The 115343-nt window shown below is 33.4% G+C and carries 99 protein-coding genes, 10 tRNA genes, 2 pseudogenes and 1 riboswitch (2 of these 112 cut by a window edge); of the genes and pseudogenes, 87 read left to right on the top strand and 24 right to left on the bottom strand.

Features of this window, described 5'->3' with window-relative positions:
* Positions 1–650 carry the start of a vWA domain-containing protein gene (locus A9CBEGH2_RS06775; RefSeq protein ID WP_118276936.1) on the bottom strand. Its footprint begins 715 nt before the window's first position, so the window shows 650 of its 1365 coding nt (coding positions 1–650); its start codon is at positions 648–650; its stop codon lies off the left edge, out of view.
* 157 nt (positions 651–807) lie between these two features.
* Here A9CBEGH2_RS06775 and A9CBEGH2_RS06770 point away from each other — a divergent pair, with 157 nt between their 5' ends.
* On the top strand, positions 808–1710 hold the full coding sequence (locus tag A9CBEGH2_RS06770) for a nucleotidyltransferase family protein (RefSeq protein WP_115715473.1): 903 nt from the start codon (positions 808–810) through the stop codon (positions 1708–1710).
* Between the two features lie 38 nt (positions 1711–1748).
* Here A9CBEGH2_RS06770 and A9CBEGH2_RS06765 read toward each other — a convergent pair whose 3' ends face one another.
* Entirely contained in the window at positions 1749–2195 is a 447-nt protein-coding gene (locus A9CBEGH2_RS06765) for a hypothetical protein (RefSeq protein ID WP_115715472.1), read from the bottom strand.
* 69 nt (positions 2196–2264) lie between these two features.
* Positions 2265–4124 (bottom strand): DUF5696 domain-containing protein, encoded by a 1860-nt coding sequence (locus tag A9CBEGH2_RS06760; protein ID WP_163104461.1) that lies wholly within the window; start codon positions 4122–4124, stop codon positions 2265–2267.
* Between the two features lie 123 nt (positions 4125–4247).
* Between A9CBEGH2_RS06760 and A9CBEGH2_RS06755 the strand changes: the two genes are divergently transcribed.
* The gene (locus tag A9CBEGH2_RS06755; protein ID WP_118276935.1) at positions 4248–5117 is read left to right on the top strand and encodes an HAD family hydrolase; all 870 of its coding nucleotides are present in this window, start codon (positions 4248–4250) and stop codon (positions 5115–5117) included.
* Positions 5118–5192: 75 nt separating this feature from the next.
* Positions 5193–6482, top strand: coding sequence for an HlyC/CorC family transporter (locus tag A9CBEGH2_RS06750; protein WP_115715469.1), 1290 nt, complete (start codon positions 5193–5195; stop codon positions 6480–6482).
* A gap of 33 nt (positions 6483–6515) precedes the next feature.
* Here A9CBEGH2_RS06750 and A9CBEGH2_RS06745 read toward each other — a convergent pair whose 3' ends face one another.
* Complete coding sequence (locus tag A9CBEGH2_RS06745; protein WP_118276934.1) at positions 6516–7490, bottom strand: Gfo/Idh/MocA family protein; 975 nt, start codon at positions 7488–7490, stop codon at positions 6516–6518.
* A gap of 139 nt (positions 7491–7629) precedes the next feature.
* A riboswitch (ZMP/ZTP riboswitch) is annotated at positions 7630–7710 on the top strand.
* A gap of 118 nt (positions 7711–7828) precedes the next feature.
* Between A9CBEGH2_RS06745 and pflB the strand changes: the two genes are divergently transcribed.
* From pflB to A9CBEGH2_RS06700, 9 genes are all read left to right on the top strand, one after another.
* Positions 7829–10084: a formate C-acetyltransferase gene (gene pflB, locus A9CBEGH2_RS06740; protein ID WP_118362018.1), complete on the top strand. Its 2256-nt coding sequence runs from the start codon at positions 7829–7831 to the stop codon at positions 10082–10084.
* A 56-nt stretch (positions 10085–10140) separates the two neighbouring features.
* Positions 10141–10893 carry a pyruvate formate-lyase-activating protein gene (gene pflA / locus A9CBEGH2_RS06735; RefSeq protein WP_115716089.1) on the top strand — a complete coding sequence of 251 codons (753 nt, stop codon included), beginning with the start codon at positions 10141–10143 and terminating at the stop codon, positions 10891–10893.
* Between the two features lie 255 nt (positions 10894–11148).
* Positions 11149–11793, top strand: a complete 645-nt coding sequence (locus tag A9CBEGH2_RS06730) for a GyrI-like domain-containing protein (protein ID WP_163104459.1) — start codon at positions 11149–11151, stop codon at positions 11791–11793.
* 117 nt (positions 11794–11910) lie between these two features.
* Entirely contained in the window at positions 11911–12366 is a 456-nt protein-coding gene (locus A9CBEGH2_RS06725; RefSeq protein WP_118276930.1) for a GNAT family N-acetyltransferase, read from the top strand.
* Positions 12367–12750: 384 nt separating this feature from the next.
* On the top strand, positions 12751–13122 hold the full coding sequence (locus tag A9CBEGH2_RS06720) for a GntR family transcriptional regulator (RefSeq protein WP_115715464.1): 372 nt from the start codon (positions 12751–12753) through the stop codon (positions 13120–13122).
* A gap of 3 nt (positions 13123–13125) precedes the next feature.
* A complete protein-coding gene (locus tag A9CBEGH2_RS06715) occupies positions 13126–13977 on the top strand; it encodes an ABC transporter ATP-binding protein (protein ID WP_163104457.1) in 852 nt (283 codons plus the stop codon).
* A complete protein-coding gene (locus A9CBEGH2_RS06710) occupies positions 13974–14627 on the top strand; it encodes an ABC-2 transporter permease (protein ID WP_163104455.1) in 654 nt (217 codons plus the stop codon). Before A9CBEGH2_RS06715 ends, A9CBEGH2_RS06710 begins: the two co-directional genes overlap by 4 nt.
* Positions 14628–14972: 345 nt before the next feature.
* Complete coding sequence (locus A9CBEGH2_RS06705) at positions 14973–15887, top strand: ABC transporter ATP-binding protein (protein WP_118362011.1); 915 nt, start codon at positions 14973–14975, stop codon at positions 15885–15887.
* The gene (locus A9CBEGH2_RS06700; RefSeq protein WP_163104453.1) at positions 15884–17092 is read left to right on the top strand and encodes an ABC transporter permease; all 1209 of its coding nucleotides are present in this window, start codon (positions 15884–15886) and stop codon (positions 17090–17092) included. Before A9CBEGH2_RS06705 ends, A9CBEGH2_RS06700 begins: the two co-directional genes overlap by 4 nt.
* Positions 17093–17138: 46 nt before the next feature.
* Here the strand turns inward: A9CBEGH2_RS06700 and A9CBEGH2_RS06695 are convergent, their stop codons facing one another.
* Positions 17139–17648: a flavin reductase gene (locus A9CBEGH2_RS06695; protein WP_163104451.1), complete on the bottom strand. Its 510-nt coding sequence runs from the start codon at positions 17646–17648 to the stop codon at positions 17139–17141.
* A 171-nt stretch (positions 17649–17819) separates the two neighbouring features.
* Between A9CBEGH2_RS06695 and A9CBEGH2_RS06690 the strand changes: the two genes are divergently transcribed.
* Both A9CBEGH2_RS06690 and malQ read left to right on the top strand, forming a co-directional pair.
* Entirely contained in the window at positions 17820–18311 is a 492-nt protein-coding gene (locus A9CBEGH2_RS06690) for a PocR ligand-binding domain-containing protein (RefSeq protein WP_115715458.1), read from the top strand.
* Positions 18312–18451: 140 nt separating this feature from the next.
* Positions 18452–19921 (top strand): 4-alpha-glucanotransferase, encoded by a 1470-nt coding sequence (gene malQ, locus A9CBEGH2_RS06685; protein WP_163104449.1) that lies wholly within the window; start codon positions 18452–18454, stop codon positions 19919–19921.
* A 122-nt stretch (positions 19922–20043) separates the two neighbouring features.
* On the opposite strand, the gene A9CBEGH2_RS06680 is transcribed toward malQ, so the two are convergent.
* Complete coding sequence (locus A9CBEGH2_RS06680) at positions 20044–21261, bottom strand: S1C family serine protease (protein WP_115715456.1); 1218 nt, start codon at positions 21259–21261, stop codon at positions 20044–20046.
* 278 nt (positions 21262–21539) lie between these two features.
* Positions 21540–23282: an IS1634 family transposase gene (locus tag A9CBEGH2_RS06675; protein ID WP_118277053.1), complete on the bottom strand. Its 1743-nt coding sequence runs from the start codon at positions 23280–23282 to the stop codon at positions 21540–21542.
* Between the two features lie 282 nt (positions 23283–23564).
* Between A9CBEGH2_RS06675 and A9CBEGH2_RS06670 the strand changes: the two genes are divergently transcribed.
* A complete protein-coding gene (locus tag A9CBEGH2_RS06670; RefSeq protein WP_115715455.1) occupies positions 23565–24683 on the top strand; it encodes a neurofilament protein in 1119 nt (372 codons plus the stop codon).
* A gap of 160 nt (positions 24684–24843) precedes the next feature.
* Positions 24844–24919 (top strand) — tRNA-Glu (locus A9CBEGH2_RS06665).
* Positions 24920–25163: 244 nt separating this feature from the next.
* Here A9CBEGH2_RS06665 and A9CBEGH2_RS06660 read toward each other — a convergent pair.
* From A9CBEGH2_RS06660 to A9CBEGH2_RS06650, 3 genes are all read right to left on the bottom strand, one after another.
* The gene (locus A9CBEGH2_RS06660) at positions 25164–26762 is read right to left on the bottom strand and encodes a DUF1653 domain-containing protein (protein ID WP_163104447.1); all 1599 of its coding nucleotides are present in this window, start codon (positions 26760–26762) and stop codon (positions 25164–25166) included.
* Positions 26763–26864: 102 nt separating this feature from the next.
* Complete coding sequence (locus A9CBEGH2_RS06655; RefSeq protein WP_232057329.1) at positions 26865–27278, bottom strand: transposase; 414 nt, start codon at positions 27276–27278, stop codon at positions 26865–26867.
* 78 nt (positions 27279–27356) lie between these two features.
* Positions 27357–27860: an IS1/IS1595 family N-terminal zinc-binding domain-containing protein gene (locus tag A9CBEGH2_RS06650; RefSeq protein ID WP_163104445.1), complete on the bottom strand. Its 504-nt coding sequence runs from the start codon at positions 27858–27860 to the stop codon at positions 27357–27359.
* A gap of 183 nt (positions 27861–28043) precedes the next feature.
* Between A9CBEGH2_RS06650 and A9CBEGH2_RS06645 the strand changes: the two genes are divergently transcribed.
* The 3 genes from A9CBEGH2_RS06645 (at position 28044) to A9CBEGH2_RS06635 (ending at position 30129) form a co-directional block, all read left to right on the top strand.
* Positions 28044–28127, top strand: a tRNA-Leu gene (locus tag A9CBEGH2_RS06645).
* 246 nt (positions 28128–28373) lie between these two features.
* Entirely contained in the window at positions 28374–28967 is a 594-nt protein-coding gene (locus A9CBEGH2_RS06640) for a LexA family protein (RefSeq protein WP_115715441.1), read from the top strand.
* Between the two features lie 262 nt (positions 28968–29229).
* Positions 29230–30129 (top strand): ROK family protein, encoded by a 900-nt coding sequence (locus A9CBEGH2_RS06635; protein WP_118362187.1) that lies wholly within the window; start codon positions 29230–29232, stop codon positions 30127–30129.
* Positions 30130–30196: 67 nt separating this feature from the next.
* On the opposite strand, the gene A9CBEGH2_RS06630 is transcribed toward A9CBEGH2_RS06635, so the two are convergent.
* Complete coding sequence (locus A9CBEGH2_RS06630; protein WP_163104443.1) at positions 30197–31819, bottom strand: polysaccharide biosynthesis protein; 1623 nt, start codon at positions 31817–31819, stop codon at positions 30197–30199.
* A gap of 272 nt (positions 31820–32091) precedes the next feature.
* Positions 32092–32167, bottom strand: a tRNA-Gln gene (locus tag A9CBEGH2_RS06625).
* A gap of 159 nt (positions 32168–32326) precedes the next feature.
* On the opposite strand from A9CBEGH2_RS06625, the gene gltX reads away from it, so the two are divergent.
* From gltX to A9CBEGH2_RS06560, 13 genes are all read left to right on the top strand, one after another.
* The gene (gene gltX / locus A9CBEGH2_RS06620) at positions 32327–33790 is read left to right on the top strand and encodes a glutamate--tRNA ligase (RefSeq protein WP_115715438.1); all 1464 of its coding nucleotides are present in this window, start codon (positions 32327–32329) and stop codon (positions 33788–33790) included.
* Positions 33791–33851: 61 nt separating this feature from the next.
* Complete coding sequence (locus A9CBEGH2_RS06615) at positions 33852–34301, top strand: PaaI family thioesterase (protein ID WP_163104441.1); 450 nt, start codon at positions 33852–33854, stop codon at positions 34299–34301.
* Between the two features lie 60 nt (positions 34302–34361).
* On the top strand, positions 34362–36152 hold the full coding sequence (locus tag A9CBEGH2_RS06610; protein ID WP_163104439.1) for an aminopeptidase P family protein: 1791 nt from the start codon (positions 34362–34364) through the stop codon (positions 36150–36152).
* A 46-nt stretch (positions 36153–36198) separates the two neighbouring features.
* Positions 36199–36819, top strand: a complete 621-nt coding sequence (locus A9CBEGH2_RS06605; RefSeq protein WP_118362079.1) for a CpXC domain-containing protein — start codon at positions 36199–36201, stop codon at positions 36817–36819.
* Between the two features lie 69 nt (positions 36820–36888).
* Positions 36889–37431 (top strand): hypothetical protein, encoded by a 543-nt coding sequence (locus A9CBEGH2_RS06600; RefSeq protein ID WP_118362078.1) that lies wholly within the window; start codon positions 36889–36891, stop codon positions 37429–37431.
* Between the two features lie 451 nt (positions 37432–37882).
* The gene (locus A9CBEGH2_RS06595) at positions 37883–38317 is read left to right on the top strand and encodes a PTS sugar transporter subunit IIA (RefSeq protein WP_115715433.1); all 435 of its coding nucleotides are present in this window, start codon (positions 37883–37885) and stop codon (positions 38315–38317) included.
* A 48-nt stretch (positions 38318–38365) separates the two neighbouring features.
* Entirely contained in the window at positions 38366–38857 is a 492-nt protein-coding gene (locus tag A9CBEGH2_RS06590) for a PTS sugar transporter subunit IIB (RefSeq protein ID WP_115715432.1), read from the top strand.
* A 66-nt stretch (positions 38858–38923) separates the two neighbouring features.
* A complete protein-coding gene (locus tag A9CBEGH2_RS06585; RefSeq protein WP_115715431.1) occupies positions 38924–39757 on the top strand; it encodes a PTS sugar transporter subunit IIC in 834 nt (277 codons plus the stop codon).
* 1 nt (position 39758) lies between these two features.
* The gene (locus A9CBEGH2_RS06580) at positions 39759–40595 is read left to right on the top strand and encodes a PTS system mannose/fructose/sorbose family transporter subunit IID (protein WP_115715430.1); all 837 of its coding nucleotides are present in this window, start codon (positions 39759–39761) and stop codon (positions 40593–40595) included.
* A gap of 123 nt (positions 40596–40718) precedes the next feature.
* Positions 40719–41030: a hypothetical protein gene (locus A9CBEGH2_RS06575; RefSeq protein WP_115715429.1), complete on the top strand. Its 312-nt coding sequence runs from the start codon at positions 40719–40721 to the stop codon at positions 41028–41030.
* A gap of 102 nt (positions 41031–41132) precedes the next feature.
* Positions 41133–41744: a prepilin peptidase gene (locus A9CBEGH2_RS06570; RefSeq protein WP_115715428.1), complete on the top strand. Its 612-nt coding sequence runs from the start codon at positions 41133–41135 to the stop codon at positions 41742–41744.
* A 209-nt stretch (positions 41745–41953) separates the two neighbouring features.
* A complete protein-coding gene (locus A9CBEGH2_RS06565) occupies positions 41954–42280 on the top strand; it encodes a hypothetical protein (RefSeq protein ID WP_115715427.1) in 327 nt (108 codons plus the stop codon).
* 107 nt (positions 42281–42387) lie between these two features.
* Entirely contained in the window at positions 42388–43329 is a 942-nt protein-coding gene (locus A9CBEGH2_RS06560; RefSeq protein ID WP_163104437.1) for a type I phosphomannose isomerase catalytic subunit, read from the top strand.
* Between the two features lie 144 nt (positions 43330–43473).
* On the opposite strand, the gene A9CBEGH2_RS06555 is transcribed toward A9CBEGH2_RS06560, so the two are convergent.
* From A9CBEGH2_RS06555 to deoC, 4 genes are all read right to left on the bottom strand, one after another.
* Complete coding sequence (locus A9CBEGH2_RS06555; RefSeq protein WP_115715425.1) at positions 43474–44352, bottom strand: beta-1,6-N-acetylglucosaminyltransferase; 879 nt, start codon at positions 44350–44352, stop codon at positions 43474–43476.
* Positions 44353–44432: 80 nt separating this feature from the next.
* Positions 44433–45077, bottom strand: a complete 645-nt coding sequence (locus tag A9CBEGH2_RS06550; protein WP_115715424.1) for an SGNH/GDSL hydrolase family protein — start codon at positions 45075–45077, stop codon at positions 44433–44435.
* A gap of 3 nt (positions 45078–45080) precedes the next feature.
* Positions 45081–45950, bottom strand: coding sequence for an SDR family oxidoreductase (locus A9CBEGH2_RS06545; protein ID WP_163104435.1), 870 nt, complete (start codon positions 45948–45950; stop codon positions 45081–45083).
* A 1-nt stretch (position 45951) separates the two neighbouring features.
* Positions 45952–46641 carry a deoxyribose-phosphate aldolase gene (gene deoC, locus A9CBEGH2_RS06540; protein ID WP_115715422.1) on the bottom strand — a complete coding sequence of 230 codons (690 nt, stop codon included), beginning with the start codon at positions 46639–46641 and terminating at the stop codon, positions 45952–45954.
* 105 nt (positions 46642–46746) lie between these two features.
* Between deoC and A9CBEGH2_RS06535 the strand changes: the two genes are divergently transcribed.
* Positions 46747–47499, top strand: a complete 753-nt coding sequence (locus tag A9CBEGH2_RS06535; RefSeq protein WP_118277709.1) for a GntR family transcriptional regulator — start codon at positions 46747–46749, stop codon at positions 47497–47499.
* A 130-nt stretch (positions 47500–47629) separates the two neighbouring features.
* Complete coding sequence (locus A9CBEGH2_RS06530; RefSeq protein WP_115715175.1) at positions 47630–48844, top strand: IS256 family transposase; 1215 nt, start codon at positions 47630–47632, stop codon at positions 48842–48844.
* Positions 48845–49194: 350 nt separating this feature from the next.
* Here the strand turns inward: A9CBEGH2_RS06530 and A9CBEGH2_RS06525 are convergent, their stop codons facing one another.
* Positions 49195–49548, bottom strand: coding sequence for a hypothetical protein (locus tag A9CBEGH2_RS06525; protein WP_118277708.1), 354 nt, complete (start codon positions 49546–49548; stop codon positions 49195–49197).
* Between the two features lie 95 nt (positions 49549–49643).
* A complete protein-coding gene (locus A9CBEGH2_RS06520) occupies positions 49644–50657 on the bottom strand; it encodes an Rpn family recombination-promoting nuclease/putative transposase (RefSeq protein WP_163104433.1) in 1014 nt (337 codons plus the stop codon).
* A gap of 307 nt (positions 50658–50964) precedes the next feature.
* Between A9CBEGH2_RS06520 and A9CBEGH2_RS06515 the strand changes: the two genes are divergently transcribed.
* The 12 genes from A9CBEGH2_RS06515 to A9CBEGH2_RS06460 all read left to right on the top strand — a co-directional run bounded on the left by A9CBEGH2_RS06515 (position 50965) and on the right by A9CBEGH2_RS06460 (position 60969).
* On the top strand, positions 50965–51519 hold the full coding sequence (locus A9CBEGH2_RS06515) for a glucose-6-phosphate isomerase family protein (protein WP_163104431.1): 555 nt from the start codon (positions 50965–50967) through the stop codon (positions 51517–51519).
* Positions 51520–51534: 15 nt separating this feature from the next.
* Complete coding sequence (locus tag A9CBEGH2_RS06510; RefSeq protein ID WP_163104429.1) at positions 51535–53274, top strand: class I mannose-6-phosphate isomerase; 1740 nt, start codon at positions 51535–51537, stop codon at positions 53272–53274.
* Entirely contained in the window at positions 53264–54151 is an 888-nt protein-coding gene (locus tag A9CBEGH2_RS06505; RefSeq protein WP_115715417.1) for a sugar phosphate isomerase/epimerase family protein, read from the top strand. Before A9CBEGH2_RS06510 ends, A9CBEGH2_RS06505 begins: the two co-directional genes overlap by 11 nt.
* Positions 54152–54172: 21 nt before the next feature.
* Entirely contained in the window at positions 54173–54907 is a 735-nt protein-coding gene (locus A9CBEGH2_RS06500; protein ID WP_163104427.1) for a GntR family transcriptional regulator, read from the top strand.
* A 2-nt stretch (positions 54908–54909) separates the two neighbouring features.
* Entirely contained in the window at positions 54910–55512 is a 603-nt protein-coding gene (locus A9CBEGH2_RS06495; protein WP_232057257.1) for a GNAT family N-acetyltransferase, read from the top strand.
* A 43-nt stretch (positions 55513–55555) separates the two neighbouring features.
* Positions 55556–56026: a superoxide dismutase family protein gene (locus A9CBEGH2_RS06490; protein ID WP_118277884.1), complete on the top strand. Its 471-nt coding sequence runs from the start codon at positions 55556–55558 to the stop codon at positions 56024–56026.
* 141 nt (positions 56027–56167) lie between these two features.
* Positions 56168–56968: a Cof-type HAD-IIB family hydrolase gene (locus tag A9CBEGH2_RS06485; RefSeq protein ID WP_118277883.1), complete on the top strand. Its 801-nt coding sequence runs from the start codon at positions 56168–56170 to the stop codon at positions 56966–56968.
* Between the two features lies 1 nt (position 56969).
* Positions 56970–57932 carry a type I phosphomannose isomerase catalytic subunit gene (locus A9CBEGH2_RS06480; RefSeq protein ID WP_118277882.1) on the top strand — a complete coding sequence of 321 codons (963 nt, stop codon included), beginning with the start codon at positions 56970–56972 and terminating at the stop codon, positions 57930–57932.
* Positions 57933–58011: 79 nt separating this feature from the next.
* On the top strand, positions 58012–58833 hold the full coding sequence (locus tag A9CBEGH2_RS06475; RefSeq protein WP_118277881.1) for a Cof-type HAD-IIB family hydrolase: 822 nt from the start codon (positions 58012–58014) through the stop codon (positions 58831–58833).
* A 46-nt stretch (positions 58834–58879) separates the two neighbouring features.
* Positions 58880–59797 carry a 1-phosphofructokinase gene (gene pfkB, locus A9CBEGH2_RS06470; RefSeq protein WP_118277880.1) on the top strand — a complete coding sequence of 306 codons (918 nt, stop codon included), beginning with the start codon at positions 58880–58882 and terminating at the stop codon, positions 59795–59797.
* 41 nt (positions 59798–59838) lie between these two features.
* Positions 59839–60351 (top strand): flavodoxin family protein BilS, encoded by a 513-nt coding sequence (gene bilS / locus A9CBEGH2_RS06465; protein ID WP_118277879.1) that lies wholly within the window; start codon positions 59839–59841, stop codon positions 60349–60351.
* Between the two features lie 105 nt (positions 60352–60456).
* Entirely contained in the window at positions 60457–60969 is a 513-nt protein-coding gene (locus A9CBEGH2_RS06460) for a PepSY domain-containing protein (protein ID WP_118277878.1), read from the top strand.
* 907 nt (positions 60970–61876) lie between these two features.
* Here the strand turns inward: A9CBEGH2_RS06460 and A9CBEGH2_RS06455 are convergent.
* The gene (locus A9CBEGH2_RS06455) at positions 61877–63136 is read right to left on the bottom strand and encodes a UPF0236 family transposase-like protein (protein ID WP_158572261.1); all 1260 of its coding nucleotides are present in this window, start codon (positions 63134–63136) and stop codon (positions 61877–61879) included.
* A gap of 527 nt (positions 63137–63663) precedes the next feature.
* On the opposite strand from A9CBEGH2_RS06455, the gene A9CBEGH2_RS06450 reads away from it, so the two are divergent.
* The 6 genes and pseudogenes from A9CBEGH2_RS06450 to A9CBEGH2_RS06425 all read left to right on the top strand — a co-directional run.
* Positions 63664–68406 (top strand): discoidin domain-containing protein, encoded by a 4743-nt coding sequence (locus A9CBEGH2_RS06450; RefSeq protein WP_163104425.1) that lies wholly within the window; start codon positions 63664–63666, stop codon positions 68404–68406.
* Between the two features lie 412 nt (positions 68407–68818).
* Positions 68819–69154 (top strand): IS66 family insertion sequence element accessory protein TnpA, encoded by a 336-nt coding sequence (tnpA, locus tag A9CBEGH2_RS06445; RefSeq protein WP_163051708.1) that lies wholly within the window; start codon positions 68819–68821, stop codon positions 69152–69154.
* Entirely contained in the window at positions 69148–69384 is a 237-nt protein-coding gene (tnpB, locus tag A9CBEGH2_RS06440; RefSeq protein ID WP_118318176.1) for an IS66 family insertion sequence element accessory protein TnpB, read from the top strand. The genes tnpA and tnpB overlap by 7 nt, the downstream gene beginning before the upstream one ends.
* Positions 69385–69684: 300 nt before the next feature.
* A pseudogene (locus A9CBEGH2_RS12770) lies at positions 69685–69814 on the top strand (IS66 family transposase); the annotation flags it as partial.
* Between the two features lie 271 nt (positions 69815–70085).
* Positions 70086–70385: a transposase gene (locus A9CBEGH2_RS06430; protein ID WP_118277973.1), complete on the top strand. Its 300-nt coding sequence runs from the start codon at positions 70086–70088 to the stop codon at positions 70383–70385.
* Between the two features lie 26 nt (positions 70386–70411).
* Positions 70412–71272 (top strand): annotated as a pseudogene (locus A9CBEGH2_RS06425) (IS3 family transposase); the annotation flags it as partial.
* 174 nt (positions 71273–71446) lie between these two features.
* Here A9CBEGH2_RS06425 and A9CBEGH2_RS06420 read toward each other — a convergent pair.
* Positions 71447–71521, bottom strand: a tRNA-Thr gene (locus tag A9CBEGH2_RS06420).
* Positions 71522–71596: 75 nt separating this feature from the next.
* Positions 71597–72487, bottom strand: coding sequence for a PHP domain-containing protein (locus tag A9CBEGH2_RS06415; RefSeq protein ID WP_118277974.1), 891 nt, complete (start codon positions 72485–72487; stop codon positions 71597–71599).
* Between the two features lie 133 nt (positions 72488–72620).
* On the opposite strand from A9CBEGH2_RS06415, the gene A9CBEGH2_RS06410 reads away from it, so the two are divergent.
* Both A9CBEGH2_RS06410 and pepT read left to right on the top strand, forming a co-directional pair.
* Positions 72621–73073 carry a DUF2383 domain-containing protein gene (locus A9CBEGH2_RS06410; protein WP_158572260.1) on the top strand — a complete coding sequence of 151 codons (453 nt, stop codon included), beginning with the start codon at positions 72621–72623 and terminating at the stop codon, positions 73071–73073.
* Positions 73074–73122: 49 nt separating this feature from the next.
* Entirely contained in the window at positions 73123–74340 is a 1218-nt protein-coding gene (gene pepT / locus A9CBEGH2_RS06405; protein ID WP_163051706.1) for a peptidase T, read from the top strand.
* Here the strand turns inward: pepT and A9CBEGH2_RS06400 are convergent.
* Both A9CBEGH2_RS06400 and A9CBEGH2_RS06395 read right to left on the bottom strand, forming a co-directional pair.
* Positions 74335–74658 carry a hypothetical protein gene (locus A9CBEGH2_RS06400; RefSeq protein ID WP_118277977.1) on the bottom strand — a complete coding sequence of 108 codons (324 nt, stop codon included), beginning with the start codon at positions 74656–74658 and terminating at the stop codon, positions 74335–74337. The genes pepT and A9CBEGH2_RS06400 overlap by 6 nt on opposite strands.
* A 79-nt stretch (positions 74659–74737) precedes the next feature.
* Positions 74738–75385: a pentapeptide repeat-containing protein gene (locus A9CBEGH2_RS06395; RefSeq protein ID WP_232057256.1), complete on the bottom strand. Its 648-nt coding sequence runs from the start codon at positions 75383–75385 to the stop codon at positions 74738–74740.
* Positions 75386–75496: 111 nt separating this feature from the next.
* On the opposite strand from A9CBEGH2_RS06395, the gene A9CBEGH2_RS06390 reads away from it, so the two are divergent.
* The 14 genes from A9CBEGH2_RS06390 (at position 75497) to A9CBEGH2_RS06325 (ending at position 91714) form a co-directional block, all read left to right on the top strand.
* Positions 75497–77632: a Tex family protein gene (locus A9CBEGH2_RS06390; RefSeq protein WP_199594519.1), complete on the top strand. Its 2136-nt coding sequence runs from the start codon at positions 75497–75499 to the stop codon at positions 77630–77632.
* A 144-nt stretch (positions 77633–77776) separates the two neighbouring features.
* Positions 77777–78604 (top strand): transketolase, encoded by an 828-nt coding sequence (locus A9CBEGH2_RS06385; protein ID WP_163104422.1) that lies wholly within the window; start codon positions 77777–77779, stop codon positions 78602–78604.
* Positions 78604–79530, top strand: a complete 927-nt coding sequence (locus A9CBEGH2_RS06380) for a transketolase family protein (protein ID WP_115715399.1) — start codon at positions 78604–78606, stop codon at positions 79528–79530. Before A9CBEGH2_RS06385 ends, A9CBEGH2_RS06380 begins: the two co-directional genes overlap by 1 nt.
* 442 nt (positions 79531–79972) lie before the next feature.
* Positions 79973–80815 (top strand): BglG family transcription antiterminator LicT, encoded by an 843-nt coding sequence (licT, locus tag A9CBEGH2_RS06375; RefSeq protein ID WP_115715398.1) that lies wholly within the window; start codon positions 79973–79975, stop codon positions 80813–80815.
* 34 nt (positions 80816–80849) lie between these two features.
* Positions 80850–82727 carry a beta-glucoside-specific PTS transporter subunit IIABC gene (locus A9CBEGH2_RS06370; protein ID WP_163104420.1) on the top strand — a complete coding sequence of 626 codons (1878 nt, stop codon included), beginning with the start codon at positions 80850–80852 and terminating at the stop codon, positions 82725–82727.
* Between the two features lie 16 nt (positions 82728–82743).
* Positions 82744–84177: a 6-phospho-beta-glucosidase gene (locus tag A9CBEGH2_RS06365; protein ID WP_115715396.1), complete on the top strand. Its 1434-nt coding sequence runs from the start codon at positions 82744–82746 to the stop codon at positions 84175–84177.
* Between the two features lie 592 nt (positions 84178–84769).
* Positions 84770–85459: a VanR-ABDEGLN family response regulator transcription factor gene (gene vanR / locus A9CBEGH2_RS06360; RefSeq protein WP_115715395.1), complete on the top strand. Its 690-nt coding sequence runs from the start codon at positions 84770–84772 to the stop codon at positions 85457–85459.
* Positions 85449–86549: a sensor histidine kinase gene (locus A9CBEGH2_RS06355; RefSeq protein WP_115715394.1), complete on the top strand. Its 1101-nt coding sequence runs from the start codon at positions 85449–85451 to the stop codon at positions 86547–86549. Before vanR ends, A9CBEGH2_RS06355 begins: the two co-directional genes overlap by 11 nt.
* Positions 86546–87661, top strand: a complete 1116-nt coding sequence (locus A9CBEGH2_RS06350) for a sensor histidine kinase (protein ID WP_118277831.1) — start codon at positions 86546–86548, stop codon at positions 87659–87661. The genes A9CBEGH2_RS06355 and A9CBEGH2_RS06350 overlap by 4 nt, the downstream gene beginning before the upstream one ends.
* 36 nt (positions 87662–87697) lie before the next feature.
* Entirely contained in the window at positions 87698–88207 is a 510-nt protein-coding gene (locus tag A9CBEGH2_RS06345) for a hypothetical protein (protein WP_118277830.1), read from the top strand.
* A gap of 103 nt (positions 88208–88310) precedes the next feature.
* Complete coding sequence (locus tag A9CBEGH2_RS06340) at positions 88311–88580, top strand: ACT domain-containing protein (protein WP_115715391.1); 270 nt, start codon at positions 88311–88313, stop codon at positions 88578–88580.
* 12 nt (positions 88581–88592) lie between these two features.
* Positions 88593–89951 (top strand): PFL family protein, encoded by a 1359-nt coding sequence (locus A9CBEGH2_RS06335; protein ID WP_115715390.1) that lies wholly within the window; start codon positions 88593–88595, stop codon positions 89949–89951.
* 129 nt (positions 89952–90080) lie between these two features.
* Positions 90081–90785, top strand: coding sequence for an ABC transporter ATP-binding protein (locus tag A9CBEGH2_RS06330; RefSeq protein WP_115715389.1), 705 nt, complete (start codon positions 90081–90083; stop codon positions 90783–90785).
* An 8-nt stretch (positions 90786–90793) separates the two neighbouring features.
* Entirely contained in the window at positions 90794–91714 is a 921-nt protein-coding gene (locus A9CBEGH2_RS06325; RefSeq protein WP_115715388.1) for a SufB/SufD family protein, read from the top strand.
* A gap of 209 nt (positions 91715–91923) precedes the next feature.
* On the opposite strand, the gene A9CBEGH2_RS06320 is transcribed toward A9CBEGH2_RS06325, so the two are convergent.
* Complete coding sequence (locus tag A9CBEGH2_RS06320) at positions 91924–93039, bottom strand: 4-hydroxybutyrate dehydrogenase (protein WP_115715387.1); 1116 nt, start codon at positions 93037–93039, stop codon at positions 91924–91926.
* A gap of 241 nt (positions 93040–93280) precedes the next feature.
* Here A9CBEGH2_RS06320 and A9CBEGH2_RS06315 point away from each other — a divergent pair.
* From A9CBEGH2_RS06315 to A9CBEGH2_RS06225, 19 genes are all read left to right on the top strand, one after another.
* A tRNA-Gln gene (locus A9CBEGH2_RS06315) sits at positions 93281–93356 on the top strand.
* A gap of 5 nt (positions 93357–93361) precedes the next feature.
* Positions 93362–93437: transfer RNA gene (locus A9CBEGH2_RS06310), tRNA-Lys, on the top strand.
* 10 nt (positions 93438–93447) lie between these two features.
* A tRNA-Gly gene (locus A9CBEGH2_RS06305) sits at positions 93448–93521 on the top strand.
* A gap of 17 nt (positions 93522–93538) precedes the next feature.
* Positions 93539–93614 (top strand) — tRNA-Val (locus A9CBEGH2_RS06300).
* A 6-nt stretch (positions 93615–93620) separates the two neighbouring features.
* Positions 93621–93696, top strand: a tRNA-Thr gene (locus tag A9CBEGH2_RS06295).
* Between the two features lie 7 nt (positions 93697–93703).
* Positions 93704–93787, top strand: a tRNA-Tyr gene (locus A9CBEGH2_RS06290).
* A 529-nt stretch (positions 93788–94316) separates the two neighbouring features.
* Complete coding sequence (locus A9CBEGH2_RS06285) at positions 94317–96065, top strand: ABC transporter ATP-binding protein/permease (protein ID WP_163104418.1); 1749 nt, start codon at positions 94317–94319, stop codon at positions 96063–96065.
* Positions 96049–97701 carry an amino acid ABC transporter ATP-binding/permease protein gene (locus A9CBEGH2_RS06280; protein ID WP_118277683.1) on the top strand — a complete coding sequence of 551 codons (1653 nt, stop codon included), beginning with the start codon at positions 96049–96051 and terminating at the stop codon, positions 97699–97701. The genes A9CBEGH2_RS06285 and A9CBEGH2_RS06280 overlap by 17 nt, the downstream gene beginning before the upstream one ends.
* A complete protein-coding gene (locus A9CBEGH2_RS06275) occupies positions 97701–98027 on the top strand; it encodes a nitrous oxide-stimulated promoter family protein (protein WP_115715384.1) in 327 nt (108 codons plus the stop codon). Before A9CBEGH2_RS06280 ends, A9CBEGH2_RS06275 begins: the two co-directional genes overlap by 1 nt.
* Positions 98024–98443, top strand: a complete 420-nt coding sequence (locus tag A9CBEGH2_RS06270) for a YbaN family protein (protein WP_118277684.1) — start codon at positions 98024–98026, stop codon at positions 98441–98443. Before A9CBEGH2_RS06275 ends, A9CBEGH2_RS06270 begins: the two co-directional genes overlap by 4 nt.
* Before the next feature lie 298 nt (positions 98444–98741).
* A complete protein-coding gene (locus A9CBEGH2_RS06265) occupies positions 98742–99680 on the top strand; it encodes a flagellar biosynthesis protein FlgM (protein WP_163104416.1) in 939 nt (312 codons plus the stop codon).
* A gap of 215 nt (positions 99681–99895) precedes the next feature.
* Positions 99896–104044 carry a SpaA isopeptide-forming pilin-related protein gene (locus A9CBEGH2_RS06260; RefSeq protein ID WP_163104414.1) on the top strand — a complete coding sequence of 1383 codons (4149 nt, stop codon included), beginning with the start codon at positions 99896–99898 and terminating at the stop codon, positions 104042–104044.
* A gap of 155 nt (positions 104045–104199) precedes the next feature.
* The gene (locus A9CBEGH2_RS06255) at positions 104200–108531 is read left to right on the top strand and encodes a PolC-type DNA polymerase III (protein ID WP_118277686.1); all 4332 of its coding nucleotides are present in this window, start codon (positions 104200–104202) and stop codon (positions 108529–108531) included.
* A gap of 272 nt (positions 108532–108803) precedes the next feature.
* Positions 108804–109841, top strand: coding sequence for an Rpn family recombination-promoting nuclease/putative transposase (locus A9CBEGH2_RS06250; RefSeq protein WP_157964951.1), 1038 nt, complete (start codon positions 108804–108806; stop codon positions 109839–109841).
* A 103-nt stretch (positions 109842–109944) separates the two neighbouring features.
* Positions 109945–111516 carry a chloride channel protein gene (locus A9CBEGH2_RS06245; protein WP_118277679.1) on the top strand — a complete coding sequence of 524 codons (1572 nt, stop codon included), beginning with the start codon at positions 109945–109947 and terminating at the stop codon, positions 111514–111516.
* Positions 111517–111641: 125 nt separating this feature from the next.
* Positions 111642–112073: a division/cell wall cluster transcriptional repressor MraZ gene (mraZ, locus tag A9CBEGH2_RS06240; RefSeq protein ID WP_115715376.1), complete on the top strand. Its 432-nt coding sequence runs from the start codon at positions 111642–111644 to the stop codon at positions 112071–112073.
* Positions 112070–113005: a 16S rRNA (cytosine(1402)-N(4))-methyltransferase RsmH gene (rsmH, locus tag A9CBEGH2_RS06235; RefSeq protein ID WP_118277678.1), complete on the top strand. Its 936-nt coding sequence runs from the start codon at positions 112070–112072 to the stop codon at positions 113003–113005. Before mraZ ends, rsmH begins: the two co-directional genes overlap by 4 nt.
* The gene (locus A9CBEGH2_RS06230) at positions 113005–113325 is read left to right on the top strand and encodes a cell division protein FtsL (RefSeq protein ID WP_164503363.1); all 321 of its coding nucleotides are present in this window, start codon (positions 113005–113007) and stop codon (positions 113323–113325) included. Before rsmH ends, A9CBEGH2_RS06230 begins: the two co-directional genes overlap by 1 nt.
* A gap of 13 nt (positions 113326–113338) precedes the next feature.
* A protein-coding gene (locus A9CBEGH2_RS06225) for a penicillin-binding protein (protein ID WP_115715374.1) crosses the window boundary here: on the top strand, positions 113339–115343 show its 5' portion. The gene runs 182 nt beyond the window's last position; only the first 2005 of its 2187 coding nucleotides appear in the window; the start codon lies at positions 113339–113341; its stop codon lies off the right edge, out of view.

Genomic DNA, 115343 nt, shown 5'->3' with positions numbered 1-115343 from the left:
GCGAGATCTTCAAATAGTTTTTTCAAATCTTCTTCATTTGGGGTAAGTGCGACATGAGTAGCGTCAGGGTCACTTGCCCATTCATTCAAAGCATCTGCATCGACACCATCACTTCCTAAAAGTCCAATACAATAAATCTCAATACCCTGTGCTTTGGCATTTTGTGCAATAGGCGCAGGATCTAGTCCAATCGTTGTTTTTCCATCAGTAAACATGATCATGACTTTTTCATTGCTGGAAGCTGCATTGAATAAGTCAATTGCTTTTGTAAAAGCATCCGCATGATTTGTTCTTCCATTCGCATGAAGGCTGTCAATTGCTTGTTTTAAATCTGCAGTCGAGGTAATAAGCTGTGTTTCTTGTGTTGCTGTATCGGAAAAGCTGACAATACCGATATGACTTCCAGAACCAATTTGTCCACTTTCTCCCTGGGTAGATTCCTGAATAATATCAATGAATGCATCGGCTGCTATTTTCAGGTTTTCCAAAGCACTGACTTCCATACTTTTTGACTCATCCAATATAAGTACAATATCCACTGGATGGGTAATGATGTTAGGCGCTGCATTTAAAGACAGGGTAACTTTTAAAGTTTCATCACAGCTGATTTCCTGTTTGTCAATCGTTTTGTTTACACTTGTTATTCCCATAAAATCTCCTCCTTTTTATATTTCTGCATTATGATATGTAAAAAAAGAAACTATTGCCTCTTTTAGATGCCTAGAAAGCTTATTTTCTTATTGAAATCCTTTTCATCAATTTGTAATTATGATAAAATGACAAAGGAAATTAACGAGGTGAAGAAATATGAAAACAACATTAGTTGTACTTGCGGCTGGTATGGGAAGTCGCTATGGCGGATTAAAACAGATGGATCCATTAGGGCCAAATGGAGAAGCAATTTTAGAATTTTCTGCATATGATGCAATTCGTGCAGGATTTGATAAAATCGTTTTCATCATTAAAAAAGAAATGGAAAAAGATTTTATTGAATTAATCGGAAGCAAAATAGCAGAAAAAATTGAAGTGGAATATGTATTCCAGGGAATGGATTCTATGCTTCCTGAAGGATTTGAAATTCCAGAAGGTAGAACAAAACCTTGGGGTACTGCACATGCACTTTTATGCTGTAAAGATGTAGTGAAAGAACCATTTGCAATTATTAATGCGGATGATTTCTATGGAAAAGGTTCTTATCAGACATTGCATGATTATCTTGCGGATGAAACTCACAAACAGTATGCATTGGTTGGATATATTTTAGAAAATACGTTAACAGACAATGGAAGTGTGACTCGTGGAATCTGCCAGTCAAAAGATGGATTGTTAAGTGAAGTAAAAGAATGTGCGAAAATTGAGAAACATGATTGTGGTGTACAGTATTTTGAAAATGATGAATGGGTAGATGTTGATGCGAAATCTTTAGTATCTATGAATATGTGGGGATTCTATCCAGATTTCATTGAAAAAATCGAAGAGAAGTTCCATGTTTTCCTAGAAGAAAAAGTGAAAGAAAATCCAATGAAAGCAGAATTTTTAATTCCAGTTGTTGTCGATGAACTTATTAAAGAAGGAAATGTCGATGTTAAATTGTTAAGCAGTGATGAAAAATGGTTTGGGGTAACTTATCAGGAAGATAAGCCAAATGTAAAAGCAGGAATTAAAAATCTAGTTGATAAAAACGAATATCCAAATGGACTTTGGAAATAAAGAAAAAGCCGATATGTTTTTCTGACATATCGGCTTTTTTACTTATCAGCTGTTACAGGTTCTGCAATCTTGCTGCATTCATAAGAAATCTTTTTAAACATATTGTCATAGTATTCTTCCATATTTGTAAGGGCATCAAATAGATATGTGATTTGACGAAAGATATTTCCTTTTTTTAAATCTAAGAGAATTTCTAAAGTACAAGTTCCATCTGTATTAGGATGAAATGTAAAGGAAGTGGTATATACTTTTTTAGAACTGGAACCTACAGGGTAGTTTTTCAGTACAATTTTTTTGGATGTGTTTTTGATAATTGTGAACTGTTCAATAGCGCCATCACCATAATCTTCAATCCAGTTTTGTTCATCTAATTTACGATATTCTTTATATTTACGGATATTATGCTGTTTGGGATTCATGATGACATAGCGAATATCTTCTTCTTTAAAAGGAAGAGTTCTGACATTTTCTTTTTTTGGTTTCATATTGACCTCCCCTTGATAACATTTTAATCCTAGCATGAAAACGGTTAAAATGCTATTGATAAATGTACTTTATTGTATTTTAAAAGTTTGTTTATATAAATCGATAGTAATGGTTGTTCCATCTTCAAAAACAGTTTTTTGAAGATGAGGATCGTGATGAATAAATTCATGATGCACCATTTTCTGATAAGCTACTTTTTCCTGCAGCTGGGCTACGATCTGGCAGCGTTTTATACATTCTTCTTCTGACAGTTTTTCATATTCATTTTCAAACATGCCATCTGTATTAGGATATGCTGCATCTTTTCTTAAATAAGCTCCTCCACCATTCAATAATGCATATAACATAAAGTCATCTCCACCTTTTTGTTTTTCCATTGGCCAGGGAATAAGTACGCAGTCATGGTAGACTAAATTAAATAATGGAACTGGAATTCCTTTTCTTGGTTCACTGGAAGCATGCATTTGAAAATCATAAGGTGCATAATGACAATATACAAGTTGAGAAAGAGCCCATTCATTAACTTCCTCGCTGCTAGGCAAGATACCCTGGCTTTGCATATAAGAGAAGCATTCCAGTCGATTATCCAGACATTGTCTGCGGGAAACAGGGTGGTATGGATGAATGCATTCATCTGGTTCATTGCATGTAAATACATCAAGATAACTGCCTTCTAAATGAATATTGTGAGCTAAGATTTCTGTATAATTTCGTTTTACATACAATGGGGCAAAAGCAGAACATAAATAATCCTGATGACCTCCTGCCCAAGATGCGTGAGATGGCCGTTTAGCATTTGCTGTATGCACACTGTAAGCTGGATCATAAGAAGCAGCCCGATGATAATAATCACGATATTGATCGTGAAGTCCCAGCATATAATTGCAGTTTTTTATCGTGTCGCTTAAGGCTTTCAAACCTTCCCATCCTCCGGCTTCTTCGCATGCAGGAAGAATATCTGGATGGTTGTTGTCATATCCATATTGTGCCCATCCATCTAAGTGAAGGTAAAGCTTTTTTATTCCTTGTTTTTTATAATGTAAAATTTCTTCTGCACGCTTTGAAAAAGAAGTTATGGAATTGTTTTTTTCAGGATCTTTTTGATCATAAAATGAAGAATCTTTTTGTACAAAGGTTTTAATTCCCATATGAACAAAGCCACTTCCAATAAGTTTATCTACAAGAGGATTTTTTGCACATTTTTCTTTTAATGTGGTTACTTTTCCTTTTTCTTCTGCATATAGACGATATTCTTTGCAAAGTGTATTGTAATCGCAGTTTTGATAAAAGTGCATCTGCATTTTTCTAGGATAGCACATATGTCCCATACTAGGCAGCCAGCGAAGAAATAAATTTGTATAAGGTCCATTGGCAGGGTGCTCTACACTATAAGCACAGTCCCAGTACGTTTCACAGATACACATATATCCATTGCGGTTTTTAATTTGTCCAAACCATGGCATATAAGCACTGGAAGAAGCAAACTGTCCATCAAAGGGAAGCTTTGTTAATTCTTCTTTCCATGTATTTGGTAAAAGCAGTCCCTGCTGTAAATTTAAAAGTGAATACCAATGAGAATCGTATGCTTCAAATTCCATAGGGGAAGGCCACACAACTTCTTTAATGTTTTTATCTTCTTTTATTGGAATCCATTCAAAATGTAAAGTTCCATTACGATATTCACTCCATATTATTGTATCAAATGCAAGACCATCATCTAAATAATGTGTTAAAATGCCTTCTCCTATACCATTTTTGTAGGGGATATGAGAAATGCTTTTTATATCATGAAAATAAAGTTTTCTTTCATCAGTGAGAAGATAGGCACGATACTTTTGTGTGATCCAGTTTGTATCTGGTGTATGAATTTTTATCTGCAGTGTATCTTCTTTAAAGTTAAATGTTAAGTTTTTCCAGTTCCATTCCATAAATCATACCTCTTGTTCTTTTGTAATATCATACTATGCATATGAATAGATTACAAATATTTATGAAAATGAAAGTATATTTTATGTTATACTTTTTCATAGCAGCAGGAAAGAAGGAATGTTATGAAAACATTATATTTGAGTGATTTAGATGGGACATTATTAAATGATGACAGCAAACTAAGTGAAAAAACAATACGGATTATAAATTCACTGGTAGAGCAGGGAGAACATATTTCTTTTGCGACAGCACGTTCCATGCTTTCTGCACAATCTGTTATTCAGGGTTTAAAGTTAAGAGATGGGGTTATTGTATATAATGGTGTATATATATTAGAACCTTCCAGTAAAAAGGTCTTACATGAACGTTTATTTTCAAAAGAAGAAGCACAGAAGCTTTTGGAATTGTTTACACAATATGGGCTTCATCCCTTTGTTTATACATATATTGATGGAGTTGAAAAAGTGTTATATGAGAAACATGAATTTCATGAAGGTGCGGCCCATTATCGATACAGTAGAAAAAATGATCCTCGTTTTATAGAACTAGATAATCGAAAGGATTTGCTTCAGGGAGATATTTTTTATTTTACGATCATTGATGATAAAGAAAATTTAGATGATGTATATGAGGTTTTAGAAAATACATGTTCTTTTATGATCGTTTATCAACAAGAAAGAAATCGTGAGGAATACTGGCTGGAAGTAATGCCTAAAAAGGCTAGCAAAGCGGATGCGATGCTTCGTTTAAAAGAAAAAGAAGGGTTTGATGAAGTTATTTGCTTTGGTGATGCTGCCAACGATATAGAAATGTTTAAAGCAAGTGATGCCTGTTATGCAGTAAGCAATGCAATTGATGAAATAAAAGCATTGGCAGATGGAGTTATTGGTTCCAATAATGAGGATGCTGTTGCATTGTGGATACAGGAAGATGTAAATAGAAGAAAAAAGAGGGAAGCTGCTTCTTCTTGTATGAAAAAGGAAAAAATTTGATTATTATGAGAAGAAATGCTAATATAATGGTGTTTCACATTAAATTACATGAAAAAATGAGGAGAGATTGCTTATATGGACTCGGAACTGGGTGTTCAAATTCTAATTTTAATTATACTTTTGTTTTTATCTGGATTCTTTTCTTCTGCAGAAACTTCACTGATTTCAGTCAGTAAAATGAAAATGCGTGCTTTGGCAGAAGAAGGAAATCATCGAGCACAGAAGGTACTTGATATTACAGAAGATTCTTCCAAAATGTTAAGTGCTATTTTAATTGGAAATAACTTGGTAAATACATTTGCAGCCTCTATTACTGCAACAATAGCATATTCTTTTGGGGGCTATGCAGTTAGTATTGCCACGTTTATCATCACATTGCTTATTTTGATTTTTGGAGAGATTACACCAAAAACGATTGCAACACAGCATAATGAAGGGATGGCCTTGTTTTATGCAGGCATTATTTCCTTTTTAATGACAGTTTTAACACCAATTATTGTTGTTATTAACTTTGTTTCAAAAATAATATTGAAGCTGTTTCGTATTGATATGAATAAAAGTACACAGAGAATGACAGAAAATGAATTGCGTACGATTGTGGATGTGAGTCATGAAGAAGGTGTCATTGAAACAGATGAAAAAGAAATGATTAACAATGTGTTTGATTTAGGAGATGCCAAAGCGAAGGAAGTTATGGTTCCTAGAATTCATGTTGTCTTTGCTGAAATTGGAACGAGTTATGAAGAATTAATAGCGATTTTTAGAAAAGAAAAATTTACACGCCTTCCTATATATCAGGGAACTACTGATAACGTTGTTGGAACGATCAACATGAAAGATCTTCTGTTATATAAAGATAACATGAAAGATTTTAAAATCAGCAAGATTTTGCGTAAGCCTTATTTTACATATGAAAATCAAAAAGTTTCTGATCTTTTAGTAGAAATGCGTAAGACTTCTATTAATATCGCAATTGTATTGGATGAATATGGAGAAACTTCCGGTCTGATTACACTTGAAGATATTCTAGAAGAAATTGTAGGGGAAATTCATGACGAATATGACGAACATGAAGAGGAGTATATTCGTAAAGTTAAAGATCGTGAATATATCATTAAAGGTTTTGTTAGCTTGAATGATTTAAATGATGAATTGGATTTAGATTTAGAATCAGAAGATTTTGATTCGATTGGTGGTTTGATTATTGATAAGTTGAATCGTCTTCCACAATTGCATGATCGAATTGTATTAGAGGATGGCACAATTTTAGAAGTTCATCAGCTTTTGAAAAATCGTATTGAAGAAGTACATTTAATTTTACCGCAGCCTAAGGCTGAAGATGAAGAGAATAAGGAAGATAAATGATAACAAAAACAGCAGATTTCCTGCTGTTTTTTGCTATTCAAAGGGATATTTCATATTCCATTGTTTTCGTATGGTATCCATAAGTTTCATGATATGAAGAGTTACGTGGTGTGGCATTTGTGGACATTCAAGCTTGTTTTCTTTCAGTGCATCATAACATGCTAGTACTTCATATTCATAACCTGTAATCTGAGAGGGAATGGTATATGTTTCTATAAGTTGATGGTCTTTATTAAAGCGTTCAATTTTTTCTGGATTGTTGATATTGGTTATGGTGAGATAGCCATCTTCTCCATAAATATATCCCATGCGATCAGTTGGCGTAAGCATGCTGGCATGTAAAACAGCAATTTTCTTATCTTTCCAATATAACGTGATACTGTCTAATAAATCGACTCCCTGAGTAGACATCACAGCATGTGCTTTGACATCACTTACATCCTCACCAAATGCCATCATGGCAAAGTTTAAGGTATAGATACCAACATCTAATAAAGCACCTCCTGCCAACTCTGGATTGCTCATACGTGGTACATCTTTTATTGGATATCCCAGATTGGCTTGAATAGAATGAACCTCTCCAAGAACTTTAGATTCTACAATTGATTTAATAATTGTTCTTGAAGGCATATATCTGGTCCAGATAGCTTCACTAATAAAAACTTTTTGTTTCTTTGCAAGACTTAATAGTTCTTCTGCCTGTTTGGCATTGGCAGTGAATGATTTTTCACACAATACAGGTTTATGATGAAGAATACATAGTTTGGCATGCTCATAATGATGAGAATGTGGGGTAGCAATATAAATCAAATCAATCTGTTCATCTTTAACAAGTTCTTCATAACTTCCATATGCAGCAGGTATATGGTATTTAGAGGCAAAAGCTTCTGCTTTTTCTAAATTTCTTGATGCAACAGCATATAAAGAAATGTCTGGATGTTTCATTTTCTTTATGGTATCCGCCATGATATGTGCAATATTTCCTGTACCTAGGATTGCAAAATTCATTAGTTTTCCTCCTTGTCAATTTTACAGTATGATTATAACAGAGATCGGTCTTACATTCGATAAAATTATGTCCTCTTTCTTTGGGTAAAAATTTCTTGGATAAAAGGATTGAAGCTTTATAGGGGATATGTTAAAATGAAAACAGTTATACAACTGACGGAAGTAGAATTGACTACATGGAGTATAATTATAACAAGAGCCGACCGTCTGGGCATTTCATATTTGAAGAGCACAGAGAAAATCGGCTCTTTTTGTACAATTGCAGATAAATGATGGCGATGATTGTCATATATTTATCGAAACTACATGTTTATAGTGTTATAACAGGAGGAAAAGACATGAGTGTAGAAAAGAAAGCATGGGAAGGATTTAGTGGACGTATCTGGAAAGAAGAAGTCAATGTTCGTGATTTTATTCAGAATAACTATAAGCCTTATGATGGTGATGAGTCCTTTATGGCTGAACCGACAAAGGCAACGATGACTTTGTGGGATGAGTTACAAAAACTGCAAAAAGAAGAACGTGCAAAAGGCGGCGTTCTTGATATGGAGACAGAAATTGTTTCTTCTTTAACTGCGTATGGTCCAGGTTATATTAAAGAAGAATTGAAAGATTTGGAAAAAGTTGTAGGTCTTCAAACAGATAAACCGTTAAAACGTGCCTTTATGCCTTATGGTGGTATTAAAATGGCAGAAGAAGCATGTACAACTTATGGTTATACACCAAGTGAAAAACTGCATGAAATCTTTACAAAATATCATAAAACACATAACCAGGCAGTGTTTGATGCTTATACACCTGAAATGCGTCTTGCACGTCGTAATAAAATCGTAACTGGATTGCCAGATACTTATGGACGCGGTCGTATTGTTGGGGATTACCGTCGTGTTGCATTATATGGTGTTGATTATCTGATTGAACAGAAAGAAAAAGATTTGGCAAATTGTGGCTGTGGTACGATGAGTGATGATATCATTCGTCAGCGTGAAGAATTAGCGGAACAAATTAAAGCATTACGTGGAATGAAAGAGATGGCAGCAATTTATGGCTTTGATATCAGTAAACCGGCAACAAATGCAAAAGAAGCATTCCAGTGGTTATACTTTGGATATTTAGCTGCAATTAAAACACAGAATGGAGCAGCAATGTCTGTTGGACGTGTATCTACTTTCTTAGATATTTATATTGAACGAGATTTAGAAAAAGGAATTTTAAATGAAAGTGAAGCACAGGAATTAGTAGATCATATGACAATGAAATTCCGTATGGTTAAATTTGCACGTATTCCTTCTTACAATCAGTTATTCTCTGGAGATCCTGTTTGGGCAACTTTAGATGTAGCTGGTTTAGGTATGGATGGAAGACATATGGTTACAAAAACATGTTATCGTTTCCTTCACACATTAGAAAACATGGGGCCTTCTCCAGAACCAAACTTAACTGTTTTATACTCCAGCAATCTTCCAGAAGCATTTAAGAAATATGCTGCAAAAGTATCCATTGCGACAAGTTCTGTACAGTATGAAAATGATGATGTCATGCGTCCTGTATGGGGTGATGATTATGCGGTATGCTGCTGTGTATCCGCAACACAGACAGGAAAAGAAATGCAGTTTTTTGGAGCACGTGCCAACCTTGCGAAATGTTTATTATACGCAATTAATGGCGGTGTAGATGAAAAAACAAAAGTACAGGTTGGACCGGAATACAAAGCTATCACAAGTGAATATTTGGATTATGATGAAGTTATGCATCGTTATGATGTCATGATGGAATGGCTGGCAGATTTATATGTAAATATTTTAAATCTGATTCAGTACATGCATGATAAATATTATTATGAAGCAACACAGATGGCTTTGATCGATACCAATGTAAGACGTACATTCGCAACAGGTATTGCAGGATTCTCTCATGTAGTGGATTCTTTAAGTGCTATTAAATATGCGAAAGTAAAAACAATTCGTGATGAAAATGGACTGGTTGTGGATTATGAAGTAGAAGGAGATTTTCCTCGTTATGGAAACGATGATGATCGTGCAGATGATATTGCGGTATGGTTATTAAAAACATTTATGGAAAAAATTGAAAAACGCCACACATATCGTAATTCAGAACCTACAACTTCTATTTTGACAATTACTTCTAATGTTGTGTATGGAAAAGCAACTGGTGCAATGCCAGATGGAAGAAAAGCAGGAGAACCATTATCACCAGGTGCAAACCCTTCTTATGGTGCAGAGCAGAATGGTTTACTGGCTTCTTTAAACTCTGTCGCAAAACTTCCTTATGAATATGCGTTAGATGGAATTAGTAATACGCAGACAATCAATCCAGGTGCATTAGGACATGATGAAACAGAACGTGTAGAAAATCTTGTACGTGCAATGGATGGATATTTTGATCAGGGTGCACACCACTTAAATGTTAACGTCTTTGGTGTGGAAAAATTAAAAGATGCTATGGAACACCCAGAAAAAGAAGAATATGCAAACTTTACGATTCGAGTTTCTGGATATGCAGTTAAATTTATTGATTTAACACGTGAACAGCAGTTAGATGTAATTTCTAGAACTTGTCATTCACATCTGTAAAATAAGCAAAAGGTCTGTAAACAATGCAGACCTTTTTACAAAAAGGAGAAGATGCTATGGAAAATATAAAAGGGGCAGTTCATTCAATTGAAACGTTTGGCTCTGTAGATGGACCAGGGATAAGATATGTGATTTTTATGCAGGGTTGTAAAATGCGTTGTCAGTTTTGTCATAATGCGGATACATGGAAAATAGAAGAACCGAAGGAAACCGCTGAGGAAGTGTTAAAAAAAGCTTTACGCTATCGTCCTTACTGGAAAGATAAAGGGGGAATTACGGTAAGTGGAGGAGAGCCTTTATTACAAATTGATTTTTTACTTTCTTTATTTCAACAGGCGAAAAAACAAGGAATCCATACGGTAATCGACACATGTGGAAATCCTTTCACAAAACAAGAACCATTCTTTTCTAAATTTCAAGAACTTCTAAAACTAACGGATTTATTTTTGCTGGATATTAAACATATTGATGATGACAAGCATAAAGAATTAACTGGCTGGGGAAATGAAAATATTTTAGAAATGGCACAGTATTTATCTGCTGTGAAAAAACCGGTATGGATTCGTCATGTGCTTGTACCACAAAGAAATGATGAAGATGAACAATTAAAAAGATTAGATGAATTTATTAAAACATTAGATAATGTGGATAGAGTAGAAGTTCTTCCTTATCATACATTAGGAGTATATAAGTGGAAAGAATTAGGTATGGAATATCCATTAGAAGGGATAGAGCCACCTACAAAAGAACAGGTCGAATACGCCAGAAAACTTTTGCACTGCGATGATTATAATGAATATAAAAAATAAAACTATGGGCTATTGTAATATATTATGTAATAGCTTTTTTTAACTGCTTCTATATATTTTTTAAACATGTTTAAGGTATAATGATATTAACGATGGTAATCTTTTTGAAATGGAGAAGAAATCATGTGGAATTTATAGCTTTTGAAAAAGTGATTGTATATTTTTCAAGAATAGATTGTTTAATATAATGATGAAAAATATTTACTTGTTCAGCTATAATTTTAGAAACAGAATTTTATTAAAGAGGTGATATGTATGGCTTTTGATTTTAAAAAAGAATATAAAGAAATGTATATGCCAAAGAAAACTCCAAATATAATTGAGATACCTAAAATGAATTATTTGGCGGTAAGAGGAAATGGTGATCCAAATCAGGAAGATGGAGACTATCAAAAATCAATTGAATTGTTATACGCAGTTGCTTATACCATTCGAATGAGTTATAAAGGAACATATAAAATTAAGGGGTTTTTTGAATATGTTGTTCCGCCTTTGGAAGGCTTTTGGTGGCAGGAAAATGTAAAGGGAATGGATTATCATCAAAAGAATGATTTATGTTTTATATCTATCATAAGACTTCCAGATTTTGTCAAAAAAGAGGATTTTGAATGGGCTATTGAAGAAGCAACAAGGAAGAAAAAGAAAGACTTTTCAAAAGTAGAATTTTTGACCTATGAAGAAGGAACTTGTGTTCAATGCATGCATATAGGTTCTTATGATGATGAGCCTGCAACGGTTAAGCTTATGCATGAATATGCCTATGCACAGGGATATGAATTAGATATAAACGATGAAAGATTTCATCATGAAATATACATAAGTGATCCAAGAAAAGGTGATAAAAGTAAATTAAAGACAGTTATAAGACACCCTGTAAAGAAAATAGAAGAAGATTCTTAGTATACTGTTGGAAGTGGAAATATATTTGATTATTTGAGAAAAGTCATCATTGAGGTATTATCTTTGTTTTAATAAGTTTAACAGGAAAGGAAATTAAAATAGTTTTGAGGTAGGTATATGAATATTAGAATTGCGACTGCATCTGATTTATCAAGAATAGCTGAAATATATGTTTTTAATAATCGTATAAACTATTTACCAATTTTTAAAGATGTGGAATATTCCTTTAAAAAATTGCAGGTGATTTCTATTTCTAATGATTATTTTGGAAGGGAAGATGTACGAAAGAATATTTATGTTTATGATGATGGAATAATAAAAGGATTTGTTCAAGTGGATAAAACAGAAATCATCAAATTATATGTAGATACTTTTTTTCAGAAGGAAGGTATTGGGAGTAAACTTATTCAATATGTAATAGATAAACATCATGTGGATAATCTTTGGGTTCTAGAAAAAAATAGGAAAGCAATTACTTTCTATAACAGGCATGGATTTTTCTTTGAAGGTGAAATGAAATTTGAAGAGGGCACATCAGAAAAGTTATTGCGGTTTATAAGAAAACATTCTTAAGATATAAGTGGGAAATGTTATATACATAACAATGAAAGAAAGTTCATATACTGATGATATTTTGCAAGAGTTATAGTTTTATGGAGGAGATAAATAATGGAAGAATTTGTTGGATTTTTTGTAAAGTTGGCTACTGTTTTTTTGATTATAGTACGTTTAATCGTACCAGTTTGCATCGTTGTTAGTACGGTGTATCTTGTAAAGATTTATAAATACTTGACTAATAAATAAAAACATATAGTGAAATCGAAAAGTCTTATAAGATGTAAAGCATGCATATCGTTAAGGGGACAATGTTCCTCTTTTTTTATATATAACAGTATATAACACTTGACAACAGTTATTTGCTGTTCTATACTGTTTATAGAAAGAAGGATGTTAGATATGAGGATTATTATAAATAATTCATTAATGATACCTATATATGAGCAGATTGTAGACCAAATTAAGACACAAATTCGAAATGGAGAGTTAAAGGAAAATGATAACTTGCCATCTGTACGTGGACTTTCAAAGGAACTTAAAATAAGTGCTTTAACTGTGAAGAAAGCTTATGATACTTTAGAAACAGAGGGATTTGTAATAACAGTTCATGGAAAGGGAACTTATGTAGCCGCAACCAATAAGGAGCGTTTACTGGAGGAACAGCGAAAAGAGGTCGAAATGGATTTAGAAAGGGCAATCCAAAAAGGTAGACGCTGTGGAATAAGTGATGAAGATATAAGAAGCATATTTGAAATCATATTGGAGGGATAAGAAATGTTACAAATTGAAAACGTAAGAAAAAACTATGATAATTTTTCTTTGAATTGTAGTTTGGAAGTAAAAAAAGGACAGATTACAGGTCTTATTGGACAAAATGGGGCAGGGAAAAGTACAACCTTTAAGGCGATATTAGGGTTGATTTCGATTGATGATGGTACAATTCGCCTGTTAGGAAAGGATATAAAAGATTTTACTGCTGCAGATAGAGAAGATTTAGGTGTTGTTCTTTCAGATTCTGGGTTTAGTGGCTATTTAACCATTAACGATATTCTACCTGTTTTAAAAAACTTATATAAAGACTTTAATGTGTCATTTTTTATGAAACAAGTGCAAAAATTTCAACTTCCTCTTACAAAAAAAATCAAAGAATTTTCCACTGGAATGAAAGCTAAGCTAAAGGTTTTGGTTGCGATTTCTCATAATGCGAAAGTATTGATTTTGGATGAGCCTACTTCTGGATTAGATGTGATTGCCAGAGATGACATTCTTGAGATGTTAAGAGAGTTTATGGAAAAGGATGAGGAACGTGCTATCTTAATTAGTTCTCATATTTCTTCTGACTTGGAAACTTTGTGTGATGATTTATATATGATACATGAAGGAAGTGTAATTTTACATGAAGATACAGATGTTTTGTTAAGTGATTATGCATTACTAAAAGTTAATGATGAACAATTTTATAAATTGGATAAACAATATCTTTTAAGAATAAAGAAAGAAACTTATGGATATAGCTGTTTAACAAATCAAAAACAATACTATATGGAAAACTATCCAGATATAGCAGTTGATAAAGGAACGATTGATGAAGCTATTATGATGATGATTCGAGGTGAAAAGTTATGAAGGGGTTACTAATAAAAGATTTTAAGTTAATAAAGATGCATAGAAACTATTTTGCTATGATTATTGCTATTGCTTTTGTTATTTCTTTGCTTACAGAAGATACTACGTTTATGCTTGGATTTATTTCTTTTATAACATCGATGTTTACAATTAGTACGATCAGTTATGATGAATTTGATAATGGGAATGCTTTTTTATTCACACTTCCTATTGATCGTAAAAAATATGCAGCAGAAAAGTATGTGTTTGGGATGTTACTTGGAGGATGTTCTTTGTTTCTAGCCATCATACTGGCTATAATTCTTAATTTAATTGAAAAGAGTGACACAATCAGTAATATATTGATTAGTGGGGGTATGCTTTTACCATTTATACTTCTTTTATTGTCAATTTTGATACCCTTTCAACTAAAATTTGGTAGTGAAAAAGGAAGAATTGTGATTTCAGCAGTATTTAGTATTGTATTTCTTATTAGTTTTGTATTAGGAAAATCAATAGGTATGCTGGGAATTAATATAGCGGAAGTTATAAATCGTATATCGCTTTTAGGTGCTGGAGGTCTATTCATATTGATTTTTGTAATTTCCATGATAGTTGTATTATTTTCGATGAAAGTGAGTATCTCTGTTATGAACAAAAAAGAATTTTAAGGAATACCGTTATGGATTTTACAATATTGGCTGTAGTAATACTGCTTTGTGGAGGTATTCCGTTGAGAAATAAGATATATAAAGCCCGAAAAGAGGAAAAGAAAGATTCTAGGAAAAATTAGAAAAACGTTTATACGAGGAGAATGTATGGTGAAAAAGAATTTGTATAAAATACTTTAAAGATAAAATAAATAAAGAAAGACAGTTTTAAGATTTCTAAAATTGTCTTTTTTTAAAAATAGGTAGAGTTTTCTTAAAGTGCAGTTTTTTGAATATCTAGTTAATGTTATATTGCATTTTGAATGTGAATCCTATATGCTTTATAAAAAGAAGAGGAGGGATTTTATGTTTTTAGAAGTGAAAGGTTTACATAAAAGCTTTGATGGAAATGAAGTTTTACATGGGGTATCCTTTTCGGTTGAAAGTGGAAAAGCACTTGGTTTATTAGGGAGAAATGGTGCAGGGAAGTCAACAACCATACGTATTTTAATGGACGTTTTTAAGGCGGATAAGGGAGAAATAACTGTTGATGGAAAACCTTTTTATGCGAAAGATTTTAATATTGGCTATCTACCAGAAGAAAGAGGATTATATCCTAAAAAGAAAGTTAGTGAACAATTAATTTATTTGGCTTCGCTTCGAGGTTTATCTCATAAGGAAGCGAAACAAAATGTAAAAGCATGGTTAAAAAGATTGGGAATAGAGGAATATGAAAATCGAATACTGGATACTTTAAGTAAAGGAAATCAACAAAAGGTACAGCTTGTTCAAACATTAATCTGTAATCCTGATCTTATTATTTTGGATGAGCCATTTTCTGGTTTGGACCCAGTAAATTCTCAAATTTTAAAAGAAGTTGTACAGGAGCAGATTCAGAAAGGAAAACTTGTTATTTTTTCTTCACATCAAATGAATTATGTTGAAGAATTTTGTGAAGATATCATAATTCTTCATCATGGAGATGTTGTGCTGCAGGGAAACGTAAAACAAATAAAAAAAGAGTATGGGAAAAATCGAATAGTACTTCGAGCAGGCATACCAGAGCATGAGTTTTCGTCTTTTCTAAAACAAGAATGTTCTCAAATTTTGCATGTCTATAAACAAAATGGAAATGAGTTTATCGTTGAGCTTGAAAATCATGTAGAAAGAAAAGATGTATTAAAAAAGATGATGGAACACGATATAGAGTTAGAAGCCTTCTATTTGTATGAGGCATCTTTGACAGATATTTTTGTTGATAAGGCAGGTGATGACAAGTGAGAGAATTTTTAATCGTACTAAGATTTGAATTAAAGACGATGCTGTCTAAAAAATCTTTTTTAATTTCTACCATTATTGTAATGCTTGGGGCAATTGTGCTTTTCTCACTGCCACGCTTTATTTCAAATGATGGGCAAGATAATAATGGTGCAGTTACAAAAGAGAAAAAGATGCTTGTCTATGATCAAATGGATGTTTTAAAAAATCAAGAACTGATGCAACAAAGCTTTCCTGAATATGAAATACAGTTTGTAGATTCTTTATCTGAAGTAAAAGATCAAGTTAAAGATGGCAAAGTGGATGCTGGATTTGAAATTAGAAATTCTTCAGAATTTGTATATTATGTAGAAAATTCATCTTTAAATGATATGACTTCTTCACGATTTGAAAGTATGATGAAACAAAATTTTCAAACAAGTGAATTAAAAAAATTAGGGTATGATGTTAATAAGGTACAAAAGGTTTATCAATCAGCAATTGCTTCTGAAACACAGGTATTAGGTAAAGATGGAAAAAGTAATTATTTTTATACTTATGTTTTGATTTTACTTTTATATATGATGATTTTAATTTATGGAAATCAGATTGGAGTTGGAGTAGCAACTGAAAAAAGCAATCGTGCAATTGAAATTTTAACAACGAGCTGTTCTTCTAATGCGTTGATTTTTGGGAAAGTAATGGCAGGTGCTATTACAGGGATCATACAGACCTCCTTGATGGTTGGCTCTTTCCTGCTTTCTTATAGCTGGAATGCACAAAGCTGGAACTATTCTTTAGATAGATTTTTAAATATTCCATCTTCTGTATTGTTGACATTTGCTATGTTTGGTATATTGGGGTATTTGTTGTTCAGTTTCTTATTTGGAGCAATTGGTGCGTTGTGTTCGAAAGTAGAAGAGGTAAATGGAGCAACATTGCCATTGCAATTGTTTATTGTAGCAGTTTTTCTAATCAGTATGGTTACGTTGCAGATACCCGATACTTTATTCGCTAAAATTGTATGTTATATACCATTTACTTCATGGATGTGTATGTTTGTCAATGTAGCATTAGGAAGTGTTTCGTTTATTGAAGTTATAATTTCTTTGCTTTTATTAGCGATCACAACACTATGTGTAGGATTTATCGGTGCAAAATTATATCGAAGAGGAACATTATCTTATGGCAATCATTTAAAATTAAAAAAAGTGCTATTTAAAAAATAAAAGAAAAGACAGTTTCTTACTGGTGTTGATAAGAAACTGTCTCTTTTTATTGTTGATGAGTAAATACTTCTTCGATTTCAATGACATACATTGTATGCAAGTCCATATTTGGATAATTTTTAGCTAAGATTTCTTTATCAAGAAAGTTTTCTTCCTTCATTTCCTGCATATATAGCTTTCTTCCTAGTATTACAGTATTTGCTTCTTCAAAATATGGAATATTGTTTTTGTAGGCTACATGAAGCTCTGCATTTTTTATTTTATCTTCATCTCTACCAGAAACTCTTCCTAAATAAGATAATTGCTTACGATAGCTTTCATCAAAGAAAGTAAGTGAAAGGTGGGATGTAGCATCTACAAATTCTTTTGTATATCGCTGTGGACGTATGAAAATAAAGGCAACTTTCTTATTCCATAAGATACCCATACCACCCCAGGAAGCGGTCATTGTATTCACTTTTCCATCTTTTTCAGCTGTAATCAACATCCATTCTTTGCCTATCATGGTAAAACAATCCGCATGTAGTTTTTCTGGTTCTATGTTTATAAGTTTCATTTTATATCTCTCCTTTGTTAACTAAGAACATTATAATATATGAAGATAGTGTAGGCAATAATGAATAAAAATATAAAATAATGTAAAAAGAAAGCGGTTTTTTATGAAATATGGAAATATTTACTTAAATATGCTATATTTTATATAAAGAATAGGCGAGGAGGCTTTGATATGGAAATGAAAGAAATTGTACAGCACGCTATGGATGATTATCGCCGCATTACTGGTTTGCGTTCTTATGTTTTATATGATAATACGGTTATTCAGAGTGCTTCTGAAAGGAATTATTTTTGTAAGTGCTTAAAGGTATCTGCAAAGGCTTTGGCAGAATGTGAGCGCTGTACACATGAAAACTATAATAATGCAAGAGAAATTGATTCAGAAAGTATTTATTCCTGTCATGCAGGTTTGATAAAGTGGGCTGTTCCTGTAGATGTCGACGATTTTCATTGTGTTGTTATTTCGGAAGGAATTTTATCTGTTCAGCAGGTAGAAGAAGATGCAGAACGCTGGACAAAATATTTAAGTGAAGAATATAATCTGGATCAGGAAATGCTTTTAGATAGTTTTCGGGTTATTAAGACGATGGATGAAAAACAGATGTATGCATCTATTGAATTATTGAAAAATCTGCTTTCTTATCATATTAGCATGCGTGGATAAGCTTCACGTTTCAGGTCTTTCTAGAAAAGACCTTTTTTTATAAAAATGTACTTTTTATCAGAAATGTGTTAATATTGTTATAAACATAAAACGCTTTCATTTTCTTTGTAAAGTTATTTTTATATAAATAGGAGGTATCTATGAAAAGAGAAGCTGGAATTTTAATGCCAATATCTTCATTACCTTCAAATCAGGGAATAGGGGACTTTGGTAAACATCCGTATCGTTTTATTGATGCGATTTCGAAGCAAAATATCCATATATGGCAAATTTTACCATTGAATCCTGCAGGTTATGGGAATTCACCGTATCAGCCATATTCATCTTTTGCAGGTGATGAAATTTACATTAGTTTAGACACGCTGGCAGATTATGGATTAATAAAACAAAGTTCTGTACGAAATTTTAATAAATTCAGTGATGCGGTGGATTTTGAAGGGGTTCGAGCTTTTAAAGAGCCTTATTTTAGAAAAGCATATAAGATTTTTTTGAAGAATTTTCATCAGTTTGAGAAAGAATACCAGCTGTTTTGTTCTACAGCAGAATGGTTATATCCTTATGCTGTGTTTATCGTACTAAAAAGAAAAAATGAAAATAAGCCATGGCAGGAATGGAAAAAGGAAGAAAGAGATTGGATTGATAGTCGACAACTTTCTTTAGAGGATATAGAAGATGAAATTAAGTATCATCAATTCCTGCAGTTTATCTTTTATAAGCAGTGGAATGATATTAAGAAGTATGCAGAAAAGCATCATGTAAAGATTTTAGGTGATATACCATTTTATGTGGGTTTGGATAGTGCAGATGTGTGGCAGTATAAGAATCAATTTTTATTAGATGAAAATGGATATCCGTCTTTTGTTGCAGGTGTACCTCCTGATTATTTCAGTGAAACAGGGCAGAGATGGGGAAATCCAATTTATGACTGGAACATTATGAAAAAAAATCGTTATGATTTTTGGATGAAACGTTTGGCATGGAATGCACAGCAGTTTGATATTATCCGATTGGATCATTTCAGGGCTTTTGATACATATTGGAAAATTCCCTCATCTTGTCCAACAGCGGTAGAAGGAGAATGGATTTTAGGGCCTGCCTATGATTTTTTTGATGAAGTGTATAAATGTTTTCCAGATATTCATCTAGTTGCGGAAGATCTTGGAGATTTAAGGCCACAGGTATTAAAACTTAGAGACTTTTATCATTTGAAAGGAATGCATGTGATTCAATTTGAAATGCAGCCTAAATTATTAAAAAAATCACGTAAAGAAGAGGTGATTTTATATACAGGAACACATGATAATGATACTTTGGAAGGATTTTATTTGGATTTGACACAAAATCAAAAGATTGCATTACGAAGATTCTTCCACAATTGTGGATATGATGATCGAAATTTTCATAATTTAGTTATTCGTTATTGTCTGGACAGCAATGCTTCTACAGTAATCATTCCTTTGCAGGATGTTTTAGGTTTAAAAAAGGAAGGAAGATTAAATACACCGGGAACAATTGGTTCGCCAAACTGGGAATGGAAGGTAAAAAATCTAAAGGAATTTTATTCTCTTCTTCCTGCCCTTGGGAAATGGATCAAAGATAGCAAACGTTAAAACTTATCAGTGAAATGATAAGTTTTTTGTTATGTATACAGGTAAATAAAAAGATGATTCAGTATTAAATCGTGAATCATCTAGGTTTTATATTTATATATTGTGAAATTTTATTTTATGGTTTATTGATTTCCAAATGGGATGGTATTGTTCTGGTAGGATTGCGTTTCTGTTTGTGTTGTATCAGCTTCTCCAAGTTTCACTTTAATTTCTTTTGTTTCGTTTTCACGTAAGATTGTAAAACTCATATTATCTCCTGCCTTATGAGAATCAATTGCTTCTTTTACATCAGAAATAGAAGTAACATTTTTTCCATCTGCTTTTAAAATCTGATCGCCTGTTTTCAATCCGGCTTTATCAGCAGCTTTTCCTTTTTCTACTTCAGCAATATATACATTTTCTTTGTCGCTGTTAATCGTACTTGCTGCCTGTAAAACAACACCTAAAGAAGGTCTTCCTTTAACATATCCATTTTCAATTAGATTTTCAATAACAGTTTTTGCATGGTCAATAGGAATAGCAAATCCTAATCCTTCAATATTTTCTCCTCCAGATTTCGCATTTACGATACCAACTAATTCTCCATGATCATTAAACAATCCACCGCCAGAATTTCCAGGGTTAATAGCTGCACTTGTCTGCAGCAAATGCATGCTTTGATTGTCTACATTAATTTCTCTATCCAAGGCAGAAATAATACCGCTGGTTACTGTACCGCCAAGTTCCCCTAGTGGATTACCGATGGCAATAGCCACATCTCCAACTTCCAAATCTGCTGATTTTCCAAGCACAGCAGGTGTTAAATTTTCTGCTTTAATTTTAATAACTGCTAAGTCTGTTGTTTTATCTGTACCAACAAAGTCAGCATTATAGCTTTTACCATCTTTTGTTTTTACTGTAACTTTACTTGCTCCTTCAATAACATGGTTATTTGTGACGATATAGCCATCTTTTGATAAAATTACACCACTACCTGCTCCTGATGTAACAGCTTGTGGGAAAAATGGATTTGTAGAAACAGATTCTGTCTGAATTTCAACCACACTGTTTGCGGTAGCATCCGCTACTTGCTTGACACTCATTGCATTTGCATCAACAGAACCTTTATCAGATCCATTTTCTGTATTTGTTACAGACTGATACAAGACAGCTCTACCAGTTCCTCCATTTAGAGATAAGGCAGCCATTGTTCCTCCAAAACCACCTATTCCAGCTAAAATAAAACATCCGCATAAAACAAGCATGGTTTTCTTAGAACCTTTTTTTGCTTCTGCGTGCTGTTGACTGTTAAAGCTCGCATCTATATTCTCATCATTATTGTATATGTTTTGTTCCTCCATATAGGTACCTCCTTAAATACATTATGTATTATACCTATATATTATCTCAAAAAAATTTCAAAAATATGTGAAATTTGTCTTAAATTTTCAATATTTGATTAAGAGAGATGAAAATTGTTGAAAAAAATGAAACATTTTCTCTTTTATATCATGAGTTTTGTTCCTAATACAAAGAAGTGTGCTATAATCTCGTCTTTGACAGTTAGAAAGCGAAAAAAGTGCATTAAAGACTTTAGAATTAAGCTTTTTTGCACTTTTTGTCTTTGTAACGAATTGTGCTATATATGATGTTCTTTTGTGTATTTGATAATATTTCTCATTGTGGATCGTTTTATTATTTCTCTGTCTGTTTCAAAACCAAACAACTCATGCAGTAAATCTGTTAAATCTGTTCGTGTGTAAGAAGGTATATATCCTAATCCTTCTTTTAATTTTGTTACGTTCATCTTTCTCAATGTATCTATTATTTGTTCAGATGTATATTTTTTCTCTAATTTATATTCTAATATTCGATATATCAGAAGGGACAAGAAACAAATCAGGAAATGCGCTTTGATCCTGTCTTCTCTTTGCAGATAGATTGGTCGTGCATCAAAATCCGTTTTCATTATTCTAAAGCACTCTTCGATCTGCCATCTGCGTTTGTTGATAGCGATGATCTCCGCTACATCACCTTCCATATCTGTGCTTACCGCATAGAAACCATCATACATTGCTTCTTTATCTATAGCCTCCTGATCGATTTCGTAGATTTCTTCTTCTGCTACTTCTCCATTCGCTGTGATGGAAGTCCTCTTTGTAAATCTGCTTGGATCATTCGGATTTTTTCTATTCTTTTTGATTTTTCCATTTTTACTTATCATGTTTTTTGCTCTGTCTATCTGCCCTTGTCTTATCTTTTCCTGATAAGCTTTATATTTTGGAGAATAGGTAACGATAAGAGTTTCCGATATCTTTTTAGATTCTATAGGTACTTCTTTATAATAGATGGATTCATATACCTCTGGGTCATTTTCATCAAGATCTTTCAAATCAATGAATGTGCTGCTTCCTACTTTTCGATATTGTTTCGTATTTAAAGCGATATCTCTATCTTCTTTCTTTAATTTTTTTAATGACTGTGTAATGACATAGGATCTTCCTCCTATATCATTGAACAGTTTGTTATTCTGTGATGCCAGTCCACTGTCTGAGCAGTAGATGAATTCGGAACAGTCGAAATCCTGAATAACTTTATGTTCTAATGGTTTCAAGGATTTCTGTTCGTTTTGATTTCCGGGAAAGATATCAAAAGCTAAAGGGAAACCATCTCCATCCATGAATAACCCCATGCCTACGATAGGATTTGGACGATGTTCTTTGCTTTTTCCGTATTTTTTAAGTTCATCTTCTTGTTCGATTTCAAAGTAATAGTTCGTACAGTCATAATAAAGAACTTTTGTGTTTCTTTTATGAAGAAAGTTAGAATTTCGATAAACTTCCGCCTGTATGTAATCAGATTCCTCGGCCAATATAGATAAGGAACGATAGATATCCTGTAATTTATACTTTGGCTGTTCCAGCAGAGAATGAGCGAAAGAGAAAGAAGAGCGTTTACTGGAAGGATATAGAACACGAGCGTAGACAAGATCGCAGAGGATGCGATGGATATCATATTCGAATTTATGATGATTCTTAATATTACGACAAATATTGTCAAAATGAAGATTGGAACAGATGGATTGAAGGAATAGGTAGCCAACATTAAATAACAAAACTTCATTTTTTTTGATTTTTTTGTCGCTAGAGAAAGGTATGAGAACAGGTGCAGTATCCTGTTGATGGGATAAAGTGTCCTTTTTAGCTTCAGAACGAGCCCATTCCAATAATTTTTCTTCATTATTATCAAATTGAGGAAGCAGGTCATTTAATCGACCAAGCTTTCTAAAAATGCGACTAGAAGTTTTACCATTGTTTTTGCGATAAGAACTCATAATATAAATGCTTTTGGAATTGCCAGTGCCATTGATTGCAACGTACATATTCATCACCCAATATAATAATAACACATATAGCACAATATAGCACATAATAGAACATAAAATTTGACAAAAAAAGTAAAAGAAAAGCGCCTGTTTAAAGCGCCATAGTAAATTTATGAAATTTTATATGTGTCAAACTCCCGTGAAACATTTTCTCTTTTATATCATGAGTTTTGTTCCTAATACAAAGAAGTGTGCTATAATGAGTTTGGTATATATAGTACTATCTTCCGTATTATCTCGATTTACATTAATATAGAAAATATAGGGAGGCTGATAAAAATGGCAAACAAGAGTAAAAAAGCAATGACTGTGAAAGCAGAAGGTAACAATGGGAAAGAAGAACAGAAAAAAATTACGGCAAAACCAGAACCAAAAAAAATAACGGCTTCGAAAGAACCGGTGAAAATTGCTGCAAAAGAAGAACCAAAAAAATTAGCAGTCAAACAAGTGGAAAAAATTGAAGAGAAAAAAGGTGTTAAGTCACCAACGAAAAAAACATCTTCTAAAAAATCAGAAGTAAAGAAAACAACAAAGAAAGCAGCAGTTAAAAAAACAACAAGTAAAAAAACAACGAAAAAAGCAAAACTATCTGTTTATGAATCATGGAGTTTAGAAGAATGTATTTCTAAATTGCAGGCAATGAATGTTCATCATGTCTATGAAGATTATGCACATTTCCTGCTAGATGAACCCGATGTAAAGATTATTGAGAAAAATATCATAGAAGGAAATGGGATAGATAAAGCTGACTATGATTTTGATAAACATGGATATGATAAAGACTTAGTTATGGTTACTCTTAACAAAGTAGCAGATACAATGGATATCAAGGCAAAAGATTTTAAAGAAATAAAGAAACAGATAGGGGAATGTGTTAAGTTTAACATGACAGAGGATGTGGAAGTTAATTCTGCACAGTATCTAAAGGAATTTAGAGTATGCGAAAAAATATTGATGATCGGACAAAGAAAGCATATTTCCACTGCAGAAGAAGTTGGTTCGCTATTAGGAAGTGATATTGATCAGTTTATGCAGCATTTCTTTAAATTGGCGTATGATATTTTACCTGGATGGCAATACAATGATGTAAAATTTTATGAAGATTTTGCATTTGCTGTGTTATCCCAATATTCAGACTTATATACGAAATATCAACTGAATATTCTTCTTGATGTAGCGGATTTATATATTAAGCATGGAGATTTCCAACATGGTGATGAATGCTATGGATATATTTTAAGAGATAATCAGATTAAAGATTATATCTATTATCGTTTTGCTTCTGTATATGAACCGATTGATTTGAATAAAGCAAAAAGTTTAGCGTATGAATCTTTACAGTTTGTTGATGGACGATACACATACTATCAAAACATAATGGATATTATAAATAAATAGTAGAGAAAGGCATCTGAAAAGGTGCTTTTCTTTTGTAAAAATATCTGCAGGAAAATAAGCAAAATAATTTTTTATATTTTTTTAAAAAATGTGTTGACAGTATGATAAGTCAATGGTATTATATACAGGCACCAAGCGAAAAGCTGGTGAAAAAATAAGTGGCGCGTTGGAGAAACGGTTAACTCACATGCCTTTCACGCATGCATTCACGGGTTCGAATCCCGTACGCGTCACCATGTAAATTATATAAGTCATACGAGAAAATGTTCTTGTATGATTTTTTTTTATTATCTTATAGGTATGAAAAATGATGGTGATCATAATTTGGAAAAAATTAAATCCTGAAATGATTTCATATAATGGTGGATTTTGCTTGTTGAATCTTTGTGTTAAGGTATTTGGATAAATCGCAGATATATTTTAAGGGTATATTGAGGATTGTTTTGTATATGTGTATGAAAAAAGTATCCGTTTTGGATACTATTCTCCTATATATTTGAATCTCGGTATTTTTTCTCCGTTTTTATCAATAGTTTCAATAAACATTGATAAAGGACGAATCCAAATCTCTTTGTTGCCATACATTTGCTGGTATACTACATATGCTTCTTCTGTTTCTGAATGCTTTGCGATATGCAATACACGATATTGTTTGCCTTTAAAATGCTCATATAAACCTATTGGTATGGATGTTATCTGTGATGGCTTTGTATTGTTTTGGTTAGTTGTTTTCTGTACATCTGAATGTTTATCGTTAATAAGAAGAAGCGAACTTTTGGAAGGTATAAAAAGGGTAAGGGTATCATTTTCTGGATTATAAATAGTATCATCCCATAAATTTAATAAAGTTTTTTCTTTGCAGGTAAAATGAATTTCTACATCATATTCAGAAGTGTTGAAGGCGGCATAAAAATGCTGCTGCAAGTATGTTCTGCTGAAAACGAATTGTTCATTTGTGAGATAAACTTGTTGATAATCACCAAAGGATAAAACAGGAAGTGATTGTTTAAAAAGTCCAAGTTTTTCTATATGCTTTGTTAGTTTTGTATTTTGTATTTGTTTGTCAAGCTCGATACAAGGGCGTAATGCGGCATCACTGCCATTCTTTTTCATACCCTCTATACCCATTTCGCTTCCATAATAAATAGAAGGAATGCCAGGCATAGTATAAAGCATAGTATATGTGTTGAATAAATCGTTCTTATCGTTTAAGGTGCTGGCAAGTCGATTAACATCATGATTGTCTACAAAATTGTATAGAGTAAGATTCTTGTAAATACCGTCATTTCCAAACTGTCGGTTGAAAGAATATGCAATTTCAAAATAGTTTTTTGTATTATGTGATGAATAGAGTCCTTTATAACATTCATAATTTGTAACAGAATCAAGCATTTCATTGTTTGCCCATCGGTTGTAATCACCGTGAATGATTTCTCCCATTAGCCAAAAGTCTTCTTTTTTTTGTTTGCAGAATTGCCGTAGTCGTTGAAAAAAAGAAAAGGGGATGCAATCCGCAGCATCAAGTCGAAGTCCATCTATAGCAAAAGTGTCTATCCAAAAATTAACACAATCTAACAGGTATTGTATGACTTCTTCATTATAAAGATTTAACTTTACTAAATTATAATGCCCTTGCCACGTATCATAAGTAAAAGAATCTCCCATAGGACTTGGACAGTTAAAATTTAAATTAGAAAACCAGTTGCAGTATGGAGATGCTTCTTTTCTCTGCTGTACATCTTTAAATGCCCAGAAGTCTCTTCCTACATGGTTAAAAACTCCATCCAAAACAATACGTATTCCATTTCCGTGTAAAGCATCACATACATCTATAAAGTCTTTGTTTGTGCCTAGCCTGTGATCAAGACTACGATAGTCACTAGTATCATACCCATGTTCAAAGCTTTCAAAAACAGGGCCAAGATATAATGCGTTAATGTGGAGCTTTTTAAAGTGTGGAATCCAGTCTTTTAGTTTATGAATGCGGGGAGTAATGGTATCTTGATGATATTGTTCACATCCGCAAAATCCTAAAGGATATATATGATAAAATATAGCTTTCTTAGTCCAGTCATTCATGATCTCACCTCATGATAAAGTATAGCATGTTAGTGGTGAAAATATAAATTAAAAAAATTTCGCTTAATTTAACAAAAAGGTACCTAGATAACAAATGAACCTTTAAATATAAAGCAAATTATATGTTTTTAAAGATTTTCTTGTTATGGTAAAATTTAAATCTTTCAATCTTCGTAAGATGATAGGCAGTTTTTCATTATCATCCATTTCCTGAAATCTACGAACAAATACAAACAAGCTCATGTATCGATTCATGTATTTTGTTGCGATACCCCTGTATGCAATCAATTGACCTTTTATTAGCAAATGTATACTGTTCACTGTGTTGATATGTTCTACGGTGTTGTATGACAAATGTGATTTTAATTGTACAAGACTGCAGTTTGCCTTTTTGGCCAGTTCATCATAACAAAATGCTCCATCGGAATAAATAATTGATTTTGGGTCTAGATTTTTTAGGAAGTTTTCTAGTATACTGTTCTTGGTTGGTTTTCCATAACCGACTGCTTTGAATATCTCATGACCATTTCTATCTGTTGTGGTAACGATACAGACTTGTTCATGAGATAATCCTCTATAAGATGATGGCCCGCCTCATTTGCGGGCTTTTCTTTGTATCTTCCTGCACCCTTTTTGGCTTTCAAGTTCAAAAGTTTCATCAATCTCTATGGTTCCGCTTAATTTCATATTTTCGCTGTCCAGCAATACTTCCAGTGCACAAAGGATTTTATGGCGATTTTCAAATATACAAGGGACAGAGAGGTCCAAGTCGGCTGCTGTCTTTTTAACGGAAACAAAACTTAATGTATCTAATACGATTTTTTTAAACATGCTTCTTTCAATTTTGGAGTACATTGTAATTGTGTGTGAATTGTAAGTGAAGATATGACTACAATCTTTACACATATAACGCTGTTTCCCGTTTTTAAACCCTTTCTTGATCATTCTGGATTCCTTGCCACAATATGGACAGCGTTTTGGCTTCAAATCCCTGTCTTCTTCATTAAGGTTCAAAGCATCAATAACATAGATTTCTAATTTTCTCTTTTGGTATGGTGTTAAAGCAGCAATAGATTTTAATAATTCTGATTGTTTCATGGATTGTTCCTCCTGTTTCTGAAATAATCATATATCTATTTGTTACATTATTTATGTAAGAAGTCATATTTAGGTACCCATTGGTTAAATTAAGCGAAAAATTTTAAAAAAAGTAGTTGCATTTATAGAAATGCTATGATATTATATATGAGCAAGTTCGGTAAGACTTGTTAAAAAAAGAATGCGGGTGTGGCGAAATTGGCAGACGCACCAGACTTAGGATCTGGCGCCTTCGGCGTGGGGGTTCGAGTCCCTTCACCCGCACCATTCTTGATTGAAATGAGCTCTTAAAGCCTTTAAATAAAGGGTTTGAGAGTTTTTTTTATATTTTTGAGATCTTCGACTTTCGAGATGCTTTTTTTGTTGGAAAATGCCTCGATTTTGAAAAATGTCCACTATTTCTGCAGCAAATGTCCACAATTTTTGCATTTGATGGTAATTACTCTATAAGAGGAAATTTTTAAAACTTTTCTTTATTTTTATTTTTATGTATAATTTGTTAGAGGTGATGTTATGGAGCTGCATGAAATTATTAGAGATTATAAGAATAGATTTCATCTTTCCAATATTGCATTAGCAGAAAGGTTTCAGGTAACACCGAATACAGTGGCAAGATGGCTTCGTGGTGAAGTGAAAAGTGTACAGGATGAAACGGCTTATAACATTAGTCAAATTCTTGGTTTCGATATTCAAAAAGTATTATCTGGTGATGCAGTTACTATGAAAAGACCTATTTTAGGTATTGCGAAAGCTGGATATGATATGTTTTTGGAAGAAAACTATTTAGGAGAAGAAAGTGTTTCAATGGAGGAATATCGAAAAGGAGATTATTTTCTTAAGGTTGAAGGAAATTCAATGATCAACGCAGGAATTGTTCATGGTGGACTTGTGTATGTGAAACAATGCAGCTCTGTGAATAATGGAGATATTGCAGTCGTTTCGCTAAATGATGAGGTAACGATTAAAAGGTTTATAAAATTAAAAGATGAAATTGTGCTTTCTGCGGAAAATCCAGAAGTAGAAGATAGACATTTTACTGTAAAACAGGCCAAAGATGCATCTTTAAAAATATTAGGTAAAGTACTTTTTAGTAAAAATTATGTTTAATAGACGTTCATATCAAGTACATTTTTAAATCCTATTGTTTTGTTTGGGAAGTTATCTTGCAATATGGTTATATGAGAAAGCTTATATAATTAAAATAGAAAGTAAAAAGGTGTTGTGTTTTATCGAAATAATGCTAATAAATAAAGTGTGTTTTTTATCATATCTTGTTTTATTTATTAGAGTTTTTGTTGTTTCATAATACAAAATAGCAAGAATTTGATATAATTATGTTGATTATTCTTTGTATTATAAGGAGGAGACTATGAAAACTTATATTGGTGTAGATTTAGGTGGTACAAATGTTCGTGTTGCCAAAGTAGATGAAAGTGGGAATGTTTTACAGGTTCTAAAAGAGGAAACAGAAGCAAAACAAGGGCCTGAACATATTTTATCGAAAATTGAAAGAATGATTGCTTCTTTGGATGATTATGAAAGCTGTGAGGGAATTGGATTAGGAATACCAGGTCCTATTGATACACAGGCAGGGAAAATAATTGTATCAAATAACTTGCCTGATTTAATCGGCTATCCAATTGCAGATCGTTTTAAAAAACATTTTAATAAACCAGTTTTTATGGATAATGATGTAAATGTTGCAGGTTTAGGTGAAGCTTTGCAGGGAGCTGGGAAAGACAATCGTATTGTATATTATTTAACTGTTTCTACCGGTGTTGGTGGTGCTTTGGTTGTAGAAGAGAAATTGATTGCCGGAGCAAATGGACATGCTGGAGAAGTGGGAAATATGATTCTAGATCCACATCGTCCTGCTAGAGCAGGATTAAACACAGGAGCAACAGAATCAGAAATGAGTGGTCCTGCTTTAACAAGAAAAGCAAGTGAAGCATTGCAGCGTCCAATTGCTCATGCAGGAGAATTGTTTGAACTTGCTGCACAAGGTGATGAAAAAGCAAAAGAACTTGTAGAAAATTTTAAAGATGATTTCGCAAGATTATTAAGTGGCATTGCTTTTGTTGTTGATCCGGATATCTTTGTTATTGGCGGAGGTGTCATGAAATCAAGTGAACATTTCTTTGAAGATGTTGTTGAACGCTATCGTAGTTTGGTGTTCCCAGGAATGCGAAATGTCAAATTTGCGAAGGCACAGCTTGATGAACCAGGACTTATTGGAGCAGCTATGCTTCCAATGGCTTATATTAAATAAATTAGATAAAAAACTATATAGAATATGCGATTTCTCATATCTCTATATAGTTTTTATTTTGAATTAATTATTTATTTCTATGTTTTAATTGATGTATAAGCTGTGAGGGATGAATACCAAAGATTGTTTGAGGAAGCTTACAAACACAAGATAAGAGGATATAAACTATCATGGATATCACACATGTAATACCTAACTGTAGAAAAGAAATCCATCGTGATGAATCATATCCTTTTAATCCTATTTGTATACACAGCAAAGAGGTTATGTAAATTCCAAATGAACAAAGCAGTATTTTTACAAGAGATGGAAGAAGTTCATGAAAGGAATAGTGGAAATGTTTGTGTAAAGCGTACATGCTTAATAAAATTGTAACTAATGCGGCAATTACTGTTGAAATGACGGAACCACTATAACCTAGCCAGGCAATGAATGGATAAGTTAAAGAAAGTTTGATAAGGGTAAAAATAGATAAATTACGTATATTTAGACGCATTAGACCGCCTGCCATCATAAAGGCGTTGAAAATAGGTAAAATCGTATTGATGAATGCTTCTAAAGCATACCATCTTAATATATCTGCATAGATGGGAAGCAATTCTCCTCCATCGTACATAACATAGTATATAGGTTTAGCAAATACAAATAAGCAAAAAGATAAAGGGATAGCAAAGAAAAGCACAGAGCTTAAACATTCTTTTATATTCTTTCTTACATTTTCCCAATCCTTATTTGCCAAATGGATACTGATGTGAGGGATAATAGCTGCAGAAAAACCAAGTGCTAATACCATGGGAATTGACATTAGTTTTTGAATAGGACCATTAATGCTTCCACTAATAGATTCAATCAGCGAAGATTCAAAACCAAACGCGGCTAGCCCTTTGTTTAAAAATAATGAATTTATAATCATATCACTGTATCCAAGCGCAGCCATTAGAAGATAAGGAAAAGACATATGAAACAATTCTTTTAACAAAGCTGATTTTGTGTGAGATGTATCTGCTGTTTGTTCCTTTGCTTTCTGTTTTAGATGCTTCATTTTTTTACGATCATAATAATGTAAATGAAGAAGTGCAGCTATAGCACTAATTCCAGTGGATAAAACACCAAAGTAGGCTGCCCATATAGAATTTAAATGAAAAACATAAATAGCAATAGCACTTGCACCTAAAAGAAAGGCAACGCGTATAAGTTGTTCTAAAACTTGTGATATTGCATATATTTCCATTTCTTTTAAACCTTGATAAAATCCTCTTCCAGCACTTAAAACGGGAACAAAAAATAAAGCAATGGATAATAAAATATAAGAGTTCTTTAGAAGATATGCATGTTCTTTTCCTATTTGAATGTTCGAAATCACATTTGAACATAAGATCATAAATAACATAGATATACATCCGCATAATATCATGATGTTTCTTGATAAATTTTTGATCATGAGCGTTGTGCGATAGTCTTTATTATTATAATAGCGCGCAACTAAAGAAGCGATTGCGAATGGAAATCCAGCAGTCGCAATATTCAAAACATAAGAATACACGTTAAAAGGCATGGAATAATAAATCATTTTATCTTGTATAAGCTGGGAAAAGGGGATCATATAAAAAAGCCCGATTAATTTTGTGATAAAAATACCAGCAGTACTAATGAATCCACCCACCAGCAATGAATCTTTTTTACTTTTCATTTTGTAAACTCCTTTTATAAGATGTTTTCTTTGTTCCTATTATACTATAGAATGAATATAAGATTTCTATTAATTGAATTCTTTTCTGTGATTTTAAAATGTAAAAGCTTACCTCGATATATTAAAGGTAAGTAAAAGAGTATGGAATTAAAACAATACATAAGGATGAGTGCTTTTTCTTTGAAAAGAAGGCAAGAATTTGCTCCAGATTTTGCGGAGAATTTATTATAAAACACAAAAAAAGCCTTTAAATAAAGGCTTCAATATTTATATGGCTGGGGTACTTGGATTCGAACCAAGGAAATGCCAGATTCAGAGTCTGGTGCCTTACCGCTTGGCTATACCCCAATGTTTTATCTAGCGGCAACGCATATATAATACTCTAAACATATCTTTTTGTCAACATAAAAAATAAAAAAATAAAAATTTTTTTCTTAGTTTTACATAAGGATATTGCGAAACCCTATTCTTTATTATATTATTATACATGCGAAAGGAATGAAGGATATGAAAAAAGTAAGAACAAGATTTGCACCAAGTCCAACAGGATATATGCACATTGGGAATCTTCGTACTGCATTGTTTGAATATTTGATTGCAAAACATGATGGCGGAGATTTTATTTTACGTATTGAGGACACAGACCAGGAGCGTTTGGTCGAAGGTGCTGTGGATATTATTTATGATACAATGAAACAGGTTGGTTTACATCATGATGAAGGACCGGATGTTGGGGGAGAATATGGACCCTATGTTCAATCTGAAAGATTGCCAATGTATAAAAAATATGCAGATGAGCTTGTTGATTTAGGTGGGGCGCATTATTGTTTCTGTAAAGAAGAAGATATTGAAAAACAGCGTAAAGAAGCAGAATCTCTAGGTATTTCTTTTAAATATGATGATCCTTGTAAACATATCAGCAAAGAAGAGGCAAGAGAAAGAATAGCTAATGGAGAAAGCTATGTTGTACGTCAGACAATTAAACATGGTGGAGAAACCTATTTTGATGATGAAGTGTATGGAAGAATTGAAGTAGATAATAATGTACTTGATGAATCAGTTTTATTAAAATCTGATGGATATCCTACCTATAACTTTGCTAATATCATTGATGATCATCAGATGGGTATTACACATGTTGTACGTGGGAATGAGTATTTATCATCAACTCCTAAATATAATCTGGTATATGAATCTTATGGGTGGGAGATTCCAACCTATGTTCATGTACCACCAGTTATGAAGGATGAACAGCATAAACTAAGCAAACGTAATGGGGATGCCAGCTTCCAGGATTTAGTGAAAAAAGGCTATCTTCCTGAAGCAATTTTAAATTACATTGCATTGCTTGGATGGTCTCCGGAAACAGAACAGGAAATCTATACATTAGATGAGTTAATTAAAGTATTTGATATCAAACGTATTTCAAAATCACCAGCAATCTTTGATATTGATAAACTTACATGGATGAATGGAATGTATTTACGTGCTATGGATATTGAAAAGTTCTATGAACTGGCAAAACCTTATATTGAAGAATCTGTTCATCGTCCAGTGGATATGCTGGCAGTTGCGAAAATTTTGCAGCCTCGTACAGATGTGTTGACTTCCATTCCAGAAAGTATTGATTTTATTGATGAACTTCCAGTTTATGATAATGCTATGTATATTCATAAGAAAATGAAAACAACATATGAAATTGCATTGAAAGCATTAAAAGCAGCACAGGAAGCATTGTCTTCCTTAAATGACTGGTCAAGTGAAGAAAGTGTACATGATGTATTATTATCTTTGCCACAGAAAATGGAAATGAAAAATGGACAGATTTTATGGCCAGTTCGTACTGCAATTACAGGAAAACAATTTACACCAGGTGGAGCAATTGAAATTGCACATATTTTAGGAAAAGAAGAAACACTTCGCCGTATTGCAATCGGTATTGAAAAACTGGAAAAAGAAGTACAGGAATAAAAAAGTGAAAAGGATATGACATTGTTGTATCCTTTCTTTCTATTATAAAGAGGTAAAAATCATGGAAAAAACACTGTTTGAAGAAAGGGTCTCTTATTTTATTCAGCAAAGACAAAATAGGAAAGATACGATAAATGCAATGTTGCAGATGCAGCTTGTATCTATAAATTCTGAAGAAAAAAAGCTCGTAATCAAATTTACAGTTTCTACATGGGAATTAAATCCATATCAAACACTTCATGGCGGAATTATAAGTGCTATGGCAGATGTTGCGATGGGATGTGTTTGCTATGCATCCAGTAATGCTGCAGCAACACCTACTTTACAAATGTCCGTAAGTTTTATAAAAGCAATAAAAGAAGGGGATGAGGTATTGGTAGAGGCAATATGTGATCATGCAGGTTCTCGCATTGCGCAGGCAAGAGCGTTTGTTTCTCTAATAAAAGATTCTTCTTGCTATGTAAATGCCCATGGCTCTTATGCGATAAATTTAAAACAAAATAAAGAATAGGCATAGGCAACTGGTAAAAAAAAGAGTACAATAAAAAAGTAAGTGAAAAGGAGTAATACTATGAAAATTACAGATAAGTTAACAGCATTAAGAACATTGATGAAAGAAAGAGGAATGTATGCTTATTTGATACCAACATCCGATTTTCATGAAACCGAATATGTAGGAGAACATTTTAAGGCAAGAGCTTATATGTCTGGATTTACTGGTTCACAGGGAACTTTGCTGGTATGTGAAGATAAAGCAGCTTTATGGACAGATGGAAGATATTTTATTCAGGCAGAAAATCAGTTAAAAGGATCAACTATTGAACTAATGCGAATGGGAGAAGAAGGTGTTCCATCAATTGATGAATATCTAAAAAATACTTTGCATGTAAAGGATTGTCTTGGTTTTGATGGTCGTACGATGAATACTGCACTTGTAGAACGCATTTCTAAAAAACTGGAAGGAAAAGAAATTCGTTTTTCATGTGAAGAAGATTTGGTTGGAATGATTTGGGAAGATCGTCCTGCTCTTCCAAAGGAAAAAGGTTTCTTTTTAGAAGAAAAATACACAGGAAAAAGTACGAAGGAAAAACTGGAAGATATTCGAAAAGTAATGAAGGAACATAAAGCTTCTTGTCACATTGTTACAACACTGGATGACATTGCATGGATCTTAAATATGCGTGGAAACGATGTAAAAAATTATCCAGTTATGCTTTCTTATTTGATTATTGAAGAAGAAAAGGCACACCTGTTTGTAGATGAAACAAAACTGGATGATGCGATTTATAAGAATCTAAAAGAAAATAATATTGAAATACATGCGTATAATGCCATCTATTCTTTTGTAAAGACATTAGATGCAAGTTGTGTAATGCTTGATAAAAATTATGTGAATTATGCAATTACTTCTGCATTAAAAGAAAGTATAGAAATTGTATCTATGCCAAATCCTTCACAGATGATGAAAGCTATGAAAAATGAAGTTGAACAGAAAATGACACTTCATGCACATATAAAAGATGCAGTGGCAGTTACAAAATTTATGTATTGGCTGAAAACTAATATTGGGAAAACAGAAATTAGTGAAATAAGTGCTACCGAATATTTGTTGAATCTACGTAAACAGCAGGATGGCTTTATTGAACCAAGTTTTAATACTATCACTGCATATAAAGATCATGGTGCTATGATGCATTACAGTGCAACCGAAGAAACAAATTACGTGCTGCAGCCAGAAGGTCTTCTTTTGGTAGATAGTGGGGGTCAGTATCTAGATGGAACTACAGATATTACACGTACATTTGTGTTAGGTGAAATTAGTGATGAAATTCGTTTCCATTTCACAACAACGCTTCGCTCTAACATTGCTTTATCAAAAGCGAAATTCCTATATGGATGTAGAGGAATGAATTTGGATATTTTGGCAAGAGGACCATTATGGGATCTAAATCTTGATTATAAATGCGGTACAGGTCATGGCATTGGTCATGTGTTAAATGTGCATGAAGGACCAAATGGTTTCCGCTGGAAAATTGTTCCTGAAAGAAATGACAGCTGTGTATTAGAAGAAGGTATGATTCAGTCAAATGAACCTGGTGTTTATATTGAAGGGTCTCATGGAATTCGTCATGAAAATGAAATGATTGTTCGTAAAGGAGAAAAGAACGAATACGGACAGTTCATGTATTTAGAACCAATTACCTTTGTACCATTTGATTTGGATGGGGTTGACACAGCGTATATGACAAAATATGAAATTGCATGGTTGAATGAATATCATGCGAAAGTATATGACATTGTGTCTCCATATTTAAACAATGAAGAAAAAGAATGGCTGAAACATGCAACTAGAGCTATTTAAGCGAAACTGTCTGTAAAAGACAGTTTCTTTTTTAGGGGGTAAAAACATGAAATCTATCTATGTAGCGTTAACATGTAGAAATTGTGGGTATCAGACACATAAACAAAGTGAAACACTGATTTTATCTGATTTTGAACCATACTTGAAAAAACAGCTGATAGATGAAACTTATTTTTCAGCCATTTGCCCCTGTTGTAAGAATAAAATAGATTTTCTGCACCCTTGTTTGTTTGTGGAGAAAAAGTATCGATATATTTTATTTATAAAAGCAAAACATGATCAAAAAGATACAGATCATCTTTTATATCAAGAAAAGGCATATTGCAAGCGATATGTTGATAATACAACAAAAATAAAAGAAACTATGAAAATTTTAGAAGATGGTTATGATGATCGTGCTATTGCGATAATGAAATTAAAGCTGCTTTTACACCTAAGGAAACAGGAGAAACATCCTGTTTGTATAACCTATTTTGATAGTGAAAAGGAACAATCATCGATATGGTTTAAGGTAAAAACAGAAGAAGGGGAAGAAATGATGGCTGTACATATGCAAATTTATGATAATATTTTAAATATTCTTCCAAAGGATGATCATGAGCATTATCAAAACATAGATTTAGAGTGGGCGATACAATTTCAAAAAAAGAACTTGAAACAGAAATGACAAGCGTAACTTTTAAATGCAGTATAAATATTGTATAATATTTTCAAGAAAAGAGAGGTTGAAAGTGATATGATAAATGAGCCCTATATTAAAATAACGGTGACAGTTGTTATTATAGGCTATATGGTCTATTTATTTTGGAAAAATGTCCAAAACTTTATGAAGTGCCAGCAAGCCAGAGCAGATTTTATTCGTCTTCATAAAAAAGATGAACTTGTATTTGTGAATCAGCAAATGCTTTTGTGTACAATATTATCGTTTTGTATTTTAACACTGGTAATTATGTTTTTGTTAGGAGACAAAATGACAGCGGATATACAGGAATTATACTGGTATCGTGTTGCGTATATATCATTGATTTTGATTTTTGTTGGATTGATTTTTGATGGTTTATCTAAGCGCAGAATGATATTGAGTCATGATGCATTTCAAGTGGATGAAGGAACCTTTCGCTTTCGATCAATAGTGAATTTTGAACAGCGAGGCACTTTTTTTCGAGTTGTACGTGTTTTGATGAATGATGGACAGAAGGTAGTTGTTTCAAGAAAAATGGGAATGCAGCTATCGGATGCATATGATGCATGGAAAGCACGTAAAAAAACAAAGAGATAGTTTTGAAATATAATTTGTACAATTCCATAATTTTTAATAATCATATTTTTTAAATCATCTAATTGGTGATGAAGAAGCGGGAATGTTTTTATTGTAGTAAAAACATCCCGTTTTTATATTTTTTAGGTAAGTGTGGCAAGTGATACAAAACGTGAAATTTAAAACCTGTGTACAATATCAAATAGGTAAATTAATAAAATTATAAAAATAAAAGTGATGACATTTGTAAATTACATTTTGAAGAACAATGGTTTATAATGTAAACGATTTCTGAAAGGGATGACTTTCAAGAAAAGAAGATATGCATTTATGTATACGAAAAAATATGAATATATGGTGAATTACGTGAATATTATGTGAAAGAGAGTGGAAAATTATTGCAAAGATGGAATATCTATAGTATTATATTTTATATAAAGTAAGCGATTACAACTTACAGAAGGAGGATACAATGAAATATGTAGTTATGGTAAGTCATGGCGAATTTGCTCCAGGATTACATTCCGCAGTAAAAATGATGACTGGTAACAGAGAAGATGTGCTGAGTACAAGTCTAAAGGAAGATATGGATGCAGATCAGTTTGCTGCAAACTTTTCAGAATTAGTTGCAAATATCACTGCGGATGATCAAATCATTTTATTGGCAGATATTTTAAGTGGATCTCCATTCACAAATGCAGTTAATGTATTAAGTGAAAAAGGACTAATTGGGAACACAATTGTTATTGCCGGAATGAATATGCCACTGGCTGTTACAGCTGTTTTAATGAAAGATAATTTTGATGATATGGAATTATTGAAACAGACAATTTTAAGTGAAGGTCATGCAGGACTATGTGATTTTAATGTAAATGGCGGTTCTGATGATGACGATGAAGATTTATAAAATTTGGTTTTAAATGTGTAAAACATTAAATAATAGGGAGGAAACATTATGATTAGTTTTATTCGAGTAGATGATCGTATTATTCACGGTCAGATTGTTACACGTTGGTCTAAGGAATTCCCATGTGATGGAATTATCGCTGTTAATGATAAAGCAGCTACTACACCTGTATTGGCACAGTCTTTCAAGGCTTCTACAGATAAAAAAGTGTTTATTTGGACAATGGAACACTTCCTTGAAAAGAAAGAACAGGTATTGAAAAGTGAAAAACGTTATTTCTTGATTACAAAAAATCCAATTGATATGAAGAAAATTTTAGTAGATGAAGGATTTGTACCTAGTGATGTTAAACGTGTTGTTATTGGACCTTGCAACGATCGTCCAGGGGCAACAAAATTAGGACAAAATCAATCAATTACACAGGAAGAAGCAGATGCTTGCGAAGCTATGACAAATGCAGGTTATGATGTTTATTTCGCATTATTAAAAGAAACTGCAATTGGTTCATGGCCAAAATTCAGATCTAAATTTGGTTACTAATATTGGGAGAATTAGTAATTGAATTGGGTTATATAGACAAGTTTAGAGAAAAGGAGATGAACTACTATGACTTGGTTGCAGGCTATCCTTATTGGGATTATGAGTTGTACAGCCGCATCAACAATTGCATGTTTAGGTACCTCTGTAGGTAACTATACATTAAACCGTCCATTGGTCGCTTCTATGATCGTAGGATTAATTTTGAACGACGTATCTGGATGTATTCAAATTGGTATTCCAATGCAGTTAATTTATATCGCATTGGTTACTCCGGGGGGAACTGTTGCAGCAGATTTGCGTGCCGTTTCTTATATTGGTATTCCACTGGCTTATGTTGCTGTTAAAGGTGCTGGATTTGACTTTGGTGGAGAAGAAGCAAAAGGTATCGCTTCAGCATTAGCAACAGCTACTGGTACTATTGGTATTTCTCAGTTCTATGGTACTGCTATGATGAACTTAATTTGGCAGCACATTGGATGGGCAAAACTGGATAAGGGAGATTTACACGTTGTTGGTAAAGTAGATGCTTTATATCCATTAATCAGCCACTTCTTAATTTCCTTTATTCCTGTTACTTTATTGAACTACTATGGTTCAACAGTTGTATCTGAAATGGCTACAAAATTAAGTCAGGATTCTATCTTTGTACAGTGTATGATTCAGGTTGGTAACTTGTTGCCATGTGTTGGTATTGCTATCTTGTTAAAATCAGTTGTTACAAAGGCTACAGACCTTATCATGTTCTTGTTAGGTTTCGTATTGGCAGGTTCTATGGGTCTTACATTAATCGCAGCTGCTTTAGTTGGTGTTGCATTTGGTTTCATCAATTACCAGATTACAATGCTAAGAAACAGTCGTGTTGCAGTTTCTGCTATGGATGACGACGAGGAGGACATTTAATATGAAAAAGTTAAGTAAAAAAGCTCTGAATGGTTCCTTCTGGCGTTGGTATTATGGAAACTTGACTGGTTTCTCTCACGAACACATGCAGACATTTGGTTACATGTGGGCAATGCTTCCAATTATTGAGGAACTATATGATACAAAAGAAGAACAGTGTAAAGCAATGGAAACTTATTATCCATTCTTTAATACAGAACCACAGATTGGTACTATTATCGTAGGTATCACAGCTGGTTTGGAAGAGGCACGTGCAAATGGTGCTGATGATATTGATGATGAAATGATCAATGGTATTCGTGCCGGTCTTATGGGACCTTTGGCAGGTATTGGAGATTCTTTGATCGTTGGTACTTTAATTCCTATTTTGTTAGGTATCGCAATTGGTCTTGCTGAAGGTGGATCTGTTGTTGGTCCTATCTTCTATATCGTTGTATGGAATGCGATTATTACTTGGTTCCAGAAATGGATTTATAATAAAGGTTATGAATTAGGTGGATCTGCGGTAGAAGTTATCGTAGGGGAACAGGCTACAGCACTTCGTGAATCTGTTATCGTTATGGGGCAGGTTGTAGTTGGTGCTATGGCTGCTAGCTGGATTGGGTTACAGACAAAAATTAAGATTGCGGATGACTCTGAAGGAAATCCAGTTACATTACAGTCTAAATTAGATGGTGCTTTACCTAAAGTATTGCCATTATGCTTTGTGCTTCTATGCTGGTGGCTAATGGCTAAAAAAGGTATTTCTGCAATTAAAATCTTATTATTGATGATCATTGTAGGTATTGCAGGTACATTGATTGGATTCTTTGGTACTCCTCCAGCACCAAAAGCATAATAGATGCAATGAAATAATCAGCCCTACCTCCCAAGTGGGGTTGATTTTTTCTTATAAGTTTGCTTATAATAACATAAGTTCATTATACAAAGTTATAAGAAAAAGGAAGGGAGATTTTCATTTATGGCTTTAAATAAAAAAGAAAAAGAAAAACTAAAGATGCAGATTCAACAGGAAAATATTTTAGTGCGTCGATTAGGTAAATGGGTAAAGATATCATTTCTTTTATGCATTGCTTTTGCGGCTGTAGCTTTTTGGGGATTCAGTGGGATGAAAGATGCACTTCTTCCTAATATACCGGAAATAGTAAGGAATATTGTGAAGTGGCTTGCTTTAGTTTTCGCGATCCTATCTGGAGTGTTTGGTGTATTGGCATCTATGAGTTTTCGAAATGGGAAAAAACATTTATTAAAACAAATTGACTTATTAAAATAAAGTTTTCAGATACAAAATCTGAAACTTTTTTATTTAAAATTTGTAATTTGCAGAAAGCAATACGTAATTAGTTATAGATAGAATTGTTAGGAGTGTGATATCATGTTTTCTTTCTATCTTTTGTTTTGCTGTTCTGCAACTCTTCTTTTGAATTATTATATAAGAAAGTGGACACATAAAAATTTAATTATATGGTCTTTGATTTCGGGAGTTATATTGAGTTATGTCTCTTGTTATTACAATGAAGAAGAGTATCTGAAATTCATTTCTTTTATATGGTATATGGTTTTGATAAACATTTCTTTAATAGATGTGTATACGTTGAGAATTCCTAATAGTTTGACTGGTATACTATTTGTCTGTGCATTGGCAAATGGTATATTTAACAATTCTGTAAATGTTTTAAGTCATATTTTAGGGATGGTTTCGATTAGTTTATTTTTGTTTACATTATGTAAAGTAAAAGCTGACAGTTTTGGGTTTGGAGATATAAAACTTTGTGCAGCTGCTGGTTTATATCTTGGTTTGAGTAATATGATTTGTGCTTTTATTATTGCGGTTATAGCAGCGGGAATTGCTGCACTATGCATTCTTATAAAAAAGAAAAAACTGAAAAATGTTAAAATGCCATTTGGACCATTTTTATGCTTTGGCTTTATGTTAGCTTCTTTATATGGGGAATGTATTGTAAACTGGTATTTTTCATTATATTAAGTACAAATGTCATTGACTAACTTTATCCCCTTAAAATTATGGGATGTATCATGTATAATAGTAGTGTAAAAATGCAGTTGATATATGAAGTTTGAATGATACATGGAAATGATGGTATTCTAGTTCACTTTTATATTTATAAACTGTACATAGATAGTAATGCATACCATAAAGGGAAGGAAAATTTTAGAAAATAGAGAGGTAAGGATATGGCAAAAAAAGGTAAAACAACACAGCAGACAGCAGCAAGGAAGGTAATTGATATATTAAAGAAAAATTATGCATTTTCACCCGATACAGCAATTGGGTATGATAAAATAGGAAAAATTCCTATGCCTACGCAAATCATTGCATATACAATTGCAAATTTGATGGATAATGGAGTTGTGAAACGTACGGATGATGAGAAGTATTATTTTGATCAAAAGGCGTGGGATAAGGTTGTTCGTAAAGTGAATTTTGCTTATGCAGGTTTATTGGGAATACCTGTCATTGCATTGCTATTTGTGTTGCTATTGCAGTATTTATTAAAATAGAGGTAGATAAATGCTTCTATTTAATTTATTAAGATATAATGTTATAACATTTATTGTTTTTTATGCATCTTCATATTATAATATTTGAGAAAGAGAGGAATGATATAATGTATCCATTAAAACTGAAACCGATTTATGATAAAACAATTTGGGCAAATGATAATTTAACGAAACTTCGTGGTATTAAGGAAACAGGCTTTGGAACGATTTGGGAGGTAAGTGCTCATCCATATTCTAAAAATGAAATTTTGAATGGAGAATATGCAGGGAAGACACTTTGGGATTTACTGGAAGATAATCCCAAAGCTATTTTAGGAGAAATTCCTCGTTCGAAAATGGTTCGTTTAGCATTTCTTGATGCAAAAGATGATTTATCAATACAAGTACATCCATTTGATGAATATGCACATAAGCATGAAAATGATGAAGGTAAAACGGAGTCATGGTATATTTTGAAAGCAGAAGAGGGAGCAACTTTAGTTGCTGGAACTACCATTGCAGATGCTGATGTATTAAAAAAAGCAGTTGAAGATAATACAGTAGAAAAATATGTTCGTAAAATTCCTGTACAAGAAGGGGATTTTGTTTGTATTGATGCAGGTATGCTTCATGCACTGGGGAAAGGAATCGTTGCTTTAGAAATTGGTCAAAATTCAAATGTCACTTATCGTTTTTACGATTATGATCGAAGAGATGCAAACGGAAATCCAAGAGAATTGCATATAAAGAAAAGTTTTGATGTTGCTGATTTCACATTGGAGTGTAAAAAGATTTCAAATCCGTTCGAAAATGTAAATATGAATGTGGAAAAGCAGCTTGTAGATCGTGATGAGTTTAGTGTAAAGCTAATTGATATTTGTGAAGAATATGTTCTTCCTCAAGATGGAAAACGGTTCTTTACGATTAGTAATATGAAACAGGATGCTAAGATTGAATGGGATGGACAGGAAGTTGATTTTGCTTATACTGAAAGCATATTTATTCCTGCAGACTGTTCAAAAGTAACTGTAAAAGGAAAAACTAGAATTCTGTTGAGTTTTGTAAAATAAGAATAAGGTTGTTATTTGGTTAATTTCTGCATGATATGCAGAGGTTAACCTTTTTTAGTGCTTAAGAAAGCAGGAAATATATAAAAATGAACTACAGGATTTGAACAATCAAACCATGTAGTTCATTTTTACTGGTAGTTTTTATTATCCTAAATTTGCATTATAAATATCGAAATAACTGCTATATAAACCAGCTTCTGTTTCTGCAGAAATACGACCTCCAAATAAAGCATTTGGACATGTTTCAATAGCTTTTGTAGTACAAGGCAATACAACATGGCTTTCTATCCATTTTCCATCTCCAACGGCTCTTAAATTATCGTTAATGTGTTCCTGATAACGCTCAGGTGCAAATTTATGAAGCATCATAGGAATATATAACTCTTCTGCATACCAGGAAAGCTTATAGGTATTGGAACAGTAACTAAAATTTTCTATTAAAATCTCTGCACTTTTTCTTGTTAAAATAAACCAGGGACTCCCAATTAAAATTTCATCTTCTAAGTTACGTTTAGAATGGAAAGCATATAAAATAGAAGCCATCCCTCTTGTCATTGCACGAACAAATTTGTTTGTTGGAAATGTAATAATATTTGTGTAAGGATAATATTTTTCTGTTTTTTTACGTAAATCAGGATCATCTTTTTCACTTCTGTCAACATAGAAGAAGTCTTTGTCAGGGTATTGTTTTAGATACGCCAGTATTTCCATTCTAGATTTTAATGGAACCATGCCATCTGTAAGATTAATAAAATAATCAAATTCCTGATTTTTCAGCTGCAATGCTTCTTTCATTTGCATTAAAGTACCTCGCGCTAAAGAAAGATCTCCTTCTTGTGCATACATTTGTTTTTGTGAGATATGCACTTTCGAATATTCCATAAAGGTAAATGCAATCTGATCACGCAGCTCATTATCGTTAATCATGATGAATACATGATCTCCTTGTTTTGTTAGCTGCGTAATCAATTCCTGTAATTCATCATAAGGACGTTCAGAATGTATTAGATATGCAATTGTCATGTAAATTCCTCCAAAATATATATTTATTATAGCATTTTTTCTAAGTGATGTAAGTGATAAAAGTCATAAAAAGGGCTGTTTTACAACCCTTCCTGTATACGTATTTCTTCAATTTTTTCTTTTATTTTTTGTGCAAGTATTATATGACTTTCTTCACTGATATGAACACAATCAAAGTTGTGTGCGCATATAAAATCTCCTGCATTTAAATACTCGCATTGGTATTCATCCGTAATATCTTTATATGTATCTTTCAGTTTAAGGCTTATTTCATAGCCTCGATCTCCAAAATCGGCCATAATACTTTCATTTTCTTTATAGTCAGGATGAATGGGAGCGGGAACGACTACTAAAATTTTTGGAGGTTTATAATCGAATTCATAAAGATAAGGATTGCGTGTGATACGAATAAGTTCTCGTATTCCTTTCGCAATAGCAAATTCACTGGCATGAAAAACGTTTTTTAAATCATTGGTGCCAAGCATAATAATAAGCATATCCAGAGGCTGGTGCTGTTTTAATAAAACAGGTAGAGTTTTTCTTCCGTTTCGATGCTCATTGTAAGGATCATCAAAAGTAGTGGTTCTTCCATTTAACCCTGCTTCTATAATTTCATCTTTTGCACATAGTGATTGAAGAACTTTTGTCCATCTTTGCTGGATACGACAATTATGTTCTCTATCAAATCCCCATGTGTTGGAATCTCCGTAACATAAAATTTTCATACGCTATTTCATCCATCCAAAATCTTTTAAACAGGCTTCAACATTTTCTTCAAAAGTTCCAAAAGAGATTCCTGCCTGTTCTAGTTTTTGATTGTCTAAACGATAATCGCGAAAACGTTCTTTATAACGTTCATGATTAGGGAGAATATAAGTATTGATTTCATCATCTTTATATCCTAACATATGTGCAACTATTTTTGCGGATTCATAAGTATTATGGGTGTTGATATCACTGACATGATAAATACCTGATTCTAATTGTAGAATTTTTTCAAACTGATCAGCTAGTTTTTGTGCATAAGTCATACCTCGAATTTCATTTACAGTAAATTGTGTTGGGGTATGATAAAACATTGCTTTCATAACATTTTGTATGATATTTGGAGATGCTTTTACTTTAGGTCGGCTTAATCCAAACATCCAGGAAAAACGTAAAATGAGATAATCATCTAGGTGAGAAGTGATATATTGTTCACATTCTACCTTATGAAGACCATAACGTGTTACAGAACATACATCATCATCTTCTTTAAATGGTCCTTTTTCAGTTTTGCCATTAAAACATTGTTCTGTACTTATAAAGATAAGACGAGCATGTTTTTTCATGCAGGCATCCGCAATAATTTTTGTACTTTCTACATTCACTTTGTAGGTTAATTCCGGATAGTTTTCACAATCTGCAGTTTGTGCCATTGCCCCCGTATGGAAAACATAATCAAATTCCCGTGAATCAAAATAAGATTTTACTGCTTCCGCATCGCTTAAATCTGCATCATTCCTAGTCATAGAAATAACTTCAAAAGAAGTTTGCAATTTTTCTTTTACTAAAGAAGCTATAAAACCATTTCCTCCGGTAATAATGATTTTTTTCATATTACTTTTGTTCCTTTCTGAATTGTTCCAGTATTTTTAAAGAACTGCTTGTTCCTATACGTTGTGCACCAGCTTCAATCATGGCCTTGCATGTAGCCCAGTCACGTATTCCTCCAGCTGCTTTTACTTTTACTTCATCTCCAACAATTTCTTTCATTAACTTAACATCTTCTACAGTTGCACCACCTGTGCCAAATCCGGTACTTGTTTTAATATAGTCTGGTTTGACTTCTTTTGCTATTTGCGCAAGTTTTTTTATTTCATCTTTTTCTAAATAACAATTCTCGAAAATAACTTTGCAGGGAACATGATATTTATGACATAGCTCGCTCATTTTTTTCATTTCTTCTTTAATGTAATCCCAATGGTGCATTTTTGCTTCTCCTATGTTAATAACATAGTCAATTTCATCTGCACCCTGTTTAATAGCAGTTTCCGTTTCCATTAATTTTACTTCCAGTGGAGTTTGTCCTAATGGAAAAGAAATTGCAGCCCCTACATGCACTTTTGTATCTTTTAATAACTCTTTGCAATAGGAAACAGGTGAAGAATTGATTGCCACCATAGCTGCACCAATGCTTTTTGCTTCTTCACAAAGTTTATTAAAATCATCCTTTGTTGCATAAGCTTTTAAGAAAGTGTGATCGAATAATGCTGCTAGTGATGTTTCATTAAGTTCATTTACATTCATCTTAATATCCTCCTTTAACATAATGTAATTACATTATAATATTAGGATATATGGTTGTCAAATTGTCTTTTATCTTTTATAATGGAATAGAAAGCAGGGATTTATATGGATAAAAAGTTAAAAGAGCATTTTCTCATTGATAAAACACTACCTGTTCCTCTCTATTATCAGTTAAAAACACAATTGTTAAAGTTGATTGATGAGGGATATTTTAAGTCTGGAGATAAACTTCCAACAGAGTCAGAATTATGCGCATTACTGGATATTTCCAGACCTACGATACGACAGGCATTTTCTGAATTAATAAAGGAAGGTTATATAATACGTAAAAAAGCAAAAGGAACATTTGTTTCACAGCCTAAAGTGGAAGGTTATTTTTTTCAAAAATTAAGCAGTTATAATGAAGAGATGGAATCATTAGGATTGCACCCATCAACAAAAGTAATTGGATGTGAGGTTATAAAAGCACCAGATGTTTGTAGACAGCTGCAAACAGATAAAGTTATTTATTTACAAAGAGTACGTTATGCAGATGATAAAGAAATGGTGTATGTAGAGACTTATCTTCCTTTTGAACGGTTTTCTAATATTCAAAAGTATGATTTTACAAAATTTTCTTTATACAACATCATGGAAAAAGACTATAACTGCAGTATTGCGTATGTAGATCGTATTGTGGAGGCAGCACATGCAGATAAAAAAGTAAAAGAATATTTAAATATGAATGAAGATGATGTTATTTTGCATGTATGTACAACTGCTTATACAAAAGAAAATGAAGCTGTAGAAGTCTCAATTGCTTCTTATCATGGACAGAGAAATAGTTTTACAATGAAATTGACAAATACAAAAATATGAAGAAAAGTTGTTGAATTTTTAGTTAGAAAGGAAAATACTTTATTTTTCGGGAATATAAAAAAAGATGTGTAAATAGTTGAAAACAGGTAAGAATGTGAAAGTAAAACAAACTTACAAGGAGGAAATCAACATGAACACATCTTTTATTTCGACAAAACAAATCAGGGATCTGGTTAATGAGCAAAAGTTTACATCTACTCAAGATATTATGAACTGTATGAAAGGAATGTTTGCAGATGTTTTGGAACAAACTCTGCAGGCTGAAATGGATCAGCATTTGGGTTATAATCATGCGGAAAGAAGAAATGATGAAGGAGAAAAAAACTATCGTAATGGCTCTGTTAAAAGGACGATGAAGACGCAGTTAGGCGAAGTGGAAATCAACGTTCCAAGAGATCGCAACGGTGAATTTGAACCTCAGATCATCAGTAAATATCAACGCAATACAGACGGCATAGAAGATCGTATTTTATCTCTTTATGCTGCTGGTATGTCAACCCGTGATATCAAGGAACAAATCAAAGGTCTCTATGATGTAGAAATTTCAGAGGGCCTGGTAAGCAAGATAAGTGAACGTATTCTTCCTGAAGTGACGCAATGGCAGAACCGACCTTTAGAGGCATATTATCCTTTTGTTTTTATGGATGCCATTCATTATAAGATACGTGAAGATCACCAGATAGTAACAAAAGCAGCTTATGTCATTTTAGGAATCAACAATGAAGGAATCAAGGAAGTACTGGGATTGTGGGTAGGTGCAAGTGAATCCGCTAAATACTGGATGGGAGTATTAAATGAGCTGAAGAGCAGAGGGGTACAGAATGTTTCTCTATTCTGTGTAGATGGACTTGCAGGGTTTAGAGAAGCAATCACAGCTGTATATCCAAAAGCAAGAATACAGCGCTGTATCATCCACCAGATTCGCAACAGTACTCGCTTTGTAAGCTATAAGCACATCAAGGAATTCATGAAAGATCTGAAGATGGTATATCAGGCAAATACGGAAGAACAAGCAATCGGTCAGTTAGGAATTTTCAAAGAAAAATGGGGCAAATACTATCCAATGGCTGTACATAGCTGGGAAGATAACTGGGACATACTAAGCACGTATTTTGATTATCCGGTGGAAATCAGAAAAATCATATACACAACAAATGCAATTGAAGGATTAAATCGACAATTTAGAAAAGTAACAAAAACGAAGAATGTATTTCCAAATGATGATAGCTTGAGAAAAATGCTGTATCTGGCAATACAAAATCTGAGCAGCAGATGGACCCAAAGATGTCGTAACTGGGACATAATACAGAATCAGCTAATGATAATGGATGGAATACAAGCATAGGATTGTAATAATTAAATTATAAAAAGTCAGTATAAAATCCAAATAATTGGGTATACTGACTAATAGATAAAAACAAAGATGCATAGACAATATTCGACTTTCACAAATCGAACTATGTCAAAAATTACTTACACATGATATTTCACATTCTCTATTTTTCCTTTAACTTTCTATTGGTAAGGGGTTATTACGCCCCTTCTTTTGTTTTTTTCTTAATAATTTCTCTTCTCAGCTTCTTATTTTGAGTTAGAAAGGTAGGGAATTACTTATTATTCTTATTATATAAATATTAAATAATAAAATAAAACCTCTTCGTATAGTAGCATACAAAGAGGTTTTCGTATGTAATTCTAATGTAGAAGGATTCCTGTTAGTTCTTCTATTTCTTTCGTCGAATATCCTTTTTCTTTCATTTTCTCTGCTATTTCTATTTTTTCTTCAGCCTTTCCTTTTGCTTCTCCTTCTATTTTTTCTTTTAGTTTTAATCTTTCAATTGCTTCTTCAGGTGCAAGATTTTCTTCTCCTTCTTTTCTAACTCCCATCATATTGATGAATCCATCTGTAATTTTTCGTGTCCATCTTTGTTCCCATCTCTTCGTTGCTTCACACATGTTGATTTTCTCCTCATCTTTATGTTCTTTTACATAGTTTAATATTTCTTCATTTTCCGTTATGACTCCTGCCAGCTTTATGACTATATACATTTATGTATTTCTTTATTTTTCATTATTACTCTACATTAAACTGTAATTGAAACCTCTTCGTATAGTAGCATACAAAGAGGTTTTTGTATGTAATTCTAATGTAGAAGGATTCCTGTTAGTTTTTCAATCAAAGCATTGTCAAATCCTTCTGCCTTCATTTTTTCTGCAATTTCCATTTTTTCTTCAGCTTTTCCTTTTACTTTGCCCTCAAGAATACCTTCGTTTTTTTCTGCAGCTTTTAATCTTTCAATTGCTTCTTCAGGTGCAAGGTTTTCTTCTCCTTCTTTTCTTACTCCCATCATGTTGATGACATCATTTCTTATTTTTTCTTCCCACTGTTTCGTTGCTTCACACATATTTAGTACCTCCTCTTCTTTATGTTCTTCCGCATACTTTATGATTTCTTCATTTTCTGTTATAACTCCTGCCAGCTTTATGACATCTTTTTTTACATACACATCTGCACATTCTTTTTTCATCTCTACTATCTGTTTTCTGTAGATGTGCTGGATCATATAAACAAGCCTGCTTACATCCTCGTTTTGAAATGTATGTTCACTTAATCGTATTTCCAGCAGATTCATAGAATAGTCGCTGAAGCTTTTCTCCATCCATTTTGGCATATCCACCATCATATCTTTCAGTCTTCTTGGTCCATCCCATGGCTTTTCCCCATAATATACTACCAAGGTAAATACAGGATGGATTCTTTCTTCTTTTCGCATTCCTGACAGGAATTCATCCCTGTTTGCATAAACTGCATTCTTTTTGTTTTCTCTTTTCTTCTTTGCACATTCTTCACGATACCCTAGGGCATCATACAACATTACCCGCAAAGGCATCCCATAATGGATGTGGCTTTGGTTTTCCAGCAGGAAGATGGCATATTCACTGTCCCCTGCAAACTTTCTAATTAGATCTGCCCTTCTTTCGATAAAGACATCTTCCTTCTTTTTTGTCTGAATGCTTCCTGACAGATTGCTGTCTGCCTCCATCAGTTTTTCAGGAAGAATGACCTGTTTTCCATCGTATAAGACAGTGTTGAATAAATCCGCAAAACGCCTGTTGTCCTTCCAGAAATCCCTGGATAAAATATCCAGATTTGACATACGCATCACCTATTTCCTTTCTTTTTTACGATATCGGAAGATGATACATATTCATCTTCATTATAAAAATATGAATATTGTTTGTCTATACCGATATCGTGATATACAGGGCATACATTTACCCTGTTCACTAACTTATACGAAACAAACAGGTAAAAATACAAAAAATAGAAAAATATCATAGCTTTTTTTCAATAATCTTATTCTTTGTTGTTTTAATTTTAATCGAAACTTGACATTTTTATGTATGCAATCTAAAATAGGATTGTACATGTCATAATGATATAACAATCAAAGGAGGGAAAACATGAAAGTATTGAAAAGTACTGTATATCATCCAATAGATGACGTTATCAAAGGAGAAAATGTTATAAAAAGTACAAAAGTATATAAAGATGCTAAATCTTTTTATTTGAATGATGGCTGTTTGGATGAAGAAACAGGAATGTATGATGTATACTCTTATACACCAGATACAACATGTAAAGCTAGTTTAAACTGGGGATTAACCGTTTTGTATCCTTTGACTGTAGATGGAGAATGTAATATGACAAGAGGTCATTGGCATGAAAATCGAGAGTGTACAGAGATTTATTATGGAATCAGTGGAAAAGGACTTTTAATGTTGATGGATGAAGAAGGAAATACATGGGCTGAAGAAGTTTTTGAGGGTTCTCTTCATCATATTGATGGTCATTTTGCACATCGTCTGATCAATACAGGCGAAGAAGTAATGAAAGTAGCTGCATGCTGGGGGAAGGAAGCTGGACATGATTATGCTGCTGTTGAGGCTATGCCATTTGGTTATCGAGTGTTTAAGGATAAAAATGGAGAGCTTTTATTTAAAGAAGTAAAACGTTAAGAGGAGGACTTAAAAATGACAAGCAATTACAACAAGTATCCTGCTACAAAAGTAGAAGGATATCACGTATTCTGTGGGTATGAAACAATTCTTGAACAGTTGAAAAAAGAAAGAAAAGAAGGAAAACAGGTTTATACTTGTGATACGTATCCAGGTGTATTTGATGAAGAAATTATTCCTGAATTGAGAAAATTGGAACCATCTTTATTCATTGATATGAAGGAAATTTTTAAATCAGAAGAACGTATCAGTGAGCAGTTAAAATATCATTTGACAGACGATCGTGTTTTTGGACGCATGTATTATGGAGAAGTCATGGATTTCATTGATACAGATAAACTGGAAGAGGCAAAAAAACAGGTAGAAGAAGCAGAAGGACTAGTTATCGTATATGGCTTTGGTGCAGCTCTTGTAACAAAGGGTGATGTATTATGCTATTTTGATATGGCAAGATGGGAAATCCAGCTTCGCTATCGTGCAGGTATGGGAAATTATAAATGCAGCAACTATGATGAAGATCCTTTAAGAAAAAACAAACGTGGATTCTTTATTGAATGGAGAATTGCAGATAAACACAAAGCTACTTTGTTTGAAGATATTGATTATCTTGTAGATACAAATAAAAAAGGCGAACCTAAGATGATTTGTGGTGATGCATTCCGTGAAGGATTAAAGAAGACAGCTACACAGCCATTCCGTACAGTACCTTATTTTGACCCAGGCGTTTGGGGTGGTCAGTGGATGAAAGATGTTTGCGGATTAGATAAAGAAAAACCAAACTTCGCATGGAGTTTTGATGGTGTTCCAGAAGAAAACTCTTTATATTTGGAAGTTGAAGGTGTAAAGGTAGAAATTCCGGCAATGGATTTAGTTTTATATCAGCCAAAACCACTTCTTGGAGAACAGGTATTTGCACGTTTTGGTGCAGAATTCCCAATTCGTTTTGACTTCTTAGATACGATGGGTGGACAAAACCTAAGCTTACAGGTACATCCATTAACAGAATATATTAAAAAACAGTTTGGTATGACTTATACACAGGATGAAAGCTACTATATTTTGGATGCAGGGGATGATGCTTGTGTATATCTTGGTTTAAAAGAAGGCATTGATCCAGATGAAATGATTGAAGATTTAAGAAGAGCAAATCGAGGAGAAATTTCATTTGATGCTGAAAAATACATCAATCGTTTCCCAGCAAAAAAACATGATCATTTCTTAATTCCAGCAGGTACTTGCCATTGTTCTGGAAGCAATGCCATGGTACTTGAAATCAGTGCTACACCATATATCTTTACATTTAAATTATGGGATTGGGATCGTTTAGGATTGGATGGAAAACCAAGACCAGTGCACGTAGAACATGGAAAAGAGGTTATTCAGTGGAACCGCACAACGCCATGGGTAAAAGAGAATCTGGTAAATGCCATTTATGAAGTAGAAGAAGAAAATAATAAGGAATGTAAAGTTGAACATACTGGTTTACATGAACTTGAATTTATTGAAACAAGACGTTATACAACAGATAAGGTTTCTTATCATGATACAAAAGGGACTGTCAATATGTTAAATTTAATTGATGGTAGAGAAGCTATTATTGAAAGTGTGGATAACAGTTTTGAACCTTATGTTGTACATTATGCAGAAACTTTCATTGTTCCTGCATCTGCTGGGGCATATACCATTCGCCCTTATGGAGAAAGCGAAGGAAAAGAAATCAAGGTGCTGAAAGCGTACGTACGTAATGCGAACTAATGTGTGTTCAATTATTAGCGATCAGATTGATGAAGATATTGAAATAGCTTGTAAGAAAGCAAAAGAAGAAGGATTCTCTTATGTGGAACTGCATAATGTTTTTGGAAAAAGTATTGAAGAATGCAGTGATACAGAAGTAGAAGAAATCAAAAAGATTCTGGATGTGAACGGAATAAAAGTTTCCGCTATCGCATCCACCGTCTTTTTTCTAGCACCTTTATATGAGAATTATAAAGTATCTTTGTTCAATGAAACGTTTCATGCGATAACAGGTGATATAAGCACCCACCTTGCATATTTGAAGCGTGCTTGTAAGATTGCGAAAAGATTAGACTGTTCCATTGTACGTGTATTTCCATTTCGCTATCCTGATAATGAGGATATAGTGGTGGTAGGTAATGACGCAGATCGAGAAGAAATCAAAAAACACCTGCTAGAGGCAGGTAATATTGCTGCATCTTATGGTATAATGATTGCGGTAGAAAATTGCCCTTATTCTCACTGCCCTAAAGGTGAAATGACGTATCGTATGATTAAAGAAATTGCACATCCAAATGTTGGATTATTATGGGATCCGGCAAATTCTTATCGTGCAGAAATAAAGAAGGTCCCTCATGAATTTTTAACATTAAATTTAAAAGAAGAGTTTGAATTGATAAAAGATAAAATCGTACATGTACACTTAAAAAATTATCATTATGATGAATCTCAAAAGAAACCTTTTATTCATAAAGCTCTTTTAAAGGGAGATATTGCCTTTGAGGATATGTGGGATGGCTTGAAAAAATTAAATTGTAAACTTTCTTTGGAACCAGAAGTGAGTTATGAGGAAACACTTTCTTCTATGAAAGATTTAATGAAATTAGCACAAAAATAATCTTGAGACGAGGTGAAAAATATGGGAAAACTAGATACAAGCAAAGGTGCTATGCCAATGTATCTTCAAATTTATCAAATATTAAAAAAAGATATTTTATCAAATGTTTATGTAAAAGGAGAACTTATTCCAAGTGAAGCGCTTTTGCAGAAAAAATATGATGTATCCCGTATTACGGCACGTCAGGCAATTGCACAGTTAGAACAGGATGGATTGGTAGAACGCGCCAGAGGCAAAGGAACTCGCGTCAAGATGCAGGATCGTATAGAAGAAGATTTGCTGCATATTAAAAGTTTTACAGATGAGATGCGTGAAAGAGGAATGGAACCTGGAACGAGCTATGCACATATGGAAATTGTACATGCAGATCGAGAATGCGCACAGGTTTTTCATTGTGAGGAAAAGGATGAACTCTATCGTCTAAGTCGTGTAAGAACTGCTAATAAAGAACCAATTGTTTATTTTGTTACGTACTTTTCAAAAGATAAAAATCTTCCTTTAGATGATGAAAAATACCAGGGTAGTATGTATGAATTACTAAAAGAATTGAATATTCCACAACCTAAGAAGACAAAGGAAATGATTCATGCGATAAAAGCTAGTAAAAATCTTGCGGAAAAACTGCATATTAAAAAAAATGATGCAGTTTTGATTCGTAAAAGAATTTCTTATGATGAGATGGGTAGAGTTTTAGAGTATACAATATCTTATTATCCAGGAGAAAAATACTCTTATGCAATAGAAAGAAGCGTATGAGCATGTTAGATAAAACAATTCCTTTTTTTCCAGTATTGATGTTGTTGGAAGAGCAAAGAAAACTTCCTGATATTATCTTACCTAAAGGATATCAATTTCAAAGGTATGATCCTTCTTATCAAGATGCATGGATCAAGCTTCATGTTACCTTAGGTGAATTTGAAAATTATGAAGAAGGAAAATTGTATTTTGAGAAGACTTTTTATGATTTAGAAAAAGTGAAAAAGTTTTTTCTTCTACTTGTTGATAAAGATAAAAAATTAGTTGGTACAAGTTCTATTTGGCCGGGACATCATTTTGGAGTGGAACGATATCGAATTCATTGGTTAGGGGTTGATCCTCTTCATCAAAGACAAGGTTTAGCTAAGGCTCTTCTTATAAAAGCAATGCAGCTATATGAACAAACAGGTAGAAAAGAAACTCTGTATCTTACAAGTCAGACCAATAGTTATGTAGCTATTTCTATGTATCTAAAAATGGGCTTTGTTCCATACAGAGGAGATATGCCACAAAATTTTAATGCGAAGAAAGAAACGTATCAAAAAGATAATGATAAAGCCTGGGATTTGATTTTTAGAAAAATAGAAGAAATGAATAGAGAGTAACTTTTTAATCAACGATCTCATATACTATGTGGGAGGTTGAAAGATGAAAAAACGTTATCCAGATGCATATTGTTGTATCAAAGGTTCTATGAAATATGCTAGTGTAGAAGGCATGGTTTTCTTTTATGAAACAGAAGATGGTATATTGATAGAAGCAGATGTGAAGGGACTTCCAATGCCGAACAGAATTTCTTGTAATCAGCCGATTTTTGGATTTCATATTCATACAGGAGATGTTTGTAAGGGAACAAGGCAGGAACCTTTTAAAGATGTATTAGGACATTTTAATCCTAATGATTGTCCACATCCTTATCATGCAGGGGATCTTCCACCATTGTTTGCTAATAAAGAAGGAATGGCGATGATGAGTGTGATGGATGATCGTTTTACAATGCATGAAATTATTGGGAAAACCATGATAATTCATGCAGGACCTGATGACTTTCATACACAGCCATCAGGAAATTCTGGTTCTATGATTGCGTGTGGGAAAATCAAATATATCAAAGATTGAAACTGCCTTTTAAAGGCAGTTTTCTGCTTCTATGTGATGTCTTTGCTTACAAATTGACAAACGTCAGGAATGTGCTGTAGTAAATGATTTTTGTTTGCGTTCATATTCTGTTTGCCATATAATAAAGATGGAGGTTGTTGTATGATAAAAGGTCTTGTATTGTATGATTATGATGGTACATTAGTGGATGAAAGAGATGAAATTTATGAACCAACAGTGAAAACAAAAAAAGCCATTTCTTTGTTACAGGATAAAGGCTATCTGTGTGTGTTGGCGACAGGAAGGGCTTTAAGCTATATTCCTCAAGAAGCAAGAAATCTGTCTTTAGATGGATATGTGACATGCAATGGGGCATATGCTACAATTCATGGGAAAGAAATACATAAAGTGATTTTTGATGAAGCAGAATTAAGAAAACTTATTGAATACACTATGAAAGAAGATGTGAATTTTATTCTGGAAGGAAATTCATTTTGTTATGTACAGGATATGGAAGATAGGGAATACTTGCATTTTATAGAAAATTTTAAGATTCCACTAGACAACTTTGTACAATACAAAGATTTAAAACAGGTAAAGGATAAAATTTCTAAGATTACTTTAATATGCAAAGATAAGAATCATTTAGAAGAAGCGATAAAACGACTTGAAAATCACTATCAAATATGTCGTCATCGCAATTGTAATTCTTTTGATCTTGGATATAAGCAAGTACATAAAGGTGTTGGCGCAAAAGCTATCATGGATTATTATCATATTGATTATAAAAATACATATGCATTTGGTGATGGAGATAATGACGTCGAGTTGTTGCGTGATGTAAGACATGGGATTGCCATGCGAAAGCATGATCCAAAACTTGATGCAGTTTGCTGTATGGTTACAGGAACTGTAAAAGAAGAGGGAATATATGAAGCACTAAAGAAATTGGAGGTAATTTAATATGGCTATGGTAAAACTTCTCCCTGCATTTAAAGATTATTTATGGGGAGGTACAAAATTAAAAGAGGCATACAACAAGAAAACAGATTTGGATATTGTAGCAGAAAGTTGGGAACTCTCTACACATAAAGATGGACAAAGTGTTGTAGATAGTGGAGAATTTAAAGGGATGTTGTTTGGAGAATATCTTGAAAAATTAGGAAAAGATGCTTTGGGTACGAAAGGACAGGCATTTGAAAATTTCCCTATGTTAATCAAATTTATTGATGCAAAAGGAAATTTATCTATTCAGGTACATCCAGATAATGAATACGCTTTGCGTGTAGAAAAAGAATATGGAAAAACAGAAATGTGGTACATCTTGGATGCGGAAGAAGGTGCACAGCTTTACTATGGAACAAATAAGGAAATTTCAAAGGAAGAGTTCAAAGAAAGAATTGAAAATAATACAATTTTAGATGTATTAAAGAGTGTTCCTGTACATAAAGGAGATGTGTTCTTTATAAAAGCTGGTACGATTCATGCAGTTGGAGCAGGAATTGTTATTTGTGAAATTCAGCAAAATTCAAATTCGACTTATCGTGTGTACGATTTTGGACGTGTTGGTAAAGATGGAAAACCTAGAGAATTGCATATTGATAAGGCAATTGATGTATCTAATTTGAAACCATTGGAAAGTGATTTTAAACCTTGTGGTGAAGAACAGGTATATGAAGGATATCGTTATGCAATGATGGCAACTTGTGATTATTTTACAACTTATATTTATGATGTGACTTCACAGTGTGATGTAAATGTAAATGAAGAGAGTTTTGCTTCTTTTGTAATTGTCGATGGAGAAGGTGTTATTGAAACAGAAGATACATCACTTCCTGCAAAAAAAGGAGATAGTTTCTTTGTAAGTGCAGGTAGTGGAAATGTTAAAATAAAAGGAAATTGCCGTTTTATTTTATCAAAAGTATAATAGAATCCCTGAAAAGGGATTTTCTTTTAAGAAGGAGTTATTTGGCACAGGAAAAGATTCGTGCTGGATGGAGGGACTTATGAAATATAAATTAATTGTTATGGATATGGATGGGACACTGACAAATAGTCAGAAAGAAATATCACCACTTACGAAATACGCTTTAATAGAAGCACAAAAGTTGGGAGTAAAACTAGTGTTGGCTAGCGGAAGACCAACACCTGGATTGTATAAAGAAGCAAAAGAATTAATGATGGATGTATATGGAGGTTATTTGTTAAGTTATAATGGAGCTTATGTGTGTGATTATCCTGCACAAAACGAAGTATATTCCTGTACGATTCCAAAAAAATATATAAAGCCAATTATCAACAATGCGAAGGCATTAAATTTAAATATTATGATACATAAAGGGGAAAATGTAATTACAGATAAAGAGGACACATACAAGCTGCAATATGAGGCATCTGCTTGTAATATGGGAGTTGAGGTTGTTGAAGATTTAAGAGATTATATAGATTATGAACCAAATAAATTTTTAATCAGTGCACCAGAGGCATATTTAAAGGAACGCTTTGAAGATTTCCGTATCCCGTTTGGAGATAGGTTAAGTATATATACATCTGCACCTTTTTATATTGAAGTAGTTCCAAATGGTATCGATAAAGGAGCTTCTTTAAAGAAAATAACAAATGAATTACAGATTTCAAGAGAGGAAATTATTGCTTTTGGAGATGAAATGAATGATTTAACTATGTTGCAGTATGCAGGGCATGGAGTAGCTATGGGTAATGCAGTGAAACCTATTAAATTAATCGCAGATGAAATTACTGAATCAAATGATAAAGACGGTATTGCATTATCTTTATTTAAAGCATTTCCAGAAATAAGCAAAAGTTAGTTTTATTTTTTGTATATTTCTGAAAAAAGGAAATGGAGGAAGAGTTATGATTTATACAGTTACCATGAATCCTTCTATTGATTATGTAGTGGAATTTCCTAGGTTATGTATTGGGGGAATCACTCGTATTCAAAAAGAAGATTTTATATTTGGTGGGAAAGGTATAAATGTTTCTCATATGTTGAAAATACTTGGTGTTGATAGTTATGCATTTGGATTTGTGGCAGGTTTTACAGGAAAAGCATTTGTTCAAGGTGTGAAAGATTATGGCATCAATCCAATGTTTATAGAAGTTGATGAAGGAGTTACTAGGGTCAATGTAAAAATACATGCGGAAGAAGAAAGTGAAATAAATGGACAAGGACCAATTGTTTCACCAATGCATATGGAATTGCTAATCAACCAATTAGAAGAATTAAAAGAAAATGATATTTTGATATTAAGTGGAAGTCTTTCAAAAGGAATGAGTGAAACGACATATGCAGATATTATGCAAAGAGTAAAAGATAAAAAAATAAAAATCATAGTAGATGCATCAAGTGAAGTATTGAGGCATACATTGGCATACCATCCTTTTTTAATAAAACCCAATAAACAAGAATTAGAAGAATTATTTGATGTAAAAATTTATACAAAAGAAGAACTTATATGTTATGCTAAACTTTTGCAGAAAGCAGGCGCACAAAATATATTAGTATCCTTAGCAGGTGATGGAGCAATTTTAGTTTGTAAAAATGGAGATGTTTTAGAATGTGCTGCACTGAGAGGAGAAGTTGTAAATTCTGTAGGGGCAGGGGATTCTATGGTAGCAGGATTTCTTTATGCTTATGAAAAGAAATTTACGATGCGCGATGCATTAAAAATAGGAGTTTCCTGTGGAAATGCAACAGCTTTTTCAAAAGGAATCGCTTCAAAAGAAATGGTTGAGAGTATTCTTCAAAAGATGTCAAATTCTTTGTTTTAAAATGAAAAAGTGTTACAATAGAAAAGAAGGAGATGAGCAGTATGCGCTATGCAGTAATATATTCCAGTAATACTGGAAATACGAAAAAACTTGCGGAGGTTATTGCACAAGAACTTCCTAAAGAAGATGTTGTATATTTTGGAGAAGTTAATGAAGCTGCAAAACAGGCAGATATGATTTTTGCTGGATTTTGGACAGATAAAGGATGCTGTTCACAAGATATGATGGATTTTTTAGGAAATCTACATGGAAAACAAATTGCCCTATTTGGTACATGTGGTTTTGGAGGCTCACAAGAATATTTTAATTCCATTCTACAAAGGGTTAGTGCGTTTATAGAAGATGATTGTACCTATGTAGACGGATTTATGTGCCAGGGGAAAATGCCTTTGGGAATTCGTAAGCGTTATGAGAATATGCTGGAAACAAGTGTGGACAAAAATAAAGTACAGCAGATGATTGATAATTTTGATCGAGCTTCAAAACACCCAAATGAAGATGATTTTATACAGGCAAAGGTGTTTGCACAAGTGATTTTAAAATCATGTAAATAGAAAAGACTGTTCTTGTACGGTCTTTTTTTTGAAATTATGGGTATTCTATAAGATGTATACTATAGAATTACTATGATTTGATGAAGTGTTAGGAGGAATTGTATTATGAATAAGCTAGTATATGTAGCAGCAAGTGCAATATTGATGTTTGGATTAACGGCTTGTCAAAGAAAGGTGACAAGCGAAGAGGCGAAAAAGATTGCGTTGGAAGATGCCAAAGTAAAGGAAGCAGAAGTAACGTTTACAAGTGAAGGAATGGAAGATGATGAATATGTATTTCATTTTCAAAATACTTCCAATAGCTATTTCTATGAAATAAGTAAGAGTGGAAAAATTGAAGAGAAACAAGTGATTTCTATGGCACAAAATATGCCTGAAGTAACAAAAGATAAAACAGGTTCAAGTAATCAAAAAATAACACAAGATGAAGCTTTGCAAATAGCATATGAGAAATTTCAAGTTTCTTCTGAGAATGTGAAAAATGTTAAAGTTAAATTAGATAAAGAAAATGGAATAGAAGTTTATGATATTGATTTTGATGCAGGTAATAAAGAATATTCTTGTGATATTAGTACAACAACGGGAGAAATATTAAACTTTGATTCTGATAGCAGATAATTAAAATGCATATATAGTTAGAATGGTTGCTGATAAAACAGTAACCTTTTTTTAATATGATAATAAAAACAAAGCAGAAGTCTTTCTGCCATAAATTATATAGATGATGTATTCTGTGGTTTGCAGATAAGATTTCATCTGCTATCTTGTAGAAAAAATTTACAGCATTTTTGAATTAGTAAAATTTTATTCAAAGGTATGTCGACTGCGAAGTGTTCAAAAAAAGTTTTGATTCGAAGCTGATTTAGTAATTTGCCTATAGTTTTACAGAGACAGAGATGGATATAAATATTTCATACAATATTATAATAGTGAAAAAGTCTTATACAAATAAGGATTACTATACATCGCTAATTCATAAATTAGATGAAATGTAAAAAAAAGTAAGTATAAATGGATATATTTTCTGCTGATTTAAATTTTTTTTATAGGTATCATATATTTCATATTTGGTTGTGAATAGTAACAAATAAGAAAAAAATAATAGTTAAATGTATTGATAGAGTCAAAAGTTTATGGGAATTATAAAGAAGATAGATTATTATAGAGAAATCTTTCTTTTTTGAGAGTGTAATATAAACCGTGTGAGTTGAGCCGTACGTTCTCAACTTACACGGTTTATATTACACTCTCGTGTCCAATTTTATGGGTTCACCTCAGTAGCAGGTGGTTTTTTGTTTCGTATGCTTTGCATACTTCAACTGACTAAAGTCTTCCCAAACTCAGCGGTACTTCGCTGAGTTTTCCGTAACATAAAAAAAGCCAGGCAGCTATTTGATAGAACTACCTGGCTTTTGGTGCTTATCATCACTTACTTTTAAACAATGTTTTGCATAATACATATTTCAATATGTATTTAAAATTTACTTACACATTTTCCTTGACAAACCCTCTTTTTTATTAAATGTCAATAATTATTAGATATACTTCTTAATAAGTTTTGTATTGTTTTTCCACTATTACCTTTATCATAGGTATCTGGCTTCTTATCAAACATACTTAAGTCTAACTGCTTATCAAAGTTCACAATATCATCAGCTTGTTTTATCGTCGCTGCTTTTAAATACATCTCCTGCATATCATATCCATTCTTGTCTAATGCGATAAATCCTACAAGTTTTTCAAGCCATCCTCTGCCATAGGCTTTCGGTACACTGCTGATCAATGTTGCCAGATTATGTTCTATGTGTGATTCCATTGGGCAGCCAACTGAGGACTGAAATATTGCAACAGCATCTTTCCATCTTGTACGTATGTAATTCCATTGTTTATTGATTCTCTGTTTTCTATCCTCTTTCTTGTTTAGGGATATTAGATTTACCAGATATTTGAATTCCTTTATTTCATCATGAATCAGATAGTAACTCAACAGCTCCCTGTTCTCCATTTTTGTACTGATTCTATTGATTGCCTGTTTCGCATGAAATGCATCCAGTAAGAACCTGGTGTTTGTTTTATCTGTCTTTAATTCTGAAGCAGAAGCATAGATCCAGGGGACACTGTCTCCCATGGTTGTTATCAGCTTCACTTTGTCCATATCATAACGTGCATGCAAGATGTCTAAAACATCTTGCCAAAAAGTATTTCCAAAACCCGTTACTGTATAAGGGTTGATAAGTTTATTTCTATTGCCAGCACGCTCGACACCTTCAAAAATGACTGCCATTTTAATCATTGCTTTCCTAGCTTTATCATTATCTGAGTGCTCATGCTGCAGCGATTTATTTTTTTCATCAGATATGATGTACAAATGATCTGGAGTATTTTCGCAGCGAACAGGTGAAATAGAAAAAGAAGGACAAAAGTGTAGAATATTAGAAACTGTCTGTTTTGAGATAGCTTTTAATTTTCTATTATTTAGGCCAAAAGAAAAACCTTGTATCAAATCACCGATAACCAGACCGACCTTTTCCATAGAATTGAATTTAAGAGCATAGGTAAAAATCAGAGAACGTATACAAGGATCATATTGGATATATTTAGGGATGCCAAGGACATGATCAACATAGCAGAAAAGATGATGTTTATCATGTTTGTCGTTATAAAGAGTGCGGTTAAAAGTAAGATCACCAAAAACAGTATGAAGAGTCCTTGCGGGATTGCCGCGAAAAGCGGAATCAATAGCGTGAATAGCAGAATTAAAAATGTGTAAAGCAAAATTATTCATATCATATTGTAAACAATGAACAAGAGTAGCGTAAAGAATCGCAGGGAAATCGGGATTGATGATGCCGTCCATAGATTCAAGGAAAGAAAAAGTAGAGGAAAGAAAATAATTAGCAGAATTATGACCTGATTCAGGGAACATGTGATATACTATTCATACAAGGACCTCCCTTATGGCTGGTTCCAAGGAAAAGTAACAGACCAGTCTTTGTGTATATCTTCAATATCACTATAGCAGAGTTTGTTACTTTTTTCTATCCCATAACTTTTTACTCTATCAAATGTATTAAAAAACTTGACATAGTGCCAATTATATAATAAACTATTAAGGCAACACTTTGAAAACGCATACATCAAGTGGGCAGTGGGCTCTAAATTATAAAGGAGTGATAAAAGTAAAAATTATTTATACAAATTAGTTAGAATGTTATACTGAAAACGGAATTACGTTGGCAAGTAAAAGTGAAATTAAGAAAAGAAAAAGTAATTCCGCCCAATCGTTGATAGGGAAATCTTGCCTAGAAGAGTATGAAGAAAAAAGGGATTTATAAAGGTGCAGTGGTGTTTATGGCACTTTGCATGAGCTGGGGAGCAATTTTACCTTTAAGTTCAGATTATGTGCAAGCACAAGAAAATGTTGCTGAAAAAGAACAAACTGGTATTGTATCTTTAACTCAAAATGAAAATCAATATACTTTCGGGAATGAGTATATTACTCGTACGTTTAGTTTAACAGACAGTAAACTGAAGACTGAAAAAATCACAAACTATCGTACTGGAGAAACGCCTAAGGTATTAACTCCGGCATCTAGTGAAGAATTCGTGATTAAGACATTACCTAAAGAAATTGAAGGTAAATCAAAGGTAAATGTTAGTGATGCTGTAGGAACAGGAGAAGGAAAAATCAGCAATTTGACTGATCAGGTATTGAGTTCTAAGGATTCAAGTAACTTCTGGGCCTCTAAAGACGCTAATAATTATGTAGCTGGTACGGAATTATCATTCGAAATTGCAATTGGTAGAAAAGCAGAAGTAAAGAAATTTAAATATGTACCTCGATATGACAGTGGAGTAAAATGGAATTGTACGGGGCGTGTAGAAGAAGCTAAACTATACTACTTTGATGATGGTGATAATAGCTGGAAACAAATTGGAGATAAACATGCAATGAATGCTGAAGGAGAAACAATTATTGAATTTGAAAAACCTGTCAGTACTTCTAAAATCAAGTTTGTTGCAACAAAAACATATCATTGGCAAGATGGTACAAATGGTAAACCAGATAACAGAAATAAAGTTATGTCTGCTTCAGAAGTTGATGTATTAGACGAAAATAATACGTCATTATTAGATAGAACAAGAAAAGAAGAGGCTCAAACACTTCAAGCGAGTGATTTAAAAGTAAAGGGAGAACCTGTATTAAAAGAAAGTAAAGGGGTTAAAACTCTGACTTTCACTTTTGAACCAAAAGAAGTAAGTGGTGTTGAATATACAATTAAAGAAGTCATTACGATGAAAGATGGAGATTCTTTCATGCGTAAACATTTGGAAATCAGTGTTCCAGAAGCAGATGCAGAAAATACTAAGATTGATTACATTGATCTAGAAAATATGGATTTTGCAGAAGAAGATGCTTCAACAAGTTATAAATTAGGGGATAAAACAAAAAATTATTGGACGATTCCTGAATTGAATGATAATCCTGATATGGCAAATATGAAAGGTGATTACTTAGAATTAGGACAACCTTATTATGTAGGTGCGATGTATTGGGGATGTGAGTTTCCACAGTCTGAAAATAAAATTAGATTAAACAGTCAAACACAGAAACAAAACGGATTTATTCGTTATCACTATGGAAAATCTTTAGCTATAGATGAACAATTTACGGAGTATAATAATTATAATGGTGCGAATGAACAGCCAGGGAAAATGGTTACATGGGATAGTGTTGTTGGGGCAGCAAGAAGTACAGATTACCTGGTAGTACAATCAGATTTCTATGAATATATCGAAACGATTGCTACTCCAACTGAATTTAGACAGCAATTTAACTCTTGGTATGACAATATGAAAAATATTACTGCTGAAAATATCAAGAGCAGCTTCTACGAAATAGAAAAAGGCTTTACACAGCATGGCGTAAATCCACTTGATTCTTATGTTGTGGATGATGGTTGGATTAACTATAATTCATTCTGGGATTTTAATAGAGATCCAGGTAAATTTCCAAATGAATTATATGATTCCAGTTTACAAGTTCAACAGTTTGGTTCAAACTTTGGCTTGTGGTTAGGACCTCGTGGTGGTTATGGTACACAAACTATGATTGCTAATTGGATTGCAAAAAATAATCTTGGTTCTGTAAATCATCAATCAGGAAATGATATTAATATTTCCGATGCTCGTTATTTAAATAAACTTGTGAATGATATTTTTGTAAATTATCAAGAAAAGTTTGATATCAACTATTGGAAATTAGATGGAATGCTGTTAAAACCTTCAACTGCTGAAGGAAATTACCATGTAACAGGTGGGGATTTCTATACCATCAGCGAAACGTACGAACGTTGGACAGATATGTTTGAAGACATGCGTGCACAACGTGGAGATAAGGGATTATGGCTGAATATGACATCTTACACAAACCCAAGTCCTTGGCATGTGCAATGGGTCAATAGTGTTTGGATGCAAAATACTGGAGACAGTGGTTTCAACTATAAATTTAACGCTACAGATCAAGAAGCAATGTTAACATATCGCGATGGTGATTATTATGATTTCTTTAATGAAAATCAGTGGCAGCTTCCAAATAAATACTTCTATAATCATGATCCGGTGTATGCAAAAACAGCAAATAGTGCTCCTGGTGGAAAGCCAAATTATTTAATCAATTATAGTGATGAAGAATTACGTGAACATCTGTATATGTTAGGAACACGTGGTACGGCATTCTGGGAATACTATTATAGTCCATCTATGTTTGATGATGATAAATGGGATATCAATGCTGAGGCTGCAAACTGGATTGAAGATAATTTTGATATTCTTCAAAAATCAAAAATGTTTGGTGGAAATCCAGAAACTGGAGAAGTTTATGGATATTCTTGCTGGAATGGAAATGAAGGTATAGTTTCTATTCGAAATCCAAAAGATGTTGAACAGACATACACTTTAACGTATGACCGTTTAGTAGGTGTTAATGAAGGTATGAAGGATGTTTATGGTAGAGTTGTTGTTGGTAATGTTGATAAGTACCAAACTAACAAACCACTTTCATATGATGAAAAAGTAACATTTACATTGAAACCAAAAGAAGTATTAATCATGCAGTATGGTGAAAAAGATACAACAAGTGCAACAGTTAAGTCTATTCATGGTGATGATAAAGTAGTTGAATTAGAGTTTAATGAAACGATTCGCACACCAAAGGCAGAAAATTTCAAAGTTACAAATAACGAAGTAGAAAAGGTTACATTAAAAGAGGATTTACGTACAGTTGAGTTGACATTGAAAGAAGAAGTAAAAGATTTGTCAGATATTGAAGTAAAAGTAAATGGAGTAAAAGATGTAACTGGAAACACAAGTTCTTTGACAGTTGTTGATGATTACTATAAAGATGATATTGTTAACAGCGTAGTTAATCGTCAGTTGAACGGAAAAGAAATTTCTAAAGGAAAAACACTGTCAATTGATGGAAGCGGAGGATTTACTGTTTTAGGTACTCTTGAAACAGCATCCAAAGGCGTTGAAATCATGCGTCAGGAAAATGGTTATAGTGTTGGAATTGACGAGGAAGGATATTTGACATTCACGTTGAATGGAACAACAGCAAATTCGAAGTATGTCAAGAAAACACGTCAAGATGATGGATCTGTTACATCAGAAACAAAAGGTATGATAGCAGATGGTAAAAAACATCAATTTGCAGCAGTGAAAGAAGTAAATGGAATGTTGAAACTTTATATTGATGGTGAATTGGTTGGCTCTGCATATAACAAAGCAAATAAAGATTTGGAACTTGAAAAAGGTGAATTAGTATTTGCTAAAGGATTAGAAGGAAAAACTTCTTATATTACGTTATTGGATCGAGCATTGGCATTTGATGAAATAACAGATTATGTTGACGAAAAAGATATTAATGGTAATGTTGTGGCACGTAGTGTTAATAAAGAAGTTAAGCTCAGTGCATTTGATGTAACTGAAAATGAAGTGATTTCTGAAAAAAGTGATCGTCCATTTACTCAAGTAAATGATGGTGTTAAGGATACAAATAATTACTTAGAGTTAACGGATACTTCAGATCAGAAGCTTCATTCTCGTTATGTTGAAATTGATTTAGGAACAGCATGTGAATTGAATAAATTACATTTGACACGTTATTTTGGTGATAATAGAACTTATGGACCAACAGCAATCGTGTTGAGTAATGATAAAGATTTCAAAGATAAGACGGTTGTATTCAATTCTGATAAGGATGGAACTGTGCATAATTTGGGCAAAGGAAAAGATGATTTGTATCAAGAAACAGCAGATGGAAAAGAAATTGTTTTAGATCAGCCAGAAACTGCACGATATATCCGAATTTATGTAAACGGAAATAACAATAAAACAAGCACTTCTGATCATATTGTAGAATTTGAAGCATACGGAACAAAAAAAGGAAGACCTGCGGATTCTATTTATCGCATAGATTTCAGTCGTTTAGAAGCTCTTGTAAATGAAGATTTAAGTAAGACATATACAAAAACTTCTATAAAAGAGTACAATAAAGTTGCAAAAGATACTTTAAAAGCAGCAGAAAAACTATTAGCGAATCAAAATACAGCATCAGATGAAGAAGTTGAAAAACTAATTGAAAAAATCAATGCACATAGACAAGTATTAGTAAAACGTGCAGATACAACAAAAGCAAATGAGTTGCTAGATAGCTTATCATCTTTAAATGAGAATGAGTATACAAAAGATTCTTGGAAGAAATTTGAATCAGCAAGAAAAGCATTAGAAAAAGCTGTACAAGATACTTCAGATATTAATGAAACTCAGATGAATGATTTGATTTCTTCTTTAAAATATGCGAAAGATAACTTAGTTAAGAAAGAACAAATACCAGGAAAACCAGAAAATCCTGAACAACCAGGAAAACCAGAAAATCCTGAACAATCAGAAGGACCAAGTACAGGAAATGGAGTAAACTTACCATTGTTATTTAGTTTATTAGCTGGATCCGGATTAGTACTAGGTTATGAAACAAAGAAAAGAAAAAAATAGAAAAGTAGTAAAATAACTGATTGCGATTTTGGACTTATTAATCGTATAGAATCAAGAATTTACGAATTTAAAGTCTTCTAAAATTGTTAGGATTAGCTCATTCTTAGTTTTAAGGTATGAGTTAGTCCACCCTATTTTCAGCTCCAATACATTTTTGGGGCTGTTTTGCTATTTTGAAAGGATAATGTTTATGGATAATGTAGTAAGACTAAATAAACTCACAAAAATTATAGGAGTAGTAACAACCGTTCTATTTTCTTTGATGTAACCGCAAAATAAAATAGTGTATATCATAGTAGACTAAATTATGTCACACTTATAGCTGAGATACAGTAAGCTGAGTGCTCAAGTTACTATATTATAGTAATTCGAGTATCAACTTACTATAAATCAGAAGGGTGTGACTTTATTTATGAGAACCAAGATCCAATGTGTAAATGATAATGTCAGATTAAGTCAATGGAAACAGATCATACAAAACTGTCGTGACAGCGGGCTTCCTGTAAAGAGGTGGTGCGATGAGAATAATATATCAGAACCATCTTACTACTATTATCTTAAAAAGTTTAGAGAATTGGCAATAAAAGAGGCTGATGATGATCAGGATTTTTATCCCTTAGTGGTAAATGAAGAAAAAGAAATCACTCATGAAAATATTGAAATCATAAAAGGAGATATTCATATCCACGTGCCAGATAATATTGATATTGATGTGCTTGTGAATATGTTGAAGGTGCTGTTATGCTAGGTGATATCTCAAAAGCTGAGAAGATCTATATCGCAACAGGTTATACAGATATGAGAAAATCCATTGATGGACTGGCTGCCATCGTTCAACAGAATTTCCACCTTGATCCATGTTCCAATTCTCTTTTCCTCTTCTGTGGAAAAAGTTCCTCAAAATTAAAGGCACTCTACTGGGAAGAAGATGGTTTCGTCCTGCTTTACAAGAAACTGGAAAACGGAAAATTCAAATAGCCTAGAAACGAACAGGAAGCACAGCTCATTACTTCCCAGCAGTTTCGCTGGCTGATGGAAGAGCTGCATATAGAACAGCCCAAAAGGATACAGAAATCCATGCCTAAAAAAGTATTTTAAATCTCTGTTTATCCATGATTTTATTATTTGAAAATGGTATAATAGTTAAAGAGAGTGGATTTCATGAAAGAACAGGTGTTATTAAATCTTACGGCACAACTTACTGAAATGAATTCACTTATCAAGAAATTAAACGAAGATATGCAGATCTTAAGGGATGAGAATACACGTTTGAAAAATGAAAATGCATTACTGAAAGAAGAGAATGAATATCTGAAGAAAAAACTGTTTGGAACGAAAAGTGAGACATCGCATTCACTTGGTCTTGGACAGCTTTCTTTTTTTTGATGAGGCAGAGACAGAGTGTGAAGCATAAACTTTTGAGAGTGTAATATAAACCGTGTAAGTTGAGAGCGTACGGCTCAACTCACACGGTTTTTAATAGTTTTATGTTAAAATAAAGGAGAAAAGGAAGTATGGAAATGGCAAGAAAGAAAAGAGATCCTAGGAAAGTGGCTTTGGCTCAGGCTATCCTGGATGCTGATGTTAGAATAAAAACTGGACAGTCCTAATAGAGAAACATGCATGTATTTGATACAATGATGACAACATATAAAAGAAGCAACGTAAGGAGTAAAAAAATGGCAAATAAGAAACCAGTATTTGATAACGAATTTAGAAACAATGCTGTGCGATATGCACAGGAACATAAAGATCTTTCCAGAAAAGAATGGGCTGCAAATCTAGGTATAGGCGAGAGCACATTAGCCAGATGGTTAAGAGAAGCTCGTCAATCCAGTAATGGTACCATAGAAATGAGAGGAACGGGTAATTTTGAATCTGATGAAGCCAAGGAAGTTGCACGCCTGAAACGTGAACTGCGTGATACGAAGGATGCACTTGAAATCTTAAAAAAGGCTATAGGCATACTGGGAGATTAACGAGAGCTGTATATGAACAAGTAGAAGATACCGCAGAAAAACGAAAAGAATTTTCTGTTTCCGGTGTGCTTGAGAAATCAGGCATTTCAAAATCTGGATATTATGACTGGAAAAAGCGAGATAAAAGTAAAACAGCAAAACGTAAAGAACGTGTTGTAGAAAAAAGAAAAGAAGTCCATAAAAAGTCATATGAAAATTATGGTGCACCCAAAATCACTCGTGAATTAAGAAAACAGGGAGAAGTAATTTCAGAGCGTACAGTAGGAAAATATATGCGTGAAAATGGCATTAAAGCCCAATATATCAAGCATCGAACAAAAACAACGAGAGACTGTGATTATTCAGCGACCCTTGCCAATATACTAAAAAGAGATTTTCAACAAGACGAACCAAATGCAGCATGGTGTACGGATATCACATACATATGGACGCAGGAAGAAGGATTTGTCTATTTGACAAGCATCATGGATCTGTATTCACGCAAGATCATAAGCTGGAAACTGAGCAGGACGATGGAAGTAAAAGATGTATTAGAGTGTTTGGAAAAGGCAAAAGAAAGAAGAAACATGGAAAAACCAGTTGTAATCCATAGTGACAGGGGAGTACAGTTCGTCTCAAAGTGGTATCAGGAATTAACAGCAGGAATGAAGCACAGTTATTCAGCAAAGGGAAATCCATGGGATAATGCGTGTATAGAATCATTTCATTCACTGATAAAAAGAGAATGGCTGAATAGAAAAAAGATGATTGATTATCAAATGGCGTATCAAATGGTATTTGAATATATCGAAACTTTTTACAATACAGTTAGGATTCACAGCCATTGCGACTATGAATCTCCTAATAATTATGAACGTAATTTCGAAAAGAAAAAAAGTCTCAATTAAATGTGTCCGAAATCTTGACATAGTACCACTCTTTTTCAGCATCTGTACACCTCCAGATAAAAAAATATAGAATAATTACAAATGAATACATAAAAGTCCTGTTATTCTTAATCAAAAAAACTGAGTTTTGGAAAAACAAACATATTTATCCATAGAACTCAGTTATCTAATTTATGGTGCCGACGAGAAGAATCGAACTTCCAACCTATTGATTACGAAACAATTGCTCTGCCATTGAGCCACGTCGGCAATTCCATATATAATAATAACACTTTTTTGCTTTAAAACAAGCATGAGAGAAAAAAAGCAGAAGAATACTTCATTTTAAGTTCTTCTGCTTTTTAAAGAAAGCATTGTTTTTATTAACATTTCTTCCTGTTCTTTGGGCATATGACATAATCCCATGGATACATTTGGTTTTGTTTTATCATGAAAATCGCTTCCTGCTGTTTCTATTAACTGATATTTTTGACAAACCTTATGATAAAATGCAATTTGTTCCTGTGTGTGATAACTGCTGTATACTTCAATACCGTCAATACCTAGATGTCTAATATCTTCCATTAACTGCAGATCTTCTTTCACATTGTTTCCAGGATGTGCCACTACAGCGATACCGCCTTGTTTATGATAAATGGAAACGGCATCTTCCATAGAAATATAATTTATTTTTGTATAAGCAATTTTTCCTTGTGAACAAAAATCCCAATAAAAATTTACATATGGGTTATTACTTCTTTCCCCCTGTGGGAAATATGGCTGTAAATAAGGATTCTTCTGATTTCTTTTATCTTTCATTGCAATTTCACAAATTGTTTCAGGCACATAGATACCAAATGGGGATACTTCTTTTAGTTTTTCCTCATCAATTTCAAGATGCAGCTTTTCTTTGATAAGGGATAGTCGCTTTTGGCTGCATTCTTGTTCTTGTTTCATGATATCCTGTTCTATTTTTTTATAAATAGGGGCATGAATATCAATCCCATAGCCCAGCAGATGAAAATCTTTACCTTGAAAGCGACAATCCAATTCTATGCCTGGAATAAGCGAGATGTCATGCGTATTTGTTATTTCTTGATATGCTTTCACACTATTATGATCAGTTATCGATACGGTTTGAAGATTCTGATGGTATGCCATCTCTAATAAACTTTCAGGAGAATATTCGCCATCTATACTGAATTTTGAATGCATGTGCAGATCGATATGATTCATCTTTTTTCCTCTTTTCTAATATAGTTTTATCTTATCATATAGATATTAAAAAAAGAAGAGATACTACAGAATAAGAAGGTTCATAATGCATAAATGTAGCGATATGATACATACTGAAATTGAGGTGAAATACATGAATTCAAAAAAAGTAAATAAAGCATTAAATCAGCTTTTAAAAGGTACCCATATGGGAACTTCGCTGTTTAAATTTTTACAAAAAAAGTTGAAAACAAAAAGGTTAAGAAAATTATGGAAAGAAATGATAAATACCTTATCTGATCATGAGAAAATATTGACCAAACTAATTGAAACATATGGAGGGGAACCTGTAGATACTGCTGGCATTATGGGTACTATGACAGATGTTTTATATAAAATGCGTTATATTTTTCTTTCTGATGAAAAGGATATTTTAGAGCTTTCAATTACAAGTATGGAACAAGGAAGAAAAGCCTTAAGTGCATTTGTTTTACGTAAAAAGTTTCCAAATAAAGATATAGATAAAATAGTAAGGACAATGAAAAAAGATTATGAAGAAATATTGTATGAATTAAAAAGATTTCAGCTAGAAGCACAATATGTATAGAGAGATTTTCTGTTTCATTGTATAATATACCCATGAAAAGAGGGATAAGATGAAAGTACAAGATCGTTTTTTAAAATATGTTGCTTTTGATACGCAGTCTGATAGTGCATCAACGACAACACCAAGTACATTAAAACAGTTGAAACTGGCTGAATATTTAGTTTCTGAGATGAAAGAATTAGGAATACAAGATGCACATGTCGATGAATTTGGTATCGTATATGGAAATATTCCATCTAATGTAGATAAAGAATGTGCAGATATTGGATTTATAGCTCATATGGATACAGCAGAAGATATGAGTGGAAAAAATGTAAATCCATCTATCATAAAGAACTATGATGGTTCTCGTATCGTTTTAAATAAAGAACTTGCTATTTCTATGGGTGTAGAAGAATTTGAAAGTTTAAGAAATAAAATTGGAGAAGATTTAATTGTAACCGATGGAACAACGTTATTAGGTGCAGATGATAAAGCTGGAATTGCAGAAATTTTGACGATGGCAGAAATTATTCTAAAAGAAAATCGTCCACATGGTAATATACGTATTGCATTTACACCGGATGAAGAGGTGGGACGAGGACCGGATCATTTTGATGTGGAAAAATTTCATGCAGATTTTGCCTATACCGTTGATGGTGGTGAAGTAGACAGTGTAGATTATGAAAACTTTAATGCTGCAGATGCAAATATTCAAATTCAAGGCTTAAGCATTCATCCAGGAAGTGCAAAAGGAAAAATGATCAATGCTTTGCATGTCGCAATGGAATTTCATTCTATGCTTCCAGTAAATCAAAATCCAGCTTATACAGAAGGTTATGAAGGATTTAATCATCTTTGTGATTTACATGGAGAATGTGAGCATGCAGTAATGTCTTATATTATTCGAAATCATGATGAACAATTATTTGAAAAACAGAAAGAAGATTTTAGAAGAATTGCAGATTATTTAAATCAGAAGTATCCAAAAGATACGATTCGCTTAGAAATTAAAGACAGTTATGCAAATATGCGTTCTATTATTGAAAAAGATATGCGTGTAGTTGATTTGGTTAAAAAATCAATGAAAGATATAGGAATTCATCCATCTTCTCATGCGATACGCGGAGGAACCGATGGAGCACGTTTAACTTATCAAGGCCTTCCTTGTCCAAATTTAGGTACAGGAGGGTATAATTTCCATGGAAAATATGAATATGCTTCTATTCAGGAAATGGAAAAAAGTGTAGAACTGCTTTTAAAAATAGTAGAAAATAACCTATCATAAAAAAACGGGAAATCCCGTTTTTTTATGATAACATTTTATTTTATTAAAGAAATTCCATAAGGCAACTACATTTATTGTAACGATGATTATTGTATAAATTATTAATACTGTTGTCATAGAAGGAACAACATCTAAAATAGCACTCCAATCTTCTAATAATACCCGTTTTTTTACCATGATGTATTGGTTTAATATAGTAAGTGTCATAAAAATTAGTGCAAATGTAGTTGTGCACTTTGTGCAAAGACGCTTCTTTATTCCAAAATATACATTTATTATCGTTGAAATAAGACTACATATTCCCAATATAATCCACATGTTTATCCTCCTTATATATCGATTATAACATTGTTTATTTTCGTACGGAGAGGAGGATTTCTAACATTATGTTTATATTTTATATATCTTCTTTGATGATAAGTCCTAATAATTTGGCAAGTTCTAAGGCTTGCGTACTATTTACGATAGCACCTTCCAGCATATTTTGACTAACTGCGATTCCATCAATACTGCTTGTAGAAAAATCTACACTATGTAAACTTGTATTAAAAAATTCACTTTCATTAAGCTTGCAGTTTTCAAAACATATTTTAGAAAAACTACATTGTACAAAACTGGAAGAAGAAAGTTCACATTCTTTGAAATACACTTGTTTTAATTTTGAACCACTAAAATTTGAATAACGGGCATTACAATTTATAAACATGACGTTTTGTAAAGTACAATTAGAAAATTCGATGCCCATACATCTGCAATTTTTAAATTGGATGCGGTGGACCGCTCCATCTAAAAAATGTAAATTACTGATTTCACAGTTTTCAAAAATTAAATCTACCATATCAATGTTTTCACATGTACAGTTTTCAAATACACAATTTTTAAAATAGCAGCTATCTAAGTGGAGATAGGGAAGTTCTTCTTCCTCAATAAGCAAATCACAGATAGAATAACCCTGCAGATAAGATTCTTCACAAACTTCTTTATGAAAATCGAAAAGAGGAACGAGTTCTTTTAACATTCTTGGAGTTTCTATTTTTTCTTTCATTAGTATCACTTCCTGTTTGCTTATTATAACATGTGAGTATACAAAAAAAGAAGCATTGCATTGCACTTGATGGCTTTGTATAATGGTATGGTATTGAAAAGAGGAAAATGTATGATAGAGATGATAGCAAACGAATTAAAGTTACATTCATGGCAGGTAGAGCATACCTTATCTTTGTTAGAGGAAGGAAATACAGTGCCTTTTATAGCTAGATACCGAAAAGAAATGACGGGTGGTCTAGATGAAGAGCAAATTCGAAAAATTGAAGAATTAAAAGAAAATACGCTTCGCTTAGAAAAAAGAAGAGAAGATGTTCTTCGTTTATTAAAAGAACAAGGAGTTTTAGATGAAGGATTAAATAAAGCAATTCTTGCATGTGAGAAAATCTCTCAAATTGATGACTTATACCGTCCTTATCAACAAAAGAAAAAAACGCGTGCGATGCTGGCAAAAGAAGCGGGTCTAGAGCCTTTGGCAGAATGGATCAGAAAGTTTTATAGAGATGCAGATATTCAAAAAGAAGCACAAAAATATGTAAAAGGGGCGATTTCTTCCATTGATGAAGCGATTCAGGGAGCGAAGGATATCTTGGCACAGTGGATAGCAGAAGATGTGGAAATTCGCGCAAAGGTAAAAGATAATATTGTCAATTTTGGGCGTTTAGAAACAAAGAAGAAAAAAGATGCAGAGGATGAAAAGAAAGTATATCAGATGTATTATGAGTTCAGTGAACGAGTCAATCGATTAGCTCCTCATCGTATTATGGCGATTGATCGTGGAGAGAAAGAAAATATAATAAGTGTATCTTTTTCTTATAATAAAGAATATCTGAGTGGATGGGTAGCACGTTATCTTATGAGAAATCGAAAAAGTCCATTAGAAGCGTTGGTACAGGAAGCGATTGAAGATGGACTTAAGCGTTTGGTTTATACGGCTATTGAAAGAGAAGTAAGAAGAGATTTAAGTGCTGTGGCACAAGAAAAATCCATTCAAGTGTTTTCTATGAATCTAGAGCATTTGTTATTACAGCCACCTTTGAAGAATAAGGTAATATTAGGATTTGATCCTGCATATCGTACAGGATGTAAACTGGCAGTTATTGATACGACAGGAAAATTATTAAAAGTAGATGTGATTTATCCACATGTTCCCCATAAGAAAGTAAAAGAAGCTAGTGAAAAACTGCTGTCATTAATTGAGAATTATCATGTAGAAGTAATTGCGATAGGAAATGGAACGGCAAGTAGAGAAAGTGAAAGCTTTGTAGCAGATTTCGTTCATAAACATGATTTAAATGTTTCTTATACGATTGTGTCAGAAGCAGGTGCCTCAGTATATTCGGCAAGTAAAGCTGCCAAGGAAGAATTTGCAGATCTTCCAGTAGAACATCGTTCTGCTGTATCTATCGCAAGACGTTTACAAGATCCATTAAGTGAATTGATAAAAATTGATCCGCAATCCATTGGGGTAGGACAGTATCAGCATGATGTTGCAGGTGCACAGTTAAAAGAACGATTAGACTTTGTAGTGGAAAAAGCAGTCAACCGTGTAGGTGTAAATGTTAATACAGCAAGTGTAGAGCTTTTGAAACATGTTGCCGGACTAAAAGAATCAAGCGCAAAAAGTATAGTTTTCTATCGTCAGGAACATGGTGAATTGAAAAATCGTAAGGAACTAAAAGATATTTCAAAAATTGGAGCGAAAACATTTGAACAGGCTGCAGGTTTTTTACGTATTGAAGATGGAGAAGAACTTTTGGATCGTACGGCTATTCATCCAGAAAGTTATAAGCTTGCTAGAGAGTTATTTTCTTATGTAGGACTTAAGGAAAGTCAAATTGGTAGTGAAGAAATGAAAGAAACGCTTCGCTGTGTTGATAAGGAAAAACTATGTGAAGATTTATCTTGTGATATGTATACATTGGACGATATTTTGGAAGTTTTCCAACATCCTTTCCGTGATTATCGTGAACGATTTACTCCTGTTTTATTAAGGAAAGATGTTGTAGAATTGGAAGACTTAAAAATTGGAGATCGTTTAGAAGGTGTTGTAAGAAACGTTGTTGATTTTGGAGCATTTGTTGATATTGGTCTTCATGAAGATGGATTGGTACATATTTCACAAATGAGTGAAAACAGGATTGGACATCCGGAAGAGGTTGTTTCTGTGGGGGATATTGTCAAAGTAAAAGTTATTGGGATTGATATGGAAAAACAGAAAGTGCAGCTTAGTTTTAAAGGGGGTTGAATTTGTCAAAAAAATCACATATAAAATATAAAATAAGCCGATAAATAAAAGGGAATCGAAAGATTGCCTTTTTTTGAATTTCTTTGAAAAAAAAGAAAAAAATATAGTATAATACTATATGGATTACAAGGAGGATTATTAAAAATGTCAGAATTAGATATCTTAAAAGGGCATGCTGTAAATATTCGCAAGAATATTGTGAGAATGGTAACAGAAGCAAAATCTGGTCATCCAGGAGGTAGTTTATCTTCAGTTGAAATCGGAGTTGCTTTGTATTTTACACAAATGGATATCAATGAGGAAAATATTTCAAGTCTTAACAGAGATCGTTTTGTATTGTCGAAAGGACATGCATCTCCATTGTTATATTCATTACTTGCAGAAAAAGGATTTTTAAATGAAGAAGAATTATTAACTTTCCGTAAGATTGGAACACGTCTTCAAGGACATCCTAGTATGGACAAATTGCCTGGAGTAGATATGTCAACGGGTTCATTGGGACAGGGAATCTCTGCAGCCGTTGGTATGGCATTATCAAATAAATATCACAATCTGCCTTATCGTATTTATACTTTATTAGGTGATGGAGAATGCCAGGAAGGGGAAGTGTGGGAAGCGGCTATGTCTGCCTCTCATTACGGATTAGACAATCTTTTGGCCTTTGTTGATATGAACGGATTACAGATTGATGGTAAAGTAAGCGAAGTTATGAATCCATTTCCACTTGATGAAAAGTTTAAGGCATTTGGATGGAATGTTATCGTTTTGGGAGATGGCAATGATTTAGAAGCAGTTATCAAAGCTTGTGAAGAAGCAAAAACCGTGAAAGGAAAGCCTAGTGTTGTAATTGCGAAGACAGTTAAAGGAAAAGGAGTATCTTTCATGGAAAATCAGTCTGGATGGCATGGTGTTGCGCCAAATAAAGAACAGTGTGAACAGGCGCTTTGTGAACTTGAAGGAGGAAATAAATAATGGCAAAAGTGGCAACTCGTGAAGCGTATGGAAAAACGCTTGCTAAACTGGCACAGGAAAATAAAAATATTATCGTACTGGATGCCGATCTTTCCGGTTCTACAAAAACAAAAGATGTAAAAAACGTTGCACCTGAACAACATTACAATATGGGGATTGCCGAAAGCAATATGATGGGAGTTGCAGCTGGTCTTGCTGCTAGCGGTAATACTGTGTTTGCATCAAGTTTTGCTATGTTTGCAACAGGAAGAGCATTTGAACAGATTCGAAACAGCATCGGATATCCACATTTGAATGTAAAAGTTTGTGCATCTCATGCTGGTATTACGGTTGGGGAAGATGGTGCAAGCCATCAGACAATTGAAGATATTTCTTTAATGCGCGGAATTCCTGGTATGGTTGTTGTATGTCCAGCAGATAGTGTAGAAGCTGCAGAAGCAACAAAAGCTGTAGCAGCAATTGATGGACCATGTTATTTGCGTTTAGGAAGAAGTGCTGTGGAAACAATTTATGATGAAAATACAATTCATTTTGAAATTGGAAAAGGAAATGTATTGCACGAAGGAAAAGATGTTGCAATCATTGCCTGTGGTATCATGGTAGAAGCAGCTTTAAAAGCTTGTGAAGAGCTAAAAACAAAAGGGTACAATCCTACAGTAGTTGATATGCATACTATTAAGCCAATTGATAAAGACTTGCTTGTTAAGTTAGCAGAAACACATGATTTGTTTGTTACATGTGAAGAACACAGTGTTATTGGTGGACTTGGAAGTGCAGTTGCGGAAACATTAAGTCAGTATGCACCTAGAAAAGTGCGTATGGTAGGAATGAAAGATGTTTTTGGAGAAAGTGGAACACCAGCTGAATTACTAGAAAAATATGGTTTGACTGCAAAAGATATCGTGAATGCAGTTGAAGAAAAATAAGATAAAAGAAAGGATGGGAAACCGTCCTTTTTAAATGAAAACATAAATTTTTTTTGGATGAGCCTTAACAATTTTTAGGCGATAAAGTTAGCTTTTATATAGTTTTTCTACATTTAACTAGTGGGATCTAGAATGTTATTAATTTTTTTAGACATTAAAGTAGAGAATGTAAAATAATTGGTGAATTTGCTTAATTTCGGCTTTCTTATTATGCCTGTAGGAATACAATTACGCTGTTGTTAAATTAAATGTTTGATTTTAATCGGCTATAATTCCAAACAAATTGATTGACAAGGTAAAAGTACTTGTGATATATTTTTTGCGTATAAAAGGATTGTTACTGGTAGGGCAGGCTATACCGATTGTACACATACGTTATTTTTTTGCGTGGTGTGAGCAGGTATAGTCTTTTTTCTACTTATTTGGGAAAGGAGAATGCATTTTGATCGTAGAGAAAGTAATAAACAATAATCTAGTACGTTCTCGTAATAACAAGCAACAGGAAATTTTAGTTATGGGATGTGGACTTGGCTTTAAAAAACAAGTAGGAGATTTAATTGATGAATTTAAAATAGAAAAAGTTTATACTATGCTAGATGATAAGCAAAATAATCAATTTGAAGAAATACTTTCAAGAGTTCCGCTTTCTTGCATTCAGATTACAAATAAGATTGTTGATTATGCAAAAGCTTCATTAGGGAAAGAATTAAGTGATACCATTTATTTAACCTTATGTGATCATATTGCTTTCGCAATTGAGCGATTTAAGAATGGTATCAATATTCAAAATGCTCTTTTATCTGAAATTAAACGTTATTATCTGCATGAATTTCAAATTGGTATGGAAGCTTTAGATATTATTGAGGCAAAGGCTGATATCCGTTTACCAGATGCAGAAGCTGGTTTTATTGCTTTGCATGTTGTGAATGCTTCTTTTGATTCAATAGGTATGGAACAGACAAAAGAGATGATGAAAGTAATACAAAATACATTGAATATTGTAAAATATCATTTCAACATTGAATTAGATGAGAATTCTATTCATTATGATCGATTTTTAACGCATTTAAAATTCTTTGTGAAGCGTGTTTTTTCAAATGTTGAAATAGGAGAAAAAGAAGATAAAGAAGATAATTTCTTCCTAATGATTAAAAATCAATATAAAAATGAATATGCCTGTGTTTTAAAAGTTTACGAGTATCTTAGAAAAGAATATCATCTGCAAATGACAAATGACGAAATCATGTATTTAATGATTCACATTCATCGCATCACTACTATGTAAAAAATGACGTATCTGCATATTAGGAGGTACTGAAATGAATTATCAGGAATTAGCCGATAAAATATTGAATCTAGTCGGCGGATCTAACAATGTTACAGGTCTTACACATTGTGCTACAAGACTTCGCTTTAACTTAAAGGATGAAGGAATTGCACAGACAGAACAATTAAAAAAAACACCTGGAGTATTAGGTGTTGCGATTAATGGAGGACAGTATCAGGTCATCATAGGAAATGATGTAAATCATGTTTATAAGCCTATTATGGAAAAATGTACAGGACTAGAGTCTTCTAAACCAGCACAAGAAGAAAAGAAAAGCTTAGCTGCTAGATTTATTGATACTATTACAGGTATTTTTACACCAGTACTACCTGCAATTACTGCCGCAGGTATGTTAAAAGCAGTTCTATCTTTATTAGTTGCTTTCCATGTAGTAGAAACAACAGACCAGAGTTATCAGATTATTAACTTTATGGGCGATGCAGCATTCTATTTCTTACCATTCTTATTAGCAAATTCTGCCGCAAAGAAATTTGGGTGTAATGCATATCTTGCGATGATGCTTGCAGGTATTATGTTACATCCTAACTTTTTGACAATGGTATCAACTGCATCTGAAACAGGAGAAGGAATTTCTTTATTCTTCTTGCCAATTTATCAGGCTTCTTACTCTTCTTCTGTTATTCCAATTATACTATCTGTTTGGTTCATGTCTTATGTTGAACCGATAGCAGATCGTATTTCCCCAAAAGCAATTAAATTCTTTACAAAACCATTAATAACAATATTAGTTGCGGGAATTGTTACATTGGTGGTATTAGGACCCATTGGATATATTGTCGCTGGATGGATTTCTACAGCAGTTACTACATTAAATACATATTGCAGCTGGCTAGTTCCAATGCTTTTAGGTGGTCTATTCCCATTATTGGTTATGACAGGAACACATTATGGAATTATTCCGATTGGAATCAACAATCGTATGACAACAGGTTTTGATACTATTGTATATCCAGCAAACTTAGCAAGTAATATTGCCCAAGGTGCCGCTAGTTTTGGTGTTGCCTTTAAAACTAAATCACAAGAAGTTCGTCAAATTGCTTCCTCTGCTGCAATAACAGCAGTATGTGGAATTACAGAACCAGCACTATTTGGAGTAAATATGCGTTATAGAACACCTTTGATTTCTGCATGTATTGGTGGTGCAGCTGGTGGATTGTTTATGGGGTTATTTGTTGTCAAAAATTATGGAGGAGGTTCTCCAGGGTTACTGACATTACCTGGATATTTAGGTGGAGATGGTTTCCATGATCTAATCTTTGCGTGTATTGGTGCTTTGATTGCGTTTGTGATTTCATTTATCGTATCTTTTATTCTATATAGAGATGAAAAAGTGAGTGAAACGACAGAAGAAAATGTAACAGAACCAGTAGAAACAAACGAAGTGGTAAAAGGGACTGCATTAGACATCTGTGCTCCTGTTGAAGGAGAAATAAAACCCTTATCAGCAGTAAACGACCCTACATTTGCACAGGAAATTATGGGTAAAGGGGTTGCGATTTATCCAAGTAATGGAACCTTTGTTTCTCCTGTAAAGGGTACTATACAAATGATTTTTGATACGAAACACGCCATAGGAATCAAATCTGAAGAAGGTGTAGAAATCCTGATTCACGTAGGCTTGGATACGGTAAATTTAAAAGGAGAACATTTTGAAACTTTAGTTAATGTACATGACAAAGTAGAAATAGGTACGCCGTTATTAAAGGTAGATCTTGAGGCTATACAAAAAGCAGGTTATGATATTATTACACCGATGATCATTACAAATACAATAGAGTATAATGATATTATTTCATTAACAGAAGGAAATACACATCCTAAAGAAACTGTAATTAAAGTAGTTAAATAACGAAAGGAAGGTATGTATGGCATTACAAAAAGACTTTTTATGGGGAGGTGCTACTGCTGCCAATCAGTGTGAGGGAGCCTACCTTGAAGGCGGCAGAGGCTTAGCTAATGTGGATGTAATTCCTCATGGAGAATTACGTCCGCAAGTAATGCGAGGTTTATATACAATGGATCGTATAGATGAAAATCAGTATTATCCAGCATTAAAAGGAATTGATTTTTATCATCACTATAAAGAAGATATTGCTTTATTTGCAGAAATGGGATTTAAGACATTCCGTATGTCAATTGCATGGAGCAGAATATTTCCTAAAGGTGATGAAGAAGAACCTAATGAAGAGGGTTTGAAATTTTATGAAGATGTGTTTAAAGAGTGTAAAAAGTATGAAATTGAACCATTAGTTACGATTACACATTTTGACTGTCCAATGCATCTGATTAATACTTACGGCGGATGGAAAAATCGTAAAATGATCGATTTTTATAAGCGCCTGGTAACAGTATTATTTACTCGTTATAAGGATTTGGTTAAATATTGGATTACATTTAATGAAATCAATATGATTTTACATTTACCTTTTATGGGGGCAGGACTACATTTTGAAGAAAATGAAGATCAGACACAAGCAAAATATGTAAGTGCTCATCATGAATTAGTCGCAAGTGCTTGGGCTACAAAAATTGCACACGAAATAAATCCAGACAATATGATTGGATGCATGATGGCAGCTGGGAATTATTATCCATATTCCTGTATGCCGGAAGATGTTTGGGCTGCTTTAGGAAAAGACAGAGAAAACATGATGTTTATTGATGTACAGGCTCGTGGATATTATCCAAACTATGCTTTAAAATTTTTTGAACGTGAAGGCATTCATTTTGATATAAGTGATGAAGATCGTGAAATCTTAAAAAATCATACTGTAGATTTTATTAGTTTTAGCTATTATTCTTCACGTTGTATTACAACACAAGAAGGTGTTGGAGAGACTATTGGGAATGCATTTAAAGGTACAAAGAATCCTTATTTGAAATCAAGTGAATGGGGTTGGCAGATTGATCCATTAGGACTTCGTATAACAATGAATACATTATACGATCGTTATCAAAAACCATTGTTTATCGTAGAGAATGGTTTAGGAGCAAATGATGTGCTTTTAGAGGAAGAAATTGATGGTTACAGAGTGTCTGATGATTATCGTATCTCTTATTTAAAAGAGCATATTAAAGCATTTAAGGCAGCAGTTGAGGAAGATGGAGTGGATTTATTAGGTTTTACTCCGTGGGGGTGTATTGATTTAGTAAGTGCATCCACAGGAGAAATGGCAAAACGCTATGGATTTATTTATGTAGATCGTCATAATGATGGCAGTGGGACTATGCAACGTTATAAGAAAAAAAGCTTCTATTGGTATAAAGATGTAATTGCCTCTAATGGAGAAAAGCTATAAATGAAGATAATAGGGATGGAGAAGCTCTAGATTAAAGAATACACCTAAATTCCATATGGAATAAGGTGTATTTTTTACATGATTTATATGTGAGAAATCTTCAGATTAACTATGAATATTATACTATATATCAGATAAAACACTGCTGATTTCAATTATTTTTTAATTATGTAATTAAGTGGCAAGTATCATAATGATTTAATTGTTATCCACTATGATTAACAAACTGATAGAATGGATAGTAATATAGAGAAGGAAGAATGTTCTTGAGAGATTAGAGAAATTAATAGGTTGATTCGTAAAGAATCCTTTAAAAAATGATATTTAAACGAATAGTACTTTTAAATATAGCGATAAAGTTTAGGAAAGATGGTGTGTAAGAGAGTGTTTCGTAGTTGAAGATATTACTTATTAGATTGGTAAGATGTGATTTTAAAAGTTTATGGGGAAGTTTTTATAATCTTCTGTGGTAATAAAAGCTTGTTCTGTAATCTATGGAATGATATTTTTTTACTTAAGTATTTCTTACATTTTGAATACTCTAACACAAGTTGAAATGAATTTGATATAATAGTAGCATGGAGGGTTTACTATGCAGACAAAAATACTTGTTTTAGATGATGAAAAAGAAATTGCCGATTTGGTAACCCTATATCTGAGAAATGAGGGGTATAGTGTTCACGAATTTTATGATAGTGAAGATGCATTGCATTTTTTAAGACATAATGAAGTTGATTTAGCATTGCTGGATGTTATGATGCCTAAAATTGATGGCTTTGAAATTTGTAGACAAATTCGAGAGAATTATACTTTTCCGGTAATTATGCTTACCGCTAAAATAGAAGATGTAGATAAAATCCAGGGCTTGTCCTTAGGAGCTGATGATTATATTACAAAACCATTTAACCCTTTGGAACTGGTCGCAAGAGTGAAAGCACAGCTTAGACGTTACAAAAAATATAATCAGACCAATGACAATGTGAATGTTATAGATTTTAAAGGGCTGATTATTGATAATGATTCTCATTCCTGTACGCTATATGATAAACAGTTAAATTTGACTCCTATCGAATTTTCAATTCTTTGGTATTTATGTAAGAACAGAGGCAGAGTAGTTCCTAGTGAAGAGTTATTTGAAGCTGTATGGAAAGAAAAATATTTTGACAGCAACAATACCGTTATGGTACATATTCGAAGATTGCGTGAAAAAATGATGGAACCCCCTAAAAATCCAAGGTTTATTAAGACTGTATGGGGAGTAGGATACAAAATTGAAGAATAATCTGTATCGACGTGTTCAGCGTCGTTTAACTCTTATCTTTTTGTTGTGTACTGTATTGGTTACCTTTGTTTTGTTACTGATTATCGCAATTCTGTTTTATCGTTCTAGTTTTCTTGCTTCTATGGGAGCTTTGAAAGAATCTGATTTTTTATATTTTTACAGGTATCATACATGGGAAATGAATACGTTTTTATTTGCAGGGAGCTATATTTTTATGCTGTTTTTCTTTCTTCATTCTTTTTTTAAGTGTATGGATGCCTTGGTGATTTTCATGCAGGGAAAAGAATTAGACTCTTATCCCATCTTTTTAAAATATATACCGGAATTTCAAGAGGCTTTAAAAAAAATTGAGCAGATGAAAGAAAAAAGGGAAGAAACTAGAAAGTTATCCCTACAGGAAACAGAACATAAAAATGAACTGCTGATGTATTTAGCACATGATTTAAAAACTCCTTTAACTTCTATGATTGGTTATATTAATCATATTTTAGATCATAAATTAGAGAAAGAAGAAGAAAAAAAAGCAATTCTTATTGCCAGTGAAAAAGCAAGAAGATTAGACACACTAATTGATGAATTTAGTGAAATGCTTCGTTATGATGATCGTGTTGAGCATTTAGAAAACAGTGAAATTGATGTATCTATATTATTAAAACAGCAATTAACAGGCTTTTATCCTTTGCTGGAACAAAACCATATGACACTTCAGGAAAATATAGAAGATGATTTGATGGTGTATGGTGATTATGATAAACTGCAGCGTGTATTTGATAATCTGTTACGTAATGCTTTAAATTACAGTACTCCTTCTTCTATCATTTCTATTTGTGGAAAAAAACAAGAAGAAAAAATTTGTATTACTTTGAGTAATCAAAGTGAAGATTTGAATCAGGAAAGTGTATTGCATTTATTTGACAAGTTTTATAGAGCAGGCAGTGCACGTACTTCCAGTAGTGGGGGTGCTGGGTTAGGGCTTGCTATCGCAAAAGAAATCATTACGTTGCATAAAGGAACAATAGAAGCTTCTATAAAAGATGACAGGATAACCTTTGTGATTTGCTTACCTAATAAAGAGGAGGAAAAGTTATGAAACAAAAATATTTTCGTTCTCTTCAAAAGCAGCTCTTTTTAAAATATATCATGATTATTGTAGCTTTATGTATTGGAGGAGCTCTATGTTTATATTTATTTGATAATGTTTTAAATGGAATCATTATTGACTTTCTTCGAGTTCTATTGATTAATACGGACCCTTTTAAGATGTTTCGAAATATCTTTTCTGTCTTTTTGCCTGTTCTTATTATTATAACTGGTTTTTTGTTAGTTTATTTTCTTTGTAAAGATTTATCGAAATATATGCGATATTTGATGGAAGGTATAGATGATGTAATGTTGAAAAAAAGAAATCAGTTATCACTTCCCAAAGAAATGAAACAGACGGAAAATATCCTGCGAGGTCTTGCGGAAGAATATAGCTTTTATGAAAAAGGTGCAAAAGAAGATGAAGAAAAGAAAAAAGACTTGATTTATTTATTAGCACAGGATATCAAGATGCCACTATCTAATATTGAAATGTATCTGGATTTTATTCAAAAAGAAAAAGGAATATCCGAGGAACTGCGTAAAGATTTTATACGGCAGGTTTTATTTAAATCAATGGATTTAGAGGATATGATAAATGAGTTTTTTGATATTACACGTTTTAATTTACAGTATGCAAAATGGAATCCAGAAACCATGTATTTAGATAGAATGATGGAGCAGGTGCTGGATGAAGCATATACTATGATAGAAGAAAAGAATATAAGACTGGCTTATTCCTGTAGTGTTTCTTGTCCTATATATGCAGATAGTGAAAAGATAGCAAGAGCTATGCGTGATTTGATACGAAATTTAATCGAACTTGGAAAAGAAGGCTCAACTTTGCATGTAGAACTCAAACAATCTAAAAAAACATATGAAATATGTTTGGATATTGATGCTTTTCATTTAAATTCTTATCAGATTGCACATATCTTTCATAATTATTATCGCTTAGAAGATATGAAACAAACCAATTCTAAACATGTTTTAGGACTTGGGGTTGCCAAAGCAATTATGGATATGCATAAAGGATTTGTAAGAGCTAGTTCCATTGGAGAACACATTCGTTTTTATGTGGTGCTTCCTGTTACGGAAGAAAGTAAGAAAAAAGATGTTTAGAATTTATGATATACTTGTAATAAAGAGGTGTAATTTATGAATGTAGAAATAAAGGAAAAGTTTCCAGTAGAAATTATAGAAGAAGGAACCTTGATGGATTTTATTGATCAGGAATTTGTATTTGTTATTAAAGATGAAACATGGATGCCCTATGAACTTCAATGTTTAAAACAGAAACCATTGGAAATACAGTTTGTATACAAATATGATATTGCTGTTTTTCTGTTAACGATTGAAGATGCATTGGATACAAGTGATTTTATTTTTAATGTTCATGATAATACATATGGAGAAGAATTGTTTTTGCCGGATAACAATGGGTATGCATGCAGTTTATATTTTTTGGATAAAGAAAATCGGGTTATGGGGAGAAAGAAATTTCATTTATCGCGTAAAACTTCTGATGTCATTGCGGAAAAGCTTCGCATACAAAAAGACGTTTTGTATCAGGAAGAAGAATTTTTATGCAATCTGGAAGGATTACAAATGGCCTATGAACCATTTGAGATGCAGCCACTGGCACTATCAACAGATATCATCAAATAAAGGGGGGAGTTTTCCCTTTTTAATTATGCAAATTTTGAGAATATATAGTTATGGTGTTTGGTTTGTAGTATAATTCTTATAACAATGACAGGAGGATATGTGTATGAAAGCTGTGATTAGTGTTATTGGGAAAGATATGGTAGGTATCTTGGCGAAAGTAAGTGGAGAATGTGAAAAGGCAAATATGAATGTTTTGGAAGTTTCACAAACATTGCTGCAGGATATGTTTGCGATGATCATGCTTGTGGATATCAGTAAAGGAAATGTTTCTTTGGCAGAATTTGCAGAATATATGGAAGAAAAAGGGAAAGAAAATGGATTGTCTATTCATGTTATGCATGAGGATATTTTTAATTCCATGCATAAAATTTAGGAGGCAGTTTGTATGTTGAATGTCAATGATATATTAGAAACAATTAAAATGATCGATGAAGAATGTTTGGATGTTCGAACGATTACGATGGGGATTTCTTTGCTGGATTGCTGTGACAGCGATATTGATCGATCTTGTGAAAAAATATATAACAAAATTACTAGACTTGCGAAAGATTTAGTGAAAACAGGAGAGGATATTTCTAGAGAATATGGAATTCCTATCATCAATAAGCGTATTTCAGTTACACCTATTTCAATGCTTTTGGCAGCAAGTGGAGGAGATCCTTTAAAGTATGCGTTAACACTGGAAAAATGTGCAAAGACCGTTGGCGTGAATTTTATTGGAGGATATTCTGCACTTGTCCAGAAAGGATATGCAGCCGGAGATAAAGAATTGATGGAATCTATTCCAGAAGCACTTGCCATGACAGAGCATGTTTGTGCTTCTGTTAATGTTGGTTCAACCAAAGCAGGAATTCATATGGATGCAGTAGAGCTGATGGGGCGAGTTGTAAAAAAGAGTGCAGAACTTACAAAAGATAAAAATTGTTTAGGAGCTGCTAAACTTGTTGTTTTCTGTAATGCACCAGAGGATAATCCTTTTATGGCTGGAGCTTTTCATGGTGTAGGAGAACCTGATTGTGTTATCAATGTCGGTGTTAGTGGGCCAGGGGTTGTTCGCTCTGCTTTATCCAAAGTGTCAAAAGATGCACCAATGAATGAATTGGCGGATATTATTAAAAGAACAGCTTTTAAAATTACAAGAATGGGACAAATGGTAGGGGCAATTGCCAGTGAACGTTTAGGTGTACCTTTTGGAATTGTAGATTTATCTTTAGCACCAACACCAGAAGTAGGAGATTCAGTAGCTTATATCTTAGAAGAAATGGGGCTTTCTTCTTGTGGCGCATATGGAACAACAGCATGTCTGGCAATGTTGAATGATGCGGTGAAAAAAGGTGGCGTCATGGCCAGCAGCAGTGTTGGTGGATTAAGTGGAGCTTTTATTCCGGTTAGTGAGGATGCAGGAATGATCAAAGCAGTTGAAGCAAACACGTTAACATTGGAAAAACTGGAGGCTATGACAGCAGTATGTTCTGTAGGTTTGGATATGGTAGTTGTACCAGGAGAAACAAGTGCAGAAGTCATTAGTGGAATCATTGCGGATGAGGCTGCTATTGGTATGGTAAATTCGAAAACAACGGCTGTTCGTGTGATTCCAGCAATTGGCAAGAAAGCAGGCGATGTATTGGAATTTGGAGGATTGCTTGGAAGTGGTCCGATCATGAACATCAATCAGACAGATAATTCTATTTTGATTCATAGAAAAGGTAGAATTCCAGCACCGCTTCAAAGCTTGAAAAATTAATCATAACTGGCATAGTTTACATTTGTAAGACTATGCTTTTTTAAAAAAATGAAGAAACTTTGGATATATTCGTGTAATTAGGGGAAAATATGCTAAAATAAAGTACGTTGGAAAAAAGGAGCGAAATATATGCTGGAATTAAGAAACGTATCCTTTGAAGTAGAAGGAAAACATATATTGCGAAATATCAATTTAACAATTGATGATAATCAGTTCACAGTGATTACAGGACCTAATGGCGGTGGAAAATCCACGTTGGCAAAAATTATTATGGGAATAGAAAAACCAACAGGAGGAAGTATTCTTTTTGATGGGGAAGATATTACAAATATGAGTATTGCACAGCGTGCGGAAAGAAAAATAGGCTATGCTTTTCAACAGCCCCCTCGCTTTAAAGGAATGAGTGTTAGAAAATTGTTGAGTTTAGCACATGGTAAGGAATTGAATGAAGATCGCTGCTGCAGCTATTTAAGCGATGTTGGTTTGTGTTCAAAAGATTATTTGGACAGAGATGTGGATGGTTCATTATCTGGAGGAGAGGTAAAACGTATTGAAATTGCATCGATTCTTGCCAGAGATTTAAAGCTGTCAATATTCGATGAACCAGAAGCAGGAATTGATTTATGGAGCTTTGCGAAATTGGTAGAAACTTTCCAGCAATTGCAGGAAACTTCTCGACAATCTATTATCCTGATTTCCCATCAGGAAAGAATCATGCAGCTGGCAGATGAAATTGTAATTATTGAAAATGGTATGGTAAAAACAAAAGGAAGAAAAGAAGATGTACTTCCGTCTTTGATGAATGAATTTGAGCCATGCAGCTTTAAAAAGTAGGTGTTGATATGGAAAACATGGAAAAAGATCTTTTAGAAACGATTGCGGATATTCGTGGGTTTATGCCTGGAAGTGCATTTAATCTTAGAAAAAACGGAGAAGGTGTTGAACGTCATTCTACAGAACATGTAAAAATTTCTGCGAAAACAGATAAACCTGGAATTGATATTAGGATTGATGCTAATACAGTAGGAGAAAGTATCCATATTCCGGTTATTTTAACAGAAAGTGGAATAAAAGATGTTGTATACAATGATTTTTATATTGGGGAAAACTGTGATGTGGAAATTATTGCTGGATGTGGAATTCATAACGATGGATGTGATACATCTCAACATGATGGAATCCATACTTTCCATATTGGGAAAAATGCAAAAATCGTTTATTCTGAAAAACATGTAGGAGAAGGAAATGGCAGTGGAGAAAGAATCTTAAATCCTACTACTGTTATTCACATGGAAGAAGGCTCTTATGCAAAAATGGATATGAGTCAAATTAAAGGGGTTGACTCTACCATGCGTAAAACAGAAGCGAATCTTGGGCCAAAAGCAAAACTGGTAATTAATGAAAAACTGATGACCCATGGTAAACAGAAAGCATATAGTGATGTTACTGTAAATTTGAATGGAGAAGACAGTGTCGTTCAGATTATATCACGTTCTGTTGGAAAAGATACATCTGTTCAGGTATTTCATCCAATTGCAGTAGGAAATAATAAATCCAGAGCGCATATACAGTGTGATTCTATTATTATGGATGAAGCGAAAATTAGTTCGATTCCTGAAATTGCGGCAAATCATGTTGATGCACAGATTGTACATGAGGCAGCTATTGGAAAAATTAATAATGATCAGTTAATTAAACTTCAAACGTTCGGTTTAAGTGATGAAGAAGCTGAAAAAGTGATTGTAGAAGGATTCTTAAAATAACAATTACATATTTGATTTTAACCGTTGACAAAATTGTTCTTTAATTGATTTTGTTGGCGGTTTTTAATATTTGTAAAAAGAAAATGAGTATTTTCAAAATAGCAATAGGAAACTACTCATTATTATAGCAATAGGAAACTACTCATTATTTAAATACTATTTATTTTTAAGAAAGCATAAGAATTACATTTTAAATACTGGATATAAAATTAGAATAATTGCTGATAAATGTCTTGAATGAATTCTTTCGTCATAACAATTGGACTATTTGTAAGAAGACGCTGCTGTGATTGTATAACACTTTCACTAAATTTCTTGATGTCATCTTCTTTCATTCCATATTCTTTTAATGGCTTTCTTGGAAGCAAAGAGGATAAAAGATTTTCTAAAGAGTTAAATACTTCCTCTTCTTTACATTTCAAGCAGTTGGATAAAAGGTTTTTAAGCTGTTTTATTTGACAGTTTGGATCAGCTTTTTCATATAATTTTAAAATAGCAAGAAAAAATTGATAGTTTGCTTCTCCATGAGTTACATGATATACACCAGAAAGTGGATAACTTAAAGCGTGAACGGATCCAGTACCAGTGTTGCCAAATGCAATACCTGCATAATTACTGGCTCTTAAGAAAGTTTCTAAATGATTTAAACGTTCATTTTCTCCGTACTGTTGAATGTTTTGGAAACCGTGGATTAAAAGATGTATAGCTTCCTTGCTGAATAGTTCTGTATAAGGATTTGATTTGGGGGATAAAAAGGATTCACTGGCATGAATTAAAGCATCGATAGCACTTGTTACAAAGTAAAAGAATGGTAATTTAGAAAGAAGCTGCGGTATTAATATTGCCTGATCTGGATATAGTTCATCAATAGCAAGACCTAATTTTGTGTGCAGAGAAGTTAGTTCACATATTGAAATTCGGCTGACTTCTGAACCGGAACCGCAAGTTGTAGGGATTGCGATAAGTTGCCTTTTCTTATTATATTCACATTTTTGTAAAAACATATCTTCTGCACAATCTTCACCAGCAAAGACAAATAATTTTGCACAATCCATGACACTGCCTCCACCAATTGCGATAATTCTGGCTGGATTGGCTTTTCTAACATCCTTTAGCATCGCATCTAACATTGTATCCGTTGGTTCCCCTTTTCCATAATCGCTATGAAAAGCAATTTTACAAGGTAAATTATGTTCTTTAAAATAAGCATTATAAATGCTGCGGCTGGCAAGAATATAATCACTGCTTTCAAATGTGAATTCTTTTAAAAATGTATCGACATTGTCAAATTGCATAATTTCTGTTTTCTGTTGAAATAGTTTCATGATTCTCTCCTTTTATATAACATAAACTTTATATACTATAAATTATTTTAACAGGCATTTAAAAAAATTAAACAATTATTATAAGTGATTTTAGAAAATATGAAGAAAAGTTATGATTAAATTGCATCAAAAATAAAGAAATTTAATATTTTGTAAAAAAGTTCTTTACAATAAGAGTTTTTTAAGTTAAAATTAGCAAGGTCAACAACAAAAAGTTGTTAGTTGACTATGCAATCTGTATTGGGGCATAGCCAAGCGGTAAGGCACCAGACTTTGACTCTGGCATTTCACTGGTTCGATCCCAGTTGCCCCAGCCAGTGTTGACCCGTTAGCTCAGTTGGTAGAGCATCTGACTTTTAATCAGAGGGTCGGGCGTTCGAATCGCCCACGGGTCACCATTTAAAAAATGCGGGTGTAGTTCAATGGTAGAACTTCAGCCTTCCAAGCTGACTACGTGAGTTCGATTCTCATCACCCGCTCCATTTTAAATAAAAAAACTGGAGGTTTAGCTCAGTTGGGAGAGCATCTGCCTTACAAGCAGAGGGTCAGCGGTTCGAGCCCGTTAACCTCCACCATGAAATGCCGACTTAGCTCAATTGGTAGAGCAACTGACTTGTAATCAGTAGGTTGTGGGTTCAATTCCTATAGTCGGCACCATTTTAACGGAGAGGTAGCGAAGTGGCTAAACGCGGCTGACTGTAACTCAGTTCCTTTTGGTTCGGCGGTTCGAATCCGTCCCTCTCCACCATTTATGTTGATTCAAACTTCTAGGGAAACTTAGAAGTTTTTTTCTTATATATAAAGTACGATACGATTATCTACTAGAGGGAAGAAAAGCCATTGCTTAGGGGTAGATACCGTTTTTTTATAGTTAGAAATTAAGTTAAGTTTGCATGCAGAAAAAGCTGATTTACTACAGACCTTTAAAGAAAGGATGCTGGATAAAGAATGAAGATTATATTGAAATATCTTAAAGGGTATTGTGATTCATAAAAGTCTAATTTTTTATTCAGTAAATATTTTTTTAAAACTCCAGGTAAAGAAAATGAATAAAAATGTATGGTAATGGAAGTATCTTTGGAATAATATGCGTGCATTTTATATTTATTAAATGATATATATTTGGTTTATGCAATTACAATAGAAAAATGAAACTATCTATATGTGATGATAAGTAAAAATAAGAAAATATTTTTAAGAGAAGAGTTGACACACAAAGTTAGGTTTGGTAAACTTATCACATAAATTAGATTGATATAACTTTTTTGGAGGTTGTTATGATTGATAAGCGTTTGATAAAAGAAATGCCACAGGCAAAACAGTTTGTATTTAAACAGGTTTTTATGCAATGGATAGGCATGCTTTGCAATGTGGGATTGGTCTTTTCTTTATCTGCTGTTTTAGTAGAAAGTTTAAAGAAAACAATTTCTGTAACAAATATTGTTGTATTTGTCGTGATTGTTAGTGTTTTGATAATATTACGCATTTTTGTAACAAGAAAAGCAAGCATGTATTCTCATGAAGCATCTTGTGATGTGAAACTGCATTTACGAACACGAATATATGAAAAATTATTAGAATTGAAAAATGATTATACAAATTATGCAGCTACAAGTGAACTTGTGCAGTTAAGTGTTGAAGGTGTCGATCAGTTAGAAACATATTTTTCACGCTATTTGCCACAGTTTTTTTACAGCATGCTGGCACCAGTTACATTGTTTGTACTTTTGGTTTGGATGGATGTTTACAGTTCTCTTGTTCTTCTTCTATGTGTACCATTAATTCCCTTATCCATTATCGCAATACAAAAAATTGCGAAAAAACTGCTTGGGAAATACTGGGGCAGTTATGCAGCTTTATCGGATAGTTTTCTAGAAAATTTACAAGGACTTACAACATTAAAAATATATCAGGCAGATGGATATAAACATGAAGAAATGAACAAAGAAGCCGAGCATTTTCGCCGTATTACGATGAAAGTTTTAACAATGCAGCTAAACTCTGTCAGCGTTATGGATATTGTTGCGTATGGCGGGGCGGCCATAGGAAGTATTGTGGCAATACAGGGGTATATGGCAGGAAGAGTCAGCTTGTTCTCCTTGTTATGTATTGTACTGTTATCCAGTGAGTTTTTTATTCCACTTCGCATGCTTGGTTCCTTCTTTCATATCGCAATGAATGGGATTGCCGCAAGTGCGAAAATATTTAAGCTTTTGGATGTGGAAGTAAAACATACAAAAACAAAGCAGTTACAGGATAAACATATTTCTGTATGTTTGGAAAATGTAAGCTTTGGTTATGATAGCGATCGTCAGGTCATCAAGGAGGTAAGTCTTGGTGTAAAAGAAAAAGAGTTTGTCGCAATTGTTGGAGAAAGCGGTTCTGGAAAAAGTACGATTGCGAAACTGCTTACAGGGCTTGCCAGCGGATATAAGGGAAATCTTATGGTATGCGATATAGAACGAAGTGAAATTGATGATGCATCTTTTTATGAACATGTAATGTATGTAACACATAAGTCAACTTTGTTTAAAGGAAGTGTACGTGAAAATTTGATGGCTGCAAAAGATGGTTTATGTGAGGAACAGCTTTTGGAAGCATTAAAGAAAGTAAAACTGTATGATTTCTTAATGGAGCAGGATGGATTGGATACGATGCTTGTGGAAAATGGAAATAATTTATCTGGAGGACAAAAGCAGCGTTTAGCAATCGCAAGAGCCCTTTTGGCAGACAAGGATATGTATATATTTGATGAGGCTACAAGTAATATTGATCTGGAAAGTGAAGAAGCTATTTTACAGGTCATTCAGGAAATGACAAAAACGAAAACGATTCTTATGATTACACATCGTTTAAGTACCATTGCAACAGCCGATCGTATTTATGTTTTAAAAGATGGCAGCTGTATAGAAAATGGCACACATGAAGAATTAATGATGCAGCATGGTATGTATGCATCAATGTATACAAAACAGCAGGAATTGGAACAGTTTTATGGAGGTAGTGAAGATGAAGAAAGAGCATAATGTTTTATTGATGTTTCGAATGAGCAAATTGGTAAAACCACTGGCAGGCTATATGGCTTTAGCAGTTCTTTTAGGAGTGCTTGGGTTTCTGTGTGCCATCTTTATTCCCTTTTTTGCCTCTATTACGATTGCACATGTAGCACAGGGGTTTGCATTTCCCGTTTCATTGTTTTTTGTTATGATCCTGGTCATGGCAATTATGCGAGGGATTCTGCATTATGGAGAACAGGCATGCAATCATTATATCGCCTTTAAACTTCTTGCGATTTTACGTGATAAAGTATTTTCAAAACTGCGACGTTTATGTCCGGCAAAACTGGATGGACGAGATTCTGGAAATTTAATCTTTTTGATTACAAGTGACATTGAAGCATTGGAAGTATTTTATGCTCATACGATTTCTCCTATATTGATCGCAATATTTACCAGTGTTATTCTTCTTTCTATCTTTTTCTATCTGCATTTTGGATTTGTGATCATAGCACTTCTTGCTTATCTTTGTGTAGGAGTTTTCATTCCTATGTATATTAGTAAAATCGGAAAAGAAGATGGAAAAACATCGCGTGAAGAGTTTGGGGATTTAAGCAATTCGGTATTAGAAACATTGCGTGGTATGCAGGAAGTGCTGCAGTATGGCATAGGCAAGAAACGAATGGAAAGTATGCAGGAAAAAAGCAGAAGCATTAACGATATTCAAAAGAATTTAAAAAGCTATGAAGGTTTAACTACAGCATTGAATAATACCGCAATCATGGGATTTTCTATGTTGATGTTTGTATTTGGATATATGCTGTATGTAAATCATATTGTTTCGTTTACACAGGTTTTATTATCTACTGTTTTAATGCTGTCTAGTTTTGGACCAGTACTGGCATTAAGCAATTTATCAAATAATCTTTTGATTACACTTGCAAGTGCAAGACGTGTATTGGCATTATTGGATGAAGAAGAGACAACAAAAGATATCACAGGGAAAGAAGAAGCTGAATTTGATTCCATTCATGCACAGAATGTGAGCTTTGCATATCAGGATGAAGAAGTTGTAAGGAATTTTTCTGATGTGTTTGAAAAAGGAAAAATTACAGGTATTCTTGGGCAAAGCGGTTGTGGAAAATCAACTTTATTAAAACTTATGATGCGTTTTTATGAACCAAATCAAGGGATGATTTCAGTGGGAAATCGAAACCTGCAAGATATGAATACAAGCAATTTACGAGATATGCAAAGCTTTGTGACGCAGGATACAGTATTATTCCATGATTCAATTAAAAACAATATTCGCATTGCTAAGTTAAATGCCAGCGAGGAAGAAATCATCGCTGCCTGCAAGAAAGCGAATATTCATGAATTTATCAGTTCTTTGCCAAAGGGGTATGATACCAATGTTTCCGAACTTGGAGAATCCTTATCTGGAGGAGAACGTCAGCGTATTGCCTTGGCAAGAGCCTTTCTTCACGCATCATCCTGTATTTTACTGGATGAGCCAACCAGCAATCTGGATGCATTAAATGAAGCGGAAATTCTAAAAAATCTAAAAGCACAGAAAGAAAAAACAATCATACTTGTTTCTCATCGTTTAAGCACTTTAAAAATTGCGGATAAGCTGATTCGAATAGAAAATGGAAGGGTCAGCTAATGAGGAAAGATGTTGATAAAAAACGTAAAGAAGAAAAAGCTATCTTGTATTTGATGATTTGTTTATATTGCAGAAAGAAACATGCACAAAAAGAACTATGTAAGGAATGTGCAGAACTATATGAGTATGCATGTAAACGTATAGAAGTATGTCCTTTTATGGAAACAAAGACTTTTTGCAGCAGCTGCAAGGTACATTGTTATCAAAAGAAATATCGTGCACAAATACAAACTGTTATGCGTTTCAGTGGTCCACGCATGCTGTTGTATCATCCAATAAAAGCGCTTCGTCATTTGTATTATGAGAAAAAGGAGAAATATTTATGAAACTATTCTTTTTATTACTTGGATTTCTTTCGGCAGGGCTAGGAGCTATCGGTGTTTTGTTGCCCATTCTTCCAACAACCCCATTTTTACTGCTGGCAACTTTTTGTTTTGCGAAAAGCTCGAAACGATTTCATACATGGTTTACACATACAAGCTTGTATAAAAAACATTTAGAAAGTTTTGTAGAACATCGTGCGATGACAAGAAAAACAAAGGTTTCTTTGCTGTTATTTGCAAGCTGTATGCTTGTTATCGCAATGATAGTGGTGCCTGTTCCTGCAGTTCGTATATTCATTGGCTTTTTGATTGTGTTTAAATATTATTATTTTTTGTTTCGTATTAAAACAATTTCAACAGAAGAAAAGTATGAAAAAAAGTTTTTTCATAAAGAAATGTTGAATCAAAATGAGAGATAAGTTTATGAAGATAAAAAGAGTTATAATTATTCTAATGGCAATTTTAATATTCGTAATGTTATTTATGTTTATTGAAAAACGAGAACATATAGTGGATGTTTTAAGTGTGCCAACTGTTAAAAATTAAGGAAAGCAATTCATCTTTCTTTTGTATGATTACAAGATGAATTGTTTTTTTTGTGCAAGAAAAATGCAAGAAAAATGCTTGAGAAAGGCTCGTTTATCCATGGTAAAATTGTAATGTAAATAAATAGGATCATACGATTTAACATAGATGAGAATAAGGAGCATTGTGAATATGAAAGGTAACTTATGGTGGAGGTTAAGTATTGTATTTTTGCTTGCAGGGTGTGATAAAGAGTTAATGATATTACCTGTAGAAAATCTGAAAATAGAGTATGGAGAGAAATTGGATAAGACAAAGCTTTTCTATACAAAAGATTCTGATGAGAATGTTAAAGTAAGCAGGGTAGATGGTTTTGATGAGAAAAAAATTGGTAAGCAGAAATTAGCTGTTACATTTACAGATGGATCAAGAAAAGTACAAAAAGATATAGAGGTAATCGTTGAAGATACAAAAAAACCGGTAATTGAATTAAAAAAAGATTCAATTACTGTTACTTTAGGAGATAATTTAGTGTTAAAAGATAACATCAAACTTGTAGAAGATCCTGTAGATGGAGTCTTGCAATATAGTGACAAAGTTATAGAGAAAGATGGATACTATATTGAAAAAGGCAAAATGGATACAAAGAAAACTGGAACATATGATGTGAAAGTAATTGCTGTTGATGTAAATGGAAATAAGTCAGAAAAAGTATTTAACGTAATCGTAAAGAAAAAAGAGACAAAAAAGAAATCGCTAAATAATCCAAACAAGACTGGAAATTTTTATACAAATAATGATTCTATAAATTCTGAGAATAATTTTTCAAATAATGAAAAATTGGATAGCGGTACTTCAGAAGAATCGCCTTACTTAGGAAATAGCGAATCATCTAGTGGTGGAGAAGAAACGCGATTAGATTCAAATCCACACCAGCATTCAATTACAGTAACGGGATATTCAGATGTTGTATATAGTGGAGTGTTTTTTGAGAATGAGTATGAATGTGATACCTGGGCAAGTAATTATTGGGGACCTAATGGAGAGTGGTCGGCAAGAGGATATTCATCAAAACAATGTTCATGTGGAATGTGGAGCCCTTATTTTTTTCACATAGACTATTGGAATTAAATATATGCATGGAACCAGAAAAGAACTTGTAGCGTACAAGTTTTTTTCTTTACATAGAAAGGAAGATAAACAATGTGTTACTTTAAAATTATACCGCCATAATTTGGTTAGAAATCGTGCGTTTTTAATGGAAAAGTTGAAGATGAGAAACTTCATAGTATGTGTATAGATAAAAAATAATAATTTTTACACAATAGAAGAAGGAGGAAAAATGTATGAAGTTTAAAAAGACTTTAAATAAAATTCCAAAACTTGTACTAGCAGGTTTTATGGCACTGACAACAGTCTTTACAAATGGAATTCCGATTGTCAAAGCTGCTACTTATAATTTAACAGAAGAGTATCAGTCAGATTGGTATTTCTTTGGTTCAGATAAATATGGGGATGGATCTATTCTTTATTTGAATGGAAAACAGGCCTTCTGTATAGAGCCGGATAAAGTATCCGCAATAGGTCCAAATGAACCTATAAAACCTAGTGATATTGGCTTGACAGATAAACAGATGAATGAAATGGCACTTATTACATGGTATGGATACAGAAGTAAATCAAAACCAACAAAAGTTGACTATATGATGACACAGAATCTAGTGTGGAAATATTTAGGAAGTGGACAGAGAATGGGAAATTCCACGTATCCAAATGAATCCTCTATGCAATCCTGGTTCAACAATGTCATGAATAAAGTAAATCATTTCTATGATAAACCTAGTTTTTATAATAAGGAAATTACAATTGATATGGGGGAAACTGCCAGTATCAATGATACGAATAAAGTTTTAAGTGGTTTGCGAATCAAGAGTGTGACAGGTGGAAAAGCAAGTATCAGTGGAAACACTTTAAAAGTCACTCCTGATGGTACATTGGATACAATGACGATTACTTTTGATAGAGGTATGTCTACTGAACAAACGAAAGATACAATTGTCGTTCGTCAAGGACAAAATCAGGCTGTTTCTTATTTGACTGGAAAAGATCCCTATGGTTCAATTGTTAGAATTAAAGTAAATCGAACAGGGTCTTTAAAAATTACGAAACAGGATGAAGATGGAAATTATGTTTCTAATACATCATTCAAGCTGTCTAAAAATGCGGATATGTCCTCTCCAATTGGAACCTATACGACTGGAAGTGATGGTACGGTAACTGTCAATGATTTAGAACAGGGTACTTGGTATATACAGGAAACTTCTGTACCTAGTCATTTAGTACTTGATACTACTATTCGAACTGTAACCATCAATCCGAATGAAACAGCTACTTATACTGCAAAAAACAATTGGGTAAAAGGTAAGATCAAACTAAGAAAAGTTGACAGCAAAACCAATGAGCAGGTAGGTGGTGCAACTTATGCTATTTATAATCAACAAGGACAGGAATTAGAACGACTGGTCACAACGGCAACTGGCTATGTGGAATCCGGATATTTAAGATTTGGAGAATATAGAGTAAAAGAGATTATTGCGCCTGAAGGATATGTTTTAAATCCACAGGAGTATAGCGTAACTGTGTCAGAAAATGAACAGAGAATTGAAGTTAGTGGAAGTGATAAACCAATTGAAGGGTATATTCAGGTATTAAAACGTGATAAAGAAACTGGAAAAACTGTAGTAAAGGCTAATACGACATTCTCTGTATATAAGTCTGATAATACTTATGTAACAGATATTACAACCAACAATAATGGTATTGCGAAAAGCAATCTTCTTCGTTATGGAAGCTACTACTTAGTAGAAAAAACTGCACCAGATGGCTATACGCATTCTGATGAAAAACTAGTCTATAACATTACAGAAGATGGAAAAAAATATGAAGCAGTTTTATCAAATACCAGAGTAAAAGGACAAATTAAGCTTTCTAAAGAAGATAGTGTAATTGGAAAAAACCCACAGGGAGAAGCAACACTGGAAGGTGCAGTTTATGAAGTAAGAGCAGCGGAAAATATTGTTGATCCAGCAGATGGAAGTGTTCTTCATGAAAAAGACACTTTGATCACAACACTTACAACAGACAGCGAAGGAAATGCTTCTACAAATGATCAGTTGTATTTAGGAAAATACAATGTAAAGGAAGTAAAGCCAAGTAATGGTTATACATTGGATCCAAAAACTTATATGATTGATATTAGCTATGAGGGGCAGGAAGTGGCATTGATTATAAAATCTGTTACTTCATCAGAAAAAGTTATCTCTCAGCCGTTTGAAATAATTAAAATTTCTGATAATGGATCTGGAGAGGCAGACTTGTTAGAGGGTGCAGAATTTACTATCAAAGCACAGAAAGAGATTGATAAATATGGAAGCTGGGAAAAAGCACCAGTTGCGAAAAATGCATTTGGTAAAGATGCAGCAGTCATGGTCACAGATAAGAAAGGATATGCACTTTCTGATGAATTGTCATTTGGAACATATGTTATAAGAGAGACAAAAACACCATCTGATCACTACAGCGTTCCTGATTTTACCGTAACGATTACAGAAGATAGCAGAGAGCCGCAGGTTTGGCGAGTGTTCAATGACGAAAAATTTAAAGCTGTATTGAAGATTGTAAAACTTGATATAGAAACAGGAAATACAGTGGCTATTCCAGGTGCAACTTTTAAAATTAAAGACTTAAAAACAAACAAATATGTAGGTTATTGGGAATGGAACCCATTTCCTCATTATGTAGATACATGGGAAACTGCGGAGGATGGAACCGTAATGACTGGGGATGTGCTTCATCCGGGAGAATATCGGTTAGAAGAAATCAAAGCTCCAAATGGGTATGTTATCAATACAGAACCAGTGAAATTTAAAATTTCGAAAGAGGAAGCACATGAAACTCTTCCAGATGGAACAACACCGCTTATAACGGTAAAAATGTCAGATCAATCGGTAAAAGGAAGAATTGAAGTTAGTAAAGAAGGAGAAGTTCTTAAAGATCTTTACTTTGATGAAAAGGGAACTGCAAAATTTGTATATGAAAAAAGGAAACTCGCAGATGCCGAATTTGAAATTTATGCTGCAGAAGATATTTTATCACCAGATAACCATGGAGATATCTTATATCGAAAAGATGAACTTATTGAAACGTTAGTAACAGGAAAACAGGGAGTTATAACTACATCTTTACTTCCTCTAGGAAAATACTACATCGTAGAAAAGAAAGCTCCTGATGGCTATGTACAATCTACAGAAAAAAAAGAAGTAGAACTCAAATATCAGAATCAGGAAACAGAAGTTGTATTTAGTGAGCTGCAGGATTTTGATAATGAACGACAAAAAATAGAAGTTTGTGTAAATAAACTGGATTCTGAAACAAAAGAAGGGTTACTAGGTGCACAAATAAGTCTTTATACGAACAGAAAACTGTACAATTATGATGGAGAGGTGATTGCAGATCCAAATACAAAATTGGAAACAGTAGAGAGTGATGAAACAGGAAAGGCAGTTTTTACTCTTGATTTGCCAAATGATCTGACACCTGAATATGCGATGGATCCATTGAAAGAAGAAAATGCCTCAAAGGATGAAGATATTCGTTATGAAGGAGATTTGAATGCTTTGTTTTATGTTCAGGAAACAAAAGCTCCTGCAGGATATACTAGTGGTGTAACAACACGTTATTTGTTTGATACGAAGTATACAAATCAAAAAGAAGATGTACTGTCATTTAGCTTCGATATTGGAAATGAAGCCACAAAAGTAGAAATCTCGAAAACAGATATAACAGGAGAAAAAGAACTTGCCGGTGCACATTTGCAAATCGTGGATTTAGAAAGTGATGAAGTGGTAGAAGAATTTATATCAAAAGAAAAGCCAACCGTATTTAAGGCACTTCCTGTTGGCAAGTATAAACTAGTAGAAACACTTGCTCCAAAAGGTTATGCACTTGCTGAGGAGATAGTGTTTGAAGTAAAAGATACTGGAGAAATACAAAAAGTACAAATGAAAGATGAATTGTTGTTAACGGATATTGTAGTACATAAAGTAGATTCTACAACAGGTAAGCCGATTACAGGAAGTGATTTTATATTTGCGATTTACAAGGATGAAGGTTGTACAGATTTAATTTCTATTAAAAATGCCAACAAAGAAGATGGTACGATTTGTTTTGAAAACCTTCCATTTGGTGTTTATTATCTAAAAGAAATACAGGCACCAAAAGGCTATCAATTGTCAAAAGAAGTTAAAAAGGTTGTGCTTGATGAAAAAGCAAAAGGTATTGGAAATATTCTTCATGTAACATACAGGAATCAAAAAATACCTGTAAAAGTAAAAACAGGAGTTGAAGAACATACAGGTGGACTTATTATTCTTGCGATTGCATCTGGGCTAATAGCATTTTTAGTTCTTAGAAAAAAAGAAAAGCTTAAAAGATAGTATCTAAAAGAAACTAAAGAGAGGGTTGATGGATTGTCAACTCTCTTTTTTTATTGGCGTATGCTGTATAAAAATATTGCATGGAAAAATTGGCAAGGTTCTTTTTTGTATATCGGTTTTATGGTAAAATAGTCGAAGTAGAAATGAGGGATTGGATGGAGCTAAAATTAGTTGATCTTGTGAAGAGGATGGAGAAAGATAACCCAGATACTGCGTATTTTGAAAAGGGTTCTTTTCTTATGAAACCAGTGTATAAGAAAAATTCTCATGTTCTTCATATGGAAATATCTTTGCCCAAACCTTTGCCTTATAAGGTATGGGATGTTTTCTGTGTGAGATTAAAGAAAATTACACAATGCCAGGTTGCATTAAAGATACAAACAGAAAACGCTCAGACATCGATTTTAGAGTTAAGCGACTATATATCGCATTTTGTTAGTTTTCATCCAGCTTTACGTATTTTTCAAGATTCTTTGCCATCATTAGAAAATCAGCATTTGATTTATCATATTGCACAGGAAGATGAAAGGGATGTAGCTATTCAAAATAAACATTTATTAAAAGAGTTTTTGGATTCCTGTGGATTTGAGTTAAAAATTGATATAGAAGAAATGAAAGTTTCTCAAAAAGTGTTAGAAGTAAAAATGAAAAAAGAAGAGCCAAAACCAGTTAAGGTATATGAGGAAAAGAAAGCATATAACTTTAAACCAAAAGGGAAAAAAGGATTGGAAAACTATGTTCCTTTTTCTATTTGTGATATTAAAGAAGAATGTCATGATATTCGAATTCATGGGAAAATCTTTGAAATTGAAAATCGTACACTTCGTACAGGAAAAGATATTCAGACTTTATGGATTGCGGATGATGATGACGCTATCATCATGAAACGTTTTGAACGTGGAGCAGTAACAAAAGAAGTGTTAAACGAAATTTCCAAAGGGGATTGTGTTGTTGCGGATGGAAAAGTGGAATTCGATTCTTATTCCAGAGAACTTGTATTTATGCCGGATGTATTGCAGAAAGTGGCAGAAGTTAAACGTGTTGATGAAGCAGAAGAAAAACGTGTAGAACTGCATGTACATACCAAGTTGTCTGAGATGGATGGTGTTTGTGATATAGCGGAGTTTATCAAAACAGCAGATGAATGGGGTATGGATGCCATTGCGTTAACGGATCATCGTGTAGTGCAGGCTTTTCCTACTGCACAATCGGTTGTGGATGGTATAAATAAAAAACGAGAAAAACCAATGAAAATTTTATATGGTGTGGAAATGAATATGGTAGACCCTGTATTACAAATTGTGCGTAATGCAGATGATACAAAACTGGAAGAGGGAACGTATTGTGTGTTTGACCTTGAAACAACGGGGTTATCTTCTCGTTATGACCATATCATAGAATTTGGTGGACAAATCGTTAAGGATCGTACATGTATCAAAAGTTTACAGATGTTTATAAAACCACCTGTAGAATTGAGCGCATTTACAACTGAGTTAACAAATATCAGCGAAGAACATGTAAGAAATGCGAAACCTTTTGTAGAATGTGTGGACGAAATCTTAGAATTTATTGGGGATAGTATTCTGGTAGCACATAATGCCAGCTTTGACTATGGGTTTTTAAATGCTGAACTTGAAAGAATTGGAAGAAAACCATTGATGAATCCTGTAATTGATACCTTGGATTTGGCTAGAAGCATGGTAGATCGCAAAGGATATCGTTTGGGACAATTGGCACGTCAATATGGAATTCGCTATGATGAAGATGTTGCCCATCGTGCGGATTATGATGCAGAAGTGCTGGCACAGGTATTCATGCATATGTTAAACGAGTTAAAGCATATACCGACCTTAAGAGATTTACAGGCAATGCAGGATGAAACTTGTTTAAATAAAGTAAGGGATAAACATGTGACGATATTGGCAAAAAATATGGCTGGTTTAAAAGAACTTTTTGAATTAATTACTTTATCGCATACAAAATATCTAAGTTATAATTCGAAAAGTACAACAAATGTTGTAGCTGAACCACGTATCATTCGTTCTGAGATAGAAAAAAGAAGAATGAATGGAAACTTATTGATTGGTTCTTCCTGTGTTAATGGGGAAGTCTTTGATATTGCGCAGACACGAAGCGAAAAAGAACTTGAAGAAGTTATGCGTTTTTATGACTATATTGAACTGCAGCCTTTAGGAAACTATCAGTTTTTAATTGATCGAAATTCCATAAGTGATGAAAATCGCTTAAAAGAAATTCTTACAGGAATCATAGAAAAAGCAGATGCTTTGCATAAGCCAATTGTCGCAAGCAGTGATGCTCATTATGTACATCCAAATCAAAAACTAATTCGCGATATTTATATCAATTCACAGGCAATTGGGGGTATGCGTCATCCTCTGTATATTTATAATCAGGAAAAACGTCGTCGTTTTCAAAGTCCAATGCAGCATATGCGTACAACACAGGAAATGTTGAAAGAATTTGCGTGGCTTGGGGAAAAACGTGCTTATGAGTTTGTCGTGACAAATACAAGGAAAATTGCAGATGAAGTTGAAATTATCCGTCCTGTGAAAGATGCTTTATATCCACCAGATATTGAAGGATCTGATCAAAAACTGAGAGAAATTTGTTTTGAGAATGCACATAAAAAGTATGGACCGCAGCTTCCCAAAATTGTAGAAGATCGACTAAACAGAGAACTGGATGCCATCATTGGGGCAGGTTACTATGTTGTTTATTATATTTCCCATCTATTAGTAAAGAAAAGTTTGGATGATGGATATCTGGTTGGTTCTCGAGGATCTGTAGGTTCTAGTTTTGTTGCGACCATGTCGGAAATTACGGAAGTAAACCCATTAGCACCGCATTATGTTTGTCCAAAATGTCATTATGTAAAATTCTTTACAGATGGAAGTGTATTGAATGGGTATGACTTACCAGATATTGAATGTCCGCATTGTGGAGAAATTATTCGTGGAGATGGACATGATATTCCATTTGAAACCTTTTTGGGATTTGAAGGGGATAAGGTGCCAGATATCGACTTGAACTTCTCAGGAGAATATCAGCCAAATGCACATGCATATACAAAAGAAGTATTCGGAGAAGACCATGTGTATCGTGCTGGAACGATTGGTACGGTGGCTGAAAAAACAGCTTTTGGATATGTAAAAGGATATGAAGAGGAAATGGGTATTGAGGGTAGTATGCGAAATGCACAGATTCTTCGACTTGCGAAAGGCTGTGAAGGGGTCAAACGAACAACGGGACAGCATCCTGGGGGAATTGTCGTTGTGCCATTGGATATGGATGTTCATGATTTTACACCGGTACAATATCCTGCCAATGATCCATATGCAGAATGGAAAACTACACATTTTGATTTCCATCAGATTCATGACAATATCTTAAAATTTGATATTTTAGGACATGTTGACCCAACAGCGATGAAAATGCTGGAAAGAATGAGTGGGATTGATGTTCGAACGATTCCTATGAACGATCCAGAAACAATGAGTATTTTTTCCGGTGTTGATGCTTTGTGTATTGATACTTCAAAAAATACAGAGGAAACAGGAGCAGCCGGACTTCCAGAATATGGGACACCATTTGTACGTGGAATTCTAGAGCTGACACGTCCTACAACCTTTGATGAGCTTTTGAAAATATCTGGACTGTCACATGGTACGGATGTATGGCTTGGAAATGCGAAAGATTTGATTGATGAAGGGATTTGTACATTAAAAAGCGTTATCGGTTGTCGTGATGACATCATGGTATATTTGCTGTATAAAGGATTAAAACCAAAATCTGCCTTTACGATTATGGAAAGTGTGCGTAAAGGAAAGGGATTAAAAGATGAATGGATTGTAGAAATGAAGGAAAATGGAGTAGAGGACTGGTATATTGAGTCTTGTAAGAAGATTAAATACATGTTCCCTAAGGCCCATGCGGTTGCCTACGTTATGATGGCTATAAGAATTGCATGGTTTAAAGTGCATAAGCCGCAATATTATTATTGTATGTTCTTTTCTATTCGTTGTGATGCCTACGATATAGAAACGATGATCAAGGGAGAACAGTCTATACGTAAAAAAATGCAGGAAATTGATATGAAACTGCGAGACAATAATTTAAAGAAAGATGTAACAAAGAAAGATAAAGATATTTATTCTACTTTGGAACTTGCGCTTGAAATGGTACTTCGAGGCTACTCTTTTACAAATATTGATTTAATGCGCTCTACTTCAAAAGAATTTATTGTAGATCCTACAAATACGAAACGTTTGATTCCTCCGTTTACTAGTATTGATGGTTTGGGAGAAAGTGTTGCGGATACCGTTGTAGAAGCTAGAAAAAATGGAGCTTTCTTATCAAAAGAAGATTTGCAAAGACGAACTTCATTAAGTGGTACCTTAGTAAAAAAACTGGAATCTATGGGAGTTTTAGAAGGTCTCCAGGAAGAAAATCAAATGAGTTTATTTTAGGTGTTGTCAGTAGACAATGCCTTTTTTTATATTGGAAGGATTTTTTGTTTAATATAAAATGCTTTTTTAGAAGTATAAGCGTATAAATAAAATTATTTTTCTATTTTTTTTGTATTTTTACCTATTTGTTTCGTATAAGTTAGTGAACAGGGTAATGTATGCCCTGTATATCACGATATCGGTATAGACAAACAATATTCATATTTTTATAATGAAGATGAATATGTATCATCTTCCGATATCGTAAAAAAGAAAGGAAATAGGTGATGCGTATGTCAAATCTGGATATTTTATCCAGGGATTTCTGGAAGGACAACAGGCGTTTTGCGGATTTATTCAACACTGTCTTATACGATGGAAAACAGGTCATTCTTCCTGAAAAACTGATGGAGGCAGACAGCAATCTGTCAGGAAGCATTCAGACAAAAAAGAAGGAAGATGTCTTTATCGAAAGAAGGGCAGATCTAATTAGAAAGTTTGCAGGGGACAGTGAATATGCCATCTTCCTGCTGGAAAACCAAAGCCACATCCATTATGGGATGCCTTTGCGGGTAATGTTGTATGATGCCCTAGGGTATCGTGAAGAATGTGCAAAGAAGAAAAGAGAAAACAAAAAGAATGCAGTTTATGCAAACAGGGATGAATTCCTGTCAGGAATGCGAAAAGAAGAAAGAATCCATCCTGTATTTACCTTGGTAGTATATTATGGGGAAAAGCCATGGGATGGACCAAGAAGACTGAAGGATATGATGGTGGATATGCCAAACTGGATGGAGAAAAGCTTCAGCGACTATTCAATGAACCTGCTGGAAATACGGTCAAGTGAACATGCATTTCGAAACGAGGATGTAAGCAGGCTTGTTTATATGATCCAGCACATCTACAGAAAACAGATAGAAGAGATGAAAAAAGAATGTGCAGATGTGTATGTAAAAAAAGATGTCATAAAGCTGGCAGGAGTTATAACAGAAAATGAAGAAATCATAAAGTATGCGGAAGAACACAAAGAAGAGGAGGTACTTAATATGTGTGAAGCAACGAAACAGTGGGAAGAGGAAATTGGAAGAAGAAACACAAACAATATCATCAACATGATGGGAGTAAGAAAAGAAGGAGAAGAAAATCTTGCACCAGAAGAAGCAATTGAAAGATTAAAAACAGAAGGAGAAGCAAAAGGAAAGGCTGAAGGTATTCTTGAGGGTAAGGTAAAAGGAGAACACAATAAATCAATAGAAATTGCAGAGAAAATGAAGGCAGAAGGATTTGACAATGCTTTGATTGAAAAACTAACAGGAATCCTTCTACATTAGAATTACATACGAAAACCTCTTTGTATGCTTTTATACGAAGAGGCTTTTTTATTTGTAAGAAGAAAGGTAAAGTGATATAATCGAACAGAAATGAGGGGATTGCATGGATAATAAAAAGGGAAGTGTTTCGCATGTCTTGCATACTAGATACCATTTCAAGTATAAATTAGTAGTGGAAGGTATTTTATGCGGTGCTTTTGCAGGGATGATTGCGATTGTGTATCGCATACTTTTAAGTAGTTGTGAACAGTTTTTAAGTTTCTTGTCTATTTATATAAAGGAACATGTTTTTGCTTTTATACAATGGTTTGTGGTACTTATTTTGTTAGGACTTTTAGTTTCGTGGTTATTAAAAAAAGAACCGTTGATTGGAGGAAGTGGAATACCGCAGGTGGAAGGAGAAATGCTTTCTTTTCTTGATCAGAAGTGGTATACAATTCTTTTGTATAAAATTATTGGCGGGTGTGCAAGTGCGTTTGCAGGACTATCACTGGGAAGAGAAGGACCTAGTATACAGCTGGGTGCTATGGCTGGAAAAGGGATATCTCGCATTTTTCATCGAATACGTATGGAAGAGAAACTGCTTCTCACATGTGGTGCGGCGGCGGGATTATCAGCTGCTTTTAATGCTCCTTTGGCAGGAGTGATGTTTGCATTGGAAGAAATACATAGAAATTTTAGTCCTTCTGTATTAATTTGTGTTATGTGTTCCTCTATTACCGGTGATTTCTTATCTAGAAATGTATTTGGGCTTGGACCTGTTTTTCATTTTGCAATAGAAAAGACCTTGCCTTTGCATATGTATGGATGGATTCTTATTCTTGGTATTTTAATGGGAATTTTAGGTGTTGTATATAATGCAGCAACTTTAAAAGTACAGGATATATATGAGAAATTCTCTTTTGTTAAACCATGTTATCGTATTCTGTTTCCATTCTTATTGTCAGGAATTTTGTTATATTTTGTACCTGTTGTTCTTGGTGGTGGACATTTCATGATAGAATTGTTAAGTGAAAGAACACTTTCTTTATCGATTTTGTTTGGGCTTTTGATGATTAAGTTTATATTTTCGCTTTGTTGCTTTGGAAGCGGAGCGCCAGGAGGAATTTTCTTTCCTTTGCTAGTTCTTGGTAGTTATGCGGGAGCAATCTTTGCTACTTTCTTTATTCAATATGCAGGTATGGATTCGACGTTTTTATCTAATTTTATTATACTGGGTATGGCTGGCTTTTTTGCGGCAATTGTCAGAGCACCAATTACAGGTATTATTCTGATTGCGGAAATGTCAGGGACACTGCAGCAATTGCTTCCACTGGTTGCTGTTTCCTTTGTTTCTTATATAGTAGCAGATGCCTGTCGCAGCAAACCGATATATGAAAGCTTGTTAGAACGGCTTTTAATAAAAAATGGTGTAAATTTGGATAGTTTTCATGGAGAAAAACATTTAGAAGAATTTGCAATTGAATTAAATAGCTTTGCCTGTGAGAAAAAAGTATCTGAAATTTCATGGCCAAAGCATTGTCTTTTGGTAAGTATTTGCCGAAAAGAAAAGGAATTGATTCCTCGAGGAGATACAAATTTATATACAGGGGATATTCTTGTTGTATTGATGGATGATGAGGATACCCCCTACATACGACATCAGTTTAAAAAAATATGCAGCAATGAAAAGTGATATCTGTGATAAGATATCCTTTTTTTTCTAGTCAAAAAAACAAATTTTTACTACCAAATTAAAAGTAAATGGTCTATAATGGTGGTATAAAGTAGCAGAAAGTGGTTGATAGTGGAGGTAATGGTATGTTCATGGGAGAATACGCACACAATATAGATAAAAAAGGGCGTATGATTATCCCTGCAAAGTTTCGCGATGAACTTGGTGAAAAAGTGATTATTACCAGAGGGTTGGATGGGTGTTTAAATGTATACACCCAGCAGCAATGGGAAATCATATATGAACAGCTGTTAAAACTGCCTGCTACAAAAAAAGATGTTCGTTTATATGTTCGTAAAATGACGAGTAAGGCTGCAGAATGTGAGATTGACGGGCAGGGAAGAGTATTGCTTCCATCTTCCTTGATTAAATTGGCAGATCTGGTAAAAGAATGCATGGTTATTGGTGCTGGAAATCATGTGGAAATCTGGTCAAAAGAGCGCTGGGAACAATTTGATGAAGATGGCGAAGAAGTATTTGAAGATATTGCGGAAAATTTAACGGAGTTTTTATTATGATGAAACATTATAGTGTATTGTTAAATGAGTGTATTGAAGGTCTTTCAATTCAAGAAGATGGCATCTATGTAGATGGCACTTTGGGGAGAGGAGGACATAGCAGTGAAATTTTAAAAAGAATTCCTAAGGGACATCTGTATGCCTTTGACAGAGATATTAGCGCTATTGAAGAATCTACTCCTCGCTTGCAGGAAATCGGAAATAATTTTACATGTATCCATAGTGCTTTTTCCAACCTAAAAGAAGAGTTACATAAACTTGGTGTTGATGGTATGGATGGTATGCTTCTTGATCTGGGGGTCAGTTCTCCTCAATTTGATGAAGCTGATCGAGGATTTAGCTATCGTTTTGATGCCCCTCTTGATATGCGAATGGATCAAAGTCAGGAATTAAGTGCTTATACGATTGTAAATACATGGAGCTATGAAGAACTGGTATCTATTTTTTATCGCTATGGAGAAGAAAATTTTTCGAAACAGATTGCTAGAAAAATCGAACAGGCAAGAGAGAAAAAAAGAATAGAAACAACAGGGGAACTTGTTGAAATTATTAAAAGTGCACTTCCTATGAAAGTGTTAAATAAAAAAGGACATCCAGCAAAAAAAGTATTTCAGGCAATACGTATTGCGGTTAATGATGAATTGGGCGAGTTGGAAACGGTATTAAAAGATGCATTGGATTTATTACATGTTGGTGGAAGGTTATGTGTTATTTCCTTTCAGTCATTAGAAGATCGTATTGTGAAAGAAACTTTTGCATCTTATAGTAAGCCAAAACAAATTGACAAACGAATTCCTATCTTGCCTCAAGACATGGAAGAAGTTTCTTATCGATTGATTAATCGAAAACCAATATTAGCAAATGAAGAAGAATTAAGTGAAAATAATCGTTCTCATTCTGCAAAGCTTAGAATAATTGAAAGGATTAGGTGATGACAGTGGCGAAAGCAAAAATTGTAAAAAGAAAAAGAAGAATTAGATTGGAAGGAATCGCAGGTTTATTGTTTGTACTTGCTGCTGTTGTTTATTTAGGGGCAAAATGTGGATTAAAGGCATATAATCAAGGTCTGCAGAAAGTTGCGACACAGGCAGAAGAGAAAGTAACAGATCTTAAAAATGAAGTTGGAAAATTAGAAGATGAAGTTATTAATCTGCAAAGAAGAGATAGAGTTGTAGGGATGGCAGAAAAAAAAGGATTGAAAACGAATCAGGAACAGGTTGTTGTTATGGGAGAGGATTTGGAAGATAAATAAGGTGTGATGCAGAATGAATCCAAAGCGCAGTAATAAAACAATGGCAGTATTGCTGCTGGTAATGATTATAACAGGGGCACTCATTATTTCGAATGTCCTTTTTACTATGGTTACACATAAACATTATCGAAGTGGAGTAGATGTAAAAGAATACAAGGAACCAGATACATACAGCAGCAATGTATTAAAAGCAAATAGAGGAACGATTTATGATCGTAATGGGGAAGTTATTGCGAAAGATGAAGATACATATACACTTGTTGCTATTTTAGATGAAAATAGAAAAGGAATTAATAATACACCGGCTTATGTAAAAGATATTGATGATACAGCATATAAGTTATCGAAAGTTTTGGATTTGAAAGAAACTGAGATTAGCAAGATCTTAAGAGATGCAAGAGAAGATGGACTTTATCAAACGGAGCTGGGATTGCGTGGAAAAAATTTGTCAGCAGAGACAAAAGAAAAAATAGATGCCATGAAACTTCCAGGAATTACTTTTACGAAAACAGTAAAAAGAAATTATCCACAAGGAACATTTGCTTCACATTTAATAGGATTTGCAAGTTATGATGAAGAAAGTAAAGAGATTCAGGGACAGATGGGCTTGGAAAAGACCTTAAATGATTATCTAAGTGGAGAAGATGGACTTGAAGTTTATCAGAAAGATGTAAATGGAAATGTTTTGGCAGGTACAAAGCATACAGAAAAATATGCATTAAATGGAGATGATGTATATTTGACATTAGACAGCAATGTACAATTAGCACTACAAAGCAGCCTTCAAAAAACAATGAAAGAAACCAAGGCAAAAAAAGCCTGGGGACTTGTTATGGAAGTAGAAACTGGAAAGATTTTAGGATGGGCTTCTACGCCTTCCTTTGATTTAAATGAGCGAAACATCAAAGATTATTTAAACGTACCAAGTGAGTATTTATATGAACCAGGTTCTGTAATGAAAGGTATTACGTATGCTGCAGCGATTGATTCTGGGAATTATCCGTATGACAAAACATTTAGAAGTGGTGTATTTAATTATTACACAGATGATAATGGAAAAATTATACGAAGTGAAACAAAGACGGGTTTACCTCCTATTTATGATGCCTTAAAGAAAGATCATGGAACAATTACTTTTGATAAAGGATTTGCAGTATCAAGCAATATTGGGATTTGTGAATTGTTGACAAAATATTTAGATCCGAATATTTTTAAAGATTATGTTGTTAATAAATTTAATTTTACAAAAAAAGTAGATATTCCTTTTATAGAGAATACACCTGGGCATATGAATTTTACCTATGCTTCAGAAAAACTGAATACTGGTTTTGGACAGGGGATTTCTGTTAATTCTCTACAGATGGCACAAGCTTATACAGCAATCTTAAATGATGGTGTAATGGTTCGTCCTTATGTTGTAGAGCGAATTGAAGATCCAAATACTGGAAAAGTTGTAGAGGAATATGATACAAAAGTTGTAGGAAATCCAATAAAAAAATCTACCAGTGAATATATGAGAAAATTAATGAAAATGGTAGTAGAGGACAAAGAGGGAAGCGGGCAGCGTTATAAAATGGATGGTGTATCAGTTATTGCGAAAACTGGTACAGGACAGATTGCCAATGATAAAGGACAGTATGGAGATACATATACGCAGTCTGTTATGGCCGCAGCACCAGCTGATGATCCAAAAGTTATGGTTTATTATATATTTGAGAGTCCTTATTTATTTAATGATACAGGAACTCCTTTTAAAGAAACAATGAAAGCAGCACTTGTTTCCAGCAATATTAGCGGAGAATCAGAAAGTGAAAGCAATGAGCAAAATACTTCTTCTTCAAATAAGTGGGAAGAATATCAAATGCCTTCTTTGGTAAATCATAGCACAGAATATGTAGAGAAAAAATTAAAGGAAATAGATGTCAATATCGTAAAAATCGGTAATGGAAAAAGTGTACTTCGTCAGTTTCCAGAAGAAAATACTTCTATAAACAGCAATGGAAAAGTATTCCTTCTTA

Origin of the sequence: Amedibacterium intestinale (assembly GCF_010537335.1) — a bacterium.
GTDB classification, from domain to species: Bacteria; Bacillota_I; Bacilli_A; order Erysipelotrichales; family Erysipelotrichaceae; genus Amedibacterium; species Amedibacterium intestinale.
This window is presented reverse-complemented; position numbering and strand designations above follow the sequence as displayed.

Bases quoted from the DNA above. Each gene is read 5' to 3' on its own strand.
- A9CBEGH2_RS06770 (WP_115715473.1), top strand. From the start codon at position 808: ATGAAAACAACATTAGTTGTACTTGCGGCTGGTATGGGAAGTCGCTAT.
- A9CBEGH2_RS06765 (WP_115715472.1), bottom strand. From the start codon at position 2,195: ATGAAACCAAAAAAAGAAAATGTCAGAACTCTTCCTTTTAAAGAAGAA.
- A9CBEGH2_RS06760 (WP_163104461.1), bottom strand. From the start codon at position 4,124: ATGGAATGGAACTGGAAAAACTTAACATTTAACTTTAAAGAAGATACA.
- A9CBEGH2_RS06755 (WP_118276935.1), top strand. From the start codon at position 4,248: ATGAAAACATTATATTTGAGTGATTTAGATGGGACATTATTAAATGAT.
- A9CBEGH2_RS06750 (WP_115715469.1), top strand. From the start codon at position 5,193: ATGGACTCGGAACTGGGTGTTCAAATTCTAATTTTAATTATACTTTTG.
- A9CBEGH2_RS06745 (WP_118276934.1), bottom strand. From the start codon at position 7,490: ATGAATTTTGCAATCCTAGGTACAGGAAATATTGCACATATCATGGCG.
- pflB (WP_118362018.1), top strand. From the start codon at position 7,829: ATGAGTGTAGAAAAGAAAGCATGGGAAGGATTTAGTGGACGTATCTGG.
- pflA (WP_115716089.1), top strand. From the start codon at position 10,141: ATGGAAAATATAAAAGGGGCAGTTCATTCAATTGAAACGTTTGGCTCT.
- A9CBEGH2_RS06730 (WP_163104459.1), top strand. From the start codon at position 11,149: ATGGCTTTTGATTTTAAAAAAGAATATAAAGAAATGTATATGCCAAAG.
- A9CBEGH2_RS06725 (WP_118276930.1), top strand. From the start codon at position 11,911: ATGAATATTAGAATTGCGACTGCATCTGATTTATCAAGAATAGCTGAA.
- A9CBEGH2_RS06720 (WP_115715464.1), top strand. From the start codon at position 12,751: ATGAGGATTATTATAAATAATTCATTAATGATACCTATATATGAGCAG.
- A9CBEGH2_RS06715 (WP_163104457.1), top strand. From the start codon at position 13,126: ATGTTACAAATTGAAAACGTAAGAAAAAACTATGATAATTTTTCTTTG.
- A9CBEGH2_RS06710 (WP_163104455.1), top strand. From the start codon at position 13,974: ATGAAGGGGTTACTAATAAAAGATTTTAAGTTAATAAAGATGCATAGA.
- A9CBEGH2_RS06705 (WP_118362011.1), top strand. From the start codon at position 14,973: ATGTTTTTAGAAGTGAAAGGTTTACATAAAAGCTTTGATGGAAATGAA.
- A9CBEGH2_RS06695 (WP_163104451.1), bottom strand. From the start codon at position 17,648: ATGAAACTTATAAACATAGAACCAGAAAAACTACATGCGGATTGTTTT.
- A9CBEGH2_RS06690 (WP_115715458.1), top strand. From the start codon at position 17,820: ATGGAAATGAAAGAAATTGTACAGCACGCTATGGATGATTATCGCCGC.
- malQ (WP_163104449.1), top strand. From the start codon at position 18,452: ATGAAAAGAGAAGCTGGAATTTTAATGCCAATATCTTCATTACCTTCA.
- A9CBEGH2_RS06680 (WP_115715456.1), bottom strand. From the start codon at position 21,261: ATGGAGGAACAAAACATATACAATAATGATGAGAATATAGATGCGAGC.
- A9CBEGH2_RS06675 (WP_118277053.1), bottom strand. From the start codon at position 23,282: ATGTACGTTGCAATCAATGGCACTGGCAATTCCAAAAGCATTTATATT.
- A9CBEGH2_RS06670 (WP_115715455.1), top strand. From the start codon at position 23,565: ATGGCAAACAAGAGTAAAAAAGCAATGACTGTGAAAGCAGAAGGTAAC.
- A9CBEGH2_RS06660 (WP_163104447.1), bottom strand. From the start codon at position 26,762: ATGAATGACTGGACTAAGAAAGCTATATTTTATCATATATATCCTTTA.
- A9CBEGH2_RS06650 (WP_163104445.1), bottom strand. From the start codon at position 27,860: ATGAAACAATCAGAATTATTAAAATCTATTGCTGCTTTAACACCATAC.
- A9CBEGH2_RS06640 (WP_115715441.1), top strand. From the start codon at position 28,374: ATGGAGCTGCATGAAATTATTAGAGATTATAAGAATAGATTTCATCTT.
- A9CBEGH2_RS06635 (WP_118362187.1), top strand. From the start codon at position 29,230: ATGAAAACTTATATTGGTGTAGATTTAGGTGGTACAAATGTTCGTGTT.
- A9CBEGH2_RS06630 (WP_163104443.1), bottom strand. From the start codon at position 31,819: ATGAAAAGTAAAAAAGATTCATTGCTGGTGGGTGGATTCATTAGTACT.
- gltX (WP_115715438.1), top strand. From the start codon at position 32,327: ATGAAAAAAGTAAGAACAAGATTTGCACCAAGTCCAACAGGATATATG.
- A9CBEGH2_RS06615 (WP_163104441.1), top strand. From the start codon at position 33,852: ATGGAAAAAACACTGTTTGAAGAAAGGGTCTCTTATTTTATTCAGCAA.
- A9CBEGH2_RS06610 (WP_163104439.1), top strand. From the start codon at position 34,362: ATGAAAATTACAGATAAGTTAACAGCATTAAGAACATTGATGAAAGAA.
- A9CBEGH2_RS06605 (WP_118362079.1), top strand. From the start codon at position 36,199: ATGAAATCTATCTATGTAGCGTTAACATGTAGAAATTGTGGGTATCAG.
- A9CBEGH2_RS06600 (WP_118362078.1), top strand. From the start codon at position 36,889: ATGATAAATGAGCCCTATATTAAAATAACGGTGACAGTTGTTATTATA.
- A9CBEGH2_RS06595 (WP_115715433.1), top strand. From the start codon at position 37,883: ATGAAATATGTAGTTATGGTAAGTCATGGCGAATTTGCTCCAGGATTA.
- A9CBEGH2_RS06590 (WP_115715432.1), top strand. From the start codon at position 38,366: ATGATTAGTTTTATTCGAGTAGATGATCGTATTATTCACGGTCAGATT.
- A9CBEGH2_RS06585 (WP_115715431.1), top strand. From the start codon at position 38,924: ATGACTTGGTTGCAGGCTATCCTTATTGGGATTATGAGTTGTACAGCC.
- A9CBEGH2_RS06580 (WP_115715430.1), top strand. From the start codon at position 39,759: ATGAAAAAGTTAAGTAAAAAAGCTCTGAATGGTTCCTTCTGGCGTTGG.
- A9CBEGH2_RS06575 (WP_115715429.1), top strand. From the start codon at position 40,719: ATGGCTTTAAATAAAAAAGAAAAAGAAAAACTAAAGATGCAGATTCAA.
- A9CBEGH2_RS06570 (WP_115715428.1), top strand. From the start codon at position 41,133: ATGTTTTCTTTCTATCTTTTGTTTTGCTGTTCTGCAACTCTTCTTTTG.
- A9CBEGH2_RS06565 (WP_115715427.1), top strand. From the start codon at position 41,954: ATGGCAAAAAAAGGTAAAACAACACAGCAGACAGCAGCAAGGAAGGTA.
- A9CBEGH2_RS06560 (WP_163104437.1), top strand. From the start codon at position 42,388: ATGTATCCATTAAAACTGAAACCGATTTATGATAAAACAATTTGGGCA.
- A9CBEGH2_RS06555 (WP_115715425.1), bottom strand. From the start codon at position 44,352: ATGACAATTGCATATCTAATACATTCTGAACGTCCTTATGATGAATTA.
- A9CBEGH2_RS06550 (WP_115715424.1), bottom strand. From the start codon at position 45,077: ATGAAAATTTTATGTTACGGAGATTCCAACACATGGGGATTTGATAGA.
- A9CBEGH2_RS06545 (WP_163104435.1), bottom strand. From the start codon at position 45,950: ATGAAAAAAATCATTATTACCGGAGGAAATGGTTTTATAGCTTCTTTA.
- deoC (WP_115715422.1), bottom strand. From the start codon at position 46,641: ATGAATGTAAATGAACTTAATGAAACATCACTAGCAGCATTATTCGAT.
- A9CBEGH2_RS06535 (WP_118277709.1), top strand. From the start codon at position 46,747: ATGGATAAAAAGTTAAAAGAGCATTTTCTCATTGATAAAACACTACCT.
- A9CBEGH2_RS06530 (WP_115715175.1), top strand. From the start codon at position 47,630: ATGAACACATCTTTTATTTCGACAAAACAAATCAGGGATCTGGTTAAT.
- A9CBEGH2_RS06525 (WP_118277708.1), bottom strand. From the start codon at position 49,548: ATGTATATAGTCATAAAGCTGGCAGGAGTCATAACGGAAAATGAAGAA.
- A9CBEGH2_RS06520 (WP_163104433.1), bottom strand. From the start codon at position 50,657: ATGTCAAATCTGGATATTTTATCCAGGGATTTCTGGAAGGACAACAGG.
- A9CBEGH2_RS06515 (WP_163104431.1), top strand. From the start codon at position 50,965: ATGAAAGTATTGAAAAGTACTGTATATCATCCAATAGATGACGTTATC.
- A9CBEGH2_RS06510 (WP_163104429.1), top strand. From the start codon at position 51,535: ATGACAAGCAATTACAACAAGTATCCTGCTACAAAAGTAGAAGGATAT.
- A9CBEGH2_RS06505 (WP_115715417.1), top strand. From the start codon at position 53,264: ATGCGAACTAATGTGTGTTCAATTATTAGCGATCAGATTGATGAAGAT.
- A9CBEGH2_RS06500 (WP_163104427.1), top strand. From the start codon at position 54,173: ATGGGAAAACTAGATACAAGCAAAGGTGCTATGCCAATGTATCTTCAA.
- A9CBEGH2_RS06495 (WP_232057257.1), top strand. From the start codon at position 54,910: ATGTTAGATAAAACAATTCCTTTTTTTCCAGTATTGATGTTGTTGGAA.
- A9CBEGH2_RS06490 (WP_118277884.1), top strand. From the start codon at position 55,556: ATGAAAAAACGTTATCCAGATGCATATTGTTGTATCAAAGGTTCTATG.
- A9CBEGH2_RS06485 (WP_118277883.1), top strand. From the start codon at position 56,168: ATGATAAAAGGTCTTGTATTGTATGATTATGATGGTACATTAGTGGAT.
- A9CBEGH2_RS06480 (WP_118277882.1), top strand. From the start codon at position 56,970: ATGGCTATGGTAAAACTTCTCCCTGCATTTAAAGATTATTTATGGGGA.
- A9CBEGH2_RS06475 (WP_118277881.1), top strand. From the start codon at position 58,012: ATGAAATATAAATTAATTGTTATGGATATGGATGGGACACTGACAAAT.
- pfkB (WP_118277880.1), top strand. From the start codon at position 58,880: ATGATTTATACAGTTACCATGAATCCTTCTATTGATTATGTAGTGGAA.
- bilS (WP_118277879.1), top strand. From the start codon at position 59,839: ATGCGCTATGCAGTAATATATTCCAGTAATACTGGAAATACGAAAAAA.
- A9CBEGH2_RS06460 (WP_118277878.1), top strand. From the start codon at position 60,457: ATGAATAAGCTAGTATATGTAGCAGCAAGTGCAATATTGATGTTTGGA.
- A9CBEGH2_RS06455 (WP_158572261.1), bottom strand. From the start codon at position 63,136: ATGAATAATTTTGCTTTACACATTTTTAATTCTGCTATTCACGCTATT.
- A9CBEGH2_RS06450 (WP_163104425.1), top strand. From the start codon at position 63,664: ATGAAGAAAAAAGGGATTTATAAAGGTGCAGTGGTGTTTATGGCACTT.
- tnpA (WP_163051708.1), top strand. From the start codon at position 68,819: ATGAGAACCAAGATCCAATGTGTAAATGATAATGTCAGATTAAGTCAA.
- tnpB (WP_118318176.1), top strand. From the start codon at position 69,148: ATGCTAGGTGATATCTCAAAAGCTGAGAAGATCTATATCGCAACAGGT.
- A9CBEGH2_RS06430 (WP_118277973.1), top strand. From the start codon at position 70,086: ATGGCAAATAAGAAACCAGTATTTGATAACGAATTTAGAAACAATGCT.
- A9CBEGH2_RS06415 (WP_118277974.1), bottom strand. From the start codon at position 72,487: ATGAATCATATCGATCTGCACATGCATTCAAAATTCAGTATAGATGGC.
- A9CBEGH2_RS06410 (WP_158572260.1), top strand. From the start codon at position 72,621: ATGAATTCAAAAAAAGTAAATAAAGCATTAAATCAGCTTTTAAAAGGT.
- pepT (WP_163051706.1), top strand. From the start codon at position 73,123: ATGAAAGTACAAGATCGTTTTTTAAAATATGTTGCTTTTGATACGCAG.
- A9CBEGH2_RS06400 (WP_118277977.1), bottom strand. From the start codon at position 74,658: ATGTGGATTATATTGGGAATATGTAGTCTTATTTCAACGATAATAAAT.
- A9CBEGH2_RS06395 (WP_232057256.1), bottom strand. From the start codon at position 75,385: ATGAAAGAAAAAATAGAAACTCCAAGAATGTTAAAAGAACTCGTTCCT.
- A9CBEGH2_RS06390 (WP_199594519.1), top strand. From the start codon at position 75,497: ATGATAGAGATGATAGCAAACGAATTAAAGTTACATTCATGGCAGGTA.
- A9CBEGH2_RS06385 (WP_163104422.1), top strand. From the start codon at position 77,777: ATGTCAGAATTAGATATCTTAAAAGGGCATGCTGTAAATATTCGCAAG.
- A9CBEGH2_RS06380 (WP_115715399.1), top strand. From the start codon at position 78,604: ATGGCAAAAGTGGCAACTCGTGAAGCGTATGGAAAAACGCTTGCTAAA.
- A9CBEGH2_RS06370 (WP_163104420.1), top strand. From the start codon at position 80,850: ATGAATTATCAGGAATTAGCCGATAAAATATTGAATCTAGTCGGCGGA.
- A9CBEGH2_RS06365 (WP_115715396.1), top strand. From the start codon at position 82,744: ATGGCATTACAAAAAGACTTTTTATGGGGAGGTGCTACTGCTGCCAAT.
- vanR (WP_115715395.1), top strand. From the start codon at position 84,770: ATGCAGACAAAAATACTTGTTTTAGATGATGAAAAAGAAATTGCCGAT.
- A9CBEGH2_RS06350 (WP_118277831.1), top strand. From the start codon at position 86,546: ATGAAACAAAAATATTTTCGTTCTCTTCAAAAGCAGCTCTTTTTAAAA.
- A9CBEGH2_RS06345 (WP_118277830.1), top strand. From the start codon at position 87,698: ATGAATGTAGAAATAAAGGAAAAGTTTCCAGTAGAAATTATAGAAGAA.
- A9CBEGH2_RS06340 (WP_115715391.1), top strand. From the start codon at position 88,311: ATGAAAGCTGTGATTAGTGTTATTGGGAAAGATATGGTAGGTATCTTG.
- A9CBEGH2_RS06335 (WP_115715390.1), top strand. From the start codon at position 88,593: ATGTTGAATGTCAATGATATATTAGAAACAATTAAAATGATCGATGAA.
- A9CBEGH2_RS06330 (WP_115715389.1), top strand. From the start codon at position 90,081: ATGCTGGAATTAAGAAACGTATCCTTTGAAGTAGAAGGAAAACATATA.
- A9CBEGH2_RS06325 (WP_115715388.1), top strand. From the start codon at position 90,794: ATGGAAAACATGGAAAAAGATCTTTTAGAAACGATTGCGGATATTCGT.
- A9CBEGH2_RS06320 (WP_115715387.1), bottom strand. From the start codon at position 93,039: ATGAAACTATTTCAACAGAAAACAGAAATTATGCAATTTGACAATGTC.
- A9CBEGH2_RS06285 (WP_163104418.1), top strand. From the start codon at position 94,317: ATGATTGATAAGCGTTTGATAAAAGAAATGCCACAGGCAAAACAGTTT.
- A9CBEGH2_RS06280 (WP_118277683.1), top strand. From the start codon at position 96,049: ATGAAGAAAGAGCATAATGTTTTATTGATGTTTCGAATGAGCAAATTG.
- A9CBEGH2_RS06275 (WP_115715384.1), top strand. From the start codon at position 97,701: ATGAGGAAAGATGTTGATAAAAAACGTAAAGAAGAAAAAGCTATCTTG.
- A9CBEGH2_RS06270 (WP_118277684.1), top strand. From the start codon at position 98,024: ATGAAACTATTCTTTTTATTACTTGGATTTCTTTCGGCAGGGCTAGGA.
- A9CBEGH2_RS06265 (WP_163104416.1), top strand. From the start codon at position 98,742: ATGAAAGGTAACTTATGGTGGAGGTTAAGTATTGTATTTTTGCTTGCA.
- A9CBEGH2_RS06260 (WP_163104414.1), top strand. From the start codon at position 99,896: ATGAAGTTTAAAAAGACTTTAAATAAAATTCCAAAACTTGTACTAGCA.
- A9CBEGH2_RS06255 (WP_118277686.1), top strand. From the start codon at position 104,200: ATGGAGCTAAAATTAGTTGATCTTGTGAAGAGGATGGAGAAAGATAAC.
- A9CBEGH2_RS06250 (WP_157964951.1), top strand. From the start codon at position 108,804: ATGTCAAATCTGGATATTTTATCCAGGGATTTCTGGAAGGACAACAGG.
- A9CBEGH2_RS06245 (WP_118277679.1), top strand. From the start codon at position 109,945: ATGGATAATAAAAAGGGAAGTGTTTCGCATGTCTTGCATACTAGATAC.
- mraZ (WP_115715376.1), top strand. From the start codon at position 111,642: ATGTTCATGGGAGAATACGCACACAATATAGATAAAAAAGGGCGTATG.
- rsmH (WP_118277678.1), top strand. From the start codon at position 112,070: ATGATGAAACATTATAGTGTATTGTTAAATGAGTGTATTGAAGGTCTT.
- A9CBEGH2_RS06230 (WP_164503363.1), top strand. From the start codon at position 113,005: ATGACAGTGGCGAAAGCAAAAATTGTAAAAAGAAAAAGAAGAATTAGA.